Origin of the sequence: Rhizobium sp. CF080 (assembly GCF_000282095.2) — a bacterium.
In the GTDB taxonomy this organism is placed as follows: domain Bacteria; phylum Pseudomonadota; class Alphaproteobacteria; order Rhizobiales; family Rhizobiaceae; genus Neorhizobium.
This window is the reverse complement of sequence record NZ_AKKC02000002.1, coordinates 963,435-1,078,777: the sequence shown is the minus strand read 5'-3', so window position 1 is coordinate 1,078,777 and position 115,343 is coordinate 963,435. Positions and strand designations below refer to the sequence as shown.

Genomic DNA, 115,343 nt, shown 5'->3' with positions numbered 1-115,343 from the left:
TCCGCGGGACGCGCTCCCGCGGACGGCTTCATTTCATTTGAGATGATGATAGCGGCGCCGGAAATAGACGAGCGCCTCTTCGTCCTCCGAGCCATGGGCGATTCCGACCACCCGGCAGAACAGCACGTGGTGCGTGCCGCTCTCGACAGCATTCTCCACTTCGCAATCAAACGACACGATCGCGTCGGTCAGCCGCGGAGAGCCCGTCGCGCCGAGCACCCAATCCCCCAGAGCAAACCGGTCGTCCTGCGGCGTCGAGCCGCCGAACAGTTTCGACATCGGCTCGTGGCCGGCGGCCAGCGTATTGACGCAGAGCACCCGGTTTCTCTCGAACATGCCGGCGACTGAACTGGACCGGTTGAGGCAGACGAGCAGCGTCGGCGGCCGGTCCGTCACGCTGCAGACGGCCGAAGCCGTGAAGCCCGCAAGCCCACCCGGCCCGTCTGTCGTGACGATGTTCACCGCCGCCGCCAGATGCGCCATGCCTTCCCGGAAGGCGAGCCGCGTCGCTTCCACTTCGTCGCTTAGAATATCTACCGTCATTCGACCCTCAGTCCCGCTTTTCTTAACAAAGGCATGACCCGATCGCAGAAGAAAGGCAGCTCATAGGTGTAGTTTACGAAGGACATGGCAATACCGGAATACCCCTGTTCGGAGATCGCGATCATGTCTTCGACGATCTTTTCCGGTGTGCCGACCAGCGGATAACCGCCTGCGCCGCCCGCAAACCGTTTGCGATAGAGATCGTAAGCACTTTTATCGTGCGACTGAGTGAATTCCTTCTTGCCGGCCATATGCGCGTCGACGGCCGCGTGATCGGCCATCGTCACCGCATAACGCTCGTAGTAATCTTCCGCCTCCTGTTGCGTTTCGCGGCAGACGACGTGGCAGACCGTATACGCGCCGACCTCGCGACCGAGCTTGTCCGCGCGGGCTTTGATGTCTTCCACATGCTTTCCGGCCTCGGAAATCTCGGTGAAGGTGGTGAACAGATATTCGCAGTTCTTGGCCGCGAAATCCCGGCCCGGCCCGCCAAAGGCGGCATTCATGGTGACCGGCCGCGGCGACTGCAGGCTGGCTGGCCGGCTGACGACGTCCTTCAGCTTGTAATAGGTGCCGTCGTAATCGAAGGGCGCTTCCGACGTATAGGCCCGCTCCATGATCTCCAGCCATTCGTCGGCCTGGTCGTAACCCTTCTCGACCAGCGGTACGCCGAACATGCCGAATTCCTTGGGGTTCCAGCCGCAGACGATGTTGAGGCCCGCCCGGCCGCTGCTGATATGATCGACGGTCGCCAGCGCCTTCGCCGCGTAGAGCGGGTGTACGAGCGGCACATGCACGGTCATGAAAAGCCCGATCCGCTCGGTGACGGAAGCAAGGCCAGCTGCCCAGGTGAAGGTCTCGAACGACCATTCGCGCACCCGGTTCTTGCCGCCGAACCCCTTCCAGCGGGCGATCGGCAGGAAGAAGTCGAGACCGCCGCGATCGGCGATCTGCACGGCGTTGAGATTGTCTTCCCAGCGCGCTTGCCAGCGTTCCGGCACGTCGGTAATCGCAAGCCCCCCGTCTGCATTCGGCGAAAAGACACCGAGTTTCAGTCTGCTGGGGCCTTTCAGCGGATGCGGCTTGATCATGCTGTTCCTCTCTTTTGTATTCTTCTGCGGACGGGACGCGCGGTCTCCGCCTCCTGCAACTGGCGTCGCCGGACCGAAAGATAGGCCTCCTCCGCCGCGAACATGAAAAGCGTCATGCGGTCCTGGACCATCAGCGGATCATGCGCGAGGAAGGCCGCATGAATGCGGGAAAGACCGTCGATATACTGGTAGGCGGCGCCCGGATCGGCGAACGTGCCAAGCCGCACCGACTGGAAATAGTCGATGAAGCGGGAAATGGTTGCCGCCATGTGCGGATTGTTGACCGCCTTCAGCCAGGCATTGCGGAAATCAACATTGGCTGCCAGCAGCGCCGGAATATTGCTTTCGCTCAGCGCCCGCTCCACCCGGTTCATCGCCGCCGTGATCTCCGCCTCGATATCGGGCGTCATGTCGCGGGCCGCACAGGCCGCCGCACGCGGCTCGAGCTGGCGGCGCACCTCGAAAAGTCCCGAAATATCTTCCAGTGACAATTCCCGGACCGCAAAGCCACGCGTCGTGCCGACGAGATAGCCTTCGGAGACCAACCGAAGCAGTGCCTCGCGCGCCGGCATGCGGGAAATGCCGTGGGCGTTGGCGATCTCGGTGTCCACCAGACGATCGGTCGGCGAAACGGCACTCCGCTGCAGCTTCAGCCGCAGATCGGCATAAATCGCATCCACCAGATTGTCGCTGGGCTTCAACATGGAAATCTCCTGCGCAAACCGTATACTGATCTTGCCTTATATCAAGCAAATTTTCTCATAATGCATATAGAGAACCCTATTTTTGTAGTTTTCAGTATACGGTTTAATTCACTTGCAGCTCCAGGAATTTTAGGCTTAAACTTTAATTTGGCGTAGGTTTCAAAGCCGTTTCGGCAAATTTCATAAGGCATCCCGATGAGCGACTTCCGCAGAAAATGTATCGGTCATGAGCGCGTCATCGGCACATTCGCGGCGATCCCGCATCCGGTCGCAATCGAGGTGACTGCTGCGGCGGGCCTCGACTTCATCTGCATCGACGCCGAACATGCTCAGATCGGCCGTGAGCTGATCGAAAATCTCGTCCGCGCCGCCGATGTCCATCGCGTACCCGCCATGGTGCGCGTTCCGGGCCACGCCCCGGAATCGATAGCCAGCGTGCTCGACGCCGGAGCTGCCGGCGTGCTGGTGCCGCGAGTATCCAACGCCGCCCAGGCCAAGGCCGCCGTTCTGGCGACCCGTTATCCGCCGATCGGCGAACGCGGTGTCGGTCCGGGACGTGCCGCAGGCTACGGGTACCGTATTCCCGACTATCTGAAATCGGCGAATGAAAGCCTCGTCCTCGCAATCCAGGTCGAGACCGCCGAAGGGCTCGCCAATGTCGAGGAAATCGCCGCCGTCGAGGGCATCGACGTGGTCTTCATCGGCCCCGGCGACCTCTCCGTCTCGATCGGCGCGATGGGGCCGGATGGAGCCGAGAAGCTGGATGCGGCCATTCTGACGATCACCAAGGCTGCCCGCAAAGCGGGCAAGGCCGTCGGCATCTTCCGCCCCTCCCCCGATGACGTCGGAAAATGGTCGGATGCCGGCATCAGCTTCTATCTGCTTTCAAGCGATACGAGGTTCCTCGGCGCCGGCATCGCTGCCGACGTCGCCGCCGCACGCTCCGCATAAGCTGCATCAATTTTTCCAGGAGTGACGACGTGAAAGCCATCCAGTACAGCGAACACGGCCCGGCCGATGTCATGCACTATGTCGACCTGCCCGATCCGGTCGCCGGACCGGGCCAGATCCTGGTGAAGCTCGAGGCTGCCAGCGTCACGCCCTTCGACTGGAAGCTCCGCGCCGGATATCTGCAAAGTCACTTCACCCTGCCGATGCCGAGTGTGCCCGGCCGCGACGGTGGGGGCACGGTGATCGCCATCGGCGACGGCGTCACCGAGTTCAAGGTAGGCGACCGGGCCGCGATCATGGCCGGCGTCTTCGCCCAAGGCGGTTATGCGGAAATGATCGCCGTCGATGAAAAGCATGCTGTCAAAATTCCGGACAACCTCTCGACCGTCGATGCGGTGGCGCTGACCAATGCCGGCTTGAGCACCTGGATCGCGGTGCGGACTGCCGAAGTCAAATCCGGCGACAGGGTTCTCGTCCATTCCGGTTCAGGCGCAGTCGGTGGAATGCTGGTCCAGCTCTGCCACCACCTCGGCGCCCACGTCACCGCCACCTCCCGCTCGACCAATCGCGATTATGTGCTCGGTCTCGGCGCCGACCGGGTGATCGCCTATGACGAGGAGGACTTTTCCGAACGCCTCACGGATCAGGATATCGTCTTCGACCTGATGGGCGGCGAAGTCCATGACAAGTCCTACAAGGTGCTCAAGAAGGGCGGCCATATGGTCTGGCTGGTCGCCGACCCGATCAGGGATCGCGGCGAGGAATTCGGCGTCAAGGTCACCCGCGCGATGATCACCGACGACAAGTCGGCGCTTCAGTCGATGATGGACCTCGCCGGCGCCGGCCTGCTCAAGCCCCAGGTCGCCCGCACCATGCCCCTGTCGGAAGCGGCCGAAGCCCATCACCTGATGGAAAAAGGCTCCATTTCGCGCGGACGGCTGATGCTGACGATGTGACGTTCTTCAGGTGCCGCTCGGAAACAGTGGCGCCTGACGGCCGTTGGCGACGAAAGTCCGGAAATCCTCGATCGCATGCTCGTTGGCAAGCGAACAGAACGGCCCGCGGCTAACCTCGATGCCGTTGATCTTCTGCAGCCGCACGTCCATCTCGGCGCTCTTCAGCGCCACCGCCGCCGTATTGACGACCGGCGCATGCAGGACCTTGAACCCGTATTCGCCGCCGACCAGAAGGCCCGGTAATACACCCGCCGGCACCACGACGTCGGCGCCGTCCCGCACCAGCGGCTCGGCGCAGGCGGTGAAGTTTTCAAGCATCCGCCGCCGCGCATCGTCGTCGCCCGCAAAGGCGGCGCTGAAATCCGAAGGCTCGCAATTCATGCCGACGACATGCTTCACGCGGCCGCCGAGACCGTAAAGGTCGGCCTGCTCGTAATGCCAGACCTGGAAGACGTCATCGAGGGTGACCAGCGCCATGCGCCGCCCGAGCCGCGCGGCATAATGCATGCAGACCTCGCCGGCACCGATCACCGGAATGGTCAGCGCCGACTTGAGTTCGTAGAGTCCGGGATCCTGGAAATGGCCGATGACGACGGCGTCATATCCGCGGCTCGCCGCTTCCAAGCCATTGTCGATCGCGATCGCTGCGCAGCGGAATTCCGCCAGCCGCCCGAAATGCCGGTCCGGCGGACTGATACCGAAGACGTCCACCACCGTGCCCGGCTCGGCAATGCCATTCAGGTAGTCCGAGAGCCGCTTCATGTAGGCCGCGCTCGAAGAGGCGTCGATGAAGCTTTGCCAGAAGATGCGCATGTTCCCCTCGTTCTGTTCGTTCGACGAGCGCGAATTCGCACTCGTCAAAACACCAATTTAAGGCTTTACTCCCGTTGCAGGAACCACCCGGAGAACCGCATGATTTTGCCGACCACGCCCGAAAACCCGCTGAGCGATACGACCGTCGAAATGTCGGAAGCCGCGCTGACGGAGTTCGAATGGTCGCTCTGGCGGATTTCCGCCGCCTTCCTGCGCTGGCAGGCGGAGTGCTCCAGCGAACTGGCCGGCGCGGGCCTGAGCGGCCTCGACACTGCGATCCTGCACACGATCCGCTACCGCAACAAGCCGAAAGGGCTTGGTGAAATTTCCCGTCTGCTCGGCCGCGACGACACCGCCAACATCCAGTATGCCATCAAGAAGCTGCAGACCCTGCTGCTGATCGAACGCGTAAAAGGCCGCTCGCGCAAGGACACGCTCTACACGCCGACCCGCAAGGGCACCAAGCTCGCCCAGGATTACCGTGCCGTGCGCCGGCATCTGCTGATTTCGCTGATCCAGAAGATGGACCATGCGGAACAGGGACTTGGCGGAGCGACGGAAATGCTGGAACTGCTCACAAGCTTTTACGACACCGCCGCCCGGCGCGTGGCGAGCGGTTCTCATCCCGTCGAGCGCTCCTGAACGAGCGCCAGCACGCGCAAGGGGCTGCCCGAACCGTTCTGAATCTTCAGCGGCGCGGCGACGATCATCGCACCCGTCGGCGGCAGTTGGTCGAGATTGGTGAGGCATTGCAGCCCGTAGCGGCCGGCGCCATGAAGGTAATGGTGCGCCGGATATGGCGGCGAAAAATGCCCGGCTTGGCCCGCATCCGTGCCGATCGTTTCCGTCCCGAAACCGATGATATCCCGCTCTGCCACGAGCCAGCGCATCACCTCCGCATCCGGCCCGGGCGTATGGGCGCCATCGGCCGTGAGATTGGCATAGGCGGTCCCTGACTTCTTCGACCAATCGGTTCTGAGCAAGGCCCATGAGCGCGCCGGGATGCGGCCATATTGCTCTTCCCACTTCATGACATCCGAAACGGTCAGCAGGAAATCCGCGTCCTCGCTCGCCTGCCGCGAACAATCGATCACGCAGGCCGGCGCGATCATATCGGCCGGCGGCAGGGTATCGACGGAATTGAGCGGCAGATCGCGGCCCGTATACCAATGGATCGGCGCATCGAAATGCGTGCCCGTGTGCTCGCCGAAGGAGAGGTTGTTCCAGTACCAGGCCGGCCCACCGCCATCGTAGCGGGAGATCCTTTCCATGCGGAACGGCGCGGATTGCCCGAGTTCCGGCGGCATGACGATGACCGGGAAATCCGGCGACAGCGTGTGGGTGAGGTCAACGACGCGGACCGCACCGCTCGCCAATGCTCCGGCGAATTTGCTCAGAATATCACCGCTCATTGGCCAGCCTCCCGCTCGACGGCTTTCGGATTGTCGAACAGACGCGCCTCGATATCCTTGGCGACATCGCCGACATAGATGTCTTCCAGCCCGCGCTTCAGCCCGTCGAGAACGGCATCGGCCACGGCCTTTGGCGCCACCTTCGGCGGCGGCACCGTCTGGAACCATTCGGTATCGAGCGGCCCGGTGAATGCGTTGATGACCCGGATGCCGCCCGGTCTAAGCTCGGTGCGCAGCCATTGCGACAGCGACAGGCACGCCGCGTGCGCGGCGGAATGGACGCCGAACTGCGGCACGTTGCTGAGCCCATGGACCGAAAGCACGTTGACCCAGGCAACGGCTCCGGCCGCACCGTCGGCGCCGCGCGAGCGCATCACCGGCCCAAAAGCCTGGGCAAGGCGCATCAGTCCCATCACGGTATGATCCATTGCCTCCCGCGCCGCATTGGCCGCGCCCGCATCGAAAAGATGCGCGGGCCGGACATGATCGGCCGTGTTGACCAAAATCTCGACCTTGGCGCCGATATCCATCGCCAGTTCCTGCACGGAACGCTCGCTCGTCAGATCCAGATCGACGAATTCGACGCCCTCGATCGCCGCCAGCAACGCCTGCTGGTCAAGAGGTTTCCACCGATCGGCCACACCGACGAAAATCCTCGCCGCTCCCGCTTTCTTGAGAGCCTGCGCCATTGGCAACGCAAGCGGGCTGCGCCCGTCGGTGATCAAAACCCGCCGGTGCCTCGGGTCGGCGGTCATCTCGCGCCATTGGGGATCGTCTTCCATGTGCGGCACCTCCAAAACGGGTTTGGCGAAGAACACGGCCTGTCCCGCCCGGTCCAGCTGCAACGACAGCTTGAGCTGACTACCAGGTCCGCCGCAACCGCCATGCAGGTGCACGATAACAATCGGCCCGCAGTCGAGCTGAACCAGCCCGGTGCGCCACGGCATATGCTCGCGGAAATAAGGATCGCTGGTGACCTCGATCTGCGTTTCCGACAGCAGCGAACCGCCGGTCGGCGCGTCCCTGAACGTCAGGTCGGACGAAAGGCAGTTCGGGCAGGCCTCGCGTGCCGGATAGGTGTAGCGGCCGCATTCGCCGCAGCACTGCAGCACGAAGCGGCCGGTCGCGGCAGCGAGCGTCAACCCGTGCGCCTTGCGGCTGCGCGCTTGAGGCGGCAGCAGCGGCTGCGTGGTGCGGGCGAGCGGGTTCTTCCGCTTCGGCTTGAGAAAGGGTCCGGTCATGATGCCCTCGCCAGAATGGCGGCCGCAGAAGCGAGCCCACGGTCGTAGTTGATCATGCCGAAACCTGAAACCAGCCCGAGCTTCGCATCTTCGACCTGCCTACCGTCTGCCGTCCCCAAAAGCTGACGCATCGCTTCGGTAAGCCCAAGATGTCCACCCGCGGCTCCCGCCTGGCCGACCGAAAGCTGGCCGCCGGACGTGTTGTGCGGAAAGGACCCGTCAATCGTGAACGTGTGATGGCGCACGAAATCCGGCCCCTCGCCCTTGGCGCAAAAACCCAGATCCTCGAACTGCATCATCGAGATCACCGCATAATCGTCATAGGTCTGGACAAAATCCATATCGTCGGGCGCCGAACCGGCCATGCCGTAAAGCTCGTCGCGGTCGACCACCCAGCCGCCGCGCACCTGCACCGGATCCTCGGCAAACGCATTGTGCCGCTCGATGGCCGACAGCAGCCGTACGAAGGGAAGCCCAAGCGAAACGGCCGTCTCCTCGCGCATCACCAGAAAGGCTTCCGCACCGGCGCAGGGCATGACGCAATCGAACAGATGGAACGGTTCGGCGATCGGCCGCGCCGACATATATTGCTCCAGCGTCAGCGGCTTCTTCATCAGCGCATTCGGGTTTTTAAGCGCATTGTCACGCTGCGCGACGCAGAGCTTGCCGAAATCCTCGCGCTTCGCACCATAGCGATCCATGTAAGCCCTGGCGATCAGCGCGAAACTGCCATTGGCGCCGCCGGCACCGTAGGGATAGACGGCATCCTGAGAAAACCGGGAAAAGCCGGCCAGCAGATGGCGGAAACTGTCGACCCGGTTGGTGTCGGCCGCGACGCAGGCAACGATATCCGCATCACCCGCCTGCACTGCCCGTGCCGCCCGGCGAAGCGAGACGATACCCGCGGCTCCACCCATCGGCACGTGGTCGATATGGCGCGGGGAGAGCCCGAAATGCTGGGTCAGACCGACCGCGACATCCGGTCCCATCGTGAAGCTCGCAACCGAAAAGCCATCGAAATCCCGATGGCTGATGCCAGCGCCTTCCGCCAGCGCCCTCAGCGCCTTGCCCATCCACCAATGCGCGGTTTCGATGGAAAACCGCTGGTAGGGTACCGTCACCGGCACCGCCAGAACCACGCCGTCATAAGATTGCCGCGCGCGGGACAAGGCCATCAGGCCACCGTCAATTTGACGTCGACATTGCCGCGCGTCGCATTGGAATAGGGGCAGCGCTGATGCGCACCGGCGACGATCTCTTCCGCGACCGCACGCTCGATGCCGGGCAAGGACGCCACGAGCTCGACCGCCAGCGCGTAACCGACCGGCACCGGGCCGATGCCGACCTTGGCGGTGATCGAAACGTCATCCGGCAGCGCGATCTTGCTGGTGCGTGCCACCAGCTTCACCGCGCCGAGGAAACAGGCCGCATAACCGGCGGCGAAAAGCTGCTCCGGATTGGTCCCCTCGCCCCCTGGGCCGCCGAGCCCTTTCGGCACCGAGAGATTGACGGCAAAGCTGCCGTCCGTGCTCTGCGCTTTTCCTTCCCGACCGCCATGCGCGGTAACGGACGTCTCATAGAGGATCTTTTCCGGGGTCATGCGTGCCTCCATATCAGGTTTTAAGCTGTGATTTATGGTATATCAGAAGTGATGAGGAACCGTAAGGGAGTTCATCCCGCCTTGCGGATCGATGCCTTCAGCTTCCTGAGGTCGATCGCCGAACCGTCCTCGACCGCCTTTGCCGCCATCGTCTTGATCTCGCCGCGCTGCAGCTTCTGGGTCGAACTCACCGGCAGCCTGTCGATGAAGACCACGTAGCCGGGCAATTTGTGATAGGCGATATGGGCGCCGGCAGCCTCGATGATCCGCTTCGCCTTCTCGGCCGGCTCGCCCGCTCCGGCGGTTTCGCTTTCAACGATGAAGGCAAAAACTTCCTCGCCGCGCAGATCGTCCGGCACGGGCGTTACCGCTGATGCCTTGACCGACGAATCCTTGGCAAGTGCGGCCTCCACTTCCAGCACGGCGATGTTCTCGCCGCTGCGTCGCACGATGCTCTTCTTGCGGTCGAAGAAATAGAGAAGCCCCTTCTCATCGGCATAAACGACGTCGCCGGTATGGAACCAGCCGCCCTCCCATGCCTCCTCGGTCGCCTTTTCGTCCTTGAGATAGCCGCTGAAGAAGCCGTCGCGCGGGTTCGCGCCTTTTGCACGCACCAGCAGTTCGCCCGGCTTGCCGATCTCGGCGTCATTCCCCGCATCGTCGACGATGCGGAAGTCCATGCCCGCGCGCGGCCGGCCGATGCAGCGCAGGCCTGGCGTATAATCGTCCGCCGCGGTGGTGGTGACGGCCCGGCCGCCGGTTTCGGTCATCGCCCAGGCCTCGACGATCGGGATGCCGTATCGCGCCTCGAATTCGATCTTGTGACGGGCATCGACGCCCGGTCCCAGCGCGAATTTCACCTTGTGTGCCCGCTCGGCTTCAACGGCCGGGAGCTGCAACAGGATCGCGGGAATGACGCCCAGGCAATGAATGATCGTCGCGCCGGAATCGGCGATCGACGCCCACCAGCTGCTCGAATGGAACCGGTCGAGGGGCACGATCGCGCCGCCCTTCATGATCATCCCGACCGCCGTGCAGCCGAGTGCATTCATGTGGAACATCGGCAGCGGCGTCAGCGCCACTTCGGTTCCCTCGCCCATCTCGGCGATGCCGCCCTGCGTCGTGTACCATTCGGCGATGCCGATGAAATAGATGTTCGAAAGGATGCAGCCCTTGGGCTTGCCGGTGCTGCCGGAGGTGAAGAGCAGAGCGCATTCGGCATCCGGGCCGCCGGGTCGCGCCTCGCGCATTTCCGGCGAAGGCGGAATGTCGTCACCGGCCGCGATCACCGTCACCTTGCCCGGCGATACATCCCGCAGATCATCCAGCCGCTCGCGGATCACAACCATCAGCGAAGCCTCGGCCATATCGAGCTGAAAGAGCAGTTCGTCACGGCGCAGATCGGGATTGATCGGCACGATCGAAACGCCGATGGCGTTCAGCGCCAGCCAGTAGTCGAAAAATTCCGGACGGTTTTCGAGGAGGAGGGCCACGCGAGCTCCGATCCCATATCCTGCCGCCGCGAACGTCTGCTTCAGAAGACTGACGCGCGTAAAAACCTCGCCGTAGCTATAGCGAAAGCCCTGAGGCGCATAAGGCAGCTTGGCGCTGGCCGGTGCGATCAGCATCGGCGCACCCGGGCTTTTCAGTGCCTGGTTCTCGAATAGGAGGTAGGGAGAATGCATGGTCCTGTCCTTATGCCCGTTCCAAGATGCCCTTGATCAGGAACATTTCTGCCTCGTGGATCGTGCCGAACTGGATCCACTCCGCATCCGTCTGCGTCTCCAGGCGCCAGGTCAGCAATGTCACCACGCACTTGTCCGGCCCCATGCGCAGCAGTTCGCCGGGGATGACACGAGACATGTTGCGAAACTGCATGGCGTCCTTGGCCGGGCCGACCTCGTAATCCACCTGGAAGCGGGGCCGGTCGACATTGAGCCGCACGAATGTCTGCTTTCCAGTAAAGGTCGAGGTGCCGCAGAAGAGACCGGGCTCCAACTCGGTTCGATTGAGGCTGCCCCAGGCCCACTGGCCCTGTTTCAGCCCGTCCGACATGAGTTCGAAGGCGACCGCCGCCGGGCGCTCCACCATGATGCTGCTGGAATGACAATGCGGATCGATCATGAGCGTCCCTCTTTCAGTCGCGTTGAGGCGTCATTTCTTCAAAAGACATTTTAAGCATAAAATAATTGGAAAGGACGTCAACGGGTTTTTACGAAACCCGCTTTTGCCCCTCCATCTGGCGATCACCGCTCACTGGCCCTCAACCTGAAGGCTTGCAAAAAGCCCGGCATTTCGGCCCTCTACACGCAGAAGTCGACGGGCTTCTCAATTTCTCACGATCCGAAATTTTAGGCTTGAAGTAATTTATATGTCGTTCTACGATCCCCTCAATTGTTAAGGGGACGACCGCGAAAAGCGGGTCAGAATAAAAATCGAAGCCCCTGGCAGGATTGCAGGCTTGCGTTTCACCAACCGCCGCAGGTCCGTCGGTCGCAATCGACGGGCAGAAACCAGAGGGATCGTCATGACTTTTGAAATCGACCGCAGAAATCTCCTGCAGATGCTCGGCCTTGCCGCGGTCAGCGGCTCCGTGCTCTCGCAGGCCAACTTCGCCTTCGCACAGGGCGCCGACAACGTCACCATCGGCTGGCCGAGCGACGTGCCGTCCTGGGACCCGAACCTCCGCTTCGTTCCGGATGCGCAGCCGCTCTTCAAGATGGTCTTCGACCAGCCGCTCGATCAGTCGCCGGACCTGAAGCTCATCGGCAATCTCATCACCAAATGGGAGTTGAAGCCGGATGGCCTTTCGATGCCGTTCGAGATCCGCAGCGACGTAAAGTTCCACAACGGCGATCCGATGACGATGGAGGACTTCAAGTACACCTTCGTCGACCGTATCAAGTCCGGCCTCAAGCTCGACATCGCCAATTCCTGGCGCACCCTGACCGACATCGAAATCCTTTCGCCGACATCCGGCGTGATGAAGTTCTCCGCCCCGACTCCGACCGCGCCGCAATGGCTTGCCTTCCTTGGCAGCTATCTCGTGCCGAAGAAATATATCGAATCCGTCGGCCCGGAAGAATTCGCCAAGAAGCCGGTCGGCACGGGCCCCTACAAGCTCGTCGACTACCAGATGAATTCGCGCATCGTGTTCGAGCGCAACGACGATTATTTCGGCACCAAGCCGAAGATCAAGCGCGTCACGATCGACATCATCAAGGATCCGTCGGCCCGTACCGCCGCCATCCAGTCCGGCCAGGTGGACTTGACCGTCAACATTCCAGTCCGTGAAGCCGAGCGTCTCGGCAAGACGGAAGGCCTGACCGCCGAGATCAATCCCTTCACCCGCCTGATCCTCCTGCAGATGCGCAACGACAAGGGCTTCACGGACATGGCCGTCCGCCTCGCCGCCCATCATGCCATCGACAAGGCTGCGCTTTCCAAGGCCTTCTATGGTGGCGCCGCAGTACCGCTTTCGGTCCCGGCCACGCCCGGCACGCCCGGCTACCTGCCCGACTACAAGTTCGCCTATGACCCGGAACTGTCGAAGAAGCTTCTGGCAGATGCCGGTTACACGGCCGACAAGCCGGCGACCTTCACGCTCGCCGCCACCAACGGCCAGTTCCCGAGCGATTTCGATATCGCCCGCGCGCTTGTCCAGATGTGGCAGAAGGTCGGCCTGAAGGTCGAGCTGCAGCAGATCGAATATTCCAAGTATTTCGAGCTGAACCGCGGCGGCCAGTTGCCGGAAGCCACGCTTTACAGCTTCGACAACGCCACCGGCGACCCGGAAATCTTCTCCGGTTACCTGATGAACCCGAAGATGCCGTTCGGCGCCTGGAAGGGTCCGGAGATCGGCGACAAGATCCTCAAGCTCTTCGTCGAACCGGTCTATGAGAAGCGCATCGCCGGTTATAAGGCCGTCGCGCAGGAAGCTGTCGAAACCGGCGCCAATATTCCGATCCTGCAGAGCGTCCAGACGCTGGTCAAAAAGAAGAGCCTCAACTACGTCAAGTATGGCAATGCCTGGGTCCTGGGCAGCACCATGTCCTGGTCGTAAGCGAAGATCTGACCGATCTGTTTTATTGGGTCCGGAACTGATCCGGACCCCTTCCCTGACATCGTAATACGGGGCATGCGCATGTTTGCGACCATTGCCAAGCTTTTGGTAAAGCGCGTGCTGACCGCGATACCGATCCTTCTACTTGTTTCCGCGCTTCTCTTCTGCATCCTGCGCATCCTGCCGGTCGATCCGGCCGCCATGTCCCTGCCGCCGAATGCGACGGTCCAGGAAGTCGAGGCGATGCGCACGGAAATGGGGCTCAACCTGCCGCTCTACCAGCAGTACGGCATCTGGCTGAACAAGCTCTTCCACGGCGATATCGGCCGCTCCATCCACTTCCGCCAGGACGTGACGAGCCTGATCGGCTCGACGCTGCCCGCCACCATCGAACTGGCCCTCATCGCCATGGTGGTCGCCACCGTCTTCGGCCTCGCCGGCGGTCTCTTCCTGTTTTACGTGCGCGGCACCCGCGCCGAAGCGGTGATGGATTTCCTCTCCATCCTGCTGCTCTCGCTGCCGGAATTCCTCTGGAGCCTGTTCCTGCTGTTGATCTTCGGCGTGTTCTTCGAGGTCCTGCCCTTCACCGGTCGTCTCAGCCCCGGTTTCGAGCGCCCGGTCGTCACCGGCTTCCTGCTGCTCGACAGCCTGATCACCGGCAAGATCTCGACCTTCCTCAACGCGCTCCAGCACATGATCCTACCCTGCCTTGCGCTTGGGATCGCGCTTTCGCCGTCGCTGATGCGCGTACTGCGCTCGAGCCTGCTCGACGTCTACCAGGACGACTATATCCAGCAGGCGCGCCTGCGCGGGCTTTCGGAAAAGCGCATCCTGATCCGCCATGGGCTGAAGAACGCCATCCTGCCGACACTCAGCCTGATGGGCGTGCAATTCGGTTTCCTGTTCGGTGGCACGCTGCTGGTCGAGATCATCTATTCCTATCCCGGCATGGGCAACCTGATGGTCGATGCGATCCGCAACGCGGACCTGCCGATCATCCAGGGCGCGGGGCTCACCTACTGCATCGCCGTTCTGGTGATCAGCATCGTGGTCGACAGCCTCTACATGATCCTCAACCCGAAACTGAGGGCGCGCTGACATGCGACCGATTCCGCTCTGGCTGAAATCCGGCCGCGTCCAGACAGGCCTGGTGATCATCTTCATCCTCGGCATCTGCGCGATCTTCGCGCCCTATCTGGCGCCGAACGATCCGAACGAGCAGAACCTGCTCTCGATCCTGACGCCCCCTGTCTGGATCGATGGCGGCGATGCGATGTTTCCGCTCGGCACCGATAGCCTCGGCCGCTGCGTCCTCTCCCGCCTGATCTTCGGCGCCCGCGTGGCGCTAACGGTCGCCTTCAGCGCCTCGATCGGCGCGATGATCATCGGCGCCTTCTTCGCCCATGTCGCCGGTTATTTCGGCGGCTGGGTCGATTGGGTGATCGGCCGCGTCGTCGAGATCTGGCTGTCCTTCCCGCCGGTCATCCTGTCGCTCATCCTCATGGTGGGCCTCGGCACCGGCCTGCGCAATGTCGTGCTCGCCATCATCCTGGTCGACTGGACACGCTTCTGTCGGGTGCTGCGAAGCGAAGTCATCGTGCTTCGTCAGCGAGATTACGTCTCCGCCGCCCAGCTCGTTGGTTTCTCGCACTGGCGCACCATCACCCGCGAAATCCTGCCGGGCACGCTGCCGCTGCTCATCACCCTGATGAGCCTCGAAATGGGCGTCGCCATCATCGTCGAAGCGATCCTCTCCTTCGTCGGCATGAGCGTCGGCTCGGAGACCGCTGCCTGGGGCCAGATGATCGCCGATGCGCGCCAGAACATCTACGAGGCCCCGTTCAACCTGATCGCCCCGATCTTCGCGATCTTCTTCGCGGTCTTCGGTTTCAATATCCTGGGTGACGGCCTGCGCCGCACTCTCGATACGCGCCTGACCCAGACGGAGCGCAGCTGACATGGCCATTCTTTCAGCCCGAAATCCCATTCTTTCAGCAAAGAATCTCTGCGTTGAATCGCTCGGAGCCAAGGAAAGCTTCCCGGTCCTGACGGATCTCAACTTCTCGCTGGAACCCGGCAAGATCCTCGGCCTGGTCGGCGAATCCGGTGCCGGCAAGTCGATGATCGGCCGCACCATCTCGCAATATCTGCCGAAGGGTTTTGCGGTCACCAAAGGCACGCTCGCCTTCGACGGCGAGGACCTGGTGAGCATGCTGCCGGAACGACGCCGCAACCTTCTCGGCCGCGACATCGCCTTCATCCCCCAGGAACCGCTTTCCGGCCTCAACCCGGTCCTGACGGTCGGCCAGCAGATCAAGGAACACCTGCTGCGGATCGGCCTTGCCGCCGGAGAGAACTGGCGCGAGCGGGCGCTGAAGGAATTCGAGGCGGTCCACCTGCCGCATGGCGCGGCACTGCTGGAGAAATATCCGCACCAGCTTTCCGGTGGCATGTGCCAGCGCATCCTGATCGCCATGGCCTTTTCCAGCCGCCCGCGCCTGTTGATCGCCGACGAACCGACCACCGCACTCGACGTCACCATCCAGGCCCGTATCGTCAAGCTGATCGCCGAAATGCAGAAGCGCGACGGCACGGCGGTGATCTTCATCACCCACGACCTGCGCCTCGCATCCCAGATCAGTGACGAGATCATGGTGCTCTATGCCGGCCGCCCCGCCGAGCGCGGCCCCGCCAAGCAGCTTTTTTCCGCACCTGCGCATCCCTATACGCGCTGCCTGCAGCTCGCCAACCCGAACATCACAGGCCCCCGCCGCGGTCTTTTCATCCTGCCCGAGCGCATGCCGGGCCTGCGCGTGCTGAAAGAACTGAAGGGCTGCCGCTTCGCCTCCCGCTGTCCGAACGCGATCGAGGCCTGTACTCAGACCGAGCCGCCGCTTGCCGATATCGGCCCGAACCATATCGCCGCCTGCATCCGCACCGAAAAGACGCCGGACATCGTGCCGCCGCCGTTGGCGCCCGGCCGCGAGATCGCATCGAGCAAGATCCATCTCAATGGCGAAAAGCTGACCAAGGCCTATACGACCGCCTGGAGCCCGTTTGCCAAGCGCAGCAGCTTCAAAGCCGTGAATAGCGTCGATTTCACACTCGGCGAGGGTGAGTTCGTCGGCATCGTCGGCGAAAGCGGCAGTGGCAAGAGCTCGCTCGCCCGCCTTGTCGTCGGCCTCGATACGCCGACCGACGGCAGGATCACGCTGGCCGGCCGCGACATCACCGCCAACGGCCATGCCGACAGGGCCTATCGCCGCGAATATATCCAGATGGTCTTCCAGGACCCGCAATCGGCACTCAACCCGCGCCGGCGGATCGGCAGCATCGTCACCCAGGCGAACGAGGCAAGCGGGCTGCACAACAGTACCCGCGAACGCATGGACCGCGCCGCCGAACTGCTGAAGGAAATCGGCCTGCCCCCGGATGCGTCGATGCGCTTTCCCTCGCAGCTCTCGGGCGGCCAGAAACAGCGCGTCAACATCGCCCGCGCGCTCTGCACGCTGCCCCGCATCCTCGTCGCCGACGAAATCGTATCCGGCCTCGACGTCTCGGTACAGGCCCAGCTTCTGGACCTTCTGCTGAAGCTTCGCGACGAGCACGGCTTCTCGATGCTGTTCATCAGCCACGACCTTTCCGTCGTCCGTTATCTCTGCGATCGGGTGATGGTCATGTATCGCGGCGAGGTGGTGGAAAGCGGCAGGACCGAAACCGTGTTTGCCAATCCGCAGCATGCCTATACCCGTAGCCTGCTCGCCGCCGTGCCGCCGGATGACGTCAACGCCGAGTGGTCGCCGGTATTGGCGGAAGCCGGCTATCAGGTCGAATGATGGCGATCGCCGGACGGAGATACTATAGCGGCAGGAATGTCGGCCGCGCCGTCACGATCGCCGACCTCCAGGCCATGGCACGCAGCCGCCTGCCCGCCTTCGTCATGGAATATCTCGAGGGTGGTGCCGAGGACGAATGGACGCTCCGCCGCAACCGCGAAGTCTTTTCGGAAATCGAGTTCCGACCCTCGACGCTGACCGGTGTGGGCGTGCCCGATCTTTCGACGAAGATCTTCGGCCGGACGATGCGGCTGCCCTTCATCATCGCGCCGACCGGCTTCAACGGCCTTTTCCAGTATCAGGGGGATCGGCTGCTGGCTGAAGCCGCCGCCAAGGCTGGCGTCACCTTCACCCAGAGCACTGTCTCCAACATGCGGGTCGAGGAGCTTTCCAACATCCCCGATCTGAACCACTGGATGCAGCTCTACGTCTTCCGTTCCCAGACCTTCATGAACGAACTGGTCGGCCGCGCCGAAAAGGCCGGCTGCCAGGCGCTGATGGTGACGACCGACGCGGCGACATTCGGCAACCGCGAATGGGACCGCCGCAATTATCGCTCCGGCATGGACCCGACCTTCCGCCACAAGCTGGATATCCTCTGCCATCCGCGCTGGGCGCTTTCGGTCATGGCCCGCGGCATTCCGCCCTTCGGCAATCTGCTCGATTTCCTGCCCGCAGATCAGCAGACTTTCGCCCGCACGGCCATCTGGTCGCGCGAGCAGGTGGAGCCGGACCTTCACTGGAGCCACATCCGCCACCTGCGGAAAATCTGGAAGCGCCCGCTGATCATCAAGGGCGTCATGACGTTGCGCGATGCGGAACTGGCCGTCGATGCGGGCGCAGATGGCATCGTCATCAGCAATCACGGCGGACGCCAACTCGACGGCGCACCTTCGCCGATCACCATCCTGCCGAAGATCGCCAACAAGCTGAAAGGCAGGATCACCATCCTCGCCGACAGCGGCTTCCGCCGCGGCACGGATATCGTCAAGGCCTTGGCGCTTGGCGCCGATGCGGTCATGACCGGCCGCGCCGCGCTCTACGGACTTGCGGCCGGCGGCGAGGCGGGTGCGGCTCGCGCCATCACCATCCTCGAAGAAGAAACCCGCCGCACAATGGCGCTTCTCGGCTGCCGCTCTGTCGCCGATCTCGATCGCGATCATATAAAGCTCTGAGCGGCCTCACCGTCCGTCAGGGGACGATGATCTGCGTCTCCATCGGGAAGTGGGAATTACCGCCTTCGAAAGGAGGGAAGGTCTTGAAGTCCTCGCGCATGGCGATGCGCGCCGGCGATTGCAGCGCCGCCTGGAGTGCGGCCGGGCTGTCGAACATCACCCGGTTGCGCTGCATGTGGTTGACCCGCTCCCAGGGAAGGAAACCGCACCAGTCGATCCGCGACAGGACCTCGATCTTGCGGATGCCCGGGAAGGTACGCATCACCGGCGGATGATGGCTGACATAGTGATGCATCCAGACGTTCAGGTCTTCGGCCGGGCCGGTATAGTGCACCACGTAGGAACAGGGATTGCCGTTCGTCGCGATATCGAGCTTGGCGTCGTCGACCGGAAAATGCCGCGCATACATGGCCTGCTGCGTGCCCTTCGCGCCACGGATGCTCGAAAGCACGCCGGAGGCAGCAAGCTGGTGCAGATGGCCGGCCGGGGCCATTGCGTCTTCCAGGTCCGTCAGGTCGTTGAAGTAGAGCTGCATGCCGAAGATCGGCGACTGCTCATCCTTGTTGTACATGTCCTTGGTGACTTCGGGAGTATAGAGATTGGCAGCGGTGAGGCCGGGTGTCAGCTTGACGATCTCGGCGACCGTCTCGACATCCGCCTTGCTCACCGCGAGCTGGCTTCCGTCGACATTCTCGAAAAAGGCGAAATAGGCAAAACGCATGGCTTGGTTTCCTGCTTGTCTATGAGGCCGCAACGATTGCCGGCGGCCTCTGTTCCCGCGGTGGTGATTCCACTATCGAGCCGACGGAGGGAAAAAACAAGTTTAAACCTAAACTATTCTGTCTTGCTGTTTTAGTCATCAAAATAGACCAGCAGAGACATGATTTAAGCTTCAATCTTTCCGCTTGAAACTTTCCGGATTTTCCATCACGATCCCTCCCAATCACGCGTCGAAACAGGATATGAGACGACGCTGGACTGCGCTTGGGAGAGAGCTTGCGTCAGGTTCATTCATCCATCGACGGCAAGAAGAATTGCATCGGATCCGGCAGAGAAAAACGCCCGCCGGTCACAAAAGCAGAGGGAACGAAATCATGACCATGCCCCTTTTCCGCCGCGCCCTTTTAGGCCTGGCGGGTGCCGCCGTCCTGTCCGTCGCAAGCGCCGGTTTTGCCTCCGCTGCAGCGCTTGCCGTCGGTTCCTATCCGAGCAACCCGCCCTTCGAATACAAGACAGCCACGGGCACGTTCGAGGGCTTCGAAGTGGACATCGTCAATGAGGTTGCAAAGCGCCTCGGCATGACGGTCGAGATTTCCGACCTCGGTTTCCAGGCGCTGTTCGCAGCTACCTCCTCCAAGCGCATCGATGTGGCGATCTCCTCGATCACCATCACCAAGGAGCGCCTCGGCAGCCAGTCTTTCACGCAAGCCTATTATGATGCCGACATGGGCATCGCCACCCGCAAGGAAGCGACGGTTTCCAAGGTCGAGGACCTGAAGGGCAAGGTCGTCGGCGTGCTGGCCGGCTCCACCGGCGACAAGTGGGCCAAGGACAACAAGGAAAAATACGGCATCACCGACATCAAGAGCTACAATGCTCAGCAGGACCTGCTGATGGATCTCTCCGCCGGCCGCGCCGACGTGGCCGTCAGCGACGTTCCGGGCATGGAATATGCCTTCCTCAAGATGAAGGATCTCGCCGTCAAGGTGCGCATCAAGACCGGCGAACAGTACGGCCTGATGATGACCAAGGACCATCCGCTGCTCGCCAAGGCGAACGACGCCATCACCGCCATGAAGAAGGACGGCACGCTAGCCGCGATCCACAAGAAATGGTTCGGTTCGGATCCGGCCGCCGGTTCGGCATCCGCCGTCGAACAGCCGCTGCCGAAGCCCTGAGCCGGCTATCGATACCGCAAATCCCAGTTATGCCGGCCGGCGACGGCCGGCATTTTCGTGAGCATAGAGGCACCAGGAAATGACCCTCCTCGATACATTCTTCAATCTCGGGGTTCTCGGCGACGCGTTTCCGGCGCTGCTGCGCGGACTGATCAACACCTTCCTACTCGGCGTCGCCGGCATCGGCTTCGGCATTCCCATCGGACTGGTGATTGCGCTTCTGCGCCTCTACGGGCCAAAGCCGGTGCGCTATCTGATGGTGCTCTATATCGACATCTTTCGCGCCGCACCGATGCTGGTGGTGCTGATCCTCATCTATTACGCGCTGCCCTTCGTCGGTATCCGCCTGTCCTCCTGGACGTCCGCAGGGCTCGCCTTCTCGATCGTCATGGCCGCCTATTCGGCGGAAATCTTCCGCTCCGGCATCGAAGGCATCCCCCGCGGCCAATTCGAGGCCGCCGCGGCGCTCGGCCTGCCCTTCTCCGTCACGCTCCGAAAAGTCGTGCTGCCGCAGGCAATCCGCATCGTCATCCCGCCGATGACCAACAACTGCGTCTCGATGTTCAAGGATACCTCGCTTGCCTCCACCGTCGCGCTGCCTGAACTCCTGAAGGAGGCGACCGACGCGCAGGCGCTCTATGCCAACCCGACGCCGCTGATCGGCGCCGCACTGATCTACATCGCCTTCCTCTGGCCGATGGTACGGCTGGTCAATCTTCTCGAACAACGCTTCAACAAGGAAAAGAAACGCTGACGGCGGCGGCGGCCAAGCTTATTCGAAGGCGGCGCCGGAGAGATGGTTGTTGGCGGAGGTCTTGACCGTGCCGATCTCCGACCACAGAGCCGAAACCATGCGCGGATCGACATCCGCCATCATGTCCTGCAGCCAGCCCTCATGCGCCGTGGCCATCGCCGCAAACAGCGTCATGCCGGCCTCGGTGAGTTTCGCGACGGTCACCCGCCGGTCGCCGTCCGGTGTCACCCGCTGCACGTAGCCGTCCGCTTCCAGCCGCTCGACGAGGCCGGTGACATTGCCGTTGGTGACCATGGTGCGCTTGGAAAGCTCGCCAAGCCTAAGCCCGTCCTTTTCGCGGTAAAGCTGCGCCATCAGGTCGAACTGCGGCAGCGTCGCGCCGAATTCGGCGCGCAGGCGGCGGCGGATTTCCTGGCTGATCAGCTTGGTCGTGGACAGCATGCGCAGCCACAGGCGCAGCTCGGGCTTCGAGCGCCCCTGGGCGCCCTGAACGATGATCTCCAGATCGACGTTGATCGCTTCCGCTTCTACCATTCCGAATGCAGCCTCTGTCACCAGTTCAAGGTCTAGAAGCAGATATTTGAAATGTCAAAGGTTCGTGCGCTCAGTGTTTGCCGGCCAGCATCTTCGCCAGCATGAAACCAGAACCCGCACCCGTCCCTGCACCTGGCCAGGTGGAAGCGCCACAGAGATAGAGCGACTTCACCGGCGTCTTGTAGCGCGAGTAACCCGCCACCGGCCGGAACAGGAAATTCTGATCGAGATGGTGGCTGCCGGAGAGATTGTCACCGCCGATCAGGTTTGGGTTTTCCCGTTCCAGATCGATCGGAGAGAATACCGCGCGACCAAGAACTTTCGATCTTGTGCCCGGCGCATAGGTTTCGAGAATGTCGAGCACGCGGTCGGCATAGGCGTCCTTCACCTCATCCCAATCCGTGCCCGCGATGATCCCGGCCGCATCGCCACGGATCTCTGCCGGCAACACGCGCACCTGAACCCAGAGCACATGCTTGCCATCCGGCGCACGTGACGGATCAAGCGCAGTCGGCTGGCCGACGACCAATGCCGGCTCCGCCGGCAGCAGACCGCCCATGGCTTCGGAATAGACCCGCGACATCATCGCCAGATCCGGTGCCACATGCACATAGGCATAGTCCTTCAGCGCCTCGCCGGCCCTCCAGTCCGGCAAGCCGTCCATCGCCAGATGGATCATCATCGTGCCCGGGCCGGCGCGGAATTTTTCGATTCCGCGATCGAATGCCTCCCGGGCCGGATCAGCCGCCATCAGCCCGCCAAACAGCAGCTTGGGGTGCGCATTCGAGATGACTGCCTTGCGGGCGGTGATGACCCTGCCGTCGGCAAGTTTGACGCCCGTTGCTGTCCCGTTCGTTGTCTCGACCCGCTCGACTGGCGTGCCGAGCATCAACTCGCCGCCCTTCGCCTTCAGAAGCCCGGTCATCGCCTTGATGATCGTATCGGCGCCGCCCTGCCCGATCACCATGCCGAAAGCCTGGTTCGCCATGCTTTCCAGATATGGAAATAGTGCTCCACCGGCGACATCCGGCGCAAAATCGAGATGCAGGCCCCAGGCGCTCATCATCGCCTTCACCTTGTCGTTCCGGAACCGCGCATCGAGAAAATCGCGGGGCGAGGCGAGCAGCATGCGCGCCGTGTCGTAAAGCCAGCTGCTGCCCTTCTCCCGCCACGCCTTCCAAACCACCTTTGCCGCGGCAAGCGACGGCATCGGCGAACCGAGCAGCCCAAAGATATGCGGAGCGTCCGAGCCGAATTCGGCAAACAACTTTCGCCATGCCGCTGCATCCTCCGGAGAGATCGCCGCGATCGCGCCGGCCGTCTCTCCGAGATCGGTCGAGACGCCGAGATGGGTTCCATCCCGAAAGACGCTGGCGAAACAGTGCTTGGCAGGCACAAAGCCAAGACCCTGTGCAATCAACTCGTCCTTGTAAGCGGCAAAGAACGGCGAGCCGGCGAACATCGACAGGTTCATCGCCGCGAAATCGTGCCGGAAGCCCGGCAGCGTCAGCTCACGCGTTTTCACTGCGCCGCCCGGCTCTTCATTACCCTCGATGACGGCCACCGACCAGCCTTGCGCGGCAAGATGGATAGCGCTCGCAAGTCCGTTATGGCCGGCCCCGATCACCACCGCGTCATAAGCTGCCATCACCCGCCCCTGTTCCCATTATTTATCCATATGCATACATTTTCTGGAAACGGCATCAAGGGCGGGCAACAGGTCGGCAGGCGAATAGCGGGCTACACCTGCACTCGATCGAGTCAGCAAATGGCTACTTCACATGGAAATGGCGGGTATTTCCCATATAAAACGGCCATGTAAATTTGCCCGCCACAGCCCTCCCCGATTGCTTGCATCCTCATATTTTCTGCAATAGGCTCGCTCATCGGTTAGCGGCAACCGGAGAGGAAACCGGCCTGCCGCCCGGCTCACGAAACCGGTCATTCAAGGGAACCCGGCACCATGTCTTCCAGCACGCTCACCAGTCTCGCTTCCGCTCTTCTTTCCGGCTCGGTCAAGGTCGTCGACCTGACGGCGCCGCTCGGGCCGGATACCCCCGTTCTCTATCTGCCGCCGCAGTTCGGCAAGAACACGCCGAAGGTCGCCGTCCACACGATCTCCGAATATAACGAGGACGGTCCGTTCTGGGCATGGAACTGGCTGGAGCTCGGCGAGCATACCGGCACCCATTTCGATGCGCCCTGTCATTGGATCACCGGCAAGGACAAGCCGAACAACACGACCGACACCATCCCGCCGCAGAATTTCGTGGCGCCGGTCAATGTCATCGACCGCTCCAAGGAAGCTGCGGAAAACCCGGATTATCTGCTGACCGTCGACAGCATCAAGGAATGGGAAGCCGAGCATGGCGCCATCGAAGCCGGCAGCTGGGTGCTGATGCGCTCCGACTGGTACAAGCGCAACGGCTCGACCGAAACCTTCCTGAATGCCGACGAGAATGGCCCGCATTCTCCCGGCCCGACCGCCGAAGCGATCCAATACCTGATTTCGAAAGACATTATCGGCTGGGGCCAGGAAACCATCGGCACCGACGCCGGTTCTGCCGGCGGCATGAACCCGCCCTTCCCGGCCCATAACCTCATGCACGGAGCCGGCAAATACGGCCTCGCATCGCTGTCGAACCTCGACCAGCTGCCGCCGAAGGGCGCCGTGCTGATCGCTGCCCCGCTGAAGCTCGTCAAGGGCACCGGCTCGCCGGTCCGCGCCCTCGCGCTGATCGCCTGATCCAATCGAAGGGCCGGACCGGAAGGTTCCGGCCCTTTCTGTATTCAGCGGAAAGACGGGCGGCATGGCGGATTTCGACTACATCTTCGTCGGCAGCGGTATCAACGCGCTGGTCGCCGCCGCCATGCTCGGCAAGAAGGGCAAAAAAGTCCTCGTCCTGGAGCGCAGCGACCGCATAGGCGGCTGCCTGTACACGGACGAAATCACTGAGCCGGGCTTCATCCACGACGTGATGGCCACCACCATGGTGCTGTTCCTGACCTCGCCCGCCTATGGCGCGCTCGGCAAGGATCTCGAAGCGCGCGGCCTGGAATTCGCCCATGCCGACCTGCCGACTGGCGTGCTGCGCCCGGACGGTTCCTCCGTCATCTTCTCCAAAGACCGGCAACGCAATATTGCAACCTTCGAGGCCCTCGCGGCCGGCGACGGCGAGACTTTCGACAAGGAAATGAGCGCCCTTGGCACGGATGCCGCCTTTCTGTTTTCACTGCTCGGTGGCGCGCTCTGGTCCGGCACGACGCTGAAGACGGTCGCCAGACAGGGCTGGGGCAAGGGCCTGCGCCAGCTTGCCGCATGGTTCGGCGACGCGCTGACACCGGCGCGGGGTTATCTCGAAACCACCTACAAGTCCGAAGCCGTGCATGCTCTCTGGGCGCCCTGGGTCCTGCATTGCGGCCTGGCGCCGGAAAGCGCCTATTCGGCCGAGATGGTCAAGGTCATCGGTTTTGCGATCGAGCTTGCCGGCTGCCCGATCGTCAAGGGCGGCGCCGCAAACCTCGTCAGGGCTTTCGAACGGCTGATCACGGATCAGGGCGGCGCGATCCGCACCGGTGCGGATGTCGAACGCATCCTTCCCGGCCCGGGCAACAAGGCTGCCGGCGTGCGGCTGGCAGGTGGCGAGACGGTCAACGCCACGTCCGGCGTCGTCTGCTCTACGACGCCGAACCAGATCTACGACCGCCTGCTCAAGGACTGGCCGCAACCGGCGCCCGCCGAAATCCGGGAAAGCGTCGCTCGTTATCGTTACGGCAAGGGCAATATGCAGATCCACTACGCGCTCTCCGCGCCGCCGCGCTGGAAGGGCGATCCGGACCTCGCCAAGGTGGCGCTGCTGCACCTGACACCCGGCCTGGACGGTGTTTCCCGTGCCACCAACGAATGCGAACGCGGCCTGCTACCCGCAGAGCCGACCGTCTGCGTCGGCCAGCCGGCCAGCTTCGATCCGTCACGCGCGCCGGACGGTAAATCCGTTCTCTGGCTGCAGCTTCCCGAAGCACCGCGCTTCATCAAGGGTGATGCGGCCGGTGAGATCATCACACCTTCCGACGGCCGCTGGACCGAGGAGCTGCGCGAACTTTATGCCGACCGCATCGAAGCGCTGCTTTCCCGCCACATCGAGAACTTTGCCAAAATCAAGCTCGCCCGCCGCGCCTACTCGCCGGCCGATCTCGAAGCGATGAACATGAACCTCGTCGGCGGCGATCCGTATGGCGGCTTCTGCGGGCTCGACCAGTTTTTCCTCTGGCGGCCCTTCAAGTCGTCTGTTAACCACCGCACCGACGTGCCGGGCCTCTATCATATCGGCGCCTCGACCCATCCGGGACCGGGGCTTGCCGGCGGCTCGGGCTTTCTGCTCGCATCGTCGCTGCGTTGAAGCGAGGCGGCTTAGGAGAGATGGATTTCATGGCAGAACGGTTTTCGGGCGTGGTGCTGCGCTGGCATCAGGAAGGCGATCAGGAAAATCGCCCGACCATGGGCGAGATCGGCCTCAATCACTTCGCACCCTACCTGATGAACCGCATCATCTCGCGCTGGAACTCCAACATGGCGGAGGAGCTGCGCGAGTACGAATTGTCGACCGCCAAGATGCGCACGCTTGCGGTCCTGAGCGTCTCCGCCTCGCTCACCATCAACGAGCTTTCCATCTTTGCCGTTATCGAGCAATCGACCATGAGCCGTACGCTCGATTCCCTCGAAGAGCAGGGTTATATCCGCCGCACGCCGCGCGCCGAGGACATGCGCATCCGCGACGTGACGATCACCGAGGAAGGACGCTCGGCCTTCGGCCGCTTCTGGCCGACCATGTATGATTCACTGCTCAGGATGTTCGACGGCATCGACGAGGAGGAATACCGCGCCTTCACCGGCACGCTGCACAAGATCCTCCTCAACATCCGCAAGCACGAGATCTGATCGGCTTATTTCGTCAGCCGTGTCTGCAGGCTGTCGCGGATGCGCTTGCCGAGCGCCTGGTAATTCTCGTCGAAATGATGCCCGCCCTCGATCCGCACGACCTCGACGCCCTTGTCCTTCAGCGTCGGGCAGGGGTCGTCGTCCTCATCGGTGCCGTAGACGCATTGAATAAGCTTCGGATCGATCTTGACGATGTCGGTCATCGGATCGCCGCCCTTGCCGTCGCCGGCGACACCAAGCCAGCCGGTCACGGAAATCTCGTAGTCCACTTCATGCGACAGGCCGAGCAGCGTGATCTGCTTGACCCGTGCACGGTCCGCGGCCGGCAGGAGATTGTAGGTCGAGGGCAGCACGTCCGCACCGAACGAATACCCGACCAGCAGCACGTTCTGAACGCCCCATTGCCGGCGATAGTGTTCGATGATCTTTGCCAGGTCATCCGCGGTTGCCTGCGGCGTGCGTTCGGACCAGAAGTAACGCAGCGAATCCAGCCCGATCGTCGGAATGCCCTGCGATTGCAGATAACCGCCCACTTCGCTGTCGAGGTCACGCCACCCGCCATCGCCGGAAAAGATCACCGCCATCGTATTCATGGCCGGCTTCGCGTCGAGCACGTTCAGCGGAAGGTCGAGCGGCTGGTTGGTCTGGCCGGCGGCCGCGATGCGGGTTGCAAGCACTTGCGACAGCGCCACATCCGACGCCTCACCGGAATTGATCAGCTCGACCTCCGGATGATCCTGCTTCAGGCGCTGTCCATGCGCCTTGCCGGCGGCATCGGCGGAAGACGTGGAAACGATCGTCACCGCGGCCGGCAACGCGCCGTCGTCAAAACCATAGACCGTGCGATCGCCGACCTTCTGCTTGGACGCCGGCGTGCAGAGCTCCTTGGCGAGCGGAATGCCAGCCAGCGGATCGACGGCAATCGCCTCCTCGATCGTCGCGTTCGGGCTCTGGGAGATCATCGCAAGCGCCAGCGCGCCACCTTCCCCGATACCGGCGACGATCGGGTGGCGGTATTGCGGGTTGCCGATCCGCCGCTGCACCTGCTGGGAGATATCCTCGATATCGGAAACCATGTAGATGCACTCGCCGTCATCGGCTGCGAGCGACTTGATATAGGAAGGGAAATCGATGCCGACCACCGCTGCACCGTCGGCGAGCAGCTTCTGGGCCTCGGAATCCTCCCGCGCCCCCCAGCCCTGCCCACCTGAAATCAGGAAGACGATGCCTTCGAGTTCGCTGCCATTGTTCGGCACAAGGATGCGCGGCTGCGGGATCATGCCCGTATGGTAATCCTGCTGATCCTGGGCGGCAGCCATCAAGGCGCCGAACAGCAGGGCGGCAAGCGCGATGGAAAGAGAACGCAGAAACATCATTTACCGACCACTCCTCTCAAGCCGCCGCCGATCAGAAGCGTCGCATCCATCATCACTATGGCGGGACTGACGCCCCCTGCCACAGCCAGATATCGCGGCTCCCAGGCGGGATGAAACTTCGACTTGAAGGCTTTCAACCCTTTGAAATTGTAGAACCGTTCACCGTGCTCGAACACGACGCTGCCGATCCGGTCCCAGGCGAGCGCGGCCTCGCGTGTAGACATGCCGGAAAGCGGCGCCATGCCGAGATTGAAATGTCCATAACCGGCATCGCGAAGATATTCCATAATCTTCACGAACAGGAAGTCCATTGAGCCTTTCGGCGCATCCGGCAGGAAGCGCATCAGGTCGACCGTGCCTTCCTGCTTCGTGTCGGTCAGCGACAGCGTCGCGAAGGCGACGATCCGGCTGTCCTTCCGCAGGATCGCGACCGGCTGGGCGCTGACATAATCATCCCGGAAGGCGCCGAGTGAAAATGTCTTTTCGCGGGTGTTGTGTTCTTCGAGCCAGGCATCCGACACCCGCCGCAGCTCCTCGATATGCACCATCACATCCGGCTGGTCGATGACGGAAAACTCCAGCCCCTCGCGCGCACCCTTGTTGACGGCCTGGCGAAGCCCGGCAAGCCGGCTGCCCTTGAGGTCGAAACGCGACAGGTCGACGATCGCCAGCTCGCCGAGCTTGAAGGCCCTGAGGCCCGCATCGGCGCAATGCGAAAGGAGACCGGGCGAAATCTGATAGAGCACGGCGCGGCCTCCCTGGGCACGGGCTTCCTCGACGAAACGCCAGACGAGATCCGCCATCTCCTCCTGCGGCCCGACCGGATCGAAAAGCGCAATCCAGGAACGGCCCTGAATGCCGTACATGAGGAAGGCGTTGCCGCTCTCGGAGAACATCAGCCGCTTGTCGCCCATCCGGACAAGGTTGGCGTCGGCATTGTCATTGGCCATGACGAGCTGGATTGCCCGATCGAGATCGTCTGCCGTCGACAATGCCGAACGTCGGGCCGCAGGCCGCAATAGGCTGAAGACCGAGATCGTCGCCGCGAAGATCGCCAGGCCAAGGACCGCGCGCAATCCGCGCGGTGCTTCCTCGGAGAATTCGAACTGCCACCAGAGCTCGCGGCTGTAATCCACCTCGCGATAGACGAAGAGCAGCACCGTGATCGCCGCCGCGACCACGATGAACATGGCGGCGATCCAGCTCGGCGTCAGCACCTGCCCGAACAGAGATGCGCGGCGCCTAAACTGCTTGGCACTGAGGAAGAGGCTGATTAGCAGGATGGTCAGGAACGTCGCCTCGAAAAGCGCGACCGCCCGCATAAAGGCGAGGACGAGGGCAAGGGCAGTGCAGACCGTGGCGGTCCACCAGGCTCCGTCCAGCCGCTGGCTGATGCCGCGCGCTGCAACGAACAACAGCAGCCCAAGGATACTCGAGAGAAAATGTGCACCCTCGAACACCGGCAACGGCAGGTAGTTGCCGAGGAAATCGATATCCGAGTCCGGCGTTGGGGTGACGCTGGAGAAAATCAGCATCGCACCGGCGATCATTGCGAAGGCTGCCAGCAGCGGCGGCGCCAGCCGGAACTCGAGCTTGCGGAGCGTCGAGGCGACGGGGTGATGGGCAAGCTGGCGAACCTCGACGCCGATCACCACGAGAGTGGCGATGAGCAGCGGCAGGACGTGATAGATGACGCGATAAAGAACCAGGCTCCCGAGCACTTCATCAAGGCTGACCGTGTTGCCGAGCGCGGCGACGATCACCGTCTCGAAGACGCCGAGACCGGCCGGCACATGGCTGAGGACACCCAGGCCGATGGCGGTCGCATAGATCGCCAGGAAGGACGGCCAGCCGATTTCCGTCTGCGGCAGAAGCACGTAGAGGACGGAGGCGGAGGCGGCGACGTCAAGCGCCGTGATCAGGAACTGCTGCGAGGATGTACGGCTGTCCGGCAGACGGATGCTCAATCGTCCGATGGATACCGTCCGTCCGCCACGCCCGAGGATCAGAAGAGCGATAAGCACGAGGATGATCACGATCGCGCCGGCGCGGACCCACGTTCCGTCGATGTCGAGGATTGCTCCGATCCTCGGCGCCGTGACCAGCGATGCGAGCGCCGTGACCGCCAGAAGCCCGATACCGAAGGCGAGCGTCACAAATGCGATGACGCGACCGATATCGTCCGGCGAAAGCCCCAGGCGCGAATAGGCGCGGAACCGGATCGCTCCGCCGCTGAGGGCTCCGAAACCGGCCGTGTTGCCGACCGCATAGGCGCTGAAAGCCGTTATCGCGACAGGCACGAAAGGCAGCGTCCGGCCGATATAGGTGATCGCGTTGATGTCGTATCCGACCAGCGCTGCGAAACTCAGTGCCGTGAAGAAAACAGCAAGGCCGACCGAAGACCAGCGCGTATTGCCAAGCGCCTCGATAACGTCGTCGTAGCTGACTTCGTTGGTGAGTTTGTAGATGGCAAATGTCGTGAACGCGAAAACCGCCAGCGCCGCCAGGGCGATGAGATAAGGACGGTACGTCTCAAGGATGTCTCGAAAGCGACTTGGCTGACGATCCGTGGATTCCATGTGGGCTGCCGGGGCTGAAGAACTGCGCATCTAGGTTTCGGTCAGATGCGCAGCAAAAGCAACGGGATCGCGGCTATAATGTGTCTTTATGCTTAAAACCTAAAGCGTAGAGACCGTCTTCAGCGCGCCGTCCAGCGCAATGCCGTTTTCATCGAGGAGTGCCGCCTGGCGCAGGCGTTTCATCCAGGCCGCACCGTCGTCGCGGTCCGCCAGGGTCGTGTGCGCCGACATCACGCGGTCGAACTTCGAAAGCCCGCGCGCATGAGTATCGGAATAACCCTTCACCAGGCGGCGATTGTTGATCACTTCGACCGCGAGATCGTAGTTCCGCGAAAGAAGCGAGGTCGCCGCATTGAGCCAGGCTTCGCGATGCTCGGTTTCCCGCAAGTGTCGCAGCGTGCCGCGACGGATGCGGCGCAACGCTGCCAACGTGTAAAGCGTCAGGAACCAGAAGAGCGTGCCGGTCTGCACCCGGCGGCCCTTGTTGATGCGGCGGTCGAGCCAGGCGAAAACCTTCGGACGGGTTTCGACCCACAGGCCCAACTTCTTCGGCATGGTTCCAACGACCTCTTCCATGCGCGGATGCATGTATTCGGTCATGTAGAGGATCTGGTCCTGCTTGACGCCGACTTCCTTGGCGACGCGAACGAAACGCGAGCCACGGGTTTTCAGGTCGGCGACGCGGATCACATCGTCATAGGCCATGGCGATGGCGACGTATTTCGCCGACTGGACGGTGAAGGCATAGTCGTGCTCCTCGCCGCCATTGGCGCGGTCGAGGGCGTGGAGTTTGCCGACCCGGTCGAGATATTCGCCGGCATAGGCCGGATCCTGGAAATCCGTGAGCTTCTTGACGCCGGCAAACAGCAGCGGCCAGGCGACCTCGGGGAATTCGGCGCGCATGCGATGCACCAGCCGATCGAGATCCGGATGGCCGGCGGTTTCCGGCATGACGTCGAAACGCTTCGTCGCCGAGGCGGTGACTTCGTCCCGCGGCTTGGCCTTGGTGCGCTCATAGGCGGCGTTGAAGGCACGCAGGCTGGGCTCGACGCCCTTGCCGCCGCCACGGATCGTCGCCTCGAACGCTTCCTTGGAGAAGGGCAGCACATCAGCCGCGGCAAGCGCGCCGAACATCGAGGCGGAGATCACGCTGCCGTTCTTGAGTGCCAGCGTATCCATGTCGAATGCGATGGTGCGCCTGGCGGCGAAATCGGTCGCCCCGACCACCACGGTCGGATCACCAATGCCGTCGCCCGGCTTTTCCTTTTCGCCGACCGCAAAGGAGCGATGCGTCGAGGCGATCAGCGTAGTCTTGTCCGGCGTGACGAGACCACGCAGCACGGAGCGACCGGCTTCCATCAACTCGGCGGCAAGCACGACATCCACATCGCCCGGCGTCGGCATCAGCGAAAAGATCGGCGACACGCCGTCACGGGCCGGCAGCATCTCGATGTAGTAGATCGTCGCACCGGTGCGCTGGGCGACGCCCGGTACCGAGGTGGACTGCGCCATCCAGCCCTGTTCTTCGGCAAGACCGACGATCCAGTCGGCTAGCACGCCGCCGCCCTGGCCGCCCATGGCCATGATCGCCAGTGCCAGCGGCTTGTCGGAGGCGTAGAGCGTCTTGAGGTTCACGGTCTCGTTCATCGATCAAGCCTCCGCAAAGACGACGCGGCCGGCAGCGCGGCGGGCCTGCAGCCAGCCGATCACCGAAGCGCGGAATTTCGAGAGGAACTTGTCCCAACCGGTCGGATTCATGATCACATCGGCGCGATAAAACGAAGGACAGAGAACTGCGGCCTCGGAAACCTCGCCGCAATTGCCGCAGCCGACGCAGCTATTGTCGATCGCCGCCACCGGATCGTCCTTCAGCGGATCGTCCGTGTGTTTGATCGAAAGCGACGGGCAGCCGGAAAGCCGGATGCAGGCGTGATCGCCGGTGCAGACATCCTCGTCCACCCCGAACCGCTCCTTCACCATGCGCTTGCCGTCCTTGACCGCCTGGTTGAACTGCGGCTTCACGCGGCGCTGCTTGTTCAGCATGCATTCGGAAGAGGCAACGATGATCTTCGGGCCTTTTTCCTTGCTCGTCAGCGCTTCCTTCAGGGTGTCGCGCATCTTGGCGACATCGTAAGTGCGGTCGATCTGGCGCACCCAGGTGGCGCCGATGCCCTTCACCGCGTTGACGATCGAGTTGTTGGTCTTGCGGTTCGGGTTGATCGCCCGTGACGACAGGATGTCCTGGCCGCCGGTTGCCGCCGAATAGAAATTGTCCACGACGAGGATGACGCCGTCCTGCTTGTTGAACACCGCATTGCCGACCGAGGTCGCAAGGCCGTTGTGCCAGAAGCCGCCGTCACCCATGACCGCGATCGAGCGCTTGTCCGCTTCGACGTTAAAGGCGGAAGCAGAAGCTGGGCCAAGACCATAGCCCATCGTCGTGCCGCCGATGTTGAAGGGCGGCAGGATGGAGAACAGGTGGCAGCCGATATCGGCCGAGACGTGGTGTTCGCCGAGTTCCTTTTCGACCAGCTTCATGGCCGCAAAGATCGGCCGCTCCGGACAGCCGGTACAGAAACCAGCCGGGCGTGCTGGCACGACTTCGGCCAGAGCCTTCACCTTGGGATCGTTGAGAACATCGCTCGGATCCGGCACCGGCGGCTGGTTGCCGAGCAGCAGGCGGTCGTACATTTCGATGAAGGTCTTGAGCCCCTTCATCATCACGGGCGCGGTATATTCGCCGCCGAGCGGCAGGATGTCCTTGCCGTGCAGGCGGGTCTGAATGTCGCGACGGCGCATCAGCGTGTGGAGCGTCTGCTCGACATATTCGGGCGCGCCTTCTTCGACCATGATCACGGCCTTCTTGCCGAGACAGAAATCGACCACCTCGTCGTCGATCGTCGGGTAGGCGACGTTCATCACGTAGATCGGCACCGACGAATTGCCGTAGACATCCGCCAGGCCGAGCTGCTGCAGGCCGCGCATGACGCCGTTGTAGAGACCGCCAAGCGTGATGATGCCGATCTCGCCTTCCTCGGGACCGAAATGCTCGTTGAGCTTCCGTTCCTTGATGAAGTTGACGGCAGCCGGCCAGCGGCGCTCCAGCTTGTCCTTCTCCTGCCCGAAATTCGCCGGCGGCAGGACGATGCGGTTGACGTCGCGGACCGGGTTTTCCAGCGCCTCGCGGAGCGTGAACTTTGGCCGCTGGTTATCCTTGGCGACGAACTGGCCGTGCACGTGACAGGCGCGAATGCGCACTTCCAGCATGACAGGGGTGTTGGAGGCTTCCGAAAGCTGGAAGCCATCTTCCACGGCCTGAACCATCGCCGACAGGTTGGGACGCGGGTCGAGAAGCCACATCTGCGACTTCATCGCGAACGCATGGCTGCGTTCCTGCATGATCGAAGAGCCTTCGCCGAAATCCTCGCCGAGGATGATCAGCGCGCCGCCATTGACGCCGCCGGAGGACAGGTTGGAGAGCGCGTCCGACGCGACATTGGTGCCGGCCGTCGATTTCCATGTCACGGCACCGCGTACCGGATACATCACCGAGGCAGACAACATCGCCGCCGCTGCCGCTTCCGAGGCCGAGGTCTCAAAATGGACCCCGAGATCCTCCATGATGTCCTTGGCATCGGCCAGCACGTCCATCAGGTGCGAGATCGGCGAACCCTGGTAGCCGCCGACATAGGAAACACCGGATTGCAGCAGCGCCTTGGTGATGGCGAGAATGCCTTCACCACGGAAAATCTCGCCTTCTCCAAGTTTGAGATCCTCGACTTCGCGCGCAAAAGATCGCTCGGCCATGGCAGTTCCCCTTCGCCTTGTCGGCTTCATGCAATAATCATTTGCAAAAGCATATTTTCTACACCGCCCATTTGTCAATTCACAAATGCTACAGGAATACGGAGCGTTATTTCAGGCGTTCGCCGCATACCGGTAGGCGCCAACGAGAACCATTATATATGCTAATGCATATTATTTGTTCGTTTCGGCACGAAAATCGACCGCCCGATGGTTGCAAATAGTCCTTGCCGCCGTTCCGCACTTATTTTAACGTTCAACCATCCACACGAATGAGCCCGACACGGACAGCCTGTCCGCAAGTTTGGCCACCAGGGAACAATGGAGTTGGACCATGACGACGCTCTCCCGGCGCCAGGCATTGAGCCTGGGCGCGGCCACTTTTCTGACAGGCGTATTTTCCGGACGTAATGCAGTTTTCGCGCAGGACAGCTCGACGCTGACCATCGCCTATAACGTCAACCTGCCCTCCTTCGACCCGACGGTTGGTCCCTCCGCGGTCAACCCGACGATCCAGGCGATCTATCGCTCGATCTTCGACCAGTTCATCGGCCAGGGTCCCGATCTCTCCTTCCAGCCGGGCCTGCTCACCGCCTGGGGCTGGAACGACGACAAGACCAAGGTCTGGATGGATGTCCGCGAGGGCGTCAAGTGGCATGACGGATCCGACTTCACCCCGGCCGATATCGTCTGGTCGCTGGAACGCGCCGCCAAGCCGGAAACCGGTAACCCGATCCAGTTCGTCTGGGGCGGCGTCAGCAACTACAAGGTCGACGGCAAGCGCATCACCGGCGACGTCAAGCAATACGACCCGACCTTCTTCAAGTGGATGGCCTTCCTGACGGGTTATGTGATGCCGAAAGCCTATTACGAAAAGGTCGGCGCCGAAGGTTTTGAAAAGAAACCGATCGGCACCGGGCCGTATATGGTTGATGCGTACGAGGGCAACGCTTTCCTGCGCCTGAAGGCCAACCCGAACTATTACGGCGGCAAGCCGGCCTTCGACACGGTCGTCTTCAAGTTCGTGCCGGACGCGACCAGCCGCGTCGCCGAAATCGAATCCGGATCGTCCGACATCACGCTCGAAATCCCTTACGAGGAATACGACCGCCTGAAGGACAAGAAGGGCCTGAAGGGCGTGGCAAAGCCGATCTCGGATATCGGCATGATCTTCCTGAACAATATCGACGCCATGCTCGACAAGAACGTGCGCCTCGCAGCCCATCACGCGATCGACAAGAAGTCGATCGTCGACCGGCTGCTGAAAGGTTACGGCGTGCCGATCGATACGCTGGAAGCGCCCGAATACGATGCCTATGACGCCTCGATCAAGGTCGGCTACGACCAGAACAGGGCCAAGGAGCTCTTGAAGGCCTCCGGTTTCTCGACCGACAAGCCGGTAAAATTCAAGATCCAGACGACGCGCGGCTTCAAGCCGAAGGATTACGAAATGATCCAGGCGATCGTCGGCATGTGGCGCCGCGTCGGCATCGAGGCGGAGATCGAAGTCTACGAGATCGCCAAGCACTACGAACTGCGCGCCGCCGACCAGCTCGCCCCCGCCGCCTTCTACAACTGGGGCAACGCGGTCGCCGACCCGACCACCTCCACCGGCTTTGCCATGTTCGGCCCCTCGCCGCACTCGGTCTGGAACACGGACGATCTGGACAGCATGATCATGCCGCTCTGGGGCGAAAAGGACGAGAAGAAGCGCATTGCCGGCTGGAAGGCGGTCAGCAAATACATCGCCGAACAGGGCTATGTCATCCCGCTCCTCCAGTATGTGCAGCCGATCGTCTACAAGGACAAGCTGAAGGTCGTGCCGAACGTTTCCGGCGCGCTGCAGCCGACGCTGGTGTCGAAGGCCTGAGATAGAGTCCCTCTTCTCCCCAGCGGGGAGAAGGTGGCCCGAAGGGTCGGATGAGGGGGTGGCACGGCACGATCTATCCTGCGCTCGCCGCGTCAAGGATATTCGTCGCTGACGCTCCTCATCCCCCTCATCTGCCCTGACGGGCATCTTCTCCCCGCCGGGGAGAAGAGGGAGTAATTGATGATCGCCATATCCATCCTCAATCGGCTTGTCATGGCGGCGGTAACGCTGTTCGGCGTCGCATTGATCGTCTTCGTGCTGCTGCGCGTCGTGCCGGGCGATCCGATCGCCATGATGATCGCGCCGGGCGCCAGCCCCGCCGACATCCTGGCGCTGCGCGCCAAGTACGGGCTCGATCTCAGCCTGCCGGCCCAATTCGGTGTCTGGCTGCAGGCGGTGCTGATCGGCGATTTCGGCACCTCGATCTCGCTCCGCCGCGACGTTCTGGAACTGCTGCTGGGGCGCCTGCCAGCGACGCTTGAACTCGCCTTCGCGGCCTTGATTGTCGCGATCCTGATTGGCGGTACGGTCGCGGTGATCGGCACGCTTTCCCGCCGCACACCTCTGGAACCGGCAATCGACGCCACAAACGGCGTGCTGCTGGCCGTGCCCGATTTCGTCTGGGCGCTGGCGCTGGTTCTCCTGCTCGGCGTCTTTTTCCCGATCTTTCCGCTTTCCGGCCGCATCGACCCAACGCTGTCGATCGATTTCGTGACGCCGTTCTATCTCGCCGAAAGCCTCGTCCGCCTGCGCCTCGACGTCTTCCTTGATGTCGCCGCCCATATGGTCATGCCGGTTCTGGCGCTCGCCCTGCCACTCGCCACCGTCATCACCCGTATTCTCAAAGAAGCACTGCTCGAGGCCATGGTGCAGGATTACGTGCTGCTGGCCCGCCTCAAGGGCATGTCGGAAATCCGCCTCGTGCTGCAGGAAGCCCTGCGCAACGCCATCGGACCTGCCCTGTCGCTGACCGGCGTGCAGTTCACTTTCCTCGTCGGCGGCACGGTCATCGTCGAGCGGATCTTCTCCTATCCCGGCATCGGCAACATGGCGATCGACGCGGTAATCAATCGCGATCTGCCGCTGATCCAGGGATTGGTACTCGTCTTCGGCGCGATCTTCATCGTCATCAATCTCGTGGTCGATCTCCTGGCCGCCGCCCTCAACCCGAGGCTTCGTCATGGCTGAGCCGATCACCATCGCCGCGCCCGTGGCCCAGACCCGACCGCCCTCCCGTGTCAAGACGCTGCTCACCCAGCCGAAAGTGCTGTTTGGCGGCGGCTTCATCCTGCTGCTTCTGGTCATCGCGATCTTTGCACCGCTCATCGCGCCAAAAGACCCACTGGAACAGGACCTGATGCTCGGTTCGCTACCCCCGGCCTGGATCGACGGCACTGAACCCGGTTATTACCTCGGAACCGACGACCTCGGCCGCGACGTCCTCTCCCGACTTCTTTACGGCAGCCGCATCGCGCTTTTCGTCGCCTTCGTCTCCGCAAGTCTCGCGGCGCTGATCGGCACGGTGCTTGGCCTGCTCGCCGGCTGGTACGGCGGCTGGACGGACCGGATCATCTCGCGGATCGTCGATATCTGGATGGCCTTCCCGCCGGTGCTCCTGTCGATCCTGCTGGTCGCCGTCTTCGGCTCCGGCGTACATTCTGTGATCGCCGCGATCGTCATCATCGACTGGACCCGTTTCTGCCGCGTCGTTCGCGCCGAGACGCTGGCCCAGGCACAGCTCGATTATATCACCGCCGCCCGCACCGTCGGATTTTCGCGCATGAAAATCCTGACGCGGGAAATCTTTCCCAACATCGTCCCGGTACTGATCGCGCTCGTCAGCCTGGAAATGGGTATAGCCGTCGTGGTCGAGGCGATCCTCTCGTTCGTCGGACTGTCGGTCTCCTCCGATACGCCCACCTGGGGCGGCATGATCGCGCAGGGGCGACAGCTGATCCACCATACCTGGTGGCTGCTCGTGGCGCCGCTCGCCGTGCTTTTCGCCACGGTTCTCGCCTTCAACCAGCTTGGCGCCGGCCTGCGCCGGGCGCTCGATCCGGTGATGAGACGATGACGGACGCTCTTCTCAATGTGACCGGCCTCTCCGCCGTCTCCGATCGTGAAGGCGGTCTGCCGGTCCTGCGCGATGTCAACCTTTCCCTGAGGAAGGGCGAGGTCCGCGGCCTCGTCGGCGAAAGCGGCGCCGGCAAATCGACCATCGCCAAGGCGATCCTCGGCATCCTGCCACGCACGGTGCGAGTCACCGGCGGCTGGATCAACTTCAAGGGCCGCGATCTGTTGGGCATGAAACCGCCTGAACTGCGCAACATCATGGGTTCGGAGATTTCGCTGATCCCGCAGGACCCGCAAACCGCACTCAATCCGGGCCGCCGCATCGGCGTCCAGCTCGCCGATGGGCTACGGCTGAAACGCGGGCTTTCCGCAAAGGCCGCCGAGGCGCGTGCCCTGCAACTGCTGGCAGACGTCCAGATCCGCGATCCCGACCGGGCAATGGCAAGCTTTCCGCACCAGCTCTCCGGCGGCATGCGCCAGCGCGTGCTGATCGCCGCAGCCTTCGCCGTCGAGCCAGAACTCGTGGTTGCCGACGAGCCGACGACCGCGCTCGACGTAACGGTCCAGAAGGAAATCCTCCGCCTCATCCGCCATATGCAGGAGGTGCAGGGCACCGGCGTGCTGTTCGTCACCCACGATCTTGGCATCGTCGCGCAGATCTGCGACAGCGTCACGCTACTTTATGGCGGCAAGGTCATCGAGGACGGGCCGGTGCGCTCGGTGCTTGAAAACCCGCAGCATGCCTACACCAGGGCGCTGATCGCCGCCGGCCCACGTTACGACCGGCCGGATGCCGGCCTGGAACCGGTGCCGGAAGAGGTTTTTCGCGCACTCCGCCAGGAAATCGGGATCCGCTGATGGACAGAAACCTCCTCGTCGCGACCGGCATCGAAGTCACCTATGGCAAGCGCGCCAGCCTCTTCGGCTCCGGCAAACCGCCGACGCCGGTTCTTCATGGTGTTGATATTCACATCGGACGCGGCCAGACGATCGGCATCGTCGGCGAATCCGGTTCCGGCAAGACGACGCTCGGCCGCGCGCTGTTGCGCCTTGTCGACGTGTCCTCCGGCAACATCACCTTCGACGGCAAGGACATCACCCATATCCCGGAAAACGAGATACGGCCTCTGCGACGCCGCATGCAGATGATCTTCCAGGACCCGATGGCCTCGCTCAACCCGCGCCATACGATCCGCCGCATCCTGACCGGCCCGCTTCTCCTGCACGGTATCGCCGGCGATACCGCTGAGGCGCTGAACCGAGTCAAAACTGTCCTCGACCGCGTCTCATTACCCGCCGCCTGCCTCGATCGTTACCCGCACGAGCTTTCCGGCGGCCAGCGCCAGCGCATCGGCATCGCCCGCGCCGTACTGATGCAGCCGGATTTCGTGCTGGCCGACGAGATCGTCTCCGGCCTTGACGTTTCCACCCAGGCGCAGGCCCTGAAGCTGCTGAAGGAGCTTTCGACGGAACTCGGCCTTGCCATGGCCTTCATCAGCCACGATCTCTCTGTCATCCGCGCCATCTGCGATCATGTCTATGTGCTGCGGCTCGGCAGGGTCGTCGAGGAAGGCCCGTGCGAGCGGGTGTTCGCCTCGCCTTCCGCCGCCTACACCCGCGCGCTTCTCGATGCGATCCCCTTGCCGGAATACGATCCGGGCTGGCTGGAGCGAAAAACCGAAGTCTGAACTGGCCGTCCGATAAAACCCAAGTCGCAGGAATTATCCGCTTGACGGTTCGATCAGACGCCATATACTTTAAACTTAAAATAATGAATGACTGAACGCCAGGAGGACTTGGATATGCGCATCGTCTGTATCGGTGGCGGCCCGGCCGGCCTCTATTTCGCGCTTCTGATGAAGAAGCAGCACCCGGAGCATTCGATCTCCGTTGTCGAGCGCAACAAGCCTTACGACACGTTCGGCTGGGGCGTGGTTTTCTCCGACGCCACCATGGTTTCGATGAAGGCCTGGGACCCGGAAAGTGCTGCCGAAATCGAGGATGCGTTCAACCACTGGGACGATATCGAGCTGCTCTTCAAGGGCACGCGCCAGCGCACCTCCGGCCATGGCTTCGTCGGCATCGGCCGCAAGAAGCTCCTGAACATCCTGCAACGCCGGTGCGAAGCGCTGGGCGTTGAGCTCGTCTTCGAGACCGATTCCAGCGGCGATCTCGATTATCCCGATGCCGACCTGATCATCGCCTCCGATGGCTTCAACTCGAAGATCCGCAACCGTTACCCGGACGTCTTCGAGCCGGACCTCGTGGTGCGTCCGAACCGCTATATCTGGCTCGGCACCAACAAGCTTTTCGACGCCTTCACCTTCGATTTCCGCAAGACGGATCACGGCTGGTTCCAGGCGCATATCTACAAGTTCGACGACAAGACCTCGACCTTCATCGTCGAGACGACCGAAGAGGCCTACGAAAAGCACGGCCTCGGCCAGATGGACCAGCAGGGATCTATCGACTTCTGCCAGGATCTGTTCTCGGAAGTGCTCGAAGGCTCCGAGCTGATGACCAATGCGCGGCATCTGCGCGGCTCCGCCTGGCTGAACTTCAACCGCCTGATCTGCGGCAAATGGAGCCATTTCAACGGCAATTCCCATGTGGTGCTGATGGGCGACGCCGCCCATACCGCCCATTTCGCGATCGGCTCCGGCACCAAGCTCGCGATCGACGATGCGATCGAACTCACGAACCAGTTCAACAAGCTCGGCCATACCAAGGACAGGATCCCCGCGGTTCTCGAAACCTACGAGGAAATCCGCCGCGTCGATGTCGCCCGCATCCAGAATGCGGCCCGCAACGCCATGGAATGGTTCGAGGTCGTCGGCCAGCGCTACGCCGATACGCTGGAGCCGGAACAGTTCATGTATTCTATGCTGACGCGTTCGCAGCGCATCAGCCACGAAAACCTGCGCCTGCGCGATCCGAAATGGCTGGAAGGCTATGAGCGCTGGTTCGCGAAGAAAAACGGCATCGAGGTGACCGGCAACAGCCGCACCCTGCCGCCGATGTTCACGCCCTATTCGCTGCGCGAAACCCACCTGCCGAACCGCATCGTCATGTCTCCGATGGCCATGTATTCCGCCAAGGACGGGTTGCTGGACGATTTCCATCTGGTTCATCTCGGCTCCCGTGCCCTCGGCGGCGCCGGCCTGGTGTTTGCGGAAATGACCTGCGTCTCGCCGGATGCCCGCATCACCCCCGGCTGCCTCGGCCTTTGGAACGAGGAACAGGCGGCGGCGTGGAAGCGCTTCGTTTCCTTCGTGCATGACAATTCTGCCGCCAAGGTCGGCATCCAGCTGGGACACGCCGGCCGCAAGGGCTCGACCAAGGTCGCCTGGGAAGGCATCGACCAGCCGGTCGAGGATGGCGGCTGGGATCTGATCTCCGCTTCGGCTCTGCCTTATATGAAGAGCAGCCACGTTCCGAAGGCGATGGACCGCGCCGACATGGACCGGGTCACCGCCGACCATGTGCGCTCTGCAAAGTTCGCGGCGGAAGCCGGCGCCGATTGGCTGGAGCTTCACTGCGCCCACGGCTATCTCCTATCCAGCTTCCTCTCGCCGCTCACCAATATCCGCACCGACGAATATGGCGGCAGCCACGAGAACCGCGCGCGTTATCCGCTGGAAGTGTTCAAGGCGATCCGGGAAGTCTGGCCGGCCGACAAGCCGATTTCCGTTCGCCTCTCCTGCCACGACTGGTTCGAGGGCGGCAACACGCCGGAAGATGCGGCGATCTATGCGCAGATGTTCAAGGATGCCGGCTCCGACCTGATCGACTGCTCGTCCGGCCAGGTGTGGAAGGAAGAAAAGCCGGTCTATGGCCGTCTCTTCCAGACACCTTTCTCCGACAAGATCCGCAACGAGATCGGCATCCCGACCATCGCCGTCGGCGCGATTTCGGAAGCCGACCATGCCAACTCGATCATTGCCGCCGGCCGCGCCGATCTCTGCGCCGTCGCCCGCCCGCATCTCGCCGACCCGGCCTGGGTCCTGCATGAAGCTGCAAAGATCGGCCTGACCAGCATTCCTTGGCCAAAACAGTATTATTCCGGCAAGGCGCAATACGAGACCAACCTCGCCCGTGCTGCGGCCGCGGCGGCTCCTCCGGCTGTCGGTCCGACGGCGGCGAAATGAGGATCGCGTCATGAGTGAAGCGACTTCCGCCAGGCTTGCCAACCGCCATGCCCTCGTTACCGGCGCGGGCTCGGGCATCGGTGCGGCGATCGCGACAGCGCTGGTGGAAGCCGGCGCACGCGTGACGCTGGCCGGCCGTCGGGCAGAGCCGCTGGAGGCGCTGGCTGAGAAGTTCGGTAAGGACAAGGTCTGCGTCGCGGACGGCTTCGACGTTACCGACGAAATCGCCATCGACAACGGCCTGAAGACGGCACATGGCGCTTTCGGTCCCGTCGATATCCTCGTCAACAATGCCGGCGAAGGCCCCAGCGCGCCCTTCGAAAAAACCTCGCTGGAGATGTGGAACCGGGTCATGTCGGTGGATCTCACCGGCGTGTTCCTGGTCACTCAGGCCGTGCTGCCGGATCTCAAGGCTTTCGGCTCAGGCGCCCGCATCATCAATATCGCCTCGACCGCGGGGCTCACCGGTTATGCTTATGTCTCGGCCTACGTGGCTGCCAAGCACGGCGTTATCGGCCTCACCCGCTCGCTGGCGCTGGAACTGGCTAAGACCGGCATCACGGTCAATGCCGTCTGCCCAGGCTTTACCGACACGCCACTGATCGCCCGCTCGATCGAAACGATCGTCGCCAAGACCGGACGGACGGAGGAGCAGGCATTGAAGGAATTTACCAAGAGCAATCCGCAGGGGCGGCTGGTGAAGCCGGAGGAGGTCGCAGACACGGTTCTGTGGCTGGCATCGCCCGGAGCGGCGTCGATCAACGGACAGGCAATCGCGGTTGCCGGTGGGGAGGTATTGGCAGGATGAGCGAACAGGCATCAATGGCGGGACATCTCCGCCCGTTCAAGGATTATCAGCCGAAACATTTCCTCTGGGAAGTCAGCGAAAACGGCCGCGTGGCGACGATCCGTCTGAACCGCCCGGAACGCAAGAACCCGTTGACCTTCGAAAGCTACGCGGAACTGCGCGATCTTTTCCGCGATCTCGTCTACGCGTCGGATATCCGCTCGATCGTGCTGACCGGCGCCGGCGGCAATTTCTCGTCCGGCGGCGATGTTTTCGAGATCATCGAACCGCTGACCCACATGGCGATGCCGGATCTGCTGGCCTTCACTCGCATGACCGGCGATCTCGTCAAGGCGATGAAAAAGTGCCCGCAGCCAATCGTCGCTGCCGTCGACGGCATCTGCATGGGCGCCGGCGCGATCCTTGCCATGGCCTCCGACATCCGGCTGGCGACGCCGGAAACCAAGACCGCCTTCCTCTTCACCCGTGTCGGCCTTGCGGGCGCGGACATGGGTGCCTGCGGGATCCTGCCGCGTATCATCGGCCAGGGTCGCGCCGCCGAACTGCTCTTCACCGGCCGCTCGATGAGCGCCACGGAAGGCCAGGCCTGGGGCTTCTTCAACGCCCTGCACGCTGGCGATGCGGTGGAAGCCGAAGCAGTCAAGCTCGCCCATTCGCTGGCCGACGGCCCGTGGTTCGCCCACACGATGACCAAGACCATGCTGAACCAGGAATGGGCCATGGGCATCGACGAGATGATCGAATCCGAAGCCCAGGCCCAGGCGGTCTGCATGGCCACCAAGGACTTCCGCCGCGCCTTCGAGGCGTTTGCCGAAAAGCGCAAGCCGGTCTTCGAGGGCAACTGACGATGGCAGCGCCGACCACGCTTAAAGGACCAGCACGCGATTTCCTCGACTGGCCGTTCTTCGACGAGAGCCACAAGGCGCTCGCCGAAAAGCTCGATGCCTTCGCGGCTTCCGGTGCGCTGAGTCATATCGACCATTCGGACACCGACGGCGCCTGCCGGGCGATCGTCAAGGCCCTCGGACAAGCCGGCCTTCTGGATGCCGCGACCGGCGCCGGCGGCAGCCAGCCGATCGACAGCCGCGCCGCCTGCCTGACCCGCGAAACACTCGCCTGGCATGACGGATTGGCCGACTTTGCCTTCGCCATGCAGGGCCTCGGCACCGGCGCGATCGGCCTGTCCGGTTCGGAAGAGTTGCGCCGCGAGGTTCTGCCGAAAGCGCAGTCCGGCGAGTGGATCTCCGCCTTCGCGCTGTCGGAAAAGGAAGCCGGCTCGGATGTCGCCGCCATGGCCTGCGCTGCTCGCAGAGATGGCGACCACTATATCCTTGATGGCGAGAAGACCTGGATTTCCAACGGCGGCATCGCCGATGTCTATACGGTCTTCGCCCGCACCGGCGAAGCGCCCGGCACGCGCGGCATCTCCGCCTTTGTCGTGTTCGCCGATGATCCGGGCTTCTCGATCGCCGAGCGCATCGATGTCATCGCCCCACATCCGCTGGCAACGATCCGCTTCGAAAACTGCCGCATTCCGGCTTCGCGCCTGCTGGGTGCGCCGGGTGAAGGCTTCAAGATCGCCATGCGCACGCTCGACATTTTTCGCGCCTCCGTCGCCGCCGCGGCGCTCGGTTTTGCCAAGCGAGCGCTGGACGAAGCGGTTGCCTATGCGAAAGCGCGGCCGATGTTCGGCAATCACCTGTCCGACCTGCAACTCACCCAGGCCGCTTTCGGCGACATGGCAGCGCAGATCGATGCCGGCGCGCTTCTCACCTACCGGGCCGCCTGGCGCCGCGACGTGCAGGGCCTGCCGACCACCAAGGAGGCCGCAATGGCAAAGATGGTCGCAACGGAGAACGCCCAAAGCGTCATCGACCGGGCGGTGCAGATCTTTGGCGGCCGCGGCGTGAAGAGCGGTGAGATCACCGAGAGCCTCTACCGGGAAATCCGGGCGCTGCGTATCTACGAAGGCGCGACCGAGGTGCAAAAGCTCATCATCGCCCGCGAACTGTTGAAGGCGTGAGGGGGACCATGGCTTACACGACCTCCCGCCGATTGAACTTTGGAGATTGCGATCCGTCCGGCATCGCCTATTTCCCCTCCTACCTGAACATACTGGTGGGGGTCTGCGAGGAATTTTTCGGCGCGATCGGCTCGCCCTGGCCGGACATGATCAGTCATCGCAAGATTGGCGTGCCGACCGTGACGCTGGACGTCGCGTTCAAGAGCCCAGGCTACCATGGCGATATGATGGATTTCACCATCAAGGTTATGCGGATCGGCAACAGCTCTGTCGATCTCGAATACGAGGTGCGGGCGGGGGACCGGCTGCTCTGGACGGCGAAGCAACGGCTCGTCGCCACTTCGAACGAAACCCACAAGGCCCTTCCCTGGCCAGACGATATGCGCGCCGCGCTGACACAGCATTTGGAGAACGATGATGCACACGATTCTGCAGCCTGAAGGCTGGGCAAAACCGATCGGTTACGCCAACGGCGTCGCCGCCAACGGCCGCCAGATCTTCGTCGGCGGGCAGATCGGCTGGAACGGCCAATGCCAGTTCGAGACCGACGATTTCGTCGGCCAGGTGCGCCAGACGCTGCAGAACGTCGTCGCCATACTGGCTGAGGCCGGTGCAGGGCCGCAGCACATCACCACCATGACCTGGTATTTTACCGACAAGGCCGAATATCTCGGAAACCTGAAGGGCATCGGCCAGGTCTATCGCGAGATCATCGGCAAGCATTTCCCGGCAATGGCCGCCATGCAGGTCGTGGCGCTGGTGGAAGACCGCGCCAAGATCGAAATCCAGGCGACCGCCGTCATTCCGGCCTGAGGCAATCATGAACAAGACGATCGAATTTTCCGCCACGGTTTCAGCCACGACCCGCAACGGAGTTCTGGTCGTCACGATCGACAACGCGCCGGTCAACGCCACGTCCGTCGATGTCCGCGGCGGGCTTGAGAAAGCGCTTGCCCATGCCGAAACGGCCGGCGATGTGGCCGGAGTCGTCATCACCGGCGCCGGAAAGACGTTCATCGGCGGCGCCGACATCAAGGAATTCGGCAAGCCGGCCATGGAACCGACCCTGCCTGATGTCATCGAAAAGATCGAGGGCCTGTCCAAGCCCGTCCTCGCTGCGCTGAATGGCGCAGCACTCGGCGGCGGCCTCGAAGTGGCACTCGCCTGCCACCATCGCATCGCATCGCCGGCCGCACAGGTCGGCCTGCCGGAAGTCAAACTCGGCATCGTGCCCGGCGCCGGCGGAACGCAACGCCTGCCGCGTCTGATCGGCATCCCGGCGGCACTCGACCTGATCACCTCGGGGCGTTCCGTGAAGGTCGACGAGGCCTTGAAGCTCGGGATAATCGACGAGGTTGCCGCAGGCGATCTCGTCGAGGCTGCGATATCCGCTGCTTCGGCATTGGCCGGCAAACCCCTCCGCCGCACGGGCGAACTGAACGTCGCTGCCGTGGATCCGGTCGAGGTCGAAAAGGCTTCAGTCAAAATCCTCGCCAGGGCGCGCGGCCAGAAGGCGCCCGCGGAAGCGGTCAGGCTTGTCACCTCGTCCAATCGTCCGCTCGCCGAAGGCCTGGCGGACGAACGTGCCACATTCCTCGCGCTTCGCGACAGCCGCGAGGCGGCGGCCCTTCGCCATGTCTTCTTCGCCGAACGGGAATCTTCCAAGGTCGAAGAACTGGAAGGCGTCGAACCTCGCTCGGTCAAGACGATCGGCATCTGCGGCCTTGGCCTGATGGGCAGCGGCATCGCCGTCGCAGCCCTTGGGGCCGGCTATTCGGTGATCGGCCTCGACCAGACTGTCGAAGCCGCCGAAAAGGGCTTTGACCGCATTATCGGCCTGCTGGAACGCAACGTCGCCTCGGGCCGTCTCGACCAGGCCGATTTCGAAGCCCAGAAGGCGCGGCTTTCCGTGACTGCGGACGATATCGATCTCGCGCCCTGCGATCTCGTCGTCGAAGCCGTGTTCGACGATCTCGCCGTCAAGACCGATCTCTTCCGGCGTCTCGACAAGGTCATCCGCCCGGATGCCGTGCTGGCGACCAATACCAGCTACCTGAACCCGGACGAGATCGCCGCCGCGACCGCGAACCCGGAACGGGTGCTCGGCCTGCACTTCTTCTCGCCCGCCCATGTGATGCGCCTCCTGGAGGTCGTACGCTGCGCCAGAACCGCGCCAGACGTGCTGGCGACGGGGCTGGCGGTCGCCAAGAAGCTGCGCAAACTGCCGGTCGTCACCGGCGTCACCGAAGGCTTCATCGGTAACCGCATCTTTTCGGCCTATCGCCGCGAGGCGGAGTTCCTGTTGGAAGACGGCGCCCTGCCGCACGAGATCGATGCTGCGCTGGAGGATTATGGGTTCCCGATGGGCCTCTTCGCCGTCTATGACATGGCCGGCCTCGAAATCGCCTGGGCACGCCGCAAGCGGCAGGCGGCGACCCGTGATCCTTCGGTGCGTTATGTCGAAATTGCCGATACGCTCTGCGAAGCGGGCCGCCTGGGCCAGAAGGCCGGTCGAGGCTGGTACGCTTACCCGGACGGCAAGCGGACAATCGATCCCGAAGTGACCGCCATCATAGAAGCCGCCCGGGCCAACAAGGGCATCACCCCCCGTGCATTCTCGAAGGACGAAATTCTCCGAAGAATGCTCGGTGCTATGGCTTTGGAAGGCGAGGCCCTGCTGACGGAGCGGATAGCCGCAAGGGCCAGCGATATCGACCTGGTGATGATCAACGGCTACGGTTTTCCGGCCCATAAAGGCGGCCCGATGTTTGCCGGCGCCTAAGGGTCGCAGCGCAACCCATGATACATAAATAATTGAAATATTTATATTATATCGATGCGCTCGCGCTTCGGAAGCGCTTCCTCGTGCCGGTGATTTGCCCACCCAAAAGAGTTACGCTCATTTGATCAAACATGCTTGCATGTTTCCTTAAATCGCCTATTGTTTGCCCAAGCCTCGCAAGTAGGCACCCAAAAACAACGACAGGGAACGCTGCATGTTCGCATTTCAGGAGCGAATTCCGTCCAGATATTTTAACCATAAAATATCTGCCGCATGGTTGTCCCTCATTCCGTTGTCCCGCATTCCGACTGTCTCGTGGCGCGCTTAGGAGATCATGATGTCTTTCTCGTTTTCTGCATTCAAACGTAAGATGCTGCTGGGCATGATCGCCGCAGCCGCGATTGCCGCTCCGCTTGGCGGCATGGCTCAGGCCGCGGATTTCAAGTTCGCCGGCCCGCTCGATGCCTATACGCTCGATCCGCATGCGGTCTCGAACACGCTGATCTTCGCCGTTCTTGCCAATGTCTACGAGCCGCTTGTGCGCCGTAACGCGGAGCAGAAGATCGAGGGGGCACTTGCGACCGACTGGAAACAGATCGACGGCACGACCTGGGAATTCAACCTCCGCAAGGACGTGAAATTTTCGAACGGCAATGCCTTCACCGCCGATGACGTGGTCTTCTCGCTGACCCGCGGCCAGGCCGGCGGCATCAAGGCAAATCTCAATTCGATCGCCTCGATCGAGAAGGTCGAGGATTACAAGATCCGCATCAAGACCCGCGCCATCAACCCCATCCTGCCGAACCAGATCACCAACTGGTACATCATGGACAAGGAATGGGCCGAAGCGAATAACACCGTGCAGCCGGGTGCCGCCAACAACGCCACCGAGACCTTTGCCAACCGCAATGCCATGGGCACCGGCCCCTACGTCATCAAGGAGCGCGATCCGGGCGTGAAGACGGTCTTCGCGCCGAACCCGAGCTGGTGGGACAAGAAGACCGGCAATGTCGACAACGCCACCTTCTTCGTCATTCCCAACCCGTCGACCCGTGTGTCCGCTCTCGTTTCCGGCGAAGTCGACATGATCGACGGCGTGCCGCCGCAGGATGCCGAGCGCATCGAGAACGATCCGAAGCTGCACATGCAGGCCGGCCCGGATCTTCGCACCATCTACATCCAGCCGGACGTCGCCCGCGACAGCCTGATCTTCGGCAGCGAAAAGACCAAGAACCCCTTCAAGGAACTGAAGGTTCGCCAGGCGATGGAACTGGCGATCGACACCGGCGCAATCCAGAAGCGCATCATGCGCAATTTCTCGGTCCCGGTCGGCTTGCCGATCGGCAAGGAAGTCAACGGTTTCGATGCAGCCCTCGGCGCACCGGTGAAGCCGGACGTCGACAAGGCCAAGGCGCTGATGAAGGAAGCCGGCTACGAAAACGGCTTCTCCGTGACATTGGATTGCACCAGCGACCGTTTCATGAACGACGAAGCGACCTGCCTTGCGGTCGCCGCCTCGCTCGCCCGTATCAACATCAAGGTCGATCCGCGCGCCCAGCCGACCGCCAAGTGGGCAACCCAGGTCAACCCGCCGGAATACAATACCAGCTTGGCCATGCTCGGCTACTCGCCGGCAACCTATGACGCGCACATCTTCCTGACTTCGATCGCCGCCACCCGTGACGCCAAGAGCGGCCTCGGCGCCTTCAACATCGGCGGTTATTCCAATCCGGAGGTCGACAAGCTGATCGAGCTGATCGGCAAGGAAACGGATCAGGCCAAGCGCACCGGCTATATCACCCAGGCCTTCAAGATCATGAAAGCCGATGTCGCCTTCATTCCGCTCCACCAGTTGAACATTCTCTGGGGCGTGAAGGACAACGTCACCGTCGTCCAGCCGGCCGACCTTGCCTATCCGCTGCGTTATTTCACGGTGAAGTAATGACGATTGCATCCGATATCTCGCGGCAGCTTGCAGGCCTCGTTTCCTTCCCGACCGTCAGCGCCGTTTCAAACCTCGACCTGATCAAATATGTCGAAGACCAGACCGCCCCCTTCGGGGGGCGCGTCCGACGCTTTGTCAATCCCGAAGGCGACAAGGCGAACGTGCTGATCACGATCGGCCCGGAAGCGCCCGGCGGTATCATCTTCAGCGGCCACACGGATGTTGTGCCGACCGAGGGCCAGGCCTGGACCGGCGATCCCTGGACGCTGAGGGAATCGAACGGCCGCCTGATCGGCCGCGGCGCGACCGACATGAAGGGCTTTCTCGCCTGCTGTCTCGCGGCCGTGCCCGGCATTGCCGCGAAGAACCTCAAGAAGCCTATCCACCTCGCCTTTTCCTATGACGAGGAAGTCGGCTGTACCGGCGTCGGCTCGATGGCCGAATGGGTGGGCGCAAGCGACCTGAAGCCCCGCCTTGCCGTGATCGGCGAAGCGACCAGCATGGACATGATCGCGGCCCACAAGGGCGGCCTGATCGGCTGGTGCCGCATCAAGGGCAAGCCCGGCCATTCCTCGCAGCCGGACCGCTATGTCAACGCCGTCATGGTCGCCGGCGACATGATCGCCGAGATCAACCGCATCCGCGAGGATATGCGCGACGGCCCGCGGTTCGAAGGGCTCGACCCGCCCTATTCGACAACCCAGGTGACCGTCATCAAGGGCGGCCTGCACGGCAATATCGTCTCCGAAAACTGCGAGTTCTTCTGGGAGATGCGCCTCATCCCGGGTCAGAATACCTATGACGTGCTGGACCGCATGAAGCGTTTTGCCGCCGAAAAGCTTGAGCCGGCCATGAAGGCGATCGATCCATCCTGCGGCATCGTCTTCGATGTCCAGGCCAGCATCCCGGGCCTTAAACCCAACAATGATCCGGCGCTCGATGCGGAACTATTGGCGCTTCTCGGCCGCACCGAACCCCGCTATGTTTCCTATGGCACGGAAGCGGGCATTTTCCAGATCGCCGGCGTTCCATCGGTCGTCATCGGTCCGGGCGATATCGCCGACGCCCATCAGCCGGACGAGTCGGTCGCCATTTCCGAGCTCGAGAAATGCACCGCTTTCCTCGACCAGCTCGGGGATAGCTGCTGCTGAGGAATTTGTTGTGCTGAATTATGCCGCGTCACGGATCGTGCAGACGGTCATCGTCCTGCTCGTGATCAGCTTCATAGCCTTCCTGCTGGTCGCCAATATCGGCGACCCGCTGGCGGCCCTCCTCTCTGCCGACGCGACCGTCAACGAGCGGCTGGAACTGATCGCCAAGCTCGGCCTCGACCAGCCCCTCTGGACGCGGTTCCTGCATTTCATCGGCAATATGCTGCACGGCGATTTCGGCTTTTCCTATCGTACCCAGGATCCGGTCGCCAACCTGATCGCCGAACGCCTGCCCGCCACCGTGGAGCTCGCCTTCGTCAGCCTGCTGATCACCATCGTGGTCGGCGTGCCGGCCGGCATCTATTGCGGCGTCAACCCGAATTCGCTGTTCGGCCGTTTCATCATGCTGATCTCGACGGCCGGCATCACGCTCCCGAATTTCGTCGTTGGCATCCTGCTGATCGCGGTGTTTTCGGTCCAGCTCGGTCTGCTTCCCTCCTTCGGGCGCGGCACGGTGGTCGATCTCGGCTTCTGGAAGACAGGGCTTCTCAGCGTTTCCGGCTGGCGGGCGATCCTGCTGCCGGCAGCGACCCTCTCCACCTTCCAGGTCGCCTTCATCATCCGCATGCTGCGCACCCAGCTGATGGAAGTCGGCCAGAGCGAACATATTCGCTTCGCCCGCGCCCGCGGCCTGTCGGAAGCGCGTATCTGGTATGTCTATGCCATCAAGAACACGCTTCTGCCGGTCATCACCATGCTCGGCCTGCAGCTTGGCAATATCATCGCCTTTTCGGTGGTGACGGAAAACGTCTTCGCCTGGCCGGGCCTCGGCTCGCTGTTCCTGCAATCGATCCAGGGTGCCGACATTCCGGTCATCGCCATCTACCTGATCTTCGTCGGCCTGGTCTTCATGGTCATCAATCTCATCGTCGAACTGCTTTATCCGCTGATCGACGCCCGCGTGTTGAGGAGGCAATCATGACGCCTGTCGTCAACACTCCCGCGGCCGGCCCCGTTCGCCGCAGCAGAGGCGCCAAGCTTCTGCGCGCCATGCGCAGGGCCCCCGGCCCAACGCTCTGCGCGATCGTGATCATCGCGCTGCTGATCTACGCTTTCGTGGTGCCGCTGTTCTCGCTGAACCCGTTCGAATTCTCCGGCATGTCGGTGCTGGACAGTTTCATTCCGCCGGCCTGGATGGCGGATGGTTCTCCCGATTTCCCGCTCGGCACCGACGACCAGGGCCGCAACCTGATCACCGCCATGGCCTATGGCATGCGCACCTCGATCATCGTCGGCTTCCTGTCGGTCACCATCGGCCTCGTCCTCGGCGGCAGCCTCGGCCTGATCGCCGGTTTCGTCGGCGGCAAGGTGGATGCCTTCATCATGCGCGTCGCGGACGTGCAGCTCGCCTATCCCGCCTTGCTGCTGGCGATGATCATCGATGGTGCCGCCCGCGCCGTGCTCGGCACCGAGCGCAGCGTCGGCACCGCCATCGCCATCGTCGTGATGTCCATCGGCATTGCCTTCTGGGTCCAGTATGCCCGCACCATCCGCTCTTCCGTGATGATCGAGCGCGACCAGGACTATGTCTCGGCCGCCCGCATCACCGGCCGCAGCAACCTTTCCATCATCGTGCTGCACATCCTGCCAAACGTGATGGCGCCGGTCCTCGTCATTGCCACCATCAATCTCGGCATCGCCATCATCACCGAGGCGACCTTGAGCTTCCTCGGCATCGGCATTCCGGTCACCTCGCCGTCGCTCGGCACGCTGATCCGCAACGGCAACAATTTCCTGCAGTCGGGCGAATGGTGGATCTCGGTCTGGCCTTGCCTGATCCTCGTCCTCTTCGTCGTGTCGGTAAACATCCTCGGCGACCACCTGCGCGACGTCTACAATCCGCGCCTGCGGGGCCGCTCATGATCAACGCACCCGCACCGCTCCTCGACGTCCGCGACCTCACCGTCACCATCAATCGCGACGGAAAACTGGTCACCGCGCTCGACAAGGTGTCCTTTTTCGTCAATCCCGGCGAGGTGCTGGGCATCGTCGGCGAATCCGGCGCCGGCAAGTCGATCACAGGTGCTGCGATCATCGACCTCCTCGTGCCCCCGCTGAAACGCACCGGCGGCACCATCACCCTTGCCGGCACCCGGCTCGACCAGCTTTCCCCGAAAGCGATGCGCAGCGTGCGCGGCGGCCGGATCGGTTTCGTCTTCCAGGACCCGATGACCAGCCTCAACCCGGTCATCACGATCGGCCAGCAGCTCTGCGACACCATCCAGGCGCACCTGAAACTCGGCGGCAACCAGACCAAAAAGAGGGCGCTCGACTGGCTCGATCGCGTCGGCCTGCCCAATCCGGATGTCCAGTTCAAGCGTTACCCGCACCAGCTCTCCGGCGGCATGCGCCAGCGCGTGGTGATCGCTCTCGCGCTCTGCGCCGACCCAGCGCTGGTCATCGCCGACGAGCCGACCACCGCCCTCGACGTCTCGGTCCAGGCCCATATCCTCGAACTGCTGCGTGACCTGCACCGCGAAAGCAATGTCAGCATGATGCTGATCACCCATGACCTCGGCGTCATCGCCAAGATGGCCGATCGCGTCGCGGTGCTTTATGCCGGCCGCGTCGCCGAGATCAGCCCGGTCGGCGAACTCTTCAACGCGCCGAAACATCCCTATACCCGCGGCCTGATCCGCGCGACGCCGATGCCGTCGGCCACCGGCGAGATGCGGCTCGACCAGATCCCCGGCGCCATGCCGGGCCTTGGAGCCGTTCCGCCCGGCTGCGCCTTTAATCCGCGCTGTTTCAGGGCGGAAGGCGATTGCCGCGCGACCATTCCGCCGCTTTATCATGAGGAAAGCTCTGCCTTTTCCTGTTTCCATCCGCTGGAAAGGGTGACCGCATGAGCGCTTCCGATTTCCTCATCCTCAATCACGTCAGCAAGGTCTATCGCCGCAACCAGAGCCTTCTCGAGCGACTGAAGAAGAACGAGACCGGTGGCACCAAGGCCGTCAGCGATGTCAGCCTCACAGTCCACCATGGCGAGACCATGGGCCTGGTCGGCGAAAGCGGCTGCGGCAAGTCAACGCTGGCGCGTCTCGTCTCCGGCCTGATGGCTCCGACATCCGGCGAGATCAGTTTTCCGCCGAATGCATTCGGCAACAAGCCGCGCCTGCAGATGATCTTCCAGGACCCCTATTCCTCGCTCAACGGCCGCTGGACGATCGAGGACATCATCGCCGAGCCGATCCGGGTGCATAAGCTGCGCAATGGCCGTACCGCTGTCCGCGCCCGCGTCGACGAATTGCTGGTCCAGGTCGGCCTCTCCGCAGCCGACGCGGAAAAATACCCGCAGGAGTTTTCAGGAGGCCAGCGGCAGCGTATCTGCATCGCCAGGGCGCTCGCCGGCGAACCGGAATTCCTGATCCTCGACGAACCGACCTCGGCGCTCGACGTCTCGGTGCAGGCGCAGATCCTCAACCTGCTCCGCGACCTGCAGAAGAACCTGCACCTCACCAGCCTGTTCATCACCCACAATCTCTCGGTCGTGCGCATCATGGCCGACCGGATCGGGGTCATGTATCTCGGCGAACTGGTCGAGGAGGCGACGTCGGAAGAACTGTTCCACAAGCCGCGCCATCCCTATACCCGCCTGCTGATCGATGCGGCACCGGACATGGATACCAGCGACCGCTCGCTGCATCCGATCGCCGGCGAACTGCCGAACCCGGCTTTCCCACCCTCCGGCTGCCGTTTCCACACGCGCTGTCCCTTCGCGCAGGATATCTGCCGCAATACCGTGCCGCCGCAGAAGGCGACCGAGACCGGCGGCATGTTCCGCTGCCATTTCGACCTCGACCTCTCCAACGCCTCGATCTTCCCGCCGGCCGCCAAGGTCAAGACCGCCTGAATTTCCAAGGACGCCTCAATGACGACCGCCTCCCGCCAAGCAACGATCGACAAGGCCGTCGGTTATCTCGATGACGGCTCCTTCGAGGAAACGCTGCGAATGCGGGTGGCAATCCCCTCGGCCAGCCGCGTCGCCGCCAACAAGCCGGACCTCTGGCGCTACGTCACCGAAGACATGCAGCCCTTTTTCGAGCGCCTCGGCTTCACCACGAAGATCTACGAGAACGACACGGCGCCCGGCCCGTTTCTGCTCGCCGAACGCATTGAAGACCCGCGCTTCACCACCGTCCTGCAATATGGCCATGGCGATGTCGTTGCCGGCCTGGACGGCCAGTGGGAGACAGACCTCTCGCCCTTCGAGATGACCGAGAGGAATGGCGCCTGGTACGGCCGCGGCACGGCGGACAACAAGGGCCAGCACGCCGTGAACCTCGCCGCCGTCGAAGCCCTGCTTGCAGTAAAAGGCTCGCTCGGTTTCAACCTCAAATACCTGATCGAGATGGGCGAGGAATCCGGCTCGCTGGGGCTTGAAGAGATGTGCGCCGCGCATCGGGACGAGCTGAAGGCAGACGTCTTCATCGCCTCGGACGGTCCACGCCTCGCGCTCGAGCGCCCGACCATCTTTCTGGGCGCCCGCGGCGGCATGTCCTTCCACCTGGAGATCAATGCCCGCGAAAGCTTCCAGCATTCCGGCAACTGGGGCGGCATCCTCTCCAATCCCGGCATCGAACTCTGCCACGCGATCACCGCGCTCGTCGGCCGCACAGGCCAGATCAAGGTGCCCGAGATGACGCCGGGTTCGATCCCGGAAAACGTCCGAACTGCCTTGAAGGATTGCCACATCACGCCCGCCGCCGGCGATCCGCCGATCGAGCCCTGGTGGGGCGAACCCGGCCTGACGCCGGAAGAGAAGGTTTTTGCCTGGAGCTCCTTCGAGGTGATGGAGATGGAATGCGGCAATCTCGCCCAACCGCTCTACGCCATCCCGCCCAAGGCCCGCGCCCGCGTGCAGCTCCGTTTCCCGGTCGGCGTCGATCCGGACGCCGTGGTCCCCGCCGTCCGCAAGGCGCTGATCGATGCCGGTTACGACCGGGTCGCGGTCAAGGACCCGACCGACGCGATCTTCCTCGCCAGCCGCCTCGATCCCGACCATCCCTGGGTCAGACGCGTCGTCGCCTCGATCGAGAAAACGCTCGGTGCCCCGCCGGCGATTCTGCCCAATCTCGGCGGCTCGCTGCCGAACAACATCTTTTCCGACCTGCTCGGCCTGCCGACCATCTGGATCCCGCATTCCTATCCCGGCTGCCTGCAGCACGCGCCGAACGAGCACCTGCCGATCTCGATTGTGCGCGAAGGTCTCGCCATGATGGCCGGGCTCTATTGGGATATCGGCGAGACCGCGGTCTGAACCTTCCGCTTTCGGCGTCAGGGCCTGCGCACGGCGCCGCTCGCCACGACGGGACCGGTCGCCACACCGGTCGGCGAGCCGCCGAACGGTTCGAGGCTGACGGCAAGCGTCGCGCCCTCGGTCATGTTGCGACGCAGATCGGCAGGTATCACAAGTTCTCCCGCCCGATCCTGCTCGAAGACGCCGAGAGACCGCGGGTTGCCGCTTCCAGGCACCAGCCAGAGCTCCAGCGACTTCTCTTCGCGTCCGCCGGCCGCGACTGGCACAATCCGCAACCGGCCGTTTCCGGCATCGTAGGACGCAAGCAAGTTGATCTGGCTATCGGTTGAGGACAATTCCGCCACCAGCGGCGCAGGGCCTTGCGGCCCTGGGATCACGCCCGATGCATAGATGACGGCAGCCACCGCAACCGCAGTCGTGGCGAACGAGAGCCTTCGCCAGAACAGCGCGGAATTCCACAAACCCCATGAGGACGGAGCAACCCGGGCGGGGCCGAAGAGCCGAGTTTCGATCCGGCCGAAAACCATTGGGCGCGGCGCTACGTCCTCATAGTCGTCGTTGAAGGAGGCAAGGTCCGCCTGCCACCGTTCGACGATCCGGGCAAAGGCGCGATCATTCGCCATCCGCTGTTCAACGGCATGGCGCGCCTCCAGCGACAGAACGCCGAGCACATATTCGCCCGCCAGGATCTCGTCCTGCGGCCGCCTGCCCTGACTTTGTTCGCCCGACGTCATCGCTCCATGCACTCTCTCAGTTTGAGAAGGCTCCGGCGCAGCCACGTGCGCACGGTGTTCAAGGGTACCTTCAATTCTTCCGCCAGTTCAAGATAACTCAAACCTTCCACGTAGGCACGTCGAACTGCACGCGCATGCACGGAGTCGAGCTCCTGCATGCAATTGTCGATGCGACGGCCTTCATCAGCCATGGCGACCTGCTGCTCTGGGTTGAGAATGCCGTCGTCGGCAAGGTCGTAGGCTTCATCCAAGTCTTCAGCGACAGGCTTCCTGGCCCGGAGGATGTCGATCGCGTGATTGCGCGCGATCGCCGCCAACCAGGCCAAGGGCGAGCCGGTATCGACGGCAAAAGTCTTGGAGCGCTGCCAGACTCTGACATAAATTTCCTGGAGCGCTTCTTCTGCGTCGGTCCTGTCTTTCAAGATACGCAGGCAGATCGAAAATAGTTTCGGGCTCGTTGCATTATACAACGATGCGAACGCTTTGCGATCACCCATCGCCACGCGATTGACCAGAGCTGCGATCTCAGTGCTTTGCATTCGGAAAAAACCTCGCCGCCTGCATCTATAGAGAAAGATGGACTCGGAAAACAAGGCGTGTCCGTCGCAAAACTCAGCATTCGCAACCTATCTCCCGGCCGCCGAGTTCAACGACGGCCGCGGAGTTCGGTCCCGAGTGCCGTCCCTCAACCATTCGAGGACCTTTGACCATCGCCCGCTAGGCGGGCGGCATCTTTTGGAACCTCGGGAGATCCGGATCCATGTGGTCCCATGCATGACCGGCCACGGTCCAGCAGACGAATTGCGGCTTGTAACGGCTCGGGTCGTCGAGGCTGCCGGCATAGATCACAAAGATATCCGGCACGGCTGGCAAGGTCAGATAGACCAAGGTCCCGCAAGTGGCGCAGAAGCCGCGCGATTTGACATAGCCGTTGTCGCCCGCGACATCCCAGCTTTTCGCCTCCCCGCGAACGTCCACCGCAGTGCGTGGAAAAGTCAGGTAGGATCCGTGCCCGGTGCCGCTGTCGCGCTGGCATTGACGGCACTGGCAATCATTCATCACCAGCGGTTCGGCTGATATTTCGTAGCGAATGGCACCGCAGGCACATCCGCCGATATAGGACTTGCTCATGTCGTGTCTCCAGGTTTGGTGGCAGGGTGTCATCGGTTGCTGGGCGTCAGGCCGGGATTTGCGTCGAAAGCCGGCGCTGGCCGTTGACGGGCTTGAAGGTCATGGCGATCAGGAAAGCGCCGATCCCCAGGAGCCGGCATGTCAGAGAGTTCTATTGTCTGGCTCAGATCGACCGCGGCCGGCGCTGGTTCCTACCGAGACTGGCCAGGAGCCGCCTCAATATTGATCGTGCCGGCGCAGCCAGGCCATCGAGAACCGGAGTTCGTCCTCGTCGCGGCCCTTCGGCACGAGATCCAGGAAGTGATAGGCGCCGTTGAGCATGTCGACGCCACGCGAATAACATGAATAGGTGTGGAATACCTCGCCGCTCTCGTTCCTGCAGAAGACGCTGATGCCCACTTCCTCCGATGCGTTGCTCGGCTGGACCTTGTAATTGTAATAGGCGCCGCCCTTGGCGAGATCCTCGGGCTTCACCGATACCTGATAATCGAAGTTGAAATCGCTGCCGTGCGAAGAAAACCACGGGAAGCTCCAGCCCATGCGCTTCTTGTAGGCGTCGATCTTGGCAAGTGGAGCCCGCGAGATGGCGACGAACGTCACGTCGCGATGATTGAGATGGATCGGGATGCCATCGAAATTGTCGGCCCAGAAAGAGCACGATTTACACGCCTCCTCCCAATCGGGAGCGAACATGAGATGATAGACGATCAGCTGCGAGCGGCCGTCGAAGAAATCTTCCAGCGAAAGCTCGCCATCCGGCCCTTCGAACCGATAGGATTTCTCGACCTGTTCCCAGGGCATCGCCATTCGGCGGCGTGTCAGCGCGTCCCGCTGGCGCGTGAATTCCTTCTCTGCGGCGAGCAGCTCAAGGCGGGCCTTCAGCCACTCCTCGGATGAAACGACTTGATTTCTCATAGGAACCTCCTGTTTGTTGCGATGCAGGTTGGTGGTCGTGAGATAGACTAGGGCCGGATATCAAATGGTGAGAGTGACAAGTGTGACGGGATTCCGATGGACTCGCTGATCATCGCCGCAGCACGTGCGCTCGCCTCTGGCGACCCCCTTGGGGCATTGAAACGGGTGGCGCTGCGCGACGATGCGCCCGCGCTCGCGCTCCGTGGCATCGCCATGGCGCAGCTCGGCGATCTCGTCCGGGCAAAGGCTCTGCTCAAAAGGGCCGCCCGCGCGTTCGGCCCGAAAGAGGCGATGGCCCGGGCGCGATGTGTCGTTGCCGAGGCCGAGATCGCGCTCGTCTCCCGCGATCTTACCTGGCCGGTAAAGTCGCTCGACGCGGCGCGCGCGGTGCTTGAGGCGCATGGTGACAGGCTGAATGCCGCACATGCGGTCAATCTGGAGGTTCGGCGCCTGCTGCTGATCGGCCGCCTCGACGAGGCCGAGCGCATGCTCGCCGCATTCGACCCGCCTCCGCTTCCACCCGCATCGAGAGCCGCCTATGAACTGGTGGTTGCAGGGGCAGCAATCCGCCGCTTGCGGACGAAAGCGGCGCGCGCGGCGCTTGCCCGCGCGGAGGAGGCCGCACGGGAAGCCGGCATTCCCGCACTGACGGCGGAGGTCGCAAACGCATCCCTCGTCCTGAAGACGCCGGCCGCACGCCTGATCGCACGGGGTCAGGAACGCCCGCTCCTTCTGGAGGAGGTCGAAGCGGTCCTGGCCTCGGGCGTGCTCGTGGTGGATGCATGCCGCAATACCGTGCGGATCGGAGACTCACAGATATCGCTCGCGTCGCGCCCGATATTGTTTGCGCTTGCCCGCGCACTGGGCGAGGCTTGGCCGGGCGATGTACCGAGAAGCACCCTGCTCTACCGCGCCTTTCGGGCGAGGCACGCGGATGAATCGCACCGCGCCCGGCTGCGGGTCGAAATCGGCCGGCTGCGTGTCGAGCTTCAGGCACTGGCGAACGTCACGGCGACGAAGAGAGGCTTTGCGCTGACGCCGCGCGAAAATGGCGACATCGTCGTGCTGGCGCCGCTGGTGGACGAGCAGCATGCGGCAGTGCTCGCCTTCCTTGCCGACGGCGAAGCCTGGTCGAGCTCTGCGCTGGCGATCGCGCTCGGGGCGAGTGCCCGCACCGTACAGCGGGCGCTGGACCAGCTTTTGGCGGCTGGCAAGGTGCAGTGGTTCGGCCAGGCGCGTGCGCGTCGGTGGATGGCCCCGTCCGTGCCGGGATTCCCGACAATCTTGTTACTCCCCGGTCCGCTCCCGAACGACTAGAGTGAGCGCATGAAAAAATCTCAAGCCGAAATCATCCGAGAATATGGACCCTTCCCTGGGGCCGACCGCGTGAATGGCGTCACCTTCGACGGCCGGCACGTGTGGTTCGCCTCCGGCGACAAGCTGAACGCCTTCGATCCGGCGAGCGGCGAGACGGTGCGCTCGATCGAAGTCGCTTCCCATGCGGGAACGGCCTTCGACGGTGAACACCTGTTTCAGATCGCCGAAGATCGCATCCAGAAGATCGATCCGAAGACGGGCACCGTCCTCGCGACGATCCCGGCACCCGGCAATGGTGGCGATTCCGGGCTCGCCTGGGCCGAAGGAACACTCTGGGTCGGCGAATATCGCGCTCGGAAGATCCATCAGGTCGATCCCGAGACGGGCAATATCCTGCGTACCATCGAATCCAACCGCGTCGTCACCGGGGTGACCTGGGTCGACGGGGAACTCTGGCACGGCGTCTGGGAAGGCGACGAGGGTGAGGTGAGACGCGTCGATCCCCAGACAGGAAACGTGCTGGAAATGCTCGAAATGCCGCCCGGGATCGGCGTATCGGGCCTCGAGTCCGATGGCGCCGATCAGTTCTTCTGCGGCGGCGGAACCAGCGGCAAGGTGCGAGCCATCCGGCGCCCCGGTTAGGGACTTACACCGGCAGACGACTAACGTGAAAAACAGCGCTCGAAAGCGGCATCGATGACGGCGAGTTTTGCCGCCTGCGCCTCGATCATTTCGCGCACGAAGCCGGCCGAAACCCACATGGCGGAATTGCCCCGCCGGCCAGTCCATCCGAGGCTTCCCATCGCCTCCGCCTCGCGAAGCTTGCGGTCGAGATGGGTGCGCGACAGCTTCAACCATCCCGCCATGTCGGCCAACGATGCCACCGGCGTCGGATAACGCCGGCCATCGGAGCTGATCTCGCCGAGCCCCGCAATGAGCCATTCCATGATGACTCCGCCGTTGTTGAGCCAGGTGAACAGCGAGAACGTGTTCCGTGGCTGGCGGATGGCGGGGTCCGTGAGCAGGCCGTCGGCGATTTCCGGCTGCAGGTGGGCGATAGCCCCTTCCGCCGCCAGAAACACCTCCAGCCGACGACCGCTGTCGAGGCGGTCGAGCGTGACCAGATGCGCCGCGGCCCAGCCATGGATCGCTTCCAGCGCGACAGTCGAGATGGATATAGGCCGCGAGCGTCGATCCATGGGCGCCTCCACCAGAGCCGCATAACCGTAGTGGATCATCTCCTTGATGAAGGCGTCACCGGTGTTGCGGCTGGAGACGGCGTGCTCGGTGACGCTTGCCAGGAAACGAGAGAGCGTCGTCAGCTCGCCCCCCGCAGCGGCTCGGAAATGAAGACCCAGTGCCATATGGCCAAGCAGCCAGCGCTGCTGCGTTGCAAAGACGGAACTCAGCCGCGGATTGGCGCTATAGGCCTCCAGCATCGTCACCGACTGCTGCTTGATCAAGGGAAGGATCAGCGCGCTGTCCGCTATCTGCTGGGCCGTTTTCGCCATGAGTTGATCCAAAGGACTGGTGCAAGAATTCGCAGGTGACGCGGATGAAAATGAGAATGTGCACGGAGATGACCGCGACCGAAGCCGGGTGCTTTCCGTAGCGATTTGCGTTCTTACCGGGCCAGACGAGGCGAGGCAAGCCGGCTGAGGCGGCGGCTCGGCGGCCTTCGTTTCGAAATGCCCGTACGCGACGGTTTGGCTGAACAAGCACCTGATAGTGCGGACTTTTATGGTCGCTGCCGTTTTACGAGGCGGCTTGAATCAACTCCGACCGACGCGGCCCATGGTGCAACGGTTTGTCGATCTTCAATCAGGCCAGAGAAAGCCGGGCAAGGGACGGCACATGCCGCATCGAGCACACTGCGCTGCTCCGAGCCTGTGCGCCACCGTCGGAGCGGCCTTCAGTCCCGCGAAGGCCTGAAACATTCCTGCTATCGGATTCTGTCGGATCCGCAGTTCGTGGATGTTGAGGGGAAGAAGCCTGCCTGCGGCCCGTGTGGCGACGAACCTGTTGTAGAACCTCCCGGTTCTCATCATATTCCTCCTGACGCAGCGTTTCGTCCTCGACGCGCTCGCACTCCGCATTGACGAGAGACAGGTAACCCCATGTATCGTGTGATCGTCATCGGTTCGGTCAATCACGACCGCGTCTGGCAGCTCGCCGGTCCCCTGCCCCCCGGCGCGCGGTTGCGCTTTTCCGCCCGCGAGATCCATCTCGGCGGAGGCGGCTTCCACACCGGCTGCCAGCTTCTGGAACTCGGGGCAGGAGTCGCGCTCGTGACAAGTCTCATGGAGGACGAGCAGGGACTTTCGGCGCTGAAGGCACTCGACGGCAAGGGGTTCGACACACGCCACGTCACGGTGCTGCCCGGGGAAACCATGCCGCTCGAAATCCTGCTCGAACCCAACGGCGAAAGAACGATCCTGGCACCCGGCGGCAGAAGCCGCCCGGCTTTTTCAGCCAATGGGGCTCTGATGGGTGACGCCGCCTATATCAACGCCCTTCTGCTTGATGAGGCGCTCGTCTCAAGGCTCCACGATATTCCTCTCGTGATCTCTCAACTGCCGCTCCGACCCGCGACACCGCGCCCGGCCGACTATATCCTTACCTCCCGCGCCGATGCGCCGGACGATCTCGAAACCGTGTGGCAACGCGCCTCCGGCATTGCCGGCCCGCGCCTGAAGATGCTGGTCCTGAGGGACGGGGCGCGTCGCATCACCCTTTATGACGGTTTCCGGTCAGTCCATGCCGATCCGGCGCCGGCAGTTCAGGGTGTCAGCACGATCGGCGCGGGTGATCGTTTCAGCGGCGCTTTCCTCTTTGCTCTCCTCAGCGGTCGGGATGCAGCGTCCGCTGCCGCCGAAGCAAGCCGGTCGACGGCAAACTGGCTGCGCCGGCGCCACTCATGCTGAAACAGCCCTCTCGAGAACCGGAAAACCATCTGAGGATTTGCGAGGTTGGCCTTCATCTCGCAAGGCGGCTATCTGCATTTCAGGCGTTTAAACGCGGGCAGGCCGTGTGGTTAGGAGAGGGCTTATTGTTTGGCATGTATTTTTGGGAATATGGTTGCGGGGGCAGGATTTGAACCTGCGGCCTTCAGGTTATGAGCCTGACGAGCTACCGGGCTGCTCCACCCCGCGTTATAAGGTTTTTGCCTGCGGCAAAATACCGGTGCGATAAAACCGAAGGCTTTTTCGCGTCTGCGTAAGCCACTTGGGCTTGCCCAAGTTGTCTGATGTGAGGGCCGCAGCGGGAGATTTCCGGTGCGATTTTCCTCGTCTTTCAGTTTTAACAAAGCAAAAAGGCCGCTTTGTGGGCGGCCCTTTGGTCGGCTTAAGGGCCGTAGGTTTCGTGGATCGAGAAGATATGTTGCGTTTAGCAGACCTGGCAGCGACCTACTCTCCCGCGTCTTGAGACGGAGTACCATTGGCGCAGGGGCGTTTCACGGCCGTGTTCGGAATGGGAACGGGTGCGGCCGCCCCGCAATGACCACCAGGTCAGCGAAGCGCAACATTTGAGAAGCTGGTGAAGTTTTCACTTCGTTTTTAGTCTTTTGAACACGTCTTTGAACCTTTCCAGCCCTAGGGATGCTTGTGGCACCCATACAGGCCAGCGGCCGTCGCCAATCGTTTGGCGGGCCGTCCGCAGCGCAGCATCCGAAGGATGCGACAGCGTCAGGACAAGGTCTAATGCCATCAAGCTTTGCTTGATGAGCATGAACAATGAGAACGATCAAGCCAATCGGGCGATTAGTACCGGTAAGCTTCATGCATTGCTGCACGTCCACACCCGGCCTATCAACGTGGTCGTCTTCCACGGCCCTGATAGGGAACACTCGTTTTCAGGTTGGTTTCCCGCTTAGATGCCTTCAGCGGTTATCCATTCCATATATAGCTACCCTGCTATGCCCTTGGCAGGACAACAGGTCCACCAGAGATATGTCCATCCCGGTCCTCTCGTACTAGGGACAGATCCTGTCAATATTCCTACACCCACGGCAGATAGGGACCGAACTGTCTCACGACGTTCTGAACCCAGCTCACGTACCGCTTTAATTGGCGAACAGCCAAACCCTTGGGACCTGCTCCAGCCCCAGGATGCGATGAGCCGACATCGAGGTGCCAAACAACCCCGTCGATATGGACTCTTGGGGGTCATCAGCCTGTTATCCCCGGCGTACCTTTTATCCGTTGAGCGATGGCCCTTCCACGCGGGACCACCGGATCACTATGACCGACTTTCGTCTCTGCTCGACTTGTCAGTCTCGCAGTCAGGCGGGCTTATGCCATTGCACTCGACGACCGATTTCCGACCGGTCTGAGCCCACCATCGCGCGCCTCCGTTACTCTTTCGGAGGCGACCGCCCCAGTCAAACTACCCACCATACACTGTCCCGGATCCGGATGACGGACCGCGGTTAGACATCCATGACGATAAGGGTGGTATTTCAAGGATGGCTCCACGAAGACTGGCGTCCCCGCTTCAAAGCCTACCACCTATCCTACACATGCCGACACGAATGCCAGTGTAAAGCTATAGTAAAGGTGCACGGGGTCTTTCCGTCTGACCGCAGGAACCCCGCATCTTCACGGGGAATTCAATTTCACTGAGTCTATGTTGGAGACAGCGGGGAAGTCGTTACGCCATTCGTGCAGGTCGGAACTTACCCGACAAGGAATTTCGCTACCTTAGGACCGTTATAGTTACGGCCGCCGTTTACTGGGGCTTCGATTCAAAGCTTGCACCTCTCCTCTTAACCTTCCAGCACCGGGCAGGCGTCAGGCCCTATACGTCGTCTTTAGACTTCGCAGAGCCCTGTGTTTTTGATAAACAGTCGCTACCCCCTGGTCTGTGCCACCCCATTATGGTTGCCCAAAATGGGGTCACGCTTCTTCCGAAGTTACGCGTGCAATTTGCCGAGTTCCTTCAACATAGTTCTCTCAAGCGCCTTGGTATACTCTACCTGACCACCTGTGTCGGTTTCGGGTACGGTCTATACGGTGGAGCTATTTCCTGGAACCGCGTCCCTGCAAGATCAATCCAATAAGACCTCACAAGTTGAGCAATCCGTCACTACCACCAGGCCCACGAATATTAACGTGGTTCCCATCACCTACGCATTTCTGCCTCGGCTTAGGGGCCGGCTAACCCTGCTCAGATTAACTTTAAGCAGGAACCCTTGGTCTTTCGGCGAGAGGGTCTCTCACCCTCTTTATCGTTACTCATGTCAACATTCGCACTTCCGATACCTCCAGAGGCCCTCACGGGTCCTCCTTCACAGGCTTACGGAACGCTCCGCTACCACGTGCGACAAGTCGCACATCCTCAGCTTCGGTGCATGGCTTTAGCCCCGTTACATTTTCGGCGCAAAGACCCTTAATTAGACCAGTGAGCTGTTACGCTTTCTTTAAATGATGGCTGCTTCTAAGCCAACATCCTGGTTGTTTTGGGATCCTCACATCCTTTCCCACTTAGCCATGACTTGGGGACCTTAGCTGGAGGTCAGGGTTGTTTCCCTTTTCACGACGGACGTTAGCACCCGCCGTGTGTCTGCCGATTAGTACTCCCGGGTATTCGGAGTTTGGTTAGGATCAGTAAGACGGTGAGTCCCCATAGCCCATCCAGTGCTCTACCCCCCGGGGTATTCGATCGACGCACTACCTAAATAGTTTTCGCGGAGAACCAGCTATTTCCGAGTTTGATTGGCCTTTCACCCCTAGCCACAAGTCATCCCAATCTATTGCAACAGATGCGGGTTCGGTCCTCCAGTTGGTGTTACCCAACCTTCAACCTGCTCATGGCTAGATCACTCGGTTTCGGGTCTAATGCAACTAACTGAACGCCCTGTTCAGACTCGCTTTCGCTGCGCCTACACCTACCGGCTTAAGCTTGCTAGTTACACTAAGTCGTTGACCCATTATACAAAAGGTACGCCGTCAGGCTTGCGCCCTCCGACTGTTTGTAGGCATCCGGTTTCAGGTTCTATTTCACTCCCCTTGTCGGGGTGCTTTTCACCTTTCCCTCACGGTACTTGTTCGCTATCGGTCATGCACGAGTACTTAGGCTTGGAGAGTGGTCTCCCCATGTTCAGACAGGATTTCACGTGTCCCGCCCTACTCTAGGACAATGAGTGTTCTACGCCTACGGGGCTATCACCCGCTACGGCCGCCTTTTCCAAAGCGTTCGGCTTTATTCCTCATTGCCACTGGCCTGGTCCGTGTTCGCTCGCCACTACTTACGGAGTCTCGGTTGATGTCCTTTCCTGCAGGTACTTAGATGTTTCAGTTCCCTGCGTTCGCTTCTTACCCCTATTTTATTCGAAGGTAAGATACCTTTTAACAATACCTAGAAACCTAAACCGTCCCGAAAGACGGCTTAAACTTTCTAGGTATCTAAGGTGGGTTGCCCCATTCGGAGATCCATGGATCAAAGCTCATTCGCAGCTCCCCACGGCTTATCGCAGCGTATCACGTCCTTCTTCGCCTGTGCATGCCAAGGCATCCACCAAATGCCCTTACGACACTTAATCGTTCTCATTGCCAATGCTCATCAATATAGCCACCCATCGGGCTTTCACACCCAATGCGTGGCGGACCGGTTACCTTTTACAACCAGCCCTTCTCATGATGCCATCGACGTGTTCGACAAGCTTGCTTGATTGGGGTCACGCCGAGCGACCCGCTTGCAAACCTGTCTTTAAGACCAGCTTCTCGAGATATGATCCAGGACCGCGCGGTCAGGCAACGGCCATCAGTAATCCGTCAGAAGCACCCCATAAGGAATACCAACAACGAACGACCAGAGTGACAAGCTTCCTACCTACTCCGATCCCTCTTTCGTATCCGGCCGGCTAGGCCATCAACGACATCATTGGAACCGGCTTCGGACATGGGCCTAAACCCATACCTGGAAGCCTCCAGATCAATCTTCTCTTCACGATTTTTGCAGAACAGGCACAGACACTAGAATAGCATCGTGCAAACTTGTTTTTCTTCAGAAGACAAAGGCGGCAAACCAACAACGGGTTCACCCATACAGGCCAGAGGCCGTCGCCGATCGTTCGGCGGCCCGTCCGGAGCGCAGCGGCCAAAGGCCGCGACAGCGTCAGGACAATATATGGTGGAGCTGAGCGGGATCGAACCGCTGACCCCCTGCTTGCAAAGCAGGTGCTCTCCCAGCTGAGCTACAGCCCCAATCACTTGGGAACAGCCTCAGCCGACAAGCGTCAGCACAAAGCCCGTTCATCAACACCATAATCCGCGCGCCATTCAACTGTGTTCGCAACCCGTGCGGCACCAGGCCATCCGCTCTTCAGCAAATGGTGGGCCCGGGTAGACTCGAACTACCGACCCCACGCTTATCAAGCGTGTGCTCTAACCAACTGAGCTACGGGCCCATTCAGTCAAACCGGTCGTGCGGTTTTTTGTCTTCTTGAAGAAAGAGAAACGTAGTCGGCGGGTTCGCCATACCATCCGATTACTTAAAGTAATTCCGTGGCGTATTGCGTTTCGATGGTCACCTGACTGGTGCCATCTATTGTTCTAAAAAGCACGGGAAGGTTCATCCTGAGTTGATCCGAAGATCAGGTCAGGCGTCTTACCGTTCCACAGCTTCCTTAGAAAGGAGGTGATCCAGCCGCAGGTTCCCCTACGGCTACCTTGTTACGACTTCACCCCAGTCGCTGACCCTACCGTGGTTAGCTGCCTCCTTGCGGTTAGCGCACTACCTTCGGGTAAAACCAACTCCCATGGTGTGACGGGCGGTGTGTACAAGGCCCGGGAACGTATTCACCGCGGCGTGCTGATCCGCGATTACTAGCGATTCCAACTTCATGCACTCGAGTTGCAGAGTGCAATCCGAACTGAGATGGCTTTTGGAGATTAGCTCGGGATCGCTCCTTCGCTGCCCACTGTCACCACCATTGTAGCACGTGTGTAGCCCAGCCCGTAAGGGCCATGAGGACTTGACGTCATCCCCACCTTCCTCTCGGCTTATCACCGGCAGTCCCCTTAGAGTGCCCAACTGAATGCTGGCAACTAAGGGCGAGGGTTGCGCTCGTTGCGGGACTTAACCCAACATCTCACGACACGAGCTGACGACAGCCATGCAGCACCTGTGTCCCGGTCCCCGAAGGGAACACTACATCTCTGTAGCTGGCCGGGCATGTCAAGGGCTGGTAAGGTTCTGCGCGTTGCTTCGAATTAAACCACATGCTCCACCGCTTGTGCGGGCCCCCGTCAATTCCTTTGAGTTTTAATCTTGCGACCGTACTCCCCAGGCGGAATGTTTAATGCGTTAGCTGCGCCACCGACAAGTAAACTTGCCGACGGCTAACATTCATCGTTTACGGCGTGGACTACCAGGGTATCTAATCCTGTTTGCTCCCCACGCTTTCGCACCTCAGCGTCAGTAATGGACCAGTAAGCCGCCTTCGCCACTGGTGTTCCTGCGAATATCTACGAATTTCACCTCTACACTCGCAATTCCACTTACCTCTTCCATACTCAAGATACCCAGTATCAAAGGCAGTTCCAGAGTTGAGCTCTGGGATTTCACCCCTGACTTAAATATCCGCCTACGTGCGCTTTACGCCCAGTAATTCCGAACAACGCTAGCCCCCTTCGTATTACCGCGGCTGCTGGCACGAAGTTAGCCGGGGCTTCTTCTCCGGATACCGTCATTATCTTCTCCGGTGAAAGAGCTTTACAATCCTAAGACCTTCATCACTCACGCGGCATGGCTGGATCAGGCTTGCGCCCATTGTCCAATATTCCCCACTGCTGCCTCCCGTAGGAGTTTGGGCCGTGTCTCAGTCCCAATGTGGCTGATCATCCTCTCAGACCAGCTATGGATCGTCGCCTTGGTAGGCCTTTACCCCACCAACTAGCTAATCCAACGCGGGCTCATCCATCCCCGATAAATCTTTCCCCCGAAGGGCGTATACGGTATTAGCTCCAGTTTCCCGGAGTTGTTCCGTAGGGATGGGTAGATTCCCACGCGTTACTCACCCGTCTGCCGCTCCCCTTGCGGGGCGCTCGACTTGCATGTGTTAAGCCTGCCGCCAGCGTTCGTTCTGAGCCAGGATCAAACTCTCAAGTTGAGAATCCAATCCGACTAATCACTCTTGTTCTGAATCGACGAGAACTCACTTTGATAAGGTCCGCATCACTGCGCACCAAACCAGGTGTTCTCTTGTTCAAAACGTGACCGTCATTTGTCTTCTAATGAGCAAAGCCCGAAAGCCCCACCCGCGAAAACCGCCGACCACGTTTCTCTTTCTTCTCATCTTCAATTGTCAAATAACCGACGCCCAAAGCCTCATAAAAAGCCGGACGTCAAATCCCTCAGAGACCAAACCGAAACTCGGTCCCAAACCAGCATGCGCCAATTCATCAAGGATTTCTGAGAACGAAAGTCGTCGTCGCCAGCAGCGCCGCCGCCCTCGTTCAGTGAGCGGGTTATAGATCCCACCACTCCGACAAGTCAACAGGGATGAATCAGAAAAATCGAGAAATCGTACAAGGCATTGTTTACACTAACGAATCGTCGATTTTCGAGAATCCCCGACCGTTAATATTCGTTAACCGCTCTCTATATAGAGCTCCCGACCGACCCACGGAACGATTCAGGCCCGCCAACTGCAATTCCTTCCATTCTTGTGCGGCCGCTGCAAAACATGCGATAGCGAAATACCTCTGAAACTCTCTGGAAAGTGGTCCCCGTGCGCGTTCTCTCCGATGCCTTCATTCCCGAATTGCCGAACCCCTATCGCGGCAAGGTGCGCGAGAACTACGACCTGCCCGACGGCAGCCGCATCATCATCGCCACCGATCGCCTCAGTGCCTTCGACCGCATCCTGACCGCCATTCCCGACAAGGGCCATGTGCTGACCCAGACCGCGCGCTACTGGTTCGAGGCGACGAAAGACATATGCCCCAACCATGTGATCGCCTATCCGGATCCGAATGTGGTGATCGGCAAGCGCCTTGACATCCTCCCCGTCGAGATCGTCGTGCGCGGTTACCTTGCCGGCACGACAGGCACCTCGCTGCTCACCCTCTATAAGAAGGGAGGGCGGACCATGTACGGGCTCGATCTCCCGGACGGCCTCAGGGACAACGAAATCCTCCCCGCGCCGGTCATCACCCCGACCAGCAAGGCCTTCGACGGCGGCCACGACGAGCCCCTGACGCCGGGAGAGATCGTCGAGCAGGGACTTCTGACCGCCGAACAATGGGCCACCCTCTCCCGTTATGCGCTGGCGCTCTTTGCGCGCGGCCAGGACCTGGCGGCGCAACGCGGCCTGATCCTCGTCGACACCAAATACGAATTCGGCACGGATGCCGAGGGCAACATCATTCTCGCCGACGAGATCCATACGCCCGACAGCAGCCGCTACTGGATCGCCGACAGCTATGGCGAAGCCTTCCGCAGCGGCACGCGGCCAAAAAGCTTCGACAAGGATTTCATCCGCGCCTGGGTCGTCGAGCGCTGCGACCCTTATAAGGATGAGATCCCGGCAATCCCCGCCGAGCTCGTCGAGGAGACCGCCAAGGTCTACCGCACGGCTTATGAGACGATCACCGGCGAGACGTTCGTACCCGATGCCAGCGGCGCGACCGTGCTCGACCGTATCCGCAGCAATTTGGCGCCCTATTTCAGCGCGCGGTGAACAATTGACCGGAGAAACAAATCCGGCATAGTGACGAGGACAGAGTGCGCAGACCGAGACGCAAGGCGGAAGAAACGCGGGAAGATATCCTCAACACGGCGGAAACCCTCTTCCGTGAACGGGGTATCGCCAAATGCTCGATAGCCGACGTCGCCCATGCGCTGCATATGTCGCCCGCCAACATCTTCAAGCATTTCCATTCGAAGGCATCGCTGGCGGATGCCATCTGCGACCGGCATATCAGCCGGATGATCGGCCGGTTCGGCACGCTCGACGAGCCGGCACCGGCGCCTGAGCGGCTGGCGATCGTCGTTCGCAAGCTGATGGAGGCGCATCTCCAGGACCTCCGCGACAATCCCTTCCTGTTCGAAATGATCTTCCTGATGTCGGAAGCGGATCTCCCGAGCGGCCAGCACTACAAGCGGCTGATCGAGAGCCTGTTCAACGATCTCATCCGGCAGGGCGTCGAGAGTGGCGCCTATAAATGCACCGATCCGCGGGCGACGAGCCAGCACGTGGCGGCCGCCTTTGCCAGCGTGCTCCATCCGGTTCTCCTGGCCAAGACCGATGAGGCTGAATTGCATGGCCGTTGCGAAGGTCTTTCCAGACTTGTGAATGCTGCACTGCAAAATCCGCTTGCAAAGTGACGATTTTACACTTACGTCACTTTGCCAACCGTGGAACATGGTTGAATCGCTCCTGTCGATCGCCCCTGTTCCGACTGCTTGAGACGGGTTACTCTCCCCAACCTCCGCCCCGGCACATCTCGTCTGCCGTGGCGATTACCCAGACGCTTGCCTTGGATGACGCCATGACCGGACGCAAACTGATACTTTCCCTGCTTCTTACCGTGGCGCTCGCGGCCTGCAGCGATTCAAGCCAGAAGCCGGCCGGCAACGGCGCGGCAGGCGGCGCCCCGCAGCGTCCGCCGCAGCCGGTCAGCGTGGTGATCATGAAGAAGTCCGAGCAGCCGATCACGGCCGTCCTGCCGGGCCGCGCAGCACCCTTCCAGATCGCCGACATCCGCCCGCGCGTTACCGGCGAGATCAAGCAGATCGCCTTCAAGCAGGGCAACGAGGTCAAGGCCGGAGATCTTCTCTACAAGATCGAGGACAGCACCTATGCGGCGGAAGTCGCTCAGGCGAAGGCGACCGTCTCGAAGGCGGAAGCCAGCATTCCGAGCGCCCAGGCGAACCTCTCCCGCTACGAGCGGCTGGTCAACAGCGGCGCAACGCAGATCGAATATGAAAATGCGCGGGTAACCCTGCTGCAGGCGCAGGCAGATGTCGCGCAGGCCAATGCCGCCCTCAATGCCGCCCAGATCAATCTGGATCTCACCGAGATCCGCGCGCCTTTCGACGGCGTCACTTCGATCTCCAATGTCAGTATCGGCAACATCGTTACCGCCAACCAGACGACGGCTCTGACGACGCTCCGCCGCCTCGATCCGGTCTATATCGACCTCATCGATTCGAGCACGAATCTGCTGGAACTGCGCTCGGCCATGGCCTCCGGCCGCTTGAGCGGCGATCCGCGCAAGGCGGATATCCGCCTGGCTCTGGAAGACGGGACGGACTATCCCCTGACCGGCAAGCTCGACATGGCCGACATGGCCGTCAGCGAGACGACCGGCACCTATCAGATCCGCGCGCTCTTCGATAACCCCAAGGACATGATCCTGCCGGGCACCTATGTGCGCGCCACTGTCACCCTCGGGAACGAAAGCGGCTACCTGATCCCGCAGCGCGCCGCAACGCGCAATGCCCGCGGCGAGCTTTCCGCCAAGTTCGTCACGGCGGACGGCAAGGTAGAGACCCGCATCTTCCCGACCAGCAGCGTCTCCGGCAACAGCTGGCTTGTCACGCAGGGTGTTGCCGACGGCGATCGCCTGGTCGTCGACGGCTTCCAGTGGATCGCCGATGGCGCGACCGTCCAGCCGGTCGAAGCGACCGTCAACGACAAGGGCTTCGTTGTCGAAGCGCCGAAGCCAGCCGCTGCAAAGCCGTGAAGGCCGGAGCGGAAACGATCATGACGAAACGCGGCAAGGAATAATCTCAATGGCCAAGTTCTTTATCCGGCGACCGGTCTTCGCCTGGGTCATCGCGATCGTCATCATGCTGGGCGGCGCGCTCGCCATCGCGACGCTCTCGATTTCGCAATATCCCGACATCGCGCCGACCACGGTCAGGATCACCGCAAGCTACAACGGCGCAAGCGCCGAGACCGTCGAGAAATCGGTGACGACGATCATCGAGGACGGCATGACCGGCCTCGACGACCTCACCTATATGACGTCCTCCTCCTCGACCGGCCGCGCCACCGTCACGCTGACCTTCGGCAGCAGCGTCCTTCCCGACATTGCCCAGGTACAGGTGCAGAACAAGCTGCAGCTGGTGCAATCGCAGCTGCCCGACGTCGTGCAGCAGGCGGGCATCGAGGTCGCCCGTTCGACCTCGAGCATCCTGATGGTCGGCGCCCTGGTTTCGACCGACAAGAAGCGAAGCTCCGTCGATCTCGGCGACCTGTTTTCCACGCAGATCGAGGATCAGGTCAAGCGCCTGGAAGGCGTCGGCAGCATCGACATCTTCGGGTCCGGTTACGCTATGCGTGTCTGGCTCGATCCCTACAAGCTGCAGAAATACCAGCTGACTCCGGCAGACGTGACGTCCGCGATCCAGTCCCAGAACACGCAGGTTTCCGTCGGCGCCCTGGGCGGCCTTCCGGCCAAGGAGGAGCAGCAGCTGACGGTGACCATGACCGCGCAAAGCCAGCTGACGACGGTCGACGACTTCGAGCGGATCATCCTCAAGGTCGAACAGGACGGCGCGACGGTGCGCCTGAGCGATGTCGCCCGCGTCGAGATCGGTGAAGAGAGTTATGGCGGCAGTTCCCGCCAGAACGGTCTGCCGTCCACGGGTTTTGCCGTGAACCTCGCGACCGGCGCCAACGCTCTCGATACCGCCGCGCGGGTCAGAGAGGCGCTGACCGCCATTGGACCCAATCTTCCGGAAGGCGTGGAGATCACCTATCCCTACGACACGACGCCCTTCGTCCAGCTTTCGATCGAGAAGGTCGTCCACACGCTTATTGAAGCGATCATTCTGGTTTTCGTGGTCCTGCTCATCTTCCTCCAAAATCTGCGCGCAACCCTGATCCCGATGATTGCGGTACCCGTCGTCCTGCTCGGCACGTTCGGGGTGCTGGCGATAACCGGATATTCCATCAACACTCTGACGATGTTCGCCATGGTTCTGGCCATCGGCCTTCTCGTCGACGATGCCATCGTCGTTGTCGAAAACGTCGAACGTATCATGGACGAGGAAGGGCTGAGCCCGCTCGAAGCAACCGAAAAGTCGATGGGCGAGATCACCGGCGCCATCATCGGCATCGCGCTCGTCCTGACGGCCGTGTTCATCCCCATGGCCTTCTTCGGCGGATCGACCGGCATCATCTACCGGCAGTTCTCGATCACCATCGTGTCGGCCATGCTGCTTTCGGCGCTGGTCGCCATCGTGCTGACGCCGGCGCTTTGCGCCACCATGCTGAAGCCGATCGATCACCACAAGAAGCGTCGCGGCATCGGCGCCTTGTTCAACCGCGGTTTCGATCGCTCGACCCGGGGTTATGTCAGCACCATCGGATATCTTCTGAAACGTCCGTTTCGAGTGATGCTCGTGTTCCTGCTGGTGATCGGCGGCTGCGCCTGGTTTTTCACCAGGCTGCCGAATTCCTTCCTTCCGCAGGAAGACCAGGGCGTTCTGCTGACCATTATCCAGACGCCGGTCGGCGCTACCACGCCGCGCACCGACGAGGCGGTCAAGAAAGTCGAGGCCTATTTCCTCGAAAAAGAAAAGGACAATGTGGACGCGGTGTTCGGCGTCCTCGGCTTCAGCTTCAGCGGAAGCGGCCAGAACAATGCGATCGTCTTCACCAAGCTCAAGGACTTCGCCGAGCGAACCAGGCCGGAACAGTCTGCCGCAGCCGTCGTCCAGCGGGCGAGCGGGTATTTCTTCACCATCCGCGATGCGCAGGTCTTCGCTCTTCTGCCGCCGGCCATCCAGGGGCTGGGCACATCGAGCGGCTTCTCCATGTATCTGGTCGACAGCGGCAACAACGGCAATGCGGCGCTGACCACGGCATCGCAGCAGCTCATCCAGGCCGGTACGGGCAATCCGAACATCAGCTCGCTGCGCAGCAGCACCCAGCGGTCCGAAACCCAGCTCAAGATCCTGCTCGACCAGGAAAAGCTCGGCGCGATGGGCGTCGACCTCACCTCGGTCAACTCCATGCTGGCAACCATCTTCGCCGGGCGCGACGTCAACGACTTCACCCTCAACAACGAGCTGAAGCCGGTCTATGTCCAAGGCGATGCGCCCTACCGCATGCAGCCGGATGACCTGAAGCACTGGTTCGCCCGCAACAATAGCGGCGAGATGGTTCCCTTCTCCGCCTTCAGCACCGCCCAGTGGATCAACGGCACTCCGCAACTTGCCCGCTTCAACGGCACCAGCGCCATTCCGTTCGACGGAGCGGCCGGTCCGGGCGTCAGTACCGGCCAGGCGATGGACGAGATGCAGAGGCTGACGGCTGCGCTGCCCGGCGGCTACTCCGTGGCCTGGCAGGGCATTTCCTACCAGGAACGACTGTCCGGCTCCCAGGCGCCGATGCTTTATGGGCTATCGGTCCTGATCGTCTTCCTCTGCCTTGCGGCGCTCTATGAGAGCTGGTCGATCCCCTTCTCGGTCATATTGGCCGTGCCGATCGGCGTGCTCGGCGCGCTGGCCGCGGCGCATTTCTTCGGCCAGGCGAACGACGTCTACTTCAAGGTCGGGCTTCTGACGACCATCGGCCTGGCGGCGAAGAACGCCATTCTGATCGTCGAATTCGCCAAGGACCGCCAGGTGGGCGGGAAGAGCCTGATCGAGGCGACCCTTGAGGCCGCCCGGTTGCGCCTGAGGCCGATCGTCATGACATCGCTCGCTTTTATTCTTGGCGTCGTGCCCCTGGCGATCGCAACCGGCGCCGGCTCGGCAGCGCAGAACGCCATCGGCATCGGGGTGCTGGGTGGTATGCTTTCTGCAACACTTCTCGGAATTTTCTTCGTTCCGTCCTTCTTTGTTGTCGTTAGACGGTTATCAAAGCGTGAAAAAGAGTAGGATGGCGATTACGTTCGTTAACGTATTCGACTTTTAATGCCGTCAGAAACCGCGCGAATCGCTGCTGACGGGACCATCGGAAGAGGCATGAGTGCTGACCTTCCAAGCGTTGTAGGGCACTGGGACAGAAAAATGTTATCCATTCGTGTTGTTGCTCCTCTCACTATGCTGCTGCTTTCGGGCTGCGTCGTCGGTCCAGATCATAAGGCGCCGGAAATTGCTCTTCCGGGGAAGTTTGCCGAAGCCGGCAAGACCAGCAATGGTGACGTATCACAGGTCACCTGGTGGACCGCGTTTAACGACAGCCGGCTGAACGGCTATGTCAATCAGGGAATTGGTCAGAACCTCGATATCCTGCAGGCGATGGAACGAATCAACTCGGCGCAGGCCGGCGTCACCGTCGCCGGCGCGGGCGCTCTCCCGTCGCTGGATATCTCGGCCGCCAATACGACCACCGGCACTCGGACCGACCCCGGCTCGTTCTCGCGGACGACAGTGACGACCGGCAGTGCCGATGCTTCGTGGTTCCTCGACCTTTTCGGCCTCTACAGGCGCTCCAAGGAAAGTGCGCTCGCAAGCCTCGACGCTGCCTATGCCAGCGAAGACGTTGCACGTCTGTCGTTCCTGTCTCAGGTCGTGGCGGCCTATATCGACGTACGCTACTATCAGGAGCGTATCGCGATCGCTCGCCGGAACCTCGATTCGCGGCGCGAAACGTTGAACCTCACCAAGCTCCAGCTGGATGCCGGCGCGGCTTCGCGTCTCGATGTCGTTCAGTCGGAAGGCTTGGTGAACTCGACCATTGCAGAAATTCCGGGCCTGGAAACGAGTTTCCGGGGTGCGGCGCACCGTGTCGCCACGCTTCTCGCCATGCCTGCATCGACACTCGTTCCCGAACTGCAGAGGAGCGCCCGCCAGCCGGTCGCCCGCTTCAACACCAAGGCCGGCATTCCGGCGGACCTGATCCGCAACCGGCCGGACATCCGCGCCGCCGAACGCCAGCTCGCTTCGGCAGTCGCCGAAATCGGTGTCGCCGAGGCCCAGCTCTATCCGGCCATCACGCTCGGCGGCTCCATTTCTCCGAGATACACCGCCCTTTCCGGCCTCGATTCCCGGGCACTGACCTGGTCCTTCGGGCCACAGCTGAGCCTGCCGATCTTCGACGGCGGCCGCCTGCGCGGCAATGTCAAGATCGCCGAATCCAGCGCCCGCGAACAGTATCTTGCCTGGAAGCAGACGGTGCTGAACGCAGTCGAGGAAGTGGAGAATGCGCTGGCTGCGGTTTCGCGCGACAGCCGCACGGTGTCCTCGCTGCAGGCAACCGTGAAGTCCTACGAAGAAGCCTTGCAGCTCGGCACCGCCAGCTATCGTGACGGCGCTTCCTCGCTGCTCGACGTTCTCGACGCCCAGCGTCAGGTCTCGACCGCTCAGTCGAACCTCGCTGCCGCCGTCCGTCAGATGGCGCAGGACTACGTCTCGCTCAACGTCGCGGTCGGCGGCGGTTACGCCTTCGGCAAGACCGATACCAAGGTGGCGTCGGTGGTCATCAAAAAGTAGGTTCCGTCCCAACATAACCGACAACAAAAAACCTCCGGAGCCAGCGCTTCGGAGGTTTTTTTATCACGCCCGGAAAGGCCGGGGACGATCAGTTCTTGGCACGCTCCACGTAGGAATTGTCTTCGGTGGCGATCACCACGCGGGTGCCGGCATCGATATGCGGCGGAACCGCGGTGCGGATGCCGTTCGACAGCATGGCCGGCTTGTAGGACGAGGAAGCCGTCTGGCCCTTCACGACCGGTTCGGTCTCGACGATCTCGAGCGTCACGTGGCGCGGCAGCTGCAGAGCCAGGGCAATGCCTTCGTGCATGGAGAGAATGCAGGTCATGCCTTCCTGGAGATAGGCCTTCTGGTCGCCCATCGTATCCACGTCCACCACGACCTGGTCGTAGCTTTCCGGGTTCATGAAGTGGAAGCCTTCGCCGTCTTCATAAAGGAACTGGAAGTTGACGTCTTCGACGAAGGCGCGCTCGACCTGCTCGGTCGTCCGCCAGCGTTCGGACACCTTCACGCCATCGACGATGCGGCGCATATTGACCTGCGTGACGGGCGTGCCCTTGCCGGGGTGGAAGTTCTCGGCGGTGAGAACGACATAAAGCTTGCCGTCCACATCGATGACGTTGCCCTTGCGGACGGAAGAGGCGATGACCTTGACCATGGGATTCCTTGTATAGCGAACCGGCTTGTAACTGCCGAAAATGCGTCGTAGAGGACCGGGCGATAACCGGCCCGAAGGACGGATCGTCTGTTTTCCGGCCGGAACTACTCTAAAACCGCGCAAAGTGGAAGCCTTGCCGGGGAGAACCGGCGAAGAAAGCCGCAAATGAGCTTGTCCCGACCTGCCATACCCCGCTCGTCCTGGTGGACGCCGGCAAACCATGCGGACCGCCGGCCCTTCCTGAAGGGCCGCAATGCGGTCCAGTCGGCGCTGCGCGGTTTTTTCTCCGAGCGCGATTTTATCGAGGTGGATACGGCTACCCTCCAGGTCTCTCCAGGCAACGAGACGCATCTGCATGCCTTCGCGACCGAAGCGATCGCCATCGACGGCAGCAGGGCGCCGCTCTACCTGCACACCTCCCCGGAATTTGCGGCCAAGAAACTGCTGGCCGCCGGCGAGAAGCGCATTTTCACGTTCGCGCATGTCTACCGCAACCGCGAGCGCGGACCGCTGCACCATCCGGAATTCACCATGCTCGAATGGTACCGCGTTGGTGAAGCCTACGAGCAGCTGATGGCCGATTGCGCCGAGATGCTGGCACTGGCCGCCGACACCGCCAAGACGGGGCACTTTGCCTTCCGCGACATGGAGGTCGATCCTTTCGCCGAACCGGAGCGTCTGACGCTTGCCGAAGCCTTCGACCGGTTCGCCGGCATCGACCTGCTCGCCTCCGTCGCGACGAATGGCGAAACCGACCGGGACCTGCTGGCGGCCGGCCTGCAGAAGGCCGCCATCCGCTTCGCCGAAGACGACACCTGGGCCGACCTTTTCAGCAAGGTGCTGGTCGAGAAGATCGAGCCGCATCTCGGGCAGGGGCGCGCGACGATCCTGCACGAATACCCAATTTGCGAAGCAGCGCTTGCCCGGCCTTCCGCCCGTGATCCGCGGGTCGCCGAGCGTTTCGAGCTTTATGCCTGCGGCGTCGAGCTTGCCAATGCCTTCGGGGAACTGACGGACGCCGGCGAACAACGCCGCCGTTTTGAGCACGAAATGGCGGAAAAAGCTCGCATCTATGGCGAGCGTTATCCGCTCGACGAAGACTTTCTCAATGCGCTTTCGATCATGCCGGATGCCAGCGGGGCTGCACTCGGCTTCGATCGATTGGCCATGCTGGCAACCGGCGCCACCCGCATCGATCAGGTCATGTGGGCGGCGGTCGCGGAGGTGTTTTCGTGACCGCAGTCCGTTCATTAAAAACCCCGGAAGAGCTCGCGGCCGCCGGCCTGATCGAACCGCAGAAACTCGGCGGCATCCGCGCCGTTGCGGACCGCTATGCAATTGCGCTGACGCCGACCGTCGTGTCGCTGATCGACAGGGTCGATCCGAACGACCCGATTGCCCGGCAATTCGTGCCCGATCCGAACGAGTTGCTGACGACGCCGGAAGAGCGTGCCGACCCGATCGGTGACCAGGCGCACAGCCCGGTCAAGGGCATCGTCCATCGCTATCCGGATCGGGTACTGCTGAAGGCCGTGCATATCTGCCCGGTCTATTGTCGCTTCTGCTTCCGACGCGAAATGGTCGGCCCGCAAGGCGACGGCACGCTTTCGTCCGAGGAGCTGACCGCCGCGCTCGACTATATCCGCGAACGCACCGAAATCTGGGAAGTGATCCTGACCGGCGGCGATCCGCTGGTTCTCTCCCCCCGCCGGCTGGCCGCGATCATGCGCGGCCTTGCCGAGATCCCGCATGTAAAGATCGTCCGCTTTCACACCCGCGTGCCGGTGGTCGAGCCGGATCGCGTCGACGAGGCGATGATCGCGGCACTGAAGGAAAGCGGCAAGGTCACCTATGTGGCGCTGCATGCCAACCATCCGCGCGAGATGACCGATGCCGCCCGCGCCGCCTGCGCCAGGCTGATCGACGCCGGTTTCCCGATGGTGAGCCAGACGGTGCTGCTCGCCGGCGTCAACGACGATCCGGCCGTGCTCGGCGAACTGATGAAGGCCTTCGTCGAAACTCGCGTGAAGCCTTATTACCTGCATCATCCCGATCTTGCGCCCGGCACCAGCCACTTCCGCCTCGACATTGCCGAAGGCCAGAAGATCGCTTCGGCGCTCCGCGGCACGATTTCCGGCCTCTGCCAGCCGACCTATGTCCTGGATATCCCGGGCGGCCACGGTAAGGCGGTGATCGGCGAAAGCGCGGTGCGGAGCGAAGGCGGCTGTTATTCCGTCAGCGATTTCCGCGGCGAGGAACATATCTATCCTCCGAAGTGACGCGCGCCTGCCTTCACGCGACAGCTTTGTCCGTGTTTTGGAGAGCCCACACGAATGCCGAACCTCAATAGATTTTAATAGGTGGCTCCGCATTCGCGTGGCCTTCGGCGTCTTGTCGGGGTGTCCCTCCCCTACAGGTAATCACCTCGCCTCGCTGCGTGGCTTCGTTCGCGGTCTCCTTTCGGGAAACCTTGCCACTTGCACGGCTCAACCGAACCCGGCCCGGCGGCCAGGGGGAGGCTTGATAGGAATGTTCGTCTTTCAACGAGCACTCCATGGCTTTCACCTCTTCCACCATCCCCGCACGTTACGGTTTGGGTGAAAGCGCCGGCTCCCGCCTGCCCGCGAACGTCTCGCGAAACACTCCGGCGACGGAAGCGGGAAGATTGTAGTCGGAAAGCTGGAGGGCGGGGACGATGACGCGGTTAAGTCATTGGAGATGCTGGGCAGGGGCGACGAATTGTCCACGGGCAAAAGGAGGCGTGCCTCGTCATACCCGCCGCTGCCCTGCCGGACGTTCGGCACTGTGATCGATTCACTGGATCGATCGCTCCGGCTTCGCCGGATCGTGCCCCACCCCCTCAAGAGTAGGGCAATCGCATATGAAGGCATGGGGCGGTGCGTGGAGCCCCTCCCCCTTGTGGGGAGGGGTTGGGGAGGGGTCTTTCTCCGCATCAAAACCCCGCCCGCCTGCCGGCCACCCTCCCCACAAGGGGGAGGGTTAAGAATGCCGCGCCGCCGCACGTTCCATATGCAATCGCGCTCCTCAAGGAGGGAGACGCCCCGGCAGGGCAGAGGGGGGTGACCTGGCCTCGGCGTCGAAGGGCATGGGATCAGCTCACGCCTTCCCCACCGGCATATAGAGATCGCCACCGTCGCGGTATTTCGCGGCCATCGCTTCCAGTCCCTCCTTCTGCGCCTCGGCGCGGATGTCATGCGAGATCCGCATCGAGCAGAATTTCGGGCCGCACATGGAGCAGAAATGCGCGACCTTATGCGCCTCCTTCGGCAGCGTTTCGTCATGGAAGGAACGGGCGGTTTCCGGGTCGAGCGAAAGGTTGAACTGGTCCTCCCAGCGGAACTCGAAACGGGCGCGCGACAGCGCATCGTCGCGCACCTGCGCCGCCGGGTGTCCCTTGGCGAGATCGGCGGCATGCGCCGCAATCTTGTAGGTGATGACGCCCACCTTGACGTCGTTGCGGTCCGGCAGGCCGAGATGTTCCTTGGGCGTCACATAGCAGAGCATGGCGGTGCCGAACCAGCCGATCATCGCAGCCCCGATGCCGGAGGTGATGTGGTCGTAACCCGGTGCGATATCGGTGGTCAGCGGTCCGAGCGTATAAAAGGGCGCCTCGCCGCAGACCGCGAGCTGCTTGTCCATGTTTTCCTTGATCTTGTGCATCGGCACATGGCCGGGACCTTCGATCATCACCTGACAATCCTTCGCCCAGGCGATTTTCGTCAACTCGCCGAGCGTTTCCAGTTCCGCGAACTGCGCCGCATCGTTGGCATCGGCGATCGATCCCGGACGCAGGCCGTCGCCGAGCGAGAAGGAAACGTCGTAGGCTTGGCAGATGTCGCAGATCTCCTCGAAATGCTCGTAGAGAAAGCTCTCCCTGTGGTGATGCAGACACCACTTGGCCATGATCGAGCCGCCGCGGGAAACGATGCCGGTGACACGATTGACGGTGAGCGGGATATAGGAAAGCCGCACGCCCGCATGGATGGTGAAATAGTCGACGCCCTGCTCGGCCTGCTCGATGAGCGTATCGCGATAGACCTCCCAGGTAAGGTCCTCGGCAATGCCGTTCACCTTTTCGAGTGCCTGGTAGAGCGGCACGGTACCGATCGGCACCGGCGAATTGCGGATGACCCATTCGCGGATATTGTGGATGTTGCGGCCGGTCGACAGGTCCATGACCGTGTCGGCGCCCCAGCGGATCGCCCAGACCATCTTCTCGACCTCCTCGGCCATCGAGGAGGTAACTGCCGAGTTGCCAATATTGGCGTTGATCTTCACCAGGAAATTCCGGCCGATGATCATCGGTTCGGATTCGGGATGGTTGATATTGGCGGGAATGATGGCTCGGCCTTCCGCGACTTCCCGGCGGACGAATTCCGGCGTCACGAAATCCGGGATATGGGCGCCAAAACTCTCGCCGTCGCGGATGAGAGCTTGCCTTTCGGCCTGCCGGCCGAGGTTTTCGCGGATGGCGATGAATTCCATCTCCGGCGTGACGATGCCGGCCCGTGCATAGGCGAGCTGGGTAACGGCCCTGCCCGGCTTCGCCCTGAAAGGTTGGTTGCGGAGCGGGAATTCCGGCGTCAGCCGGTCGCCGGAGACGAAGCCGTTATCCTCCGGCCTGACGATGCGGCCCTCATAGGATTCCACGTCGCCGCGTGCGAGAATCCAGCTTTCGCGCAGGCGCGGCAGGCCGGCATCGATTCTGATCGTGGCACCCTCTGCCGTATAGGGGCCGGAGGAATCATAGACGGTGACAGGCGGTTCGCCGGAGGTCGGATGCAATGCGATCTGGCGCATCGGCACGCGGATATCCGGATGGATGGTGCCCGCCTTCAGGACTTTCGTCGAGGCGGGAAGCGGACCTGTGGTGACGATCGGAGTGAGTTTGGATGTGACAATATTCATGGTTCGAGGCTCCAAGGTTTGACGTTTGGAGACCCAGTTCCAGTGTTGGAATGATGAAAAAACGCCTTGGAAACCGAAGGACGGAATCCGCCCTCGCAGCCGCAGCGCTTGCACCGTCCCTACGCCAGTATGAACTGGATCAGGTTCAACGGGTCACTGCGCTGCATTGAGCTAGCAGTATCTCAGCCCCTTGGCGGGACCCCCCTGGTGAATGTCGGCATCAGACCCCCCATGGCCACTCCTGTCAAGCGATCTTGGGCATGCCCATTGGTCGTATTTTAAGGAATCCCGCATCCTCAACTTCACCATATTCCTTACCGGAATCTTATGCTTTCCCGTGTTATAAAAATCCCCGGCGATGAACGCTGAATTCGAACCATCGGGAGATGTCGAGATGAACGAGACCATTCGCGGTTTGCTGACGCGAGTAGGCGGCCTTCCGGTCGCGGTGACGGAGCTGGAAGACGGCGCCGATCTTTATGCAGCCGGGCTTTCCTCCTTCGCATCGGTGCAGCTGATGCTGGGCCTGGAAGAGGCTTTCGACATCGAATTCCCGGATAGCCTCCTGAACCGCAAGTCCTTCGCCAGCATCGCTGCGATCGAGCAGACGGTTTCTCACATCCTGCAGGCCCGCGAGGCCGCTTGAGATGAGCCTCCCCGCCTTTGCCGCCGACATGGCCTTGAGCGCCCGCGCTCAGCGCGTGGCAACCGTGGCGGCTGAATTCGCCGACCGCATCGACCGTGACGGCCGCTTCCCGCGCGAGGCGGTCGATGCCATGAAGGCCGAGCGTCTTCTCGGCATCCAGATCCCCACCGCATTTGGCGGCGAGGGTGCTTCCATCACCGAGATCGCCGAGGTCTGCTCCATCCTGGGACAGGCCTGCGCCTCGAGCGCCATGGTTTTCGCCATGCACCAGATCAAGGTTTCGAGCCTCGTGGCGCACGGAGCCGACAGCGCCTGGCACATGGATTTCATGCGCGAGCTCGCCGGGCGCCAGCTTCTCGTCGCCTCCGCGACCACCGAGGGCGGTATCGGCGGCAACATGCGCAACTCGATCTGCGCGATCGAGGTCGATGGCGACACCTGCCGCCTGACGAAGGATGCCACCGTGATTTCCTACGGCGCCCATGCCGATGCGATCATGGTCACCTCCCGCTCGAGTGAGAAGGCCGCCCCGACCGACCAGGTCATGACGGTGTTCAGGCAAGGCCAGTACACCCTTCAGAAGACGGTCGACTGGGATACGCTCGGCATGCGCGGAACCTGCTCCGACGGTTTCCTCTTCAAGGGCGAGGCGCCGTCGGCCCAGATCTTCCCGAAGCCCTTCGCCGAGATCGCCGCACAGTCGATGCTCGCCACGTCGCATCTTCTCTGGAGCGGGGTCTGGTACGGCATCGCTGCCGATGCGGTGCTGCGCGCCCAGGCTTTTGTGCGGGCTGCGGCCCGCAAGGCCGGCGGCACCCAGCCGCCCGGCGCGCTGAGACTTGCCGAAGCCTCGAACCTGCTGCAGCTCCTCAAGGGCAACATCCTTTCGGGCCTCAAGCTCTATGCGGATGCCAGGCTCGATCACGACCGGCTGTCGTCCATGGCCTTTTCGATCGCCATGAACAACGTCAAGCTCGCCTCTTCCGAGACGATCCTGACCATCATCAACCAGGCGATGATCATCTGCGGCATCATGGGCTACAAGAACGGTACGCCCTACAGCCTCGGCCGGCATCTGCGCGACGCGCATTCCGCCCAGCTGATGATTTCCAACGACCGCATCCTCGGCAATACGTCGACCATGCTGCTCGTCCAGAAACCGGACACCAGCCTGCTCGGCTGACGCCCCCCATCATTTCAGATGTAATTTGTTAAAGAGAATGAGGTGAAGCCATGGATATTCAAGTCCCCTTTCTCGACCGCCTGTTCGATGCAGGCCTGCTGATCGAGACCGGCGTCGACGGACTGTATGGCCGCAGCGGCCAGTTCGAAGACGTCATCGCTGCCTTCGAACGCCTGATCGACAAGGTCGGCGGTGCCGACGGTGCGGAAGCCATGCGCTTCCCGCCGGGCATGAACCGCGCCTTTTTCGAGACCAGCGGCTACATGAAGAGCTTTCCGCAGCTTGCCGGAACCATCCATTCGTTCTGCGGCAACGAACTTGACCACATGAACCTCTTGAAATGCATGGAGGTCGGCGAGGAGGACTGGACCAAGGGCCAGGAAGCGACCGACATCGTCCTGACGCCGGCCGCCTGCTATCCGCTCTATCCGACCGTAGCGCGCCGCGGCAATCTGCCCGCCGGCGGCGGTCTCTTCGACTTGCAAAGCTACTGCTTCCGCCACGAACCTTCCAAGGATCCGGCCCGTCAGCAGCTGTTCCGCATGCGCGAATATGTCTGCATGGGCACCGAGAGCCACGTCACCGATTTCCGCCAGCTCTGGATGGATCGCGGCGTCGAGATGATGAAGTCGGTCGGCCTGGATGTGACGATCGACATCGCCAACGACCCGTTCTTCGGCCGCGCCGGCAAGATGCTGGTCAACAACCAGCGCGACCAGAACCTGAAGTTCGAGCTGTTGATCCCGATCACCTCGGCCACCAAGCCGACCGCCTGCATGAGCTTCAATTACCATCAGGACTCGTTCGGCCTGAAGTGGGGCCTCAACCTGGAAGACGGCAGCGTCGCCCATACCGCCTGCGTCGGCTTCGGCCTGGAGCGCATCGCGCTGGCACTCTTCCACACCCATGGTCTGGACGTTAAGGAGTGGCCGGAAGATGTCCGTGCCACGCTCTGGGGCTGATCCCATGACGGCGGTTTTTCCCGCTCTCGATCCGGCGAACTACACGACACATGCGCTGCATTCGGCCGAGCGCATGTGGCCGGAGACCAATTGTTACGTCGATCTGTGGATCGAGGTGCTTTCGGCACAGCGCCTGCCGCCGGAAGCCATGCTCGGTTTCACCCTGACCCAGGATTTCGAGGGCGACCAGTTCACCTTCTTCAAGGTACCGCTGGAGGATCTCGAAACCCTGTTCGGCATCCGCGTCACCGAACTGGCGATCTTCGACCGGCCGGAATGGCATGTCGCGGAGCAGATCCGCCGTGGCCGGCTTACGCTGCTCGAACTCGACAGTTTTTACCTGCCCGACACCCGCGGCGTCGCCTACCGCCAGGAACACGGCAAGACGACGGTCGCGATCAACCGCCTCGACCTCGAAAAGCGCGAGCTCGATTACTTCCACAATGGCGGCTTCTTCACGCTGTCGGCCGAGGATTTCGACGGCCTGTTTCAGTTGAACGCGGCCCCGGAGGCACTGCCCTTCCTGCCCTATACGGAATTCGCCAAGTTTCCGGCCACCTATCCGGACGCCAACGAAATTCGCGAGACCGCGTGGAAGCTCCTCAGGCATCATTTTGCCCGGCGGCCGGAAAACAACCCGATCCGCGCCTTCGCAAAAGTGTTCCCGGCGCAGGTGGAGCGTATCGCCGATCGGGATTTCGGCTTTTTCCACAAATATGCCTTCAATACGCTCCGGCAGGTCGGTGCCAATTTCGAGCTTCTGGCGAGCCATCTCGCCTGGCTGAACCACAAGACATTCGCGCAGGCGGTGGAACAGGCGCTGAGGATTTCGGAAGTTGCGAAATCCACCCAGTTCCTGCTTGCCCGCGCCGTCACCCGCAAGAAATTCGAACCGCTCGCAACCGCACTCGATCCGGCCGCCGATGCCTGGGACCTGCTGATGCGCGACCTGGCACTGACGCTCAGCCAAGCCCGCGAGGCCGCGTGAGTCTTCTGTCCGTCATTGGATCCAAGACCAGCTTTCTCGCCGAAGGCTGGTCTTTCACGTTGACCGAACCCCGCGCCTGCGTGCTGCCAAGCGACCTCTCCTCCGGACCGGGAAGCAGCATCCCGGCCATCGTCCCGGGCACGGTCGCCGCGGCCCTAGAAGCCGCGGGCCGCTTCGACCGCAACAATCCCGAGCCGCTGATCGACAAGGATGTCTGGTACCGCCGCTCGCTTGCCGGTGAGACGCCGGGACCAGCGGTCCTGAGGTTTGCCGGGCTTGCGACCGTGGCCGAGGTGTTTTTCGGCGAGACGCTGATTCTATCCTCGACAAGCATGTTCGAAAGCCATGATGTCGCGGTGGAACTGACCGGCACCGAAACACTGTCGATCTGCTTCCGCGCGCTGAAACCGCATCTGGAAAGGACAGGCCCTCGTGCCCGCTGGCGGCCGCGGCTGATGAACAACCAGGGCTTGAGATTTGTCCGCACCACGGCGCTCGGCTTCATGCCAGGCTGGAGCCCGGAGATCCATGCCGTGGGGCCATGGCGGCCAGTTCTTCTGATTGGCGGCGCCGGCCCCTTCTCCCCCCTTGCGGGGGAGATGTCAGCGGAGCTGACAGAGGGGGGTGGCGCCGCGGACTCAAGGGCGGAGGAGTATGCTGAACCACCCCCCTCTGCCTTACCAGGCATCTCCCCCGCAAGGGGGGAGATCGGATGGGGCGCCGCCTCCCCTTACATTGCTGCGGAGAGAAGGGATTTCAGCTTCTCAGCCGCACTCGGCGAAAATGGTGAAGGTCTCCTGAAGGTGAGCTTTGCCGATGACGAGCTTAGTCACAACCTCCACCTCATCTGCGCCGGTCACGAAGCTGCCTTCACCTACGACGAAGGAAAATACTCCGCCGAGCTGCACCTTCCCGGCATAAAACCCTGGTGGCCGCATACCCATGGCGAGCCGGCGCTCTACGACGTCGCACTCATGGTCGATGGCGACGAATTCCCGCTCGTTCGCACCGGCTTCCGCAGCCTGACCGTCGATCGCGGCCCGGATGGCAATGATTTCGCCGTCATCGTCAATGGTGAGAAGATATTCTGCCGCGGCGCCGTCTGGACCTCCGCCGACATCGTCAGGCTGCCGGGCGACCGCGCCAGCTACGAACCCTGGCTGCGGCTCGCAAAAGACGCGGGCATGAACATGATCCGCATTCCCGGCATCTCGACCTATGAGAGCCCGGAATTTTTCGCGCTGTGCGACGAGCTGGGCCTGATGGTCTGGCAGGATCTGATGTTTGCCAATTTCGATTATCCGATCGCCGACCCTGATTTCGTGATTCACGTGAAAACGGAGGTCGAGCAGTTCCTGACGGCAACTCAAGCCTCGCCGTCGCTTGCCGTTCTTTGCGGCGGCAGCGAGATCTATCAGCAGGGCGCCATGCTCGGCCTGCCGGAACGCATCTGGCAAGGCCCGCTCTGCAAGGAGATCCTTCCTGCCTTGGCGGCCGAGTGCCGGCCGGACCTGCCCTATGTCGCGAATTCCCCTTCCGGCGGCGCGCTGCCTTTTTATCCGAATGCCGGCGTGGCGCATTATTACGGAGTCGGCGCCTACAAGCGGCCGCTCGAGGATGCACGACGGGCGAATATCCGTTTCGCGGCCGAGTGCCTGGCTTTCTCCAATCTCTCGGAGTCCGAAACGCTGGCTGGCGGCAAGGCCGGGATCCCGCGCGATCCCGGGGCCGATTGGGATTTCGAGGATGTGCGCGACCACTATCTCGGCACGCTTTACGGCATCGATCCGCAGACGCTCCGGGCGCAGCAGCCGGAACGGTATCTTGCCCTCTCCCGCGCCGTGACCGGCGAGGTGATGGAAGCGGCTTTTGCCGAATGGCGACGTCCGGGCTCCACCTGCAACGGCGCGCTCGCTTTCACCTTCCAGGATGTCATGCCCGGTCCCGGCTGGGGCTTGATTGGCGTCGACGGCACGCCGAAACCCGCCTGGTTCGCGCTGAAGCGCGCCTTCCGGACGGTCCAGGCCGTATTTGCCGATGAGGGCACCAACGGACTGGATGTCCATCTCCTCAATGAAACGCCGGCCGACCTGCAGGTGGTTCTGGAATTGGCCTGCCTGCGGGATGGAAGGATATCGGTCGTATCGGGTCGCCGCGACCTGACGCTTGCAGCCAGAAGCAGCGAGAGCATCGCCTCGACCCACCTGTTCGGCGCCTTCTTCGACACGAACTATGCCTATCGTTTCGGTCCGCCCTCTCATGACGTGACCGTGGCACGGCTGAAACATGCGGAAACCGGGGAAATCCTGGCGGAGGCTTTCCATTTCCCGCTCGGGCGCGCGCACGCTTTGCATGATGCCGAGATCACGGTTTCGGTCACCGAGGGTGAGGGAGAGTTGTGGCTGGAGCTTTCGAGCGATGTCCTTGCCCAGTCGGTCAGCATCGAATGCGCCGGTTACCGCGCCTCGGACAATGGATTCCATCTGGCGCCGGGTGCAATCAGGCGCATCCGTCTTGCCGCAATCTCCAAAGCCCCCGGCAGACCCGGCGGCACGATCCGGTCACTCTGCAGCGACGGAGCCGCCCGTTTTTGAATAGACGTCTTCTTCCAGAGGAAAACGGAAAGCCATTTCCCTCAGTGCCTCCAGATAGACCTTGCGGGCATGATCCGGCGTCAGGTTGTGATCGGCATCCGGAATGATTTCCGGCGATACATTTGGAAAACGGGCCAGGCCCGACCCGTCATGGCCGAAATAGAAATCGTATTGCTCGAGACCGAGATCGTTCTCGCTGTAGATCAGCGAGACCGGAACGCCGCGCTGGTAGAGGGTGCGGAAAGCACCGTAGATCGCCCGCCCCTCCGGCAGGAAACCGCGGAAGGCATGCAGGATCTTGCCCTTGGTCTGGTTGCCGACACTTCTGGCGATATTGCGGACCGCCGCGACGGTATTGACCTCGCCCCTCAGGATGCGTCTGAAGGTTTCGGCCCGCAGGGCCCGCTTGCGGTAGTCCCGCAGGCTGCGCGCGCCATTGACGATCATGTCCTCGACGGAGCGACCGGGGCGCCAGCGGAAAACCGCCGGATTGACGGAGACGGTGCCGGCGATGCGCGGTTCGACAAGCGATACCTGGAGGCCGAGATAGGCGCCGCTGCAGCGGCCGGCGGCAACGACCGGTGTCAGCCGGCAGGCTTCGAGAAAATCGATCGCTTCCGAGACGTCGGAATTCTGGTCCGAATGATAGAGAACCTGGTCCGGCCGGCCGGGCACTGGCGGGCTGTCGCCGACATTGGCCGTATCGAAACGCAGTGACGGAATGCCGGAACGCGCCAGCGCGCGCGCCAGGGCCACCGTCGCCCGGCCCCAGCCGGCATGCCGGTCATAGGCCGACGTCAGGAAAAGCACCGTCGCGCCCGCGCGGCCGCGCGACGGCTCGCAGAGAACCCCCGAAAGCCGGCTGTTGAGACCGAAGCGGACCGGCGTTTCGGCAAAGCCGTCGCCGGCGAGTGGCGTGGCAGGCCCCGGCGCGCGTATTGGTGCGGAAGCCGGTTCGGACGGCAGTGCCGCGATCCAGTTCGTCAGATTGTCGGCGACCGACAGTGGCATCTTGACGATCACCGGATTGGAGACGAGCTTGTCGTAACCTTCGAAAGCCTCTTCGCTCACATCTGCGCCAAGCGCCCGGAGCCGGGCGGCAAACTCCTTGTCGGATGGCCGATCGGCCCGACCAATGACCAGCGCGCGCGGCGCAGGCGACCGGTCGATCGTCAACAGGTTGACGTTGCGAACCTCGTCGGCGATCTCACCGGGCATGGTGAGCGACGCGATAGAGACGCCGGCCTTGTCGTGCTGCTCGTCGGTAAGGCCCAGATTTTCGTCCACCACCTTGGACCAGACCGCAAGCTCGCGGATATGCAGGCGGCCGGAAACGACCGGTGCCATATAAACGATGGCGTCGAGCGCTTCGATCGCGTCGGCGGCCTTGGTGGCGATGACCGCCCCCAGCCCCTGCGAGACGACGACGATGCGCGCACAGCCGGAAAATGTCTTGAGATACGTGGCAGCGGAGGCAAGACTGTCGGACCAGACGGAAAGGCCGGCCTCGAAATCGATATCGTCCAGCGCATCGCCGGTGCCGGGATAATCGAACCGCAGGCTGGCAATGCCGCGATCGGCAAGCTTTTCCGAGATGATGCGCCAGAACTTGCGCGTGCACATTTCCTCCAGCCCCCAGGGACTGGTGAACAGAACCGCAATGTCGGACGGCTGGGCTCCGGTCGACGGTGGCGTGAAAAGCCCCACCGTGCCGTCGAAGGTCAACGGTTCGGAAGCCGAGCGAGGCAGCAGCGGCGATACCTCCCCGGCGGACGGGGATTTATTTCGGGCGTCCATCATGGTCATGCCGGCAGTTTTTCGATCACTGCACCAGCAATACGCCCGGTCTTGCTCACAAAGACTTAAACTCTCCGGGGCGATTTTACCGATCGCAGGCGGATTGTTCCGAAAAGATGCGGGAGAGAATCTGCATCTGCGGCCGGTCACCGCTTTTGGTCGGCTGGATGTTGAGCGGCTCGTCTTCCGGCCACCAGTCGCCGCCGGCCCAATAGGACCAGCCAAGCCAGACATCGGCCCCCTGCTCCACCGTCTTGACCATCTCCGCGAGTGCCGGCAGGCAATCCGCAGTGGCGGGTGTCGCAAACTCGCCGAGATATCCGCGCTGGCCATGGTCCCGAAGCCAGCCGGCAACATCGCCAATTGCCTTCACGGCCTCCGCCGCCCGCGAGCATTCGGTATTCTTGCCGGAGAAATCCGTATCCAGATATTGATGGACCTCATAGGCATAATTGTCCTTGGGGTCGGAGATGGCGAGCATCACGGAGGCATTCGGCGTGCCGTAATCGCCGACAAGCCAGCTGTGGGCGCCGGTCCAGGCCGTGCCCGGCACCAGCACGAGATTGGCGGCTCCCGTCTGGCGGATGGCGCCGATCGCGCTGTTGGCGGCGGAAAGCCAGTCCTCGGCCGAAATGTCGTAGGGTTCGTTCATCAAACCGAAAGCGACCCCGTCGATGCCGGCAAAAGCTGCGGCAAGCCGGCGCCAGAAATCGGCAAAGGCGCTTTGCGGCACCGTTTCGGAACCGATCAGCTGGCCGCGGAACCGGGCGTAATTGTGGGGATCGAGAATGACTGCCATGCCACTGGCGCGGATCAGCCGGACGGTATCGCGCAAACGCTTGAGTTCGGCCGAATCGAGCCCCTTGTAGAGTTGCGGCTGGAGTCTTTCCCAGAGAAACGGCAGACGGACGGTGTTGAAGCCTCTAGCGGCGAAATAGTCGATCGTTTCCTTGGAAGGATAGATATAGCCCTTGCCGTAGTCATCACCGAGATCGCCGAACTCGGCGCCGGCGAGGTTCACGCCGCGCAGGCAGGCGGTCTTTGCCTCGGCCGAAGCGCCCGCCACCGCCAGGGACACCAGAACGCCCAACAAACGCGAGACGCGGCGGCCGATTTTTCGGGACCTCTGCTTCAAGTCTTCCTCCAGTGCGAAGCCGCAACCTGCCACCATAACCTTTAGCAATTACGAATCGCTGCCCGAAGCCGCTTCCGCGGCGGTGATGCGCGCGCCGACGACGCAAAGGGAACGGAATTTTGTACAGCCGGCCTTAAGGTCGAGGGACGGGAAGCAGGCCCAAACGAATATCGAGAAACGCTGTACACATTTTTCGGGTAAGGCCTGGCTCTCTTAGGCAATTTTCCCTTTCTGGAAGGGTTGGATATTGTCCGGCATCGTTTTTATGTATACACGAAATGGCCAACCGATGGCGGAGGAGGGAGAATTGAGATGAAGAGTTATGTCCTGACCGTATCCTGCAAGACAACGCGGGGCATTGTCGCAGCGATTTCCGGCTTTCTGGCGGAAAAGGGTTGCAACATCATCGACTCGTCCCAGTTCGATGACCTCGACACCGGCAGGTTCTTCATGCGCGTCAGCTTCCTGTCCGAAGAGGGCGCCGAACGTCCGGCGCTGACCGAGGGTTTCAAGCCGATCGCCGACCGGTTCGGGATGGAATGGGAGATCTTCGACACCGACGAGCGGATGAAGGTCCTGCTGATGGTCTCCCGTTTCGGCCACTGCCTCAACGACCTCCTCTATCGTTGGAAGATCGGCGCGCTGCCGATCCATATCGTCGGCGTCGTCTCCAACCATTTCGACTACCAGAAGCTGGTCGTCAACAACGACATTCCCTTCCACCACATCAAGGTGACGAAGGAAAACAAGCCGCAGGCCGAAGCCCAGCTTCTCGATCTCGTCGAGCAGAGCGGCACCGAGCTCATCGTTCTTGCCCGCTACATGCAGGTTCTCTCCGACAATCTCTGCAAGAAGATGTCCGGCAGGATCATCAACATCCACCACTCCTTCCTGCCGAGCTTCAAGGGCGCCAACCCCTACAAGCAGGCCTATACGCGCGGCGTCAAGCTGATCGGCGCAACGGCGCATTACGTCACCGCCGATCTCGACGAGGGTCCGATCCTCGAGCAGGACACGGTGCGCATCACCCATGCCCAGAGCGCCGACGACTATGTCTCGCTCGGCCGCGACGTCGAAAGCCAGGTGCTCGCCCGCGCCATCCACGCCCATATCCATCACCGCACCTTCATCAACGGCAACCGCACCGTCGTCTTCCCGCCGAGCCCCGGTTCCTACGCGTCGGAGCGCATGGGCTGAGGCTCAGCCAAAGTTGGTAAAAAGGCCTATGGACGCAGGTCTTTAACGCTCTATCCTCTTCGGAAGCGCCCTTCCGGAGAGGTTCATGTCCGACGTCCTGCCAGAGCTTATCGAGCCTCCTTCAAACGAGCTTTCGATCGACGCGATCGAGGACGTTCTGCGCGACCACTACGGGCTCTCAGGCCAGGTTTTCCCGATCGAGGGACGGCAGAACCCCTATTTTCTGATCGATAACGGCCATATGCGGTATCTGCTTAAGGTGGCGCCCGCCGACGGTCCCGTCGAGGAGATCGAGGCCGAACACGCCTTGATGCGCCATATCCTGCGCAGTCCGGACGGGCCGCGGGTTCCCGAGCCCGTGGCGACCAAGGATGGCGGCGACACGCTCGTCCTGCCGCTCGGCGGCGAGGATCGGCGCATCCGCCTGCTCACCTTTCTCGAAGGAACACCCCCGCCGACCGGTGAAAAACTGTCGGATCACGCCATCGCCGCCTTCGGGTCGATCTCGGCGGAGCTTGTAAAAAGCCTCCAGGATTTCGAACATCCGGTCCTGCAGCGCGAGCCGGTGGGAGACCTGCGCCAGGCCGGCCCGCAGACGGTCTCCCTTCTGTCCGCCGTTACCGACCAGGAAATCCGCGACGTGATCGCCAAGGCGATGGTGACGGCGCTCCGGCGCATCCAGCCGCTGGGTTCGAGCCTCAGGGTCGCGGCGGCGCATCAGAACTTGAATGCCGGAACCGTCATCGGCGAGGATGCGGACGGCACATGGCTGCCGACCGGCTTGACGGACTTTACCGGCATTTCAAACGGCTGGCTGGTTGCTGGTTTCGCCAATACCTGCGCCTATCTGCTTGCAGACCGCGACGGAGATCCATTCGCGCTGCTGCCGGCGATCCGCGCCTATCACGAGATCTACCCATTCACCCTGACCGAACTCGAAGCACTATGGCCGCTGGTCGTCGCGCGCACCGGCATCCTCGCGGCCGAGGCCGAGAGCCAACAGGCGCAATCGCCCGATGATCAGCAAGCGAGGGAAGTGACCGAAAAACGCCGTGCCGTGCTGAGCGGCGCAACCTCCGTTTCGCCGGCGCGGGTGTTTGCAGCCATTCTGGATGCGACGGGGACCGTGAAGCCGTTGCCGGAGATCGGCCGGCTCCTGCCCGATATCGACCCGGACACCTTCCGGATGGTGGACCTGAGCGTCACCAGCCCGCTGCTCTACGGCGGCAACTGGATGGACGCCGACAACGACTGGAAACTGCTCGCCCATATCGCCTGGGAAACCGGCCGCGCCAGCACCCGCTACGGCGAGTACCGTCTCTCGAAAAGCAGCACAGATCCGCAGCAGGAGCCGGAAAGCTTCGCACTCCACATCGACGCCTGCCTGCCCGCCCGGACGGCGGCGGTGGCGCCCTTCGCGGGAGTGCTGAAAACCGCCGGCCCCCGTCTCGTTCTTGTCGGGCGCGACCTCACCCTGCATGTCGAAGGTCTCGAATGCACGCTTGCCGAAGGGACGGAACTCGCCGCGGGCGATCCGCTCGGTGTGATCGCCGGGGCCGACGATTCGGTCGGCGGCCTGCGGCTCAGGTTCTGCCTCGACCCGGATCTCGTGCCGCCGCTCTTCTGCACACCTGCCGAGGTTGGCACGTCGTCGAGATTATATCCTTCTCCCTCGGCGCTGCTCGGCATAGAGGCAAATGCCCCGGCTCCCGGACACCCCGATCAGCCGGTCCGCGGCTGGAAGGAATATCTGTTCGACGCGACGAGCCGTACCGCACTCGATCTCGGCGGCCAGGCCCCGCTGATCGGCCACGGTCACCCGCGCCTTGCTGCGGCGACCTACCGCCAGGCCCTGCTGCTCAGCCGCACCACGGGCCAGCCATCCGAACCGGAGGACGTTTTGCGCGCGCAACTGGCCGAGCTTGCGCCCGAAGGGCTGAGCCATGTCTCATTTGCCGCCGGCCGAGGCGACGCCCTCGATCTCGCCTTCCGGCTTGCCCGCGCTCACACGAACAAGGGCCGCATCATCGGCCTGCCGGGTTTCCGGGTGGACCACCGGGATCCGGACCTGTTCACTGTACCGTCCGTCGGGACCGCTGCCGACATGATCCACGATCTCGACGATGTCGCCGCCGTACTGGCGGAAGGGCATAATGAAGCCGGACACCTGGACGAACCCCTGGCGGAGCTTCGGGAAAAGGCCGGTCTTCTGATCGTCGATGAAACGGGAACCGGCTATGGCAGGCTTGGCCATCACACCTGGGGTTTCTCGCACCGGGGGCTCGCCCCGGACATACTGATCGCAGACGGGCCGGGCGGCGGAACGCCGGCACTTCTGATGACGCGACCGGAAATCGCGGCAAGTCTTGCCGCGGATGAACGCCGGCCAGCCATCTGCCCGGTCAAGGCCGCCGCAGCCGCGGCGGCGCTCGATGTCATCAGGGAAGAACAATTGCGGGAAAACACCCGCGAAATCGGCAGCCATCTGAAGACGCGGCTCGAAAGTCTGGCTGAGCGTTTTCCGGCGATCGTTGCGGTAACGGGCAGCGGCATGCTGCTCGCCATCGATCTCGCCGACGAGGCGGCAGGCCTCGGTGAACGGCTGCGGCCCGGCTTCATCGTGGACGACAGTATCCCGAAGCGCATTGTTCTGCGTCCGCCGCTGTGCCTCAGCCGTCAAAGCGCCGACAGGTTCGTGGACCGGATAGGAGCCCTGCTCTCGGAACGTTGAGCTCGCCGATCCGGCCTTTGCCGGAAATTTTGCCGCCTCCATCCTTGCTTGGTTGGAAAAGCCACCTATCTCAGGGCTGACAGGCGATGACCAAGAATCGCGAATGAAATTTCACAATTCGGCCTTCTTCCTGTCATCAGTCGGAAAAAAATTCTAGATAGATTGATTTTCGTTGATCATTCTGTGGGATTCGCTTACAGATGATCTTCATTCGGCCGGCCTGAGTCTGGCCGGCTTTCGCGCAACGCCATGAAGGGAGAGTGACATGTTTAAATTCGTCCGCGTCGCCGCCTTTGGCAAGATCGCGTTCAAAATGAATGGCACGGATCGCCGCTCCCTTCCGTGCTGTCGAATGTAACGCTTCAGTTCAATCGTTCCTGAAAATTTCATTCGCCAGAGCTGTGTCGCAAACAGCCATAGCGGGAGTCTGCCATGCAGAAGCAAGTAATCGAATTCGGCGGCGAGCCCGTCGGTATTGTCATTCCTGACGCGGATCGGCTGAAGTTCATCGCCGTGAAATTCCATGTCATCGATCTGGACGAACAGCGTTTCGGCTCTGCCGACGAAGTGCGTCTTGCGATCCGCGAGCTGGTTCGCTCGCGCAACAGCGCCTCCGCGGCGCATGTCTGATATTTTTTTAATTCGAATTCCAAAAGCCGCCCCTGTGGCGGCTTTTTTATTGCGCTCAGAACGCGGTAAAAGTCATCGTCGTCAACGAGCGCTCGATGCCAGGAATGGAAGCGATCTTCTCGTTCACGAAGCGGCCGATCTCGTCATTGTCCTTGATATAGACCTTCAACAACAGATCCCAATCGCCGCTGGTCGAATAGAGTTCGGACGCGAGCTCGGTCTTGTAGATGGCGTCGGCAACCTCGTAGGTCTTGCCGGGCTTGCAGCGGAGCTGGACGAAAATAGGTTTCATGGACGTCTTCCCGTCGGTCGGATCGATTTCGCGATCATGATGGACATGCCCGACTATTGGCCGATGCGGCCGCCGTTCGCAAGCGTATCCTGGCGAATCTCTTGCCCGTGGATTTCCCGGATGATCCAGTCCCGGAAGGCGGCAAGCGGCGGGTAGGTGGCCCGGTCGGGCGGATAGGCGAGATGATACTGCCCGGTCTGCATCCTCTCGGCCTCCACCGCAGGCACCAGCAGGCCCTGCTCCAGCTCCCGGCCGATCAGGAACCGCGGCAGCAGCGCGGCACCGAGCCCGGCGGTCGCAGCCTCCACCATGGTGATGAACTGATCGAAGAGCATGCCATGCAATGCATCGAATACGATCCGATTCTTCGAGAACCACAATTCCCAGGCATCAGGCCGCGTATTGAGATGCAGGAGCGGCGCCCGAAGCACATCAGCCGGTGTCTGAAGATCATGCCGCAGTTTGAATGCCGGACTGCAGGCCGGCACGACCTCCTCGTCCATGAGGAAGGTGAGTGCCGCGCCCGGCCAGCGGGCAGCACCGAAATGAATGGCGGCATCCAGCGTATCGAATCGGAAATCAAACGGTTCGAGCCGCGTGATCAGGTTCACGACCATGCCCGGATAGGCATCGAGAAAGCGTCCGATCCGCGGCGTCAGCCAGCGCGTGCCGAAAAACGGCAGGATGGCGAGATTCAACGTGCCGCCGGAAGGATTGGCCCTGAGATTGAGCGATGCATGCGAAATGCGCCTGAGCGCTTCGCGCACCTCGCGGGCATAACCGTCGCCGGCAAGCGTCAGCCGGATCGTCTGGCGTTCGCGCAGGAACAGCGCCACGCCGAGCTGTTTCTCCAGCGCCGAGATCTGCCGGCTGACAGCGCTCTGGGTGAGGCCGAGCTCGTTTGCCGCAGCCGTGACGCTGCCGGTGCGGGCAGCAGCCTCGAAGGCGGAGAGCAGCGAGAATGACGGGAGAAAGCGCCGGGGCGGCAGCATGTCATTCCTCCAGAGAATGATCTGTTGAGAACATGTCGATATTCATCGATAAAGGCTCCCTGTAAAGAGTTGGCGATCAACCCTCCCGGACAATCATCATGCTGAACGATCCCCGCTCTCACGGCCTCTGGGAAAAGACCGCTCCCGCCCCGCCGCTCACCACCCGGCTGGAGGAAGCGGTATCTGCCGATGTGGTGATTGTCGGCGGCGGTTACACGGGCCTTTCGGCAGCCCTGCATCTCGCAGAGGCAGGAACCGATGTCGTGCTGCTCGAGGCAGCGGAGATCGGCTTCGGTGGCGCCGGCCGCAATGTCGGCCTCATCAATGCCGGCATGTGGGTGATGCCGGACGATTTCCCGAAGGAGCTCGGTCCCATCTACGGCGAACGCCTGCTCGGTCTGCTCGGCAATGGCCCTGCCCTCGTGCGCGAACTGATCGAGAAACACGCCATCGCCTGCGAGCTTGAAAAGAACGGCACGCTGCATTGCGCGGTTGGTCCCGAAGGGCTGAAGGAGCTGGAGGAACGCGCCAGGCAATGGCAGGTGCGCGGCGCCCCGGTGACCTTGCTCGATGCAGCCGAAACCGAGCGGCGCGTCGGCTCGACTGCCTATGCCGGATCGCTGCTCGACATGCGCGCCGGAACGCTGCAGCCGCTCGCCTATGCCCGCGGCCTCGCCCATGCGGCGGTGAAGGCCGGCGCCAGGCTCCATACCGGCAGCGCGGTGATGGCCACCGGTGAGGTAGACGGCCGAAAATTCGTCAAGACCGCGTTCGGCCAGGTCGTCGCCGACTGGGTGATCGTCGCGACCGACGCCTACAGCACCGGCCCCTGGGAACAGGTACGCCGCGAACAGGTCTATCTGCCCTATTTCAACCTCGCCACCGCGCCGCTCAGCGATAACCTGCGCCGCTCGATCCTGCCCGGACTGGAAGGCTGCTGGGACACCAAGGACATCCTCTCCTCCTTCCGCATGGACCAGGCCGGCCGGCTTGTCTTCGGTTCGGTCGGCGCACTGCGCGGCACCGGAACGGGGATCCACAAGAGCTGGGCACGGCGCTCGCTGAAGCGGCTTTTCCCCCAGCTCGGAGATGTGGAATTCGAGGCCGAATGGTATGGCCAGATCGGCATGACCGACAATGCCCTGCCGCGTTTCCACAAATTCGGCCCCAACGTCCTCGGTTTTTCCGGTTACAATGGCCGCGGCATCGCGCCGGGCACGACATTCGGCAAACTGCTGGCACGCCATATCCTCGGCGAGGTTTCGGAAACCGACCTGCCGCTGCCGCTGACCGAGGTTCAGGAACCCGGCTTCCGCACTATCAAGGAAGCTTATTATGAAGCGGGCGCGCAGATCGCCCATTTCGCTGGCGAACGGTTCTGATTGTAAAACCGCCGCCGATTTGTAGATTGACGCACAATTCGACACCCGGAGACTGATATGACGCTCGCCACACTCGACCTCGCCGCTGAGGTGAAAACCATTCTGAGCGATCTCGGCGTCAAAGCCGAAAGCTATACCGGCGGCACGCTCGCCGTCCGTTCGCCGATCACCGGCCTGGAAATCGGCAAGCTGCCGGAAGAAACCGCCGCAGGCGCCGCAAAGGCGATCGACGCCGCCCACGCGGCCTTCCTCGAATGGCGTCTGGTACCGGCCCCGAAGCGCGGTGAACTGATCCGCCTGCTCGGCGAGGAACTGCGCGCTGCCAAGACGGCCCTCGGCCGGCTTGTCTCCATCGAAGTCGGCAAGGTCACCTCCGAAGGCCTCGGCGAAGTGCAGGAAATGATCGACATCTGCGATTTCGCGGTCGGCCTTTCCCGCCAGCTCTACGGCCTGACGATTGCCACCGAACGCTCCGAACACCGGATGATGGAGACCTGGCACCCGCTCGGCGCGATCGGCATCATTTCCGCCTTCAACTTCCCGGTCGCCGTCTGGTCCTGGAATGCGGCGCTCGCCATCGTCTGCGGCAATTCCACCGTCTGGAAGCCGTCGGAAAAGACGCCGCTGACCGCGCTCGCCACCCAGGCGATCTTCGAAAAGGCGCTCGCCCGTTTCGTCGCCGATGGCGGGAAGGCCCCGAAGAACCTCTCGACCCTGCTGATCGGCGGCCGCGACATCGGCGAAGTCCTGGTCGATCACGACAAGATCCCGCTCGTCTCCGCAACCGGCTCGACGGCCATGGGCCGGGCCGTCGGGCCGCGGCTTGCGTCGCGCTTTGCCCGCTCGCTACTAGAACTCGGCGGCAACAACGCCGCGATCGTCGCGCCGACGGCCGATCTCGACCTGACGTTGCGCGGTGTCGCCTTCGCCGCCATGGGCACGGCCGGCCAGCGCTGCACCTCGCTGCGTCGCCTGTTCGTGCATGACAGCGTCTATGAAACACTGGTGCCGCGCCTCGCCAAGGCCTACCAGTCCGTGACGATCGGCAGCCCGCTCGAAACCGGCAACCTAGTCGGCCCGCTGATCGACAAGGCGGCTTACGACAAGATGCAGAAGGCCCTGGAAGCCGCCAAAGCCGAAGGCGGCAAGGTGACCGGCGGCGAACGCGTTCACCAGAACGAGGCGGCCGAGGCCTATTACGTCCGCCCCGCCATCGTCGAGATGCCGGCCCAGACCGGTCCGGTCAAGGATGAGACCTTTGCGCCGATCCTCTATGTGATGAAATATTCGAGCCTCGACGAGGCCCTCGTCCTGCACAACGACGTGCCGCAGGGCCTTTCCTCCTCGATCTTCACCAATGACATGCGCGAGGCCGAAACTTTCGTCTCCGCCCGCGGTTCGGATTGCGGCATCGCCAACGTCAATATCGGCCCCTCGGGCGCCGAAATCGGCGGCGCATTCGGTGGCGAGAAGGAAACCGGCGGCGGCCGCGAATCCGGCTCCGACGCATGGCGCGTCTATATGCGCCGCGCCACCAACACGCTGAACTACGGCCGCACCCTGCCGCTCGCGCAGGGCGTCAAGTTCGACATCGAATAACCGATGGCCGATACGCTCAATCTGTTGACCGATATCGGAGGCGTGGCCGTCGGCCATGCCACCGATCTTGCCCTGGGTTCGGGCGTCACGGCTATTATCTTCGACGAACCGGCAATCGCCTCCGGCTCGGTGCTCGGTGGTGCGCCGGGCGGGCGCGATACCGCGCTCCTCGATCCTTCTATGACTGTACAGACGGTCGATGCCTTCGTTCTGTCCGGCGGCTCCGCCTTTGGCCTCGATGCGGCCGGCGGCGTGCAATCGGGCCTGCGCGAGATCGGCCGCGGTTTCCAGGTCGGCAGCGTCCGCGTGCCGATCGTGCCGCAGGCGATCCTGATGGACCTGCTGAACGGCGGCGACAAGGACTGGGGCCTGTATTCGCCCTATCGCGAGATGGGGTACGAGGCCTTCAGGACCGCCGCCAGGGGTCCGTTCGCACTCGGAACCATCGGTGCCGGAACGGGTGCCACGACGGCGACGTTCAAGGGCGGCATCGGCTCGGCAAGCGCCTGGACTTCGACAGGCCATACGGTTGCGGCGCTTGTGGCCGCCAACGCACTGGGCTCGGCGACAATCGGCGAAGGTCCGCACTTCTGGGCGGCTCCCTTTGAAGAAGAGAAGGAGTTCGGCGGGTTTGGACTACCTCAGACCTTCGACAATCGTATGCGCCTCAAGGGCCGCAACGTGACCTCAACGACGATAGGCGTCATCGTCACCGATGCCGTGCTCACCAAGGCGCAGGCACACCGGCTTTCCATCCTTGCCCATGACGGCCTCGCCCGGGCGATCCTGCCGGCGCACCTGCCGTTCGACGGCGACACGATCTTTTCAGCGGCGACCGGTGCGAAACCTTTAAACGACCCGTCGGATTTCATGGAAATCTGCCATCTGGCGACGCTGGTAACTGCCCGTGCCGTGGCCCGTGGCGTCTACGAGGCGACGGCTTTGCCCGTTGCAAACGCCCAGCCCGCCTGGCGCGACAAATTCAATTTGCCGGCTCAATAGTTTTCATGGCTCCTTCGAGCCGCGGCCAGTCGCTGTCGCCGGGAAGACCGATCCTGAGATCATCGGGCCGTTCCTCGAACCGGCGCACCAGAATGCCGTGTTCTCCGAGGTGCCGGAAAATCGCCTGCGCGCGCGGATCGCGGATGAAGCGGAACAGCGACGTTCCGCCCATAACGGGTATTCCGGCGGCACGGAGCAGAGCATCCAGCCGCGCCGCATCCGCTTTCAGCCTCAGCCGCATCGCCTGCTGCCATCTGACATCGCCGAGTGCTTCGTTCGCCACCTGCAATGCCGGACCGGACACCGCCCAGGGGCCGAGCCGGTTCTCGATACGCGCGATCGTTTCCGGGTGCGACATCACGAAGCCGAGCCGCAAGCCGGCCATGCCGTAGAACTTGCCGAAGGACCGCAGCACCACCAGCCCGCCGGCATCCACCGCGTCAATGACGCTTGATGCTTCCGACACATCCATGAAGGCCTCATCCACGACCAGGAGCCCGCCTTTTGCGCGCATGATTGCGGCAAGCGCCAAAAGGTCGGCATGCGGGACGATACGGCCGGTCGGGTTGTTGGGATTGACGATGACGGCGAGGTCCGCTTCCGCCAGCGGATCCAGATCGGCGGTTTCCATGACCTCGAAACCAGCCAGCCGTGCCACTCGGGCATGTTCCGCGTAGGTGGGGGAGAGAACCGCAGCCTGGCCTTTCCGCGCGATCAGATCGGCGACAATCGGCAACAGGATCTGAGTTCCCGGCCCCGCCGCGACATGTGCTGCCGAGGGCACGCCGTAGGAGGCAGCGGCAAGAATCTTCAGCCTTTCCGCCGATGCGACGTCAGGCAGTCGCGTGAAAACATTGTCGGGCAGGGGCGAATGCGGATAGGAATGCGGGCTGATACCGGTGGAGAGATCGACCCACGGTTCCGGCGCGTGGCGAAACAGCGCCCGGGCGCGGGAAAGATTGCCGCCGTGCTGTATCGGATCGCCAATCTCATCGCCAATTTCAGGGCCTGCCACCTTCATGTTCCTTCTCGCATTCCTCGCCCTGATTATTGAGCGCATCTTCGGTTATCCGGACTGGCTGTTCCGGCGCATCGGCCATCCGGTCACCTGGATCGGCGCGCTGATATCCCGGCTCGACCGCGATTTGAACCGGGAAAGCGACGATTTCTCCACACGGAAGCGAAAAGGTGTCCTGGCGCTTCTGGCGCTTCTCGGCATCACCATCCTGCTCGGACTGGTGATCGAATACGACCTGAAGCTGATCCCCCTCGGACCGTTCCTGCTGGTTCTGATCGCCGCCAGCCTCCCCGCTCAGAAAAGCCTGGAAACTCATGTGGAAGCCGTCGCGACGGCGCTGCGGGATGGAGGTTTGGAAGCCGGGCGGAAGGCCGTGTCGAAAATCGTCGGGCGCGACCCCGAAAAGCTCGATGAAGCCGCCGTCTGCCGCGCGGCGATCGAGAGCCTGGCCGAGAATTTTTCGGACGGCGTCGTGGCGCCGGCCTTCTGGATGGGGATCTTCGGGCTTGCCGGTGGCGTCGGCTACAAGGCGGCCAATACCGCCGACAGTATGATCGGCCACAAATCGCCGCACCACGAAGCGTTCGGCTGGGCCGCCGCCCGTTTCGACGATCTTATCAACCTGCCCGCCTCGCGCCTCAGCGCCCTTCTTTTCGTGGTCGCAGCAGGTTTCATCGATCGCGCCTCGCCAGGCAACGCGATCCGCGCCGTCAGGCGGGATGCCCGCCATCACCGTTCGCCGAATGCCGGTTGGCCGGAAGCGGCGATGGCCGGGGCGCTCGGCATCGCACTCGCCGGACCGCGCAGCTACGGCGGACAGATGATCGAGGCGCGGTTCATGGGCGAGGGCGGCCGTTCCGAACTCAACTACGACGACATCCGCCGCGCACTGAAGCTTGCCCGCGTCGCCGACGCTCTGCTGATCGGCCTTTTCGGCCTTCTGGCGTGGATCATCTGGCAAGTTTGAGCAGCCCGTCAAGATCGAGGTGCTTTTCCATATGGGCGGCCAGCCGGTCCAGCACCGCGTCGACGCCCGCTTCATAGTCGAGGCCCGATGCAGAGCCTCCCAGCCGCGTCAACCAGGCCGACCGCTGCCGGTCGTCTGAGAACAAGCCATGAAGATAGGTGCCCCAGACGCGGCCATCCGCCGATATCGCCCCTTCCGGGTTGCGGCCGACGATTGAGAACGGGTACTGGCAATCCGCGCCAGACGTACGCCCGATATGCATTTCATAACCGGATAGAGAAATTCCGTCGAAACTCTCGCCCGAGACGGCTTCCAGCCGTTTATCGCCGGAAAGAACCGTCTCGACATCCAGCAAGCCCAAGCCTTCGATCGAGCCGGGCGGCCCTTCGGTTCCGTCCGGATCGGAAATGGTTTTTCCAAGCATCTGATACCCGCCGCAGAGGCCGAGCACCCGACCGCCACGGCGGACATGCGCGGCGATATCGACGTCGAAACCGGCCGCCTTCAGCGCCCGCAGATCGGATATCGTCGCCTTCGAACCAACCAGCAGCACGAGATCGCAATCGCCGGGAATGACCCGCCCCGGCCTCACGCGGATCAGATCGACATCAGGCTCCGCTTCCAACGGATCGAGATCGTCGAAATTGGAGATATGCGGCAGGATCGGCACCGCGATCTTAATCTTCGCACCAGCCTTCCGCACCGAAGGCGCATTGAGGCCGAGCGCATCTTCGGCCGGCAGCCGGGCCGCATCGGCAAAATGCGGCAACAGTCCGATCGACTGCCATCCGGTCAGATCCCCGATTATACGCATGCCGTCTGCGAACAAGGCCGGGTCGCCCCGAAAACGATTGACGATAAAACCCCGGATCATCGCCGCATCTTCGGGATCGAGCACCAGCCTGGTCCCGGCAAGGCTGGCGATCACCCCGCCGCGATCGATATCGCCGATCAGCACCACCGGCACGTCTGCGGCCCGCGCAAACCCCATATTGGCGATGTCGTTCCGACGCAGATTGATTTCCGAAGCGCTCCCGGCGCCCTCGACCAGAACCAGATTGGCTTGGTTGCGGAGGATTTCGAAGCTTTCCAGAACTCGCGGCATCAGTGTCAGTTTCAGGTTCTGGTATTCGACAGCCTTGGCATTGCCTTCGACCTTGCCCTGAACCACCACCTGCGCGCCGACCTCGCTCTGCGGCTTCAGAAGTACCGGGTTCATATGGACGCTGAGCGGCACCCCGGCGGCGCGGGCCTGCAGCGCCTGCGCCCGGCCGATCTCGCCGCCGTCCGCGGTGACCGCCGCATTGTTCGACATGTTCTGCGGTTTGAACGGCAGGATCTTCAGGCCACGCAGCGTAAAGGCGCGGGCAAGCCCGGCCACGACCAACGACTTGCCCACATCCGAGCCCGTTCCCTGAAACATCAGCGCCCGAGCTGGCTTGATCCCGGCCATCGCTTAAAACTCGATGCCGGCCTGGGCCTTCACGCCCGCCTTGAAGTGATGCTTGACCAGCGTCATCTCGGTGACCATGTCGGCCGCCTCGATCAGCGCAGGCTTGGCATTGCGGCCGGTAACGACCACATGCAGATCCGGTCGCCGCGCCTGGAGCGCCGAGACGATGTTATCGAGGTCGAGGTAGTCATAACGCAGCGCGATGTTGAGTTCGTCGAGGATGACGAGCCCGATCGTCTCGTCCGCCATCAGCTCGAGCGCCTTTTCCCAGGCCTTTTCCGCCGCGGCGACATCCCGCTTCAGGTCCTGAGTTTCCCAGGTGAAACCCTCGCCCATCGTGTGCCAGACGACGCGATCGCCGAAGACGGCAAGCGCCGGCTGCTCCCCGGTCGACCAGGCGCCCTTGATGAACTGCACCACGCCGACCCGGCGATTGTTGCCGAGCATGCGCAGCGCCAGGCCGAAGGCGGCGGTGGATTTGCCCTTGCCGGATCCGGTATGGACGATGAGAAGACCCTTTTCCTGGGTCTTCTCCGCCACTTCCGCATCCTGCACCGCCTTGCGGTTCGCCATCTTGGCGCGATGGCGCTCGGCTGCGGCCTCGTCGATCTCCTTCACCGGGAAGCAAGCCTCGCCGGGGTCCCGGCAGAAACTTCCTCGCCAGCCCGGAATCTTTCGCGGATCACTCCGGTAAGCGCGCCGAGAACGGCCCAGAACACCAGGTTGGTGGCATAGACCGCGTTGACGAAGCGGGCATAGAGATCCATCGGAACCGCGGTTTCATGGCTGGGCGGCAGCGGCGCGCCGACGAGATGCGGAGCGATCAGCAGCACGATAGCCAGCGCAGCGAACACGGCCGAGCGCGTATAGACGAGAAGGCCGAGGCCGATTGCAGTACAGACAGCCGTCGAGACCCACCAGATCTGGCGCGGTCCGAGTTCGGCAGCCGGCATGCCGGGCAGTTCCGGCGGCAGGCCGAGGCCCGGCGCGAGGATGACGGTGAGGAAGCCGGCAATACCGAACATAAGGCCGCTGCGCCAGCCCTTGAAGCCGCCGAAGGCTTCCGAAACGGCGATGAGGACGAGGGCAAAACCGATGCCGGACAGCATGTCTGCGGCGAGCGTATAGATGAAGCGCTCGAAGCCGTCAGCAGGCGCCCAGGCCTCTTCCTCATGGTGGTGATCGGCAGCAGGTGCCGCGGCGCCGGGTGCCGAGGGCGCGGCGCCATGACTATGGCCCGCCTCGGGTGCAGCATTTTCGAATACTTCCGCCTGCAGGATCAGCGGCACAGTGGAGAAGCTCTGCATTACGGTGAGCAGCAATCCGGACAAAAGCCCGGCGATCACCGCCGTGAAGACGATGTTACGAAACAGCGACATGTAGGGGATCTCCTCAGTGGCAGGGGAAGGCGAGCGAGTGGCGCGTGTCATGCGCGGCATTGTGGACGACTTCCAGATGCGAGAAGCCGACAAAGCCGACGATGAACAGGCCGAGCAGGGCCGTCATGCTGAGGGGAATGATCTTCGAAGCGGAAATGCTGACTGCAGCTGCAGCAGAATTCAGTACCATGGTCTCGTCCTTTCGCCCTCCACCCGAGGGCCATTCTACGTTCTTTGCCGCCTCTGGCAGGTCTCCTGGCTCGCGGATCGGACGCCTTTACCCGCCTTCCCGGATTTCTCCAGTGGCTTGACGGCCGAACGGCCGTTTTGGGCAAAGACTTTCCGCTTACAGTTGCGGGGGCAGCCGCGGGTTAAACGATAGAATTCGTCGCACCGCATTCCCTCTAAAACCCTTCCGGGCACCATAGGCTGGGTCACTATAGACGAATTCAGCCTCACGGCAATCGCCTTTGCGACGCATTGACATGGGTGTGCGACCGGGCTTACTTGAAACGAGATGGTCCCTTTCCGGCAACGGGGAGGGCTAAGAGAGAATGCGGTGCGATCCTTTCCCAAGGATCAATGCCGCGGCTGCCCCCGCAACTGTAGGCGGCGAGCCGTTTGCCGAGAGGCCACTGGAGAAATCCGGGAAGGCAGGCAAATGGCGACGACCCGCGAGCCAGGAGACCTGCCGTCCGATAATTTTGCTTCACCGGGCGGGGTGCTCCGGAGGAAGTTTCTCGATCACCGCAGGCGGTTTTGGCCCTCTGCTCCGCGCCCCGATTTTTCGACCCCGGCGGGAACGCGGCTGACCGATGAGTGACCACCGACCAGATGATCCGGCGACCGCCGGCCCGGCAGATGTGACGATTTTCGTCTGCACGAATTGCCGTGACGCCTCCGACGGCGAAATCCGGCCGGGCATCGCCCTGATCGCGGCGCTACGCGAAGCGGCCGCCGGCAAGCCGCTCGCCGTCAAGCCGGTCACCTGCCTCGCCAATTGCGAAAAGAGCCCGAGCGCCGCCTTCAACCACAAGAGCGGCTGGTCCTATGTCTTCGGGCATCTGTCGCTCGACAATGTCGAGGACATCGTCACCGGAGCGATGATGCTGGCCGAGGACGAGCGCGGTTTCCTTCCCCTTCGCGGCCGCCCGACCTGCCTGCGCGGCAAGGGCATGACGGCCCGTATTCCACCCTTTCATCACCACGAGGACATGCCATCATGAGCGTTTCGTTCGACCGCGTTCCCTGCACCGTCGTTACCGGGTTTCTGGGAGCCGGCAAGACCACGCTGATCCGAAACCTGATTGAGAACCTCAAGGGCAAGCGGCTGGCGATCATCGTCAACGAATTCGGCGATGTCGGCATCGACGGCGAGGTGCTGAAAGGCTGCGGCATCGAAAGCTGCCCGGAAGACAACATCATCGAGCTTGCCAACGGCTGCATCTGCTGCACCGTGGCGGACGATTTCGTGCCGGCGATCGACCAGATCCTCGCCATCGAACCGCGCGTCGACCATATCCTCATCGAAACCTCCGGCCTCGCCCTGCCGAAGCCGCTCGTCCAGGCCTTCCAATGGCCGGACGTCAAGGCACGCGTGACGGTTGACGCAGTGATTGCCGTGGTCGACGGGCTGGCGCTCGCCGAGGGCCGCGTTGCCGATGACCATGAAGCGCTCGAAGCCCAACGCCAGGCGGACGGCTCGATCGACCACGACGATCCGGTCGAGGAAGTGTTCGAGGACCAGGTGGCCTGCGCCGACATGATCGTGCTGACCAAGAGCGACCTTCTCGATGCCGGCGGGCTGGCAATCGCCAGGGACCGCGTCGCCGCACATCTGCCGCGGGCCGTCAAGATCGTCTCGGCCGCCAATGGCGCCATCGACCCGGCCGTGCTGATCGGTCTCGGCCTCGCCGTTGAGGACGATATCGAAAACCGCAAGACCCATCATGACGACGAACTCGACCACGATCACGACGATTTCGACAGTTTCGTCGTCGACTTGGCCGCAGTGACCGATGCCGAAAGCCTGGCCGCCCGTATCTCGGCGACGGCGGAAGCGGAAAACGTGCTGCGCATAAAAGGCTTTGTGGAAGTCGCGAACAAGCCGATGCGCCTGCAGGTTCAGGCGGTAGGATCGCGCGTGAACCATTATTTCGACCGCGCCTGGGCGCCGGGCGAAGCGCGGGCAAGCCGCCTCGTCGTGATCGGCGAAAAGGGCATCGATCGCGCAGCGATCGAAAGGATGCTGGCCGCCTGACGGGGTCATAGGAAGCAGTCTGAGAAAAGGATGCATATACTCGCCACCACATCGTCGTCGCTCGACGACCTGATCGAACCGGTCGACCTCAACCAGTCGCCGGCCGATGTGGTGGTGCTGTCCTTTTCCGGCAGCGACCTGAACGGCATTGCTGCCGTGTGGAATAAGCCTGCAGGCGGCGGGAGCGATACCCCCCTCTGGCCTGCCGGCCATCTCCCCCTCAAGGGGGGAGATTGGCAAGATGCACCCGCCTCCCTCAAAAGCCAACGCCGGAGTGACGCGAGGCCTAGCCACGATTCGATCTCCCCCCCTGAGGGGGAGATGGCCGGCAGGCCAGAGGGGGGTGGCCCCTCCGAACACAACTCGGGCAAGCTTAGTCCCCCCATTCCTCCAACTATCCGCCTCACCAACCTCTCCGATCTCCGCCACCCCATGTCGGTGGACCTGTGGATCGAGAAGACGGCGGCGCATGCCAAAGTTATCCTCGTACGCATCCTCGGCGGCTATGACCGCTGGTCCTACGGCGTCGAGGAACTTTCGCGACTGGCGCGCTCGAAGAAGATCATGCTGGCGCTGCTGCCCGGCGAATGCAGCATCCGCGACGAGCGGCTCGCCGCGGCCTCCACGGTCTCGGAAAACCAGCTCGCCGGCCTTCTGTCCTGCTTCCGCGAAGGCGGGCCGGACAATATGCGGCTCCTCGCAAAATTGCTGACGGCCCTGGCCGAGGGTGGAACGGAACCTCTGCCACAGGCAGCACCAATGCCGAAGGCCGGCTGCTACAAGCCGGGAACGGGCATCGTCGAGGCCGATGACCTTCTTGGCGGCCTTGCACCGGATGCACCGCGCCTGCCGATCCTGTTCTACCGGTCCATGCTGCTTGCTAATGACGCCGCACCGATCGACGCACTGTTCGAGGCGCTGGCTAACCGCGGCTTCGCGCCGGTACCCGTCTTTGTCTCCGGCCTGAAGGATGCCGACGCCGTCGCCTTCGTCGAACAGGCAATCTTGGATCTCAAGCCCACGGCGATCCTTTCGACCACCGCCTTTGCCAGCGGCACGGACGAGAACGGCGAAACGATTTTCGACCGCACCGGCGTGCCGGTGTTCCAGATCGTCGTCGCCACCACACGGCGCGAAGGCTGGGCAGAAAACCGGCGCGGCCTCAACCCCGCCGACCTCGCCATGCATGTCGTCCTGCCGGAGCTCGACGGACGCATCCTGGCCGGCGCGATTTCCTTCAAGGCGGGGGACAATTCCGCGCACCTCGTCAACCAGCCGGAACCGGACCGGGTTGAACAGGTCGTCGACCGTATCGCCGCTTTCCTTCGCTTGAAAGCCGCGCCGCGTGCCGAACGCCGAATCGTCATCCTGATGCCGGACTATCCGAGCGCACCGGGACGCACCGGTTATGCCGTCGGTCTGGACGTTCCGCAAAGCGTACTCGTGATGATGCGCGAGCTATCCGTAGCCGGCTATGATGTTTCGGATATTCCCGAGAACTCCCGTGATCTTCTCGATCACCTGAGTGCAAAATCCGCCACCCATGCGCTCGCCGCCTACAGCTCCGTAGCCGCAGCAGAAGCGGCTTGGGGCGCAGCCGAGCTGGATGAAGACCTGGAAGGCGGCGCTTTCCGGTTCCGCGCCGCAAGCTTCGGCAATGTCACTGTTGCACTCGCGCCCGATCGCGGCCGAAACTCCGAGCGCCGCGCCGACTACCACAGCCCCGACCTGCCTCCCCGCCACGCGCTGATCGCGTTTGGCCAATGGATGCGCAAGACGCTCGACGCCCATGCGATCGTCCATGTCGGCGCGCACGGGACGCTCGAATGGCTGCCGGGCAAGACCGTGGCTTTGTCAAAAAGCTGCTTCCCCGAGATCGTCACCGGTGGACTGCCGGTCATCTATCCCTTCATCGTCTCCAATCCGGGCGAGGCCGCGGTCGGCAAAAGGCGGATTGCCGCCGTCACCATCGGCCATCTGCCGCCGGTTCTGGCCGGTGCCGGACTTTCCGACGAACAGAAGAAGCTGGAACTGCTGGTGGACGAATATGCCCAGGCCGACGGGCTGGATCGCCGCCGCCGCGACCGGCTGGCCAAGCTGATCGTCGAGACCGCCCGCGATACCGGGCTGGCCGGCGAGGCCGGTGTCTCAAATGATGACGATCCGGATATGGCACTCACCCGCATCGACGCCTTTCTCTGTGATCTCAAGGATTTCGCCATCAAGGACGGCCAGCACGTCTTCGGGCAGGTCGCGCCCGGCGACGACGATCCGCTTCGCGTTCGAAGCGCCGAAACTGAACGCCAGGCTTTGCTCGACGCGCTGGACGGAAAACATATTCGCCCCGGCCCATCCGGAGCCCCGGCGCGCGGCCGCCGCGACGTGATGCCGACCGGCCGCAACCTCTTCGCCAGCGATCCCCGCACGCTGCCGACCCCGACTGCCTTCGAACTCGGCAAACGCGCGGCCAACGAAATCCTGCGACGTTACCTGCAGGACCACGGCGACTGGCCGAAAAGCCTCGTTTTCGATCTCTGGGGCAGCGCGTCTCTGCGTAGCGGCGGCGAAGAAGTCGCCCAGGTTCTGGCGCTGATGGGCGCAAGACCGGTTCAGGATATGGCGACCGGCCGTGTCACCGGTATCGAAGTCCTGCCGCCGGCAGCGCTCGGCCGCCCGCGCGTCGACGTGAGCTTGAGGATTTCCGGCCTGTTCCGCGACATGTTTCCGGCTCTCATCGCTTTGCTCGACGCCGCCATGCGCGCCATCGCCGCCCGCGAGGAAGCGCCGGGCGACAATCCTCTTGCGGAAGAAGCGGATAAGCTCGGACACGTACCGCCGCGCATATTTGGCTCCGCGCCCGGCACCTACGGCGCCGGTATCGAGGAAAAGCTCGCGGATGGCGCCTGGACGGAACGTGAAGAACTCGGCCGTCTCTATCTCGACGCCACGAGCCATGCCTTTGGCGGTGCCGAAGGCGACGCCAGCCATGTGCCCGGCCAATTCGCAAACCGCATCGGGACGGCCGACCTTCTGGTCCATACCGGCGACGATCCCGGCCGCGACCTGCTGGACGGCTCGGCCGATGTCGCCTTCATCGGCGGATTTTCGGCGGCGGTCGCAGCACTCGGCGGCAAGGCGGACGTGATCGCGCTCGACACGACCGATCCGCAAAAGCCCCGCGCCCGCTCGATCTCCGAAGCGGTGACCCGCGTGGTGCGCGCCCGCGCCGTCAACGCGCGTTTCATCGCCGGTCAGATGCGCCATGGTCCGCGCGGCGCCGCCGAACTGGTGGAGACGGTCGACCGGCTGATCGGTTTTGCCGAGACCACCCATGCCATTCCCCAGTCGCTGATCGAGGCAACTTACGACGCTTATCTCGGCGACGATTCCGTCCGCGATTTCCTGCTGATCCAGAACCCGGAAGGTGCGCGCTTCATGGCCGAGCGGTTTCGCTCCGCGCTTCGCCGCGGCCTCTGGCATCCCCGCCGCAACGCGGTCGATGCCGAGCTCGAAATGCTCACGCGGGAGAAGGTCGCATGACGGCACTCTCCCTCGATCGAAGCACGCTGGACATGCGCCGCGGCGCCTGCCCCGCCCTGTCGGCGCCGATGATGACCGGTGACGGGCTTCTCGCCCGCGTGGCGCTGACCGATGCGATCACCCCGACACAACTGGCCGAACTCTGCCGGCTGGCACGGCGCCACGGCAACGGCATTCTCGATATCTCCGCGCGCGGCAACCTGCAGGTCCGGGGATTGAGTGGGACCTCGGCCCCTCTTCTCGACGCCGAGATCCGCGCCCTGAACCTGCCGCTTCGCGATGGCCTCGCGGTCGAAACCCCGCCCTTGGCCGGGGTTGACGCGACCGAGATCGCCGACCCGCGGCCTATAGCCGAGGCGATCCGCCAAGCTGCACGCGAGATTGTCGGCCTCGCGCCGAAGATGTCGGTGGTGGTTGACGGTGGCGGACAGCTCCGGCTTTCCGACCTACTGGCCGATATCCGGCTCGTTGCCATTTCCAACGAGGAAGGCATGCGCTGGAAGCTGCTTCTGGGCGACACGGAAGCAACCGGCCGCGTTTTCAATGTTTTACGTGAAACAGATGCAATCTCCGCGACCCTGGAACTGCTTCGCAAGCTTGCAGTGATGGGGACGAGGGCCCGGGGCCGCGACCTCGCGGCCGGACTGCCGAAGAACAACGGCGTCAACCACGCGGCCTCACCTTTCGACACCTTCCACGTTTCCAATAACCTTTTTGCAGCAGGCATCGGCCCGGCCTTCGGTCAGGCGAAAGCCGAGGACCTGATCGCCCTTTGCGATGAAGCCGAGCGTCTCGGAATACAATCCCTGAAACCGGCCTTCGATCATTCGCTCCTGTTTTTCGCCGCTCAAACCGCCTGCGAGGCGCTGACCGCCTTTGCCGGCGGCAACGGCTTCGTCACCTCGCCGAGCGATCCACGTTCGGCCATTGCCGCCTGCTCTGGAAGCCCGGCCTGCAATTCCGCGACCATCGCCACCCATGAACTCGCCGCCAAAGCGGCAGAGGATTGCGGCGACCTGCTGGACGGTTCGTTCAAGCTGCACGTGACCGGCTGCCCCAAGGGCTGCGCCCATCCCGAACCCTCCGCGCTTGCATTTTGCGGAACCACCGCCGGTCTTTCGCTGATCACACAAGGAAAAGCGGCCGACGAGCCCTTTGCCTCGGTCGCTTTTGCCGATACCAACAACTCCCTTCGCCGCATCGCCGATCTCGTCCGTAACGAGCGGCAAACCGGTGAAAATTCCGCAGCCTGCCTCGCCCGTCTGGGACCGCGCCGGCTTGCTGCGGCCGTTATGTCAGGACGACCATGAACAGTTACGATTACATCCGCGAAGGCGACGCGATCTACGAAAAATCCTTCGCCATCATCCGCGAAGAAGCGGACCTCTCGCCCTTCTCGTCGGAACAGGCCGATATCGCGGTGCGCATGATCCACGCCTGCGGGCTGGTCGAGGCGGCTCAGCATTTCCGGTTTTCCAAGGATTTCGTGGCCCAGGCGCGCGGCGCGCTTCATGCCGGCAAGCCGATCTATTGCGACGCCGAAATGGTGGCGCACGGCATTACCCGCGCCCGCCTGCCGGCCCACAACCAGGTGATCTGCACGCTGCGCGACAGCCGCACGATCGAGCTTGCAAAAACGCTCGGCAACACCCGCTCGGCAGCAGCGCTCGACCTCTGGGACGACCTAGAAGGCGCGGTAGTCGCGATCGGCAATGCTCCGACCGCGCTGTTCCGCCTGCTCGAAATGCTGGATGCTGGCGCGCCGCGACCGGCCGCGATCATCGGCATGCCGGTCGGTTTCGTCGGTGCAGCGGAATCCAAGGAAGCGCTGATGGAGGCGACGCTCGGCATTCCCTATGCGATCGTGCGCGGCCGCATGGGCGGCTCGGCGATGACGGCTGCCTGCGTCAATGCACTGGCGAGGGCCGGACTGTGAACGCCGCACTCCTCAAGGGCAAGCTCACAGGCGTCGGCACCGGACCCGGCGATCCCGAACTGCTGACGCTGAAGGCGGTACGCGCCATCAACGAAGCGGATGTGATCGCCTTCTTCTGCAAGAAAGGCTCGAGCGGCAACGGCCGCGCCATCGTCGAGGCGCATATCCGTCCGGGCACGCTCGAACTGCC

93 protein-coding genes, 3 tRNA genes, 3 rRNA genes and 3 riboswitches (1 of these 102 only partly in view) are annotated in these 115,343 nt (G+C 62.3%); of the genes, 60 read left to right on the top strand and 39 right to left on the bottom strand.

The annotated features are described in order from the left end of the window. Positions 1–33 precede the first annotated feature (33 nt). The 3 genes from PMI07_RS06335 to PMI07_RS33485 are packed head-to-tail and all read right to left on the bottom strand — an operon-like array spanning position 34 to position 2,338. Positions 34–543: a flavin reductase gene (locus PMI07_RS06335; RefSeq protein ID WP_024163611.1), complete on the bottom strand. Its 510-nt coding sequence runs from the start codon at positions 541–543 to the stop codon at positions 34–36. Continuing rightward, a complete protein-coding gene (locus PMI07_RS06330; protein ID WP_007769841.1) occupies positions 540–1,634 on the bottom strand; it encodes an LLM class flavin-dependent oxidoreductase in 1,095 nt (364 codons plus the stop codon). The genes PMI07_RS06335 and PMI07_RS06330 overlap by 4 nt, the downstream gene beginning before the upstream one ends. Next, complete coding sequence (locus tag PMI07_RS33485; RefSeq protein WP_007769843.1) at positions 1,631–2,338, bottom strand: GntR family transcriptional regulator; 708 nt, start codon at positions 2,336–2,338, stop codon at positions 1,631–1,633. The genes PMI07_RS06330 and PMI07_RS33485 overlap by 4 nt, the downstream gene beginning before the upstream one ends. A gap of 195 nt (positions 2,339–2,533) precedes the next feature. On the opposite strand from PMI07_RS33485, the gene PMI07_RS06320 reads away from it, so the two are divergent. Continuing rightward, positions 2,534–3,289, top strand: a complete 756-nt coding sequence (locus PMI07_RS06320; RefSeq protein ID WP_007769845.1) for an aldolase/citrate lyase family protein — start codon at positions 2,534–2,536, stop codon at positions 3,287–3,289. A gap of 29 nt (positions 3,290–3,318) precedes the next feature. Further along, positions 3,319–4,245, top strand: a complete 927-nt coding sequence (locus tag PMI07_RS06315; protein ID WP_007769848.1) for an NADP-dependent oxidoreductase — start codon at positions 3,319–3,321, stop codon at positions 4,243–4,245. Between the two features lie 6 nt (positions 4,246–4,251). Here the strand turns inward: PMI07_RS06315 and PMI07_RS06310 are convergent, their stop codons facing one another. Continuing rightward, on the bottom strand, positions 4,252–5,058 hold the full coding sequence (locus tag PMI07_RS06310) for an aspartate/glutamate racemase family protein (RefSeq protein ID WP_024163610.1): 807 nt from the start codon (positions 5,056–5,058) through the stop codon (positions 4,252–4,254). Between the two features lie 99 nt (positions 5,059–5,157). Between PMI07_RS06310 and PMI07_RS33480 the strand changes: the two genes are divergently transcribed. Further along, positions 5,158–5,700 (top strand): winged helix DNA-binding protein, encoded by a 543-nt coding sequence (locus tag PMI07_RS33480; protein ID WP_007755718.1) that lies wholly within the window; start codon positions 5,158–5,160, stop codon positions 5,698–5,700. Here the strand turns inward: PMI07_RS33480 and PMI07_RS06300 are convergent. From PMI07_RS06300 to PMI07_RS06275, 6 genes are all read right to left on the bottom strand, one after another. Further along, entirely contained in the window at positions 5,679–6,470 is a 792-nt protein-coding gene (locus PMI07_RS06300) for a cyclase family protein (protein ID WP_007755719.1), read from the bottom strand. The two genes, PMI07_RS33480 and PMI07_RS06300, sit on opposite strands and share 22 nt — an antisense overlap. Further along, the gene (locus tag PMI07_RS06295) at positions 6,467–7,711 is read right to left on the bottom strand and encodes an SDR family NAD(P)-dependent oxidoreductase (protein WP_007755720.1); all 1,245 of its coding nucleotides are present in this window, start codon (positions 7,709–7,711) and stop codon (positions 6,467–6,469) included. The genes PMI07_RS06300 and PMI07_RS06295 overlap by 4 nt, the downstream gene beginning before the upstream one ends. After that, complete coding sequence (locus PMI07_RS06290) at positions 7,708–8,886, bottom strand: thiolase family protein (protein ID WP_007755721.1); 1,179 nt, start codon at positions 8,884–8,886, stop codon at positions 7,708–7,710. Before PMI07_RS06290 ends, PMI07_RS06295 begins: the two co-directional genes overlap by 4 nt. Further along, entirely contained in the window at positions 8,886–9,311 is a 426-nt protein-coding gene (locus tag PMI07_RS06285; RefSeq protein ID WP_007755724.1) for an organic hydroperoxide resistance protein, read from the bottom strand. The genes PMI07_RS06290 and PMI07_RS06285 overlap by 1 nt, the downstream gene beginning before the upstream one ends. A gap of 71 nt (positions 9,312–9,382) precedes the next feature. After that, positions 9,383–10,996, bottom strand: a complete 1,614-nt coding sequence (locus PMI07_RS06280; RefSeq protein ID WP_007755728.1) for an AMP-binding protein — start codon at positions 10,994–10,996, stop codon at positions 9,383–9,385. 10 nt (positions 10,997–11,006) lie between these two features. Then, the gene (locus PMI07_RS06275) at positions 11,007–11,435 is read right to left on the bottom strand and encodes a hypothetical protein (RefSeq protein WP_007755732.1); all 429 of its coding nucleotides are present in this window, start codon (positions 11,433–11,435) and stop codon (positions 11,007–11,009) included. A 403-nt stretch (positions 11,436–11,838) separates the two neighbouring features. Here PMI07_RS06275 and PMI07_RS06270 point away from each other — a divergent pair, with 403 nt between their 5' ends. The 5 genes from PMI07_RS06270 to PMI07_RS06250 all read left to right on the top strand — a co-directional run bounded on the left by PMI07_RS06270 (position 11,839) and on the right by PMI07_RS06250 (position 18,385). Continuing rightward, positions 11,839–13,374: an ABC transporter substrate-binding protein gene (locus PMI07_RS06270; RefSeq protein WP_007755735.1), complete on the top strand. Its 1,536-nt coding sequence runs from the start codon at positions 11,839–11,841 to the stop codon at positions 13,372–13,374. 81 nt (positions 13,375–13,455) lie between these two features. Beyond that, the gene (locus PMI07_RS06265) at positions 13,456–14,472 is read left to right on the top strand and encodes an ABC transporter permease (protein ID WP_037085663.1); all 1,017 of its coding nucleotides are present in this window, start codon (positions 13,456–13,458) and stop codon (positions 14,470–14,472) included. A gap of 1 nt (position 14,473) precedes the next feature. Beyond that, complete coding sequence (locus PMI07_RS06260; RefSeq protein ID WP_007754475.1) at positions 14,474–15,331, top strand: ABC transporter permease; 858 nt, start codon at positions 14,474–14,476, stop codon at positions 15,329–15,331. Position 15,332: 1 nt separating this feature from the next. Beyond that, complete coding sequence (locus tag PMI07_RS06255; RefSeq protein ID WP_007754477.1) at positions 15,333–17,210, top strand: ABC transporter ATP-binding protein; 1,878 nt, start codon at positions 15,333–15,335, stop codon at positions 17,208–17,210. Then, complete coding sequence (locus PMI07_RS06250) at positions 17,207–18,385, top strand: alpha-hydroxy acid oxidase (protein ID WP_197032461.1); 1,179 nt, start codon at positions 17,207–17,209, stop codon at positions 18,383–18,385. Before PMI07_RS06255 ends, PMI07_RS06250 begins: the two co-directional genes overlap by 4 nt. Positions 18,386–18,401: 16 nt before the next feature. Here the strand turns inward: PMI07_RS06250 and PMI07_RS06245 are convergent, their stop codons facing one another. Next, positions 18,402–19,106, bottom strand: coding sequence for an EthD protein (locus tag PMI07_RS06245; RefSeq protein WP_007754484.1), 705 nt, complete (start codon positions 19,104–19,106; stop codon positions 18,402–18,404). A gap of 379 nt (positions 19,107–19,485) precedes the next feature. Between PMI07_RS06245 and PMI07_RS06240 the strand changes: the two genes are divergently transcribed. Both PMI07_RS06240 and PMI07_RS06235 read left to right on the top strand, forming a co-directional pair. Further along, positions 19,486–20,283 (top strand): ABC transporter substrate-binding protein, encoded by a 798-nt coding sequence (locus tag PMI07_RS06240; protein WP_037085660.1) that lies wholly within the window; start codon positions 19,486–19,488, stop codon positions 20,281–20,283. A gap of 79 nt (positions 20,284–20,362) precedes the next feature. Further along, positions 20,363–21,037, top strand: a complete 675-nt coding sequence (locus PMI07_RS06235; RefSeq protein WP_007754488.1) for an amino acid ABC transporter permease — start codon at positions 20,363–20,365, stop codon at positions 21,035–21,037. Between the two features lie 18 nt (positions 21,038–21,055). Here the strand turns inward: PMI07_RS06235 and PMI07_RS06230 are convergent, their stop codons facing one another. Both PMI07_RS06230 and PMI07_RS06225 read right to left on the bottom strand, forming a co-directional pair. Beyond that, entirely contained in the window at positions 21,056–21,571 is a 516-nt protein-coding gene (locus PMI07_RS06230) for a MarR family transcriptional regulator (RefSeq protein ID WP_007754490.1), read from the bottom strand. 70 nt (positions 21,572–21,641) lie between these two features. Beyond that, positions 21,642–23,219: an NAD(P)/FAD-dependent oxidoreductase gene (locus PMI07_RS06225; RefSeq protein WP_007754492.1), complete on the bottom strand. Its 1,578-nt coding sequence runs from the start codon at positions 23,217–23,219 to the stop codon at positions 21,642–21,644. Between the two features lie 315 nt (positions 23,220–23,534). On the opposite strand from PMI07_RS06225, the gene PMI07_RS06220 reads away from it, so the two are divergent. The 3 genes from PMI07_RS06220 (at position 23,535) to PMI07_RS06210 (ending at position 26,510) form a co-directional block, all read left to right on the top strand. Next, positions 23,535–24,317, top strand: a complete 783-nt coding sequence (locus tag PMI07_RS06220; RefSeq protein WP_007758445.1) for a cyclase family protein — start codon at positions 23,535–23,537, stop codon at positions 24,315–24,317. Positions 24,318–24,381: 64 nt separating this feature from the next. Next, entirely contained in the window at positions 24,382–25,971 is a 1,590-nt protein-coding gene (locus tag PMI07_RS06215) for an NAD(P)/FAD-dependent oxidoreductase (protein ID WP_007758444.1), read from the top strand. 29 nt (positions 25,972–26,000) lie between these two features. Next, a complete protein-coding gene (locus tag PMI07_RS06210) occupies positions 26,001–26,510 on the top strand; it encodes a MarR family transcriptional regulator (protein ID WP_037085656.1) in 510 nt (169 codons plus the stop codon). A gap of 5 nt (positions 26,511–26,515) precedes the next feature. Here the strand turns inward: PMI07_RS06210 and PMI07_RS06205 are convergent, their stop codons facing one another. The 4 genes from PMI07_RS06205 to PMI07_RS06190 form a co-directional block, all read right to left on the bottom strand. Continuing rightward, a complete protein-coding gene (locus PMI07_RS06205) occupies positions 26,516–27,886 on the bottom strand; it encodes an AcvB/VirJ family lysyl-phosphatidylglycerol hydrolase (protein ID WP_007758440.1) in 1,371 nt (456 codons plus the stop codon). Further along, the gene (mprF, locus tag PMI07_RS06200) at positions 27,883–30,465 is read right to left on the bottom strand and encodes a bifunctional lysylphosphatidylglycerol flippase/synthetase MprF (RefSeq protein WP_024163608.1); all 2,583 of its coding nucleotides are present in this window, start codon (positions 30,463–30,465) and stop codon (positions 27,883–27,885) included. Before mprF ends, PMI07_RS06205 begins: the two co-directional genes overlap by 4 nt. 99 nt (positions 30,466–30,564) lie before the next feature. After that, on the bottom strand, positions 30,565–32,112 hold the full coding sequence (locus PMI07_RS06195; RefSeq protein ID WP_007756986.1) for an indolepyruvate oxidoreductase subunit beta family protein: 1,548 nt from the start codon (positions 32,110–32,112) through the stop codon (positions 30,565–30,567). A 3-nt stretch (positions 32,113–32,115) separates the two neighbouring features. Beyond that, positions 32,116–34,272, bottom strand: a complete 2,157-nt coding sequence (locus PMI07_RS06190) for an indolepyruvate ferredoxin oxidoreductase subunit alpha (RefSeq protein ID WP_007756992.1) — start codon at positions 34,270–34,272, stop codon at positions 32,116–32,118. Between the two features lie 331 nt (positions 34,273–34,603). Between PMI07_RS06190 and PMI07_RS06185 the strand changes: the two genes are divergently transcribed. The 19 genes from PMI07_RS06185 to PMI07_RS06095 all read left to right on the top strand — a co-directional run bounded on the left by PMI07_RS06185 (position 34,604) and on the right by PMI07_RS06095 (position 56,389). Continuing rightward, a complete protein-coding gene (locus PMI07_RS06185; RefSeq protein ID WP_007756994.1) occupies positions 34,604–36,139 on the top strand; it encodes an ABC transporter substrate-binding protein in 1,536 nt (511 codons plus the stop codon). Between the two features lie 180 nt (positions 36,140–36,319). Further along, positions 36,320–37,327, top strand: coding sequence for an ABC transporter permease (locus PMI07_RS06180; RefSeq protein WP_007756995.1), 1,008 nt, complete (start codon positions 36,320–36,322; stop codon positions 37,325–37,327). Further along, positions 37,320–38,213 carry an ABC transporter permease gene (locus PMI07_RS06175; protein ID WP_007756996.1) on the top strand — a complete coding sequence of 298 codons (894 nt, stop codon included), beginning with the start codon at positions 37,320–37,322 and terminating at the stop codon, positions 38,211–38,213. Before PMI07_RS06180 ends, PMI07_RS06175 begins: the two co-directional genes overlap by 8 nt. After that, complete coding sequence (locus PMI07_RS06170) at positions 38,210–39,070, top strand: ABC transporter ATP-binding protein (RefSeq protein ID WP_007756998.1); 861 nt, start codon at positions 38,210–38,212, stop codon at positions 39,068–39,070. The genes PMI07_RS06175 and PMI07_RS06170 overlap by 4 nt, the downstream gene beginning before the upstream one ends. Then, entirely contained in the window at positions 39,070–39,900 is an 831-nt protein-coding gene (locus PMI07_RS06165; protein ID WP_007756999.1) for an ATP-binding cassette domain-containing protein, read from the top strand. The genes PMI07_RS06170 and PMI07_RS06165 overlap by 1 nt, the downstream gene beginning before the upstream one ends. A gap of 114 nt (positions 39,901–40,014) precedes the next feature. After that, positions 40,015–42,360: a bifunctional salicylyl-CoA 5-hydroxylase/oxidoreductase gene (locus PMI07_RS06160; RefSeq protein WP_024163607.1), complete on the top strand. Its 2,346-nt coding sequence runs from the start codon at positions 40,015–40,017 to the stop codon at positions 42,358–42,360. Positions 42,361–42,370: 10 nt separating this feature from the next. Further along, a complete protein-coding gene (locus PMI07_RS06155) occupies positions 42,371–43,168 on the top strand; it encodes an SDR family NAD(P)-dependent oxidoreductase (protein ID WP_007771730.1) in 798 nt (265 codons plus the stop codon). Beyond that, on the top strand, positions 43,165–44,013 hold the full coding sequence (locus PMI07_RS06150) for an enoyl-CoA hydratase family protein (RefSeq protein WP_007771728.1): 849 nt from the start codon (positions 43,165–43,167) through the stop codon (positions 44,011–44,013). Before PMI07_RS06155 ends, PMI07_RS06150 begins: the two co-directional genes overlap by 4 nt. A gap of 2 nt (positions 44,014–44,015) precedes the next feature. Then, complete coding sequence (locus PMI07_RS06145; protein ID WP_024163606.1) at positions 44,016–45,191, top strand: acyl-CoA dehydrogenase family protein; 1,176 nt, start codon at positions 44,016–44,018, stop codon at positions 45,189–45,191. 8 nt (positions 45,192–45,199) lie between these two features. Continuing rightward, positions 45,200–45,631 carry a thioesterase family protein gene (locus PMI07_RS06140; protein ID WP_007768982.1) on the top strand — a complete coding sequence of 144 codons (432 nt, stop codon included), beginning with the start codon at positions 45,200–45,202 and terminating at the stop codon, positions 45,629–45,631. Next, on the top strand, positions 45,609–46,004 hold the full coding sequence (locus tag PMI07_RS06135) for a RidA family protein (RefSeq protein ID WP_024163605.1): 396 nt from the start codon (positions 45,609–45,611) through the stop codon (positions 46,002–46,004). Before PMI07_RS06140 ends, PMI07_RS06135 begins: the two co-directional genes overlap by 23 nt. 7 nt (positions 46,005–46,011) lie before the next feature. Further along, positions 46,012–47,973: a 3-hydroxyacyl-CoA dehydrogenase NAD-binding domain-containing protein gene (locus tag PMI07_RS06130; protein WP_007765835.1), complete on the top strand. Its 1,962-nt coding sequence runs from the start codon at positions 46,012–46,014 to the stop codon at positions 47,971–47,973. Between the two features lie 337 nt (positions 47,974–48,310). After that, positions 48,311–49,915, top strand: a complete 1,605-nt coding sequence (locus PMI07_RS06125) for an ABC transporter substrate-binding protein (protein ID WP_007765838.1) — start codon at positions 48,311–48,313, stop codon at positions 49,913–49,915. Then, positions 49,915–51,069, top strand: coding sequence for an acetylornithine deacetylase (gene argE, locus PMI07_RS06120; RefSeq protein WP_007765842.1), 1,155 nt, complete (start codon positions 49,915–49,917; stop codon positions 51,067–51,069). Before PMI07_RS06125 ends, argE begins: the two co-directional genes overlap by 1 nt. Positions 51,070–51,079: 10 nt before the next feature. Continuing rightward, complete coding sequence (locus PMI07_RS06115) at positions 51,080–52,051, top strand: ABC transporter permease (RefSeq protein WP_007765844.1); 972 nt, start codon at positions 51,080–51,082, stop codon at positions 52,049–52,051. After that, complete coding sequence (locus PMI07_RS06110) at positions 52,048–52,992, top strand: ABC transporter permease (RefSeq protein WP_007765845.1); 945 nt, start codon at positions 52,048–52,050, stop codon at positions 52,990–52,992. Before PMI07_RS06115 ends, PMI07_RS06110 begins: the two co-directional genes overlap by 4 nt. Next, positions 52,989–53,978 (top strand): ABC transporter ATP-binding protein, encoded by a 990-nt coding sequence (locus PMI07_RS06105; protein ID WP_007765848.1) that lies wholly within the window; start codon positions 52,989–52,991, stop codon positions 53,976–53,978. Before PMI07_RS06110 ends, PMI07_RS06105 begins: the two co-directional genes overlap by 4 nt. Continuing rightward, the gene (locus tag PMI07_RS06100; protein WP_007765851.1) at positions 53,975–54,982 is read left to right on the top strand and encodes an ABC transporter ATP-binding protein; all 1,008 of its coding nucleotides are present in this window, start codon (positions 53,975–53,977) and stop codon (positions 54,980–54,982) included. Before PMI07_RS06105 ends, PMI07_RS06100 begins: the two co-directional genes overlap by 4 nt. Before the next feature lie 18 nt (positions 54,983–55,000). Next, entirely contained in the window at positions 55,001–56,389 is a 1,389-nt protein-coding gene (locus PMI07_RS06095; protein WP_007765853.1) for a M20 family metallopeptidase, read from the top strand. Positions 56,390–56,406: 17 nt separating this feature from the next. On the opposite strand, the gene PMI07_RS06090 is transcribed toward PMI07_RS06095, so the two are convergent. The 4 genes from PMI07_RS06090 to PMI07_RS06075 all read right to left on the bottom strand — a co-directional run bounded on the left by PMI07_RS06090 (position 56,407) and on the right by PMI07_RS06075 (position 59,169). Next, the gene (locus tag PMI07_RS06090; protein ID WP_007765857.1) at positions 56,407–57,123 is read right to left on the bottom strand and encodes an anti-sigma factor; all 717 of its coding nucleotides are present in this window, start codon (positions 57,121–57,123) and stop codon (positions 56,407–56,409) included. Further along, complete coding sequence (locus tag PMI07_RS06085) at positions 57,120–57,662, bottom strand: sigma-70 family RNA polymerase sigma factor (protein ID WP_007765860.1); 543 nt, start codon at positions 57,660–57,662, stop codon at positions 57,120–57,122. Before PMI07_RS06085 ends, PMI07_RS06090 begins: the two co-directional genes overlap by 4 nt. A gap of 178 nt (positions 57,663–57,840) precedes the next feature. After that, positions 57,841–58,254: a GFA family protein gene (locus PMI07_RS06080; RefSeq protein WP_007765863.1), complete on the bottom strand. Its 414-nt coding sequence runs from the start codon at positions 58,252–58,254 to the stop codon at positions 57,841–57,843. A gap of 216 nt (positions 58,255–58,470) precedes the next feature. Next, positions 58,471–59,169, bottom strand: a complete 699-nt coding sequence (locus tag PMI07_RS06075; RefSeq protein ID WP_007765864.1) for a thioredoxin family protein — start codon at positions 59,167–59,169, stop codon at positions 58,471–58,473. 96 nt (positions 59,170–59,265) lie between these two features. Between PMI07_RS06075 and PMI07_RS06070 the strand changes: the two genes are divergently transcribed. Continuing rightward, complete coding sequence (locus PMI07_RS06070; protein WP_007765865.1) at positions 59,266–60,486, top strand: hypothetical protein; 1,221 nt, start codon at positions 59,266–59,268, stop codon at positions 60,484–60,486. A gap of 9 nt (positions 60,487–60,495) precedes the next feature. Then, a complete protein-coding gene (locus PMI07_RS06065) occupies positions 60,496–61,128 on the top strand; it encodes a PQQ-binding-like beta-propeller repeat protein (RefSeq protein ID WP_007765866.1) in 633 nt (210 codons plus the stop codon). Positions 61,129–61,148: 20 nt separating this feature from the next. Here PMI07_RS06065 and PMI07_RS06060 read toward each other — a convergent pair whose 3' ends face one another. Further along, a complete protein-coding gene (locus PMI07_RS06060; protein ID WP_007765867.1) occupies positions 61,149–61,997 on the bottom strand; it encodes a hypothetical protein in 849 nt (282 codons plus the stop codon). Between the two features lie 606 nt (positions 61,998–62,603). Here PMI07_RS06060 and PMI07_RS06045 point away from each other — a divergent pair. Continuing rightward, positions 62,604–63,410, top strand: a complete 807-nt coding sequence (locus PMI07_RS06045) for a PfkB family carbohydrate kinase (RefSeq protein ID WP_007765871.1) — start codon at positions 62,604–62,606, stop codon at positions 63,408–63,410. Positions 63,411–63,561: 151 nt separating this feature from the next. Here PMI07_RS06045 and PMI07_RS06040 read toward each other — a convergent pair. The 6 genes from PMI07_RS06040 to PMI07_RS06010 all read right to left on the bottom strand — a co-directional run bounded on the left by PMI07_RS06040 (position 63,562) and on the right by PMI07_RS06010 (position 69,598). Further along, positions 63,562–63,638 (bottom strand) — tRNA-Met (locus PMI07_RS06040). Positions 63,639–63,880: 242 nt separating this feature from the next. Further along, a 5S ribosomal RNA gene (rrf, locus tag PMI07_RS06035) occupies positions 63,881–63,995 on the bottom strand. 231 nt (positions 63,996–64,226) lie between these two features. Further along, a 23S ribosomal RNA gene (locus PMI07_RS06025) occupies positions 64,227–67,027 on the bottom strand. A 588-nt stretch (positions 67,028–67,615) separates the two neighbouring features. Then, positions 67,616–67,691 (bottom strand) — tRNA-Ala (locus PMI07_RS06020). A 126-nt stretch (positions 67,692–67,817) separates the two neighbouring features. Further along, a tRNA-Ile gene (locus PMI07_RS06015) sits at positions 67,818–67,894 on the bottom strand. A gap of 223 nt (positions 67,895–68,117) precedes the next feature. Beyond that, positions 68,118–69,598 (bottom strand): 16S ribosomal RNA (locus PMI07_RS06010). The 16S, 23S and 5S rRNA genes sit together here with 3 tRNA genes alongside, the layout of an rRNA operon. Before the next feature lie 621 nt (positions 69,599–70,219). Between PMI07_RS06010 and PMI07_RS06005 the strand changes: the two genes are divergently transcribed. The 5 genes from PMI07_RS06005 to PMI07_RS05985 all read left to right on the top strand — a co-directional run bounded on the left by PMI07_RS06005 (position 70,220) and on the right by PMI07_RS05985 (position 77,883). Beyond that, positions 70,220–71,170: a phosphoribosylaminoimidazolesuccinocarboxamide synthase gene (locus tag PMI07_RS06005; protein WP_007769382.1), complete on the top strand. Its 951-nt coding sequence runs from the start codon at positions 70,220–70,222 to the stop codon at positions 71,168–71,170. A 44-nt stretch (positions 71,171–71,214) separates the two neighbouring features. After that, a complete protein-coding gene (locus PMI07_RS06000; protein ID WP_024163604.1) occupies positions 71,215–71,817 on the top strand; it encodes a TetR family transcriptional regulator in 603 nt (200 codons plus the stop codon). Between the two features lie 164 nt (positions 71,818–71,981). Next, entirely contained in the window at positions 71,982–73,178 is a 1,197-nt protein-coding gene (locus PMI07_RS05995; protein ID WP_024163603.1) for an efflux RND transporter periplasmic adaptor subunit, read from the top strand. A gap of 49 nt (positions 73,179–73,227) precedes the next feature. Then, positions 73,228–76,326 (top strand): efflux RND transporter permease subunit, encoded by a 3,099-nt coding sequence (locus PMI07_RS05990; RefSeq protein WP_007766243.1) that lies wholly within the window; start codon positions 73,228–73,230, stop codon positions 76,324–76,326. 132 nt (positions 76,327–76,458) lie between these two features. Continuing rightward, complete coding sequence (locus PMI07_RS05985; protein ID WP_007766244.1) at positions 76,459–77,883, top strand: efflux transporter outer membrane subunit; 1,425 nt, start codon at positions 76,459–76,461, stop codon at positions 77,881–77,883. A gap of 88 nt (positions 77,884–77,971) precedes the next feature. On the opposite strand, the gene efp is transcribed toward PMI07_RS05985, so the two are convergent. Beyond that, positions 77,972–78,541, bottom strand: coding sequence for an elongation factor P (gene efp / locus PMI07_RS05980; protein ID WP_007766245.1), 570 nt, complete (start codon positions 78,539–78,541; stop codon positions 77,972–77,974). 165 nt (positions 78,542–78,706) lie between these two features. Here efp and epmA point away from each other — a divergent pair, with 165 nt between their 5' ends. Both epmA and PMI07_RS05970 read left to right on the top strand, forming a co-directional pair. Further along, a complete protein-coding gene (epmA, locus tag PMI07_RS05975; protein ID WP_024163602.1) occupies positions 78,707–79,777 on the top strand; it encodes an EF-P lysine aminoacylase EpmA in 1,071 nt (356 codons plus the stop codon). Beyond that, positions 79,774–80,820 (top strand): lysine-2,3-aminomutase-like protein, encoded by a 1,047-nt coding sequence (locus PMI07_RS05970; protein ID WP_007764024.1) that lies wholly within the window; start codon positions 79,774–79,776, stop codon positions 80,818–80,820. Before epmA ends, PMI07_RS05970 begins: the two co-directional genes overlap by 4 nt. Positions 80,821–81,658: 838 nt before the next feature. Here the strand turns inward: PMI07_RS05970 and thiC are convergent. Beyond that, a complete protein-coding gene (gene thiC / locus PMI07_RS05965) occupies positions 81,659–83,470 on the bottom strand; it encodes a phosphomethylpyrimidine synthase ThiC (protein ID WP_007772111.1) in 1,812 nt (603 codons plus the stop codon). Between the two features lie 98 nt (positions 83,471–83,568). Then, a riboswitch (TPP riboswitch) is annotated at positions 83,569–83,686 on the bottom strand. A 178-nt stretch (positions 83,687–83,864) separates the two neighbouring features. Between thiC and PMI07_RS05960 the strand changes: the two genes are divergently transcribed. From PMI07_RS05960 to PMI07_RS05940, 5 genes are read left to right on the top strand one after another with little or no spacing between them, the layout of a single operon-like run. Next, on the top strand, positions 83,865–84,116 hold the full coding sequence (locus PMI07_RS05960) for an acyl carrier protein (protein ID WP_007772110.1): 252 nt from the start codon (positions 83,865–83,867) through the stop codon (positions 84,114–84,116). A gap of 1 nt (position 84,117) precedes the next feature. Beyond that, positions 84,118–85,299 (top strand): acyl-CoA dehydrogenase family protein, encoded by a 1,182-nt coding sequence (locus PMI07_RS05955; protein ID WP_007772108.1) that lies wholly within the window; start codon positions 84,118–84,120, stop codon positions 85,297–85,299. 50 nt (positions 85,300–85,349) lie between these two features. Beyond that, positions 85,350–86,261 (top strand): amino acid--[acyl-carrier-protein] ligase, encoded by a 912-nt coding sequence (locus tag PMI07_RS05950; RefSeq protein WP_007772106.1) that lies wholly within the window; start codon positions 85,350–85,352, stop codon positions 86,259–86,261. A 4-nt stretch (positions 86,262–86,265) separates the two neighbouring features. Then, on the top strand, positions 86,266–87,249 hold the full coding sequence (locus PMI07_RS05945) for a DUF1839 family protein (protein WP_037085295.1): 984 nt from the start codon (positions 86,266–86,268) through the stop codon (positions 87,247–87,249). Beyond that, positions 87,246–89,843: a glycoside hydrolase family 2 protein gene (locus tag PMI07_RS05940; protein ID WP_007772102.1), complete on the top strand. Its 2,598-nt coding sequence runs from the start codon at positions 87,246–87,248 to the stop codon at positions 89,841–89,843. The genes PMI07_RS05945 and PMI07_RS05940 overlap by 4 nt, the downstream gene beginning before the upstream one ends. Here PMI07_RS05940 and PMI07_RS05935 read toward each other — a convergent pair. Next, on the bottom strand, positions 89,811–91,649 hold the full coding sequence (locus PMI07_RS05935) for an alpha/beta fold hydrolase (RefSeq protein WP_245277090.1): 1,839 nt from the start codon (positions 91,647–91,649) through the stop codon (positions 89,811–89,813). The genes PMI07_RS05940 and PMI07_RS05935 overlap by 33 nt on opposite strands. A 76-nt stretch (positions 91,650–91,725) precedes the next feature. Continuing rightward, positions 91,726–92,775 carry a glycoside hydrolase family 5 protein gene (locus tag PMI07_RS05930; RefSeq protein WP_024163601.1) on the bottom strand — a complete coding sequence of 350 codons (1,050 nt, stop codon included), beginning with the start codon at positions 92,773–92,775 and terminating at the stop codon, positions 91,726–91,728. Between the two features lie 312 nt (positions 92,776–93,087). Between PMI07_RS05930 and purU the strand changes: the two genes are divergently transcribed. The 3 genes from purU to PMI07_RS05915 all read left to right on the top strand — a co-directional run bounded on the left by purU (position 93,088) and on the right by PMI07_RS05915 (position 97,333). Further along, positions 93,088–93,972, top strand: coding sequence for a formyltetrahydrofolate deformylase (purU, locus tag PMI07_RS05925; RefSeq protein WP_007765636.1), 885 nt, complete (start codon positions 93,088–93,090; stop codon positions 93,970–93,972). Between the two features lie 85 nt (positions 93,973–94,057). Then, the gene (locus tag PMI07_RS05920) at positions 94,058–96,703 is read left to right on the top strand and encodes an aminotransferase class III-fold pyridoxal phosphate-dependent enzyme (RefSeq protein WP_007765633.1); all 2,646 of its coding nucleotides are present in this window, start codon (positions 94,058–94,060) and stop codon (positions 96,701–96,703) included. Positions 96,704–97,135: 432 nt separating this feature from the next. Further along, positions 97,136–97,333, top strand: coding sequence for a hypothetical protein (locus PMI07_RS05915; protein WP_007765631.1), 198 nt, complete (start codon positions 97,136–97,138; stop codon positions 97,331–97,333). Between the two features lie 55 nt (positions 97,334–97,388). Here the strand turns inward: PMI07_RS05915 and PMI07_RS05910 are convergent, their stop codons facing one another. Continuing rightward, positions 97,389–97,625, bottom strand: a complete 237-nt coding sequence (locus PMI07_RS05910; protein ID WP_007765628.1) for an Lrp/AsnC ligand binding domain-containing protein — start codon at positions 97,623–97,625, stop codon at positions 97,389–97,391. Positions 97,626–97,678: 53 nt separating this feature from the next. Beyond that, complete coding sequence (locus PMI07_RS05905) at positions 97,679–98,617, bottom strand: LysR family transcriptional regulator (protein ID WP_007765625.1); 939 nt, start codon at positions 98,615–98,617, stop codon at positions 97,679–97,681. Positions 98,618–98,715: 98 nt separating this feature from the next. On the opposite strand from PMI07_RS05905, the gene PMI07_RS05900 reads away from it, so the two are divergent. From PMI07_RS05900 to PMI07_RS05890, 3 genes are read left to right on the top strand one after another with little or no spacing between them, the layout of a single operon-like run. Then, on the top strand, positions 98,716–99,999 hold the full coding sequence (locus PMI07_RS05900; RefSeq protein ID WP_007765623.1) for an FAD-binding oxidoreductase: 1,284 nt from the start codon (positions 98,716–98,718) through the stop codon (positions 99,997–99,999). Positions 100,000–100,056: 57 nt separating this feature from the next. Further along, positions 100,057–101,598, top strand: a complete 1,542-nt coding sequence (locus PMI07_RS05895; protein ID WP_007765621.1) for an aldehyde dehydrogenase family protein — start codon at positions 100,057–100,059, stop codon at positions 101,596–101,598. A 3-nt stretch (positions 101,599–101,601) separates the two neighbouring features. Further along, complete coding sequence (locus PMI07_RS05890) at positions 101,602–102,600, top strand: P1 family peptidase (RefSeq protein WP_007765619.1); 999 nt, start codon at positions 101,602–101,604, stop codon at positions 102,598–102,600. Here PMI07_RS05890 and cobD read toward each other — a convergent pair. After that, positions 102,581–103,615 carry a threonine-phosphate decarboxylase CobD gene (cobD, locus tag PMI07_RS05885; RefSeq protein WP_024163599.1) on the bottom strand — a complete coding sequence of 345 codons (1,035 nt, stop codon included), beginning with the start codon at positions 103,613–103,615 and terminating at the stop codon, positions 102,581–102,583. The genes PMI07_RS05890 and cobD overlap by 20 nt on opposite strands. A 4-nt stretch (positions 103,616–103,619) precedes the next feature. Here cobD and cbiB point away from each other — a divergent pair, with 4 nt between their 5' ends. Continuing rightward, positions 103,620–104,585 carry an adenosylcobinamide-phosphate synthase CbiB gene (gene cbiB, locus PMI07_RS05880; protein ID WP_007754881.1) on the top strand — a complete coding sequence of 322 codons (966 nt, stop codon included), beginning with the start codon at positions 103,620–103,622 and terminating at the stop codon, positions 104,583–104,585. On the opposite strand, the gene PMI07_RS05875 is transcribed toward cbiB, so the two are convergent. From PMI07_RS05875 to PMI07_RS05860, 4 genes are read right to left on the bottom strand one after another with little or no spacing between them, the layout of a single operon-like run. Further along, positions 104,569–106,038, bottom strand: a complete 1,470-nt coding sequence (locus tag PMI07_RS05875) for a cobyric acid synthase (RefSeq protein ID WP_007754885.1) — start codon at positions 106,036–106,038, stop codon at positions 104,569–104,571. The two genes, cbiB and PMI07_RS05875, sit on opposite strands and share 17 nt — an antisense overlap. A 3-nt stretch (positions 106,039–106,041) precedes the next feature. Next, a complete protein-coding gene (gene cobO, locus PMI07_RS05870; protein WP_007754888.1) occupies positions 106,042–106,656 on the bottom strand; it encodes a cob(I)yrinic acid a,c-diamide adenosyltransferase in 615 nt (204 codons plus the stop codon). Next, positions 106,653–107,417: a CbtA family protein gene (locus PMI07_RS05865; RefSeq protein ID WP_007754889.1), complete on the bottom strand. Its 765-nt coding sequence runs from the start codon at positions 107,415–107,417 to the stop codon at positions 106,653–106,655. The genes cobO and PMI07_RS05865 overlap by 4 nt, the downstream gene beginning before the upstream one ends. 13 nt (positions 107,418–107,430) lie before the next feature. Beyond that, entirely contained in the window at positions 107,431–107,607 is a 177-nt protein-coding gene (locus tag PMI07_RS05860; RefSeq protein ID WP_007754891.1) for a CbtB-domain containing protein, read from the bottom strand. A 37-nt stretch (positions 107,608–107,644) separates the two neighbouring features. After that, a riboswitch (cobalamin riboswitch) is annotated at positions 107,645–107,859 on the bottom strand. A 59-nt stretch (positions 107,860–107,918) separates the two neighbouring features. Continuing rightward, a riboswitch (cobalamin riboswitch) is annotated at positions 107,919–108,128 on the top strand. Between the two features lie 104 nt (positions 108,129–108,232). On the opposite strand from PMI07_RS05860, the gene PMI07_RS05855 reads away from it, so the two are divergent. The 6 genes in view from PMI07_RS05855 to PMI07_RS05830 are tightly spaced (at most 30 nt apart) and all read left to right on the top strand, a layout consistent with a single transcriptional unit that may run on beyond the window. Next, positions 108,233–108,643: a DUF1636 domain-containing protein gene (locus tag PMI07_RS05855; RefSeq protein WP_007754893.1), complete on the top strand. Its 411-nt coding sequence runs from the start codon at positions 108,233–108,235 to the stop codon at positions 108,641–108,643. After that, positions 108,640–109,677: a cobalamin biosynthesis protein CobW gene (gene cobW, locus PMI07_RS05850; protein WP_007754894.1), complete on the top strand. Its 1,038-nt coding sequence runs from the start codon at positions 108,640–108,642 to the stop codon at positions 109,675–109,677. The genes PMI07_RS05855 and cobW overlap by 4 nt, the downstream gene beginning before the upstream one ends. A 30-nt stretch (positions 109,678–109,707) precedes the next feature. Further along, entirely contained in the window at positions 109,708–113,217 is a 3,510-nt protein-coding gene (gene cobN / locus PMI07_RS05845) for a cobaltochelatase subunit CobN (protein WP_024163598.1), read from the top strand. Then, positions 113,214–114,527 carry a precorrin-3B synthase gene (cobG, locus tag PMI07_RS05840; RefSeq protein ID WP_007769512.1) on the top strand — a complete coding sequence of 438 codons (1,314 nt, stop codon included), beginning with the start codon at positions 113,214–113,216 and terminating at the stop codon, positions 114,525–114,527. Before cobN ends, cobG begins: the two co-directional genes overlap by 4 nt. Beyond that, positions 114,524–115,153 carry a precorrin-8X methylmutase gene (locus tag PMI07_RS05835; protein ID WP_007769513.1) on the top strand — a complete coding sequence of 210 codons (630 nt, stop codon included), beginning with the start codon at positions 114,524–114,526 and terminating at the stop codon, positions 115,151–115,153. The genes cobG and PMI07_RS05835 overlap by 4 nt, the downstream gene beginning before the upstream one ends. Continuing rightward, on the top strand, positions 115,150–115,343 hold the 5' portion of the coding sequence (locus tag PMI07_RS05830; protein WP_024163597.1) for a precorrin-2 C(20)-methyltransferase. Its footprint extends 547 nt past the window's final position; 194 of the gene's 741 nt are visible here — the first part of the coding sequence; it begins with the start codon at positions 115,150–115,152; its stop codon lies beyond the right edge, outside the window. Before PMI07_RS05835 ends, PMI07_RS05830 begins: the two co-directional genes overlap by 4 nt.

Bases quoted from the DNA above. Each gene is read 5' to 3' on its own strand.
- cobW (WP_007754894.1), top strand. From the start codon at position 108,640: ATGAGCGTTTCGTTCGACCGCGTTCCCTGCACCGTCGTTACCGGGTTT.
- PMI07_RS05900 (WP_007765623.1), top strand. From the start codon at position 98,716: ATGCTGAACGATCCCCGCTCTCACGGCCTCTGGGAAAAGACCGCTCCC.
- PMI07_RS06195 (WP_007756986.1), bottom strand. From the start codon at position 32,112: ATGAACGAGACCGTGAACCTCAAGACGCTCTACGCCTCCGACAAGCCG.
- PMI07_RS05905 (WP_007765625.1), bottom strand. From the start codon at position 98,617: ATGCTGCCGCCCCGGCGCTTTCTCCCGTCATTCTCGCTGCTCTCCGCC.
- PMI07_RS06070 (WP_007765865.1), top strand. From the start codon at position 59,266: ATGGACTCGCTGATCATCGCCGCAGCACGTGCGCTCGCCTCTGGCGAC.
- epmA (WP_024163602.1), top strand. From the start codon at position 78,707: ATGAGCTTGTCCCGACCTGCCATACCCCGCTCGTCCTGGTGGACGCCG.
- PMI07_RS06175 (WP_007756996.1), top strand. From the start codon at position 37,320: ATGGCTGAGCCGATCACCATCGCCGCGCCCGTGGCCCAGACCCGACCG.
- PMI07_RS33480 (WP_007755718.1), top strand. From the start codon at position 5,158: ATGATTTTGCCGACCACGCCCGAAAACCCGCTGAGCGATACGACCGTC.
- PMI07_RS06185 (WP_007756994.1), top strand. From the start codon at position 34,604: ATGACGACGCTCTCCCGGCGCCAGGCATTGAGCCTGGGCGCGGCCACT.
- PMI07_RS06295 (WP_007755720.1), bottom strand. From the start codon at position 7,711: ATGACCGGACCCTTTCTCAAGCCGAAGCGGAAGAACCCGCTCGCCCGC.
- PMI07_RS06245 (WP_007754484.1), bottom strand. From the start codon at position 19,106: ATGCGTTTTGCCTATTTCGCCTTTTTCGAGAATGTCGACGGAAGCCAG.
- PMI07_RS05960 (WP_007772110.1), top strand. From the start codon at position 83,865: ATGAACGAGACCATTCGCGGTTTGCTGACGCGAGTAGGCGGCCTTCCG.
- PMI07_RS06225 (WP_007754492.1), bottom strand. From the start codon at position 23,219: ATGGCAGCTTATGACGCGGTGGTGATCGGGGCCGGCCATAACGGACTT.
- PMI07_RS06160 (WP_024163607.1), top strand. From the start codon at position 40,015: ATGCGCATCGTCTGTATCGGTGGCGGCCCGGCCGGCCTCTATTTCGCG.
- PMI07_RS06180 (WP_007756995.1), top strand. From the start codon at position 36,320: ATGATCGCCATATCCATCCTCAATCGGCTTGTCATGGCGGCGGTAACG.
- PMI07_RS06085 (WP_007765860.1), bottom strand. From the start codon at position 57,662: ATGCAAAGCACTGAGATCGCAGCTCTGGTCAATCGCGTGGCGATGGGT.
- PMI07_RS06150 (WP_007771728.1), top strand. From the start codon at position 43,165: ATGAGCGAACAGGCATCAATGGCGGGACATCTCCGCCCGTTCAAGGAT.
- PMI07_RS06310 (WP_024163610.1), bottom strand. From the start codon at position 5,058: ATGCGCATCTTCTGGCAAAGCTTCATCGACGCCTCTTCGAGCGCGGCC.
- PMI07_RS06080 (WP_007765863.1), bottom strand. From the start codon at position 58,254: ATGAGCAAGTCCTATATCGGCGGATGTGCCTGCGGTGCCATTCGCTAC.
- purU (WP_007765636.1), top strand. From the start codon at position 93,088: ATGAAGAGTTATGTCCTGACCGTATCCTGCAAGACAACGCGGGGCATT.
- PMI07_RS05865 (WP_007754889.1), bottom strand. From the start codon at position 107,417: ATGTCGCTGTTTCGTAACATCGTCTTCACGGCGGTGATCGCCGGGCTT.
- PMI07_RS06335 (WP_024163611.1), bottom strand. From the start codon at position 543: ATGACGGTAGATATTCTAAGCGACGAAGTGGAAGCGACGCGGCTCGCC.
- PMI07_RS05890 (WP_007765619.1), top strand. From the start codon at position 101,602: ATGGCCGATACGCTCAATCTGTTGACCGATATCGGAGGCGTGGCCGTC.
- PMI07_RS06250 (WP_197032461.1), top strand. From the start codon at position 17,207: ATGATGGCGATCGCCGGACGGAGATACTATAGCGGCAGGAATGTCGGC.
- PMI07_RS05920 (WP_007765633.1), top strand. From the start codon at position 94,058: ATGTCCGACGTCCTGCCAGAGCTTATCGAGCCTCCTTCAAACGAGCTT.
- PMI07_RS05860 (WP_007754891.1), bottom strand. From the start codon at position 107,607: ATGGTACTGAATTCTGCTGCAGCTGCAGTCAGCATTTCCGCTTCGAAG.
- PMI07_RS05895 (WP_007765621.1), top strand. From the start codon at position 100,057: ATGACGCTCGCCACACTCGACCTCGCCGCTGAGGTGAAAACCATTCTG.
- PMI07_RS06270 (WP_007755735.1), top strand. From the start codon at position 11,839: ATGACTTTTGAAATCGACCGCAGAAATCTCCTGCAGATGCTCGGCCTT.
- PMI07_RS06285 (WP_007755724.1), bottom strand. From the start codon at position 9,311: ATGACCCCGGAAAAGATCCTCTATGAGACGTCCGTTACCGCGCATGGC.
- PMI07_RS05985 (WP_007766244.1), top strand. From the start codon at position 76,459: ATGTTATCCATTCGTGTTGTTGCTCCTCTCACTATGCTGCTGCTTTCG.
- PMI07_RS06125 (WP_007765838.1), top strand. From the start codon at position 48,311: ATGTCTTTCTCGTTTTCTGCATTCAAACGTAAGATGCTGCTGGGCATG.
- PMI07_RS06265 (WP_037085663.1), top strand. From the start codon at position 13,456: ATGTTTGCGACCATTGCCAAGCTTTTGGTAAAGCGCGTGCTGACCGCG.
- PMI07_RS06320 (WP_007769845.1), top strand. From the start codon at position 2,534: ATGAGCGACTTCCGCAGAAAATGTATCGGTCATGAGCGCGTCATCGGC.
- cobN (WP_024163598.1), top strand. From the start codon at position 109,708: ATGCATATACTCGCCACCACATCGTCGTCGCTCGACGACCTGATCGAA.
- PMI07_RS06275 (WP_007755732.1), bottom strand. From the start codon at position 11,435: ATGATCGATCCGCATTGTCATTCCAGCAGCATCATGGTGGAGCGCCCG.
- PMI07_RS06260 (WP_007754475.1), top strand. From the start codon at position 14,474: ATGCGACCGATTCCGCTCTGGCTGAAATCCGGCCGCGTCCAGACAGGC.
- PMI07_RS06210 (WP_037085656.1), top strand. From the start codon at position 26,001: ATGGCAGAACGGTTTTCGGGCGTGGTGCTGCGCTGGCATCAGGAAGGC.
- PMI07_RS06240 (WP_037085660.1), top strand. From the start codon at position 19,486: ATGCCCCTTTTCCGCCGCGCCCTTTTAGGCCTGGCGGGTGCCGCCGTC.
- PMI07_RS05855 (WP_007754893.1), top strand. From the start codon at position 108,233: ATGAGTGACCACCGACCAGATGATCCGGCGACCGCCGGCCCGGCAGAT.
- PMI07_RS06235 (WP_007754488.1), top strand. From the start codon at position 20,363: ATGACCCTCCTCGATACATTCTTCAATCTCGGGGTTCTCGGCGACGCG.
- PMI07_RS06170 (WP_007756998.1), top strand. From the start codon at position 38,210: ATGACGGACGCTCTTCTCAATGTGACCGGCCTCTCCGCCGTCTCCGAT.
- mprF (WP_024163608.1), bottom strand. From the start codon at position 30,465: ATGGAATCCACGGATCGTCAGCCAAGTCGCTTTCGAGACATCCTTGAG.
- PMI07_RS06215 (WP_007758444.1), top strand. From the start codon at position 24,382: ATGGCGGATTTCGACTACATCTTCGTCGGCAGCGGTATCAACGCGCTG.
- PMI07_RS06300 (WP_007755719.1), bottom strand. From the start codon at position 6,470: ATGAGCGGTGATATTCTGAGCAAATTCGCCGGAGCATTGGCGAGCGGT.
- PMI07_RS06145 (WP_024163606.1), top strand. From the start codon at position 44,016: ATGGCAGCGCCGACCACGCTTAAAGGACCAGCACGCGATTTCCTCGAC.
- PMI07_RS06060 (WP_007765867.1), bottom strand. From the start codon at position 61,997: ATGGCGAAAACGGCCCAGCAGATAGCGGACAGCGCGCTGATCCTTCCC.
- PMI07_RS06255 (WP_007754477.1), top strand. From the start codon at position 15,333: ATGGCCATTCTTTCAGCCCGAAATCCCATTCTTTCAGCAAAGAATCTC.
- PMI07_RS06220 (WP_007758445.1), top strand. From the start codon at position 23,535: ATGTCTTCCAGCACGCTCACCAGTCTCGCTTCCGCTCTTCTTTCCGGC.
- PMI07_RS06135 (WP_024163605.1), top strand. From the start codon at position 45,609: ATGCACACGATTCTGCAGCCTGAAGGCTGGGCAAAACCGATCGGTTAC.
- PMI07_RS06065 (WP_007765866.1), top strand. From the start codon at position 60,496: ATGAAAAAATCTCAAGCCGAAATCATCCGAGAATATGGACCCTTCCCT.
- PMI07_RS06280 (WP_007755728.1), bottom strand. From the start codon at position 10,996: ATGCATTCTCCCTACCTCCTATTCGAGAACCAGGCACTGAAAAGCCCG.
- PMI07_RS05875 (WP_007754885.1), bottom strand. From the start codon at position 106,038: ATGGCCGGGATCAAGCCAGCTCGGGCGCTGATGTTTCAGGGAACGGGC.
- PMI07_RS05910 (WP_007765628.1), bottom strand. From the start codon at position 97,625: ATGAAACCTATTTTCGTCCAGCTCCGCTGCAAGCCCGGCAAGACCTAC.
- PMI07_RS06110 (WP_007765845.1), top strand. From the start codon at position 52,048: ATGACGCCTGTCGTCAACACTCCCGCGGCCGGCCCCGTTCGCCGCAGC.
- PMI07_RS06290 (WP_007755721.1), bottom strand. From the start codon at position 8,886: ATGGCCTTGTCCCGCGCGCGGCAATCTTATGACGGCGTGGTTCTGGCG.
- PMI07_RS05915 (WP_007765631.1), top strand. From the start codon at position 97,136: ATGCAGAAGCAAGTAATCGAATTCGGCGGCGAGCCCGTCGGTATTGTC.
- PMI07_RS06130 (WP_007765835.1), top strand. From the start codon at position 46,012: ATGAACAAGACGATCGAATTTTCCGCCACGGTTTCAGCCACGACCCGC.
- cbiB (WP_007754881.1), top strand. From the start codon at position 103,620: ATGTTCCTTCTCGCATTCCTCGCCCTGATTATTGAGCGCATCTTCGGT.
- thiC (WP_007772111.1), bottom strand. From the start codon at position 83,470: ATGAATATTGTCACATCCAAACTCACTCCGATCGTCACCACAGGTCCG.
- PMI07_RS05995 (WP_024163603.1), top strand. From the start codon at position 71,982: ATGACCGGACGCAAACTGATACTTTCCCTGCTTCTTACCGTGGCGCTC.
- PMI07_RS05990 (WP_007766243.1), top strand. From the start codon at position 73,228: ATGGCCAAGTTCTTTATCCGGCGACCGGTCTTCGCCTGGGTCATCGCG.
- PMI07_RS06205 (WP_007758440.1), bottom strand. From the start codon at position 27,886: ATGATGTTTCTGCGTTCTCTTTCCATCGCGCTTGCCGCCCTGCTGTTC.
- PMI07_RS33485 (WP_007769843.1), bottom strand. From the start codon at position 2,338: ATGTTGAAGCCCAGCGACAATCTGGTGGATGCGATTTATGCCGATCTG.
- PMI07_RS05835 (WP_007769513.1), top strand. From the start codon at position 114,524: ATGAACAGTTACGATTACATCCGCGAAGGCGACGCGATCTACGAAAAA.
- PMI07_RS06100 (WP_007765851.1), top strand. From the start codon at position 53,975: ATGAGCGCTTCCGATTTCCTCATCCTCAATCACGTCAGCAAGGTCTAT.
- cobG (WP_007769512.1), top strand. From the start codon at position 113,214: ATGACGGCACTCTCCCTCGATCGAAGCACGCTGGACATGCGCCGCGGC.
- PMI07_RS06190 (WP_007756992.1), bottom strand. From the start codon at position 34,272: ATGGCCGAGCGATCTTTTGCGCGCGAAGTCGAGGATCTCAAACTTGGA.
- PMI07_RS06165 (WP_007756999.1), top strand. From the start codon at position 39,070: ATGGACAGAAACCTCCTCGTCGCGACCGGCATCGAAGTCACCTATGGC.
- PMI07_RS06230 (WP_007754490.1), bottom strand. From the start codon at position 21,571: ATGGTAGAAGCGGAAGCGATCAACGTCGATCTGGAGATCATCGTTCAG.
- PMI07_RS06140 (WP_007768982.1), top strand. From the start codon at position 45,200: ATGGCTTACACGACCTCCCGCCGATTGAACTTTGGAGATTGCGATCCG.
- PMI07_RS05955 (WP_007772108.1), top strand. From the start codon at position 84,118: ATGAGCCTCCCCGCCTTTGCCGCCGACATGGCCTTGAGCGCCCGCGCT.
- PMI07_RS06095 (WP_007765853.1), top strand. From the start codon at position 55,001: ATGACGACCGCCTCCCGCCAAGCAACGATCGACAAGGCCGTCGGTTAT.
- PMI07_RS06090 (WP_007765857.1), bottom strand. From the start codon at position 57,123: ATGACGTCGGGCGAACAAAGTCAGGGCAGGCGGCCGCAGGACGAGATC.
- PMI07_RS05935 (WP_245277090.1), bottom strand. From the start codon at position 91,649: ATGACCATGATGGACGCCCGAAATAAATCCCCGTCCGCCGGGGAGGTA.
- PMI07_RS06155 (WP_007771730.1), top strand. From the start codon at position 42,371: ATGAGTGAAGCGACTTCCGCCAGGCTTGCCAACCGCCATGCCCTCGTT.
- PMI07_RS06075 (WP_007765864.1), bottom strand. From the start codon at position 59,169: ATGAGAAATCAAGTCGTTTCATCCGAGGAGTGGCTGAAGGCCCGCCTT.
- PMI07_RS06045 (WP_007765871.1), top strand. From the start codon at position 62,604: ATGTATCGTGTGATCGTCATCGGTTCGGTCAATCACGACCGCGTCTGG.
- argE (WP_007765842.1), top strand. From the start codon at position 49,915: ATGACGATTGCATCCGATATCTCGCGGCAGCTTGCAGGCCTCGTTTCC.
- PMI07_RS06105 (WP_007765848.1), top strand. From the start codon at position 52,989: ATGATCAACGCACCCGCACCGCTCCTCGACGTCCGCGACCTCACCGTC.
- PMI07_RS06330 (WP_007769841.1), bottom strand. From the start codon at position 1,634: ATGATCAAGCCGCATCCGCTGAAAGGCCCCAGCAGACTGAAACTCGGT.
- efp (WP_007766245.1), bottom strand. From the start codon at position 78,541: ATGGTCAAGGTCATCGCCTCTTCCGTCCGCAAGGGCAACGTCATCGAT.
- PMI07_RS05945 (WP_037085295.1), top strand. From the start codon at position 86,266: ATGACGGCGGTTTTTCCCGCTCTCGATCCGGCGAACTACACGACACAT.
- PMI07_RS05950 (WP_007772106.1), top strand. From the start codon at position 85,350: ATGGATATTCAAGTCCCCTTTCTCGACCGCCTGTTCGATGCAGGCCTG.